General features: G+C 45.0%; 97 protein-coding genes, 6 tRNA genes, 1 rRNA gene and 1 riboswitch (1 of these 105 running past the window's edge). Of the genes, 41 read left to right on the top strand and 63 right to left on the bottom strand.

Annotated features, from left to right (window positions below; genetic code table 11):
* On the bottom strand, positions 1-309 hold the beginning of the coding sequence (pyrE, locus tag OW495_RS12160; RefSeq protein WP_004735727.1) for an orotate phosphoribosyltransferase. It extends 333 nt beyond the left edge of the window; only the first 309 of its 642 coding nucleotides appear in the window; it begins with the start codon at positions 307-309; the stop codon falls past the left edge of the window.
* Positions 310-416: 107 nt separating this feature from the next.
* Positions 417-1,133, bottom strand: coding sequence for a ribonuclease PH (gene rph, locus OW495_RS12155; RefSeq protein WP_004735726.1), 717 nt, complete (start codon positions 1,131-1,133; stop codon positions 417-419).
* Between the two features lie 248 nt (positions 1,134-1,381).
* Between rph and OW495_RS12150 the strand changes: the two genes are divergently transcribed.
* From OW495_RS12150 to OW495_RS12135, 4 genes are all read left to right on the top strand, one after another.
* Positions 1,382-2,248: a YicC/YloC family endoribonuclease gene (locus OW495_RS12150; RefSeq protein WP_004735725.1), complete on the top strand. Its 867-nt coding sequence runs from the start codon at positions 1,382-1,384 to the stop codon at positions 2,246-2,248.
* A 341-nt stretch (positions 2,249-2,589) separates the two neighbouring features.
* Entirely contained in the window at positions 2,590-4,020 is a 1,431-nt protein-coding gene (locus OW495_RS12145; protein WP_157939946.1) for a 3'-5' exonuclease, read from the top strand.
* Complete coding sequence (locus OW495_RS12140) at positions 4,017-4,658, top strand: DarT ssDNA thymidine ADP-ribosyltransferase family protein (RefSeq protein ID WP_102514274.1); 642 nt, start codon at positions 4,017-4,019, stop codon at positions 4,656-4,658. Before OW495_RS12145 ends, OW495_RS12140 begins: the two co-directional genes overlap by 4 nt.
* A gap of 13 nt (positions 4,659-4,671) precedes the next feature.
* The gene (locus OW495_RS12135) at positions 4,672-6,312 is read left to right on the top strand and encodes an ADP-ribosylglycohydrolase family protein (protein ID WP_102514289.1); all 1,641 of its coding nucleotides are present in this window, start codon (positions 4,672-4,674) and stop codon (positions 6,310-6,312) included.
* Positions 6,313-6,605: 293 nt separating this feature from the next.
* On the opposite strand, the gene OW495_RS12130 is transcribed toward OW495_RS12135, so the two are convergent.
* The 4 genes from OW495_RS12130 to OW495_RS12115 form a co-directional block, all read right to left on the bottom strand.
* A complete protein-coding gene (locus OW495_RS12130; protein ID WP_004735656.1) occupies positions 6,606-6,818 on the bottom strand; it encodes a cold-shock protein in 213 nt (70 codons plus the stop codon).
* Between the two features lie 468 nt (positions 6,819-7,286).
* Entirely contained in the window at positions 7,287-7,919 is a 633-nt protein-coding gene (locus tag OW495_RS12125; protein WP_102514273.1) for an alternative oxidase, read from the bottom strand.
* Positions 7,920-8,133: 214 nt separating this feature from the next.
* Positions 8,134-8,559 carry a phosphate-starvation-inducible PsiE family protein gene (locus OW495_RS12120; RefSeq protein WP_017109195.1) on the bottom strand — a complete coding sequence of 142 codons (426 nt, stop codon included), beginning with the start codon at positions 8,557-8,559 and terminating at the stop codon, positions 8,134-8,136.
* Positions 8,560-8,748: 189 nt separating this feature from the next.
* On the bottom strand, positions 8,749-10,119 hold the full coding sequence (locus tag OW495_RS12115) for an NCS2 family permease (protein ID WP_102514272.1): 1,371 nt from the start codon (positions 10,117-10,119) through the stop codon (positions 8,749-8,751).
* 58 nt (positions 10,120-10,177) lie between these two features.
* Positions 10,178-10,277, bottom strand: a riboswitch (purine riboswitch).
* Between the two features lie 325 nt (positions 10,278-10,602).
* Between OW495_RS12115 and gmk the strand changes: the two genes are divergently transcribed.
* From gmk to recG, 4 genes are all read left to right on the top strand, one after another.
* Positions 10,603-11,226: a guanylate kinase gene (gene gmk, locus OW495_RS12110; RefSeq protein WP_017109197.1), complete on the top strand. Its 624-nt coding sequence runs from the start codon at positions 10,603-10,605 to the stop codon at positions 11,224-11,226.
* Between the two features lie 116 nt (positions 11,227-11,342).
* The gene (gene rpoZ / locus OW495_RS12105) at positions 11,343-11,615 is read left to right on the top strand and encodes a DNA-directed RNA polymerase subunit omega (protein ID WP_009848003.1); all 273 of its coding nucleotides are present in this window, start codon (positions 11,343-11,345) and stop codon (positions 11,613-11,615) included.
* Between the two features lie 53 nt (positions 11,616-11,668).
* Positions 11,669-13,795 carry a bifunctional GTP diphosphokinase/guanosine-3',5'-bis pyrophosphate 3'-pyrophosphohydrolase gene (gene spoT, locus OW495_RS12100; protein WP_076667684.1) on the top strand — a complete coding sequence of 709 codons (2,127 nt, stop codon included), beginning with the start codon at positions 11,669-11,671 and terminating at the stop codon, positions 13,793-13,795.
* A 304-nt stretch (positions 13,796-14,099) separates the two neighbouring features.
* On the top strand, positions 14,100-16,178 hold the full coding sequence (recG, locus tag OW495_RS12095; protein ID WP_009848005.1) for an ATP-dependent DNA helicase RecG: 2,079 nt from the start codon (positions 14,100-14,102) through the stop codon (positions 16,176-16,178).
* Between the two features lie 240 nt (positions 16,179-16,418).
* On the opposite strand, the gene envZ is transcribed toward recG, so the two are convergent.
* The gene (gene envZ, locus OW495_RS12090) at positions 16,419-17,714 is read right to left on the bottom strand and encodes a two-component system sensor histidine kinase EnvZ (protein ID WP_017107875.1); all 1,296 of its coding nucleotides are present in this window, start codon (positions 17,712-17,714) and stop codon (positions 16,419-16,421) included.
* A gap of 165 nt (positions 17,715-17,879) precedes the next feature.
* A complete protein-coding gene (ompR, locus tag OW495_RS12085; RefSeq protein WP_009848007.1) occupies positions 17,880-18,599 on the bottom strand; it encodes a two-component system response regulator OmpR in 720 nt (239 codons plus the stop codon).
* Positions 18,600-18,777: 178 nt separating this feature from the next.
* Here ompR and greB point away from each other — a divergent pair, with 178 nt between their 5' ends.
* Together greB and OW495_RS12075 are read left to right on the top strand one after the other, a co-directional pair.
* Positions 18,778-19,257, top strand: coding sequence for a transcription elongation factor GreB (gene greB / locus OW495_RS12080; protein WP_065113304.1), 480 nt, complete (start codon positions 18,778-18,780; stop codon positions 19,255-19,257).
* Between the two features lie 680 nt (positions 19,258-19,937).
* Positions 19,938-22,268 (top strand): Tex family protein, encoded by a 2,331-nt coding sequence (locus OW495_RS12075; RefSeq protein ID WP_102291901.1) that lies wholly within the window; start codon positions 19,938-19,940, stop codon positions 22,266-22,268.
* A gap of 157 nt (positions 22,269-22,425) precedes the next feature.
* Here OW495_RS12075 and OW495_RS12070 read toward each other — a convergent pair whose 3' ends face one another.
* Both OW495_RS12070 and bioH read right to left on the bottom strand, forming a co-directional pair.
* Positions 22,426-22,899: a hypothetical protein gene (locus OW495_RS12070; RefSeq protein WP_017107878.1), complete on the bottom strand. Its 474-nt coding sequence runs from the start codon at positions 22,897-22,899 to the stop codon at positions 22,426-22,428.
* A 338-nt stretch (positions 22,900-23,237) separates the two neighbouring features.
* Complete coding sequence (gene bioH, locus OW495_RS12065) at positions 23,238-24,014, bottom strand: pimeloyl-ACP methyl ester esterase BioH (RefSeq protein WP_102514270.1); 777 nt, start codon at positions 24,012-24,014, stop codon at positions 23,238-23,240.
* Positions 24,015-24,107: 93 nt separating this feature from the next.
* On the opposite strand from bioH, the gene OW495_RS12060 reads away from it, so the two are divergent.
* The 4 genes from OW495_RS12060 (at position 24,108) to cysQ (ending at position 27,260) form a co-directional block, all read left to right on the top strand.
* Entirely contained in the window at positions 24,108-24,821 is a 714-nt protein-coding gene (locus OW495_RS12060; protein ID WP_170961294.1) for a ComF family protein, read from the top strand.
* Between the two features lie 109 nt (positions 24,822-24,930).
* Positions 24,931-25,515 (top strand): Fe-S biogenesis protein NfuA, encoded by a 585-nt coding sequence (gene nfuA / locus OW495_RS12055; protein WP_009848013.1) that lies wholly within the window; start codon positions 24,931-24,933, stop codon positions 25,513-25,515.
* 329 nt (positions 25,516-25,844) lie between these two features.
* A complete protein-coding gene (nudE, locus tag OW495_RS12050; protein ID WP_065106065.1) occupies positions 25,845-26,396 on the top strand; it encodes an ADP compounds hydrolase NudE in 552 nt (183 codons plus the stop codon).
* Positions 26,397-26,432: 36 nt separating this feature from the next.
* Complete coding sequence (gene cysQ, locus OW495_RS12045) at positions 26,433-27,260, top strand: 3'(2'),5'-bisphosphate nucleotidase CysQ (protein ID WP_102437898.1); 828 nt, start codon at positions 26,433-26,435, stop codon at positions 27,258-27,260.
* A gap of 144 nt (positions 27,261-27,404) precedes the next feature.
* On the opposite strand, the gene OW495_RS12040 is transcribed toward cysQ, so the two are convergent.
* The 12 genes from OW495_RS12040 to gspC all read right to left on the bottom strand — a co-directional run bounded on the left by OW495_RS12040 (position 27,405) and on the right by gspC (position 38,970).
* On the bottom strand, positions 27,405-28,184 hold the full coding sequence (locus tag OW495_RS12040) for a type II secretion system protein N (RefSeq protein WP_102514269.1): 780 nt from the start codon (positions 28,182-28,184) through the stop codon (positions 27,405-27,407).
* A gap of 1 nt (position 28,185) precedes the next feature.
* Positions 28,186-28,674, bottom strand: a complete 489-nt coding sequence (locus OW495_RS12035; protein WP_102514268.1) for a type II secretion system protein M — start codon at positions 28,672-28,674, stop codon at positions 28,186-28,188.
* Positions 28,675-28,694: 20 nt separating this feature from the next.
* Complete coding sequence (gspL, locus tag OW495_RS12030) at positions 28,695-29,942, bottom strand: type II secretion system protein GspL (protein WP_102514267.1); 1,248 nt, start codon at positions 29,940-29,942, stop codon at positions 28,695-28,697.
* Positions 29,911-30,960, bottom strand: a complete 1,050-nt coding sequence (gene gspK, locus OW495_RS12025; RefSeq protein ID WP_289886701.1) for a type II secretion system minor pseudopilin GspK — start codon at positions 30,958-30,960, stop codon at positions 29,911-29,913. The genes gspL and gspK overlap by 32 nt, the downstream gene beginning before the upstream one ends.
* Complete coding sequence (gene gspJ, locus OW495_RS12020; protein ID WP_102514266.1) at positions 30,944-31,711, bottom strand: type II secretion system minor pseudopilin GspJ; 768 nt, start codon at positions 31,709-31,711, stop codon at positions 30,944-30,946. The genes gspK and gspJ overlap by 17 nt, the downstream gene beginning before the upstream one ends.
* Positions 31,698-32,093 (bottom strand): type II secretion system minor pseudopilin GspI, encoded by a 396-nt coding sequence (gene gspI / locus OW495_RS12015; RefSeq protein WP_102514265.1) that lies wholly within the window; start codon positions 32,091-32,093, stop codon positions 31,698-31,700. Before gspI ends, gspJ begins: the two co-directional genes overlap by 14 nt.
* Positions 32,080-32,673: a type II secretion system minor pseudopilin GspH gene (gene gspH / locus OW495_RS12010; protein ID WP_102514264.1), complete on the bottom strand. Its 594-nt coding sequence runs from the start codon at positions 32,671-32,673 to the stop codon at positions 32,080-32,082. Before gspH ends, gspI begins: the two co-directional genes overlap by 14 nt.
* Before the next feature lie 78 nt (positions 32,674-32,751).
* Positions 32,752-33,195, bottom strand: coding sequence for a type II secretion system major pseudopilin GspG (gspG, locus tag OW495_RS12005; protein WP_004735601.1), 444 nt, complete (start codon positions 33,193-33,195; stop codon positions 32,752-32,754).
* A gap of 88 nt (positions 33,196-33,283) precedes the next feature.
* A complete protein-coding gene (gspF, locus tag OW495_RS12000) occupies positions 33,284-34,504 on the bottom strand; it encodes a type II secretion system inner membrane protein GspF (protein ID WP_065106059.1) in 1,221 nt (406 codons plus the stop codon).
* 1 nt (position 34,505) lies between these two features.
* A complete protein-coding gene (gene gspE, locus OW495_RS11995) occupies positions 34,506-36,008 on the bottom strand; it encodes a type II secretion system ATPase GspE (protein WP_102514263.1) in 1,503 nt (500 codons plus the stop codon).
* Positions 36,008-38,032: a type II secretion system secretin GspD gene (gspD, locus tag OW495_RS11990; RefSeq protein ID WP_102514262.1), complete on the bottom strand. Its 2,025-nt coding sequence runs from the start codon at positions 38,030-38,032 to the stop codon at positions 36,008-36,010. Before gspD ends, gspE begins: the two co-directional genes overlap by 1 nt.
* Before the next feature lie 41 nt (positions 38,033-38,073).
* Positions 38,074-38,970 carry a type II secretion system protein GspC gene (gene gspC / locus OW495_RS11985; RefSeq protein WP_102362645.1) on the bottom strand — a complete coding sequence of 299 codons (897 nt, stop codon included), beginning with the start codon at positions 38,968-38,970 and terminating at the stop codon, positions 38,074-38,076.
* A 317-nt stretch (positions 38,971-39,287) separates the two neighbouring features.
* Here gspC and hslR point away from each other — a divergent pair, with 317 nt between their 5' ends.
* The 4 genes from hslR to OW495_RS11965 all read left to right on the top strand — a co-directional run bounded on the left by hslR (position 39,288) and on the right by OW495_RS11965 (position 44,674).
* Positions 39,288-39,674: a ribosome-associated heat shock protein Hsp15 gene (gene hslR / locus OW495_RS11980; protein ID WP_004735595.1), complete on the top strand. Its 387-nt coding sequence runs from the start codon at positions 39,288-39,290 to the stop codon at positions 39,672-39,674.
* 18 nt (positions 39,675-39,692) lie between these two features.
* A complete protein-coding gene (gene hslO / locus OW495_RS11975) occupies positions 39,693-40,586 on the top strand; it encodes an Hsp33 family molecular chaperone HslO (RefSeq protein ID WP_017109213.1) in 894 nt (297 codons plus the stop codon).
* A gap of 337 nt (positions 40,587-40,923) precedes the next feature.
* Entirely contained in the window at positions 40,924-42,549 is a 1,626-nt protein-coding gene (pckA, locus tag OW495_RS11970) for a phosphoenolpyruvate carboxykinase (ATP) (RefSeq protein WP_009848030.1), read from the top strand.
* Between the two features lie 169 nt (positions 42,550-42,718).
* A complete protein-coding gene (locus OW495_RS11965; protein ID WP_198599809.1) occupies positions 42,719-44,674 on the top strand; it encodes an AsmA family protein in 1,956 nt (651 codons plus the stop codon).
* Between the two features lie 47 nt (positions 44,675-44,721).
* Here the strand turns inward: OW495_RS11965 and OW495_RS11960 are convergent, their stop codons facing one another.
* Genes OW495_RS11960 through OW495_RS11950 form a run of 3 tightly spaced genes read right to left on the bottom strand, consistent with a single transcriptional unit; the run spans position 44,722 to position 47,021 of the window.
* Positions 44,722-45,657 (bottom strand): bifunctional GNAT family N-acetyltransferase/hotdog fold thioesterase, encoded by a 936-nt coding sequence (locus tag OW495_RS11960; protein ID WP_017109216.1) that lies wholly within the window; start codon positions 45,655-45,657, stop codon positions 44,722-44,724.
* A 16-nt stretch (positions 45,658-45,673) separates the two neighbouring features.
* The gene (gene dtd / locus OW495_RS11955) at positions 45,674-46,108 is read right to left on the bottom strand and encodes a D-aminoacyl-tRNA deacylase (protein WP_004735590.1); all 435 of its coding nucleotides are present in this window, start codon (positions 46,106-46,108) and stop codon (positions 45,674-45,676) included.
* Entirely contained in the window at positions 46,080-47,021 is a 942-nt protein-coding gene (locus OW495_RS11950; RefSeq protein WP_017109217.1) for a virulence factor BrkB family protein, read from the bottom strand. The genes dtd and OW495_RS11950 overlap by 29 nt, the downstream gene beginning before the upstream one ends.
* 221 nt (positions 47,022-47,242) lie before the next feature.
* Here OW495_RS11950 and OW495_RS11945 point away from each other — a divergent pair, with 221 nt between their 5' ends.
* A complete protein-coding gene (locus OW495_RS11945) occupies positions 47,243-47,884 on the top strand; it encodes a DUF2959 domain-containing protein (protein WP_017107901.1) in 642 nt (213 codons plus the stop codon).
* Positions 47,885-47,904: 20 nt separating this feature from the next.
* A complete protein-coding gene (locus OW495_RS11940; RefSeq protein ID WP_289886700.1) occupies positions 47,905-48,435 on the top strand; it encodes an AAA family ATPase in 531 nt (176 codons plus the stop codon).
* Between the two features lie 361 nt (positions 48,436-48,796).
* On the opposite strand, the gene typA is transcribed toward OW495_RS11940, so the two are convergent.
* Positions 48,797-50,629, bottom strand: a complete 1,833-nt coding sequence (typA, locus tag OW495_RS11935) for a translational GTPase TypA (protein ID WP_017107903.1) — start codon at positions 50,627-50,629, stop codon at positions 48,797-48,799.
* A gap of 564 nt (positions 50,630-51,193) precedes the next feature.
* Here typA and glnA point away from each other — a divergent pair.
* The 5 genes from glnA (at position 51,194) to OW495_RS11910 (ending at position 59,038) form a co-directional block, all read left to right on the top strand.
* Positions 51,194-52,603 carry a glutamate--ammonia ligase gene (glnA, locus tag OW495_RS11930; protein ID WP_017107904.1) on the top strand — a complete coding sequence of 470 codons (1,410 nt, stop codon included), beginning with the start codon at positions 51,194-51,196 and terminating at the stop codon, positions 52,601-52,603.
* A 398-nt stretch (positions 52,604-53,001) separates the two neighbouring features.
* A complete protein-coding gene (locus tag OW495_RS11925; RefSeq protein ID WP_102514259.1) occupies positions 53,002-53,571 on the top strand; it encodes a DUF4124 domain-containing protein in 570 nt (189 codons plus the stop codon).
* Between the two features lie 168 nt (positions 53,572-53,739).
* Positions 53,740-54,816, top strand: a complete 1,077-nt coding sequence (glnL, locus tag OW495_RS11920; RefSeq protein ID WP_017109220.1) for a nitrogen regulation protein NR(II) — start codon at positions 53,740-53,742, stop codon at positions 54,814-54,816.
* A 110-nt stretch (positions 54,817-54,926) separates the two neighbouring features.
* A complete protein-coding gene (gene glnG / locus OW495_RS11915; RefSeq protein ID WP_017107907.1) occupies positions 54,927-56,330 on the top strand; it encodes a nitrogen regulation protein NR(I) in 1,404 nt (467 codons plus the stop codon).
* Positions 56,331-56,437: 107 nt separating this feature from the next.
* Complete coding sequence (locus OW495_RS11910) at positions 56,438-59,038, top strand: EAL domain-containing protein (protein WP_102514258.1); 2,601 nt, start codon at positions 56,438-56,440, stop codon at positions 59,036-59,038.
* 93 nt (positions 59,039-59,131) lie between these two features.
* Here OW495_RS11910 and hemN read toward each other — a convergent pair whose 3' ends face one another.
* The 5 genes from hemN to OW495_RS11885 form a co-directional block, all read right to left on the bottom strand.
* Positions 59,132-60,523 (bottom strand): oxygen-independent coproporphyrinogen III oxidase, encoded by a 1,392-nt coding sequence (gene hemN / locus OW495_RS11905; protein WP_017107908.1) that lies wholly within the window; start codon positions 60,521-60,523, stop codon positions 59,132-59,134.
* Between the two features lie 298 nt (positions 60,524-60,821).
* Entirely contained in the window at positions 60,822-61,310 is a 489-nt protein-coding gene (locus OW495_RS11900) for a DUF2489 domain-containing protein (protein WP_004735578.1), read from the bottom strand.
* 6 nt (positions 61,311-61,316) lie between these two features.
* Complete coding sequence (gene yihI / locus OW495_RS11895; protein WP_017109223.1) at positions 61,317-61,877, bottom strand: Der GTPase-activating protein YihI; 561 nt, start codon at positions 61,875-61,877, stop codon at positions 61,317-61,319.
* Positions 61,877-62,515: a class I SAM-dependent methyltransferase gene (locus OW495_RS11890; RefSeq protein WP_017107910.1), complete on the bottom strand. Its 639-nt coding sequence runs from the start codon at positions 62,513-62,515 to the stop codon at positions 61,877-61,879. Before OW495_RS11890 ends, yihI begins: the two co-directional genes overlap by 1 nt.
* 557 nt (positions 62,516-63,072) lie before the next feature.
* On the bottom strand, positions 63,073-63,690 hold the full coding sequence (locus tag OW495_RS11885; RefSeq protein ID WP_065113320.1) for a c-type cytochrome: 618 nt from the start codon (positions 63,688-63,690) through the stop codon (positions 63,073-63,075).
* Positions 63,691-63,838: 148 nt separating this feature from the next.
* On the opposite strand from OW495_RS11885, the gene yihA reads away from it, so the two are divergent.
* Positions 63,839-64,498 (top strand): ribosome biogenesis GTP-binding protein YihA/YsxC, encoded by a 660-nt coding sequence (gene yihA / locus OW495_RS11880; RefSeq protein ID WP_065113321.1) that lies wholly within the window; start codon positions 63,839-63,841, stop codon positions 64,496-64,498.
* 230 nt (positions 64,499-64,728) lie between these two features.
* Entirely contained in the window at positions 64,729-65,334 is a 606-nt protein-coding gene (locus tag OW495_RS11875) for a GTP-binding protein (RefSeq protein WP_099167178.1), read from the top strand.
* 506 nt (positions 65,335-65,840) lie between these two features.
* Here OW495_RS11875 and polA read toward each other — a convergent pair.
* From polA to hemB, 3 genes are all read right to left on the bottom strand, one after another.
* Positions 65,841-68,654, bottom strand: a complete 2,814-nt coding sequence (gene polA / locus OW495_RS11870) for a DNA polymerase I (RefSeq protein WP_102514257.1) — start codon at positions 68,652-68,654, stop codon at positions 65,841-65,843.
* 677 nt (positions 68,655-69,331) lie between these two features.
* Positions 69,332-69,766: a GNAT family N-acetyltransferase gene (locus tag OW495_RS11865; protein ID WP_076667644.1), complete on the bottom strand. Its 435-nt coding sequence runs from the start codon at positions 69,764-69,766 to the stop codon at positions 69,332-69,334.
* A gap of 78 nt (positions 69,767-69,844) precedes the next feature.
* Entirely contained in the window at positions 69,845-70,888 is a 1,044-nt protein-coding gene (gene hemB, locus OW495_RS11860; protein WP_017107915.1) for a porphobilinogen synthase, read from the bottom strand.
* Between the two features lie 208 nt (positions 70,889-71,096).
* Here hemB and OW495_RS11855 point away from each other — a divergent pair, with 208 nt between their 5' ends.
* Positions 71,097-71,858 carry a TatD family hydrolase gene (locus tag OW495_RS11855; protein ID WP_289886679.1) on the top strand — a complete coding sequence of 254 codons (762 nt, stop codon included), beginning with the start codon at positions 71,097-71,099 and terminating at the stop codon, positions 71,856-71,858.
* Between the two features lie 315 nt (positions 71,859-72,173).
* On the opposite strand, the gene tatC is transcribed toward OW495_RS11855, so the two are convergent.
* From tatC to rmuC, 7 genes are all read right to left on the bottom strand, one after another.
* Positions 72,174-72,929: a twin-arginine translocase subunit TatC gene (gene tatC / locus OW495_RS11850; RefSeq protein WP_017109229.1), complete on the bottom strand. Its 756-nt coding sequence runs from the start codon at positions 72,927-72,929 to the stop codon at positions 72,174-72,176.
* A 147-nt stretch (positions 72,930-73,076) separates the two neighbouring features.
* On the bottom strand, positions 73,077-73,484 hold the full coding sequence (gene tatB, locus OW495_RS11845) for a Sec-independent protein translocase protein TatB (protein WP_048612432.1): 408 nt from the start codon (positions 73,482-73,484) through the stop codon (positions 73,077-73,079).
* 3 nt (positions 73,485-73,487) lie between these two features.
* A complete protein-coding gene (gene tatA, locus OW495_RS11840) occupies positions 73,488-73,742 on the bottom strand; it encodes a Sec-independent protein translocase subunit TatA (protein ID WP_004735565.1) in 255 nt (84 codons plus the stop codon).
* A 54-nt stretch (positions 73,743-73,796) separates the two neighbouring features.
* Entirely contained in the window at positions 73,797-75,431 is a 1,635-nt protein-coding gene (gene ubiB / locus OW495_RS11835; protein WP_009848053.1) for a ubiquinone biosynthesis regulatory protein kinase UbiB, read from the bottom strand.
* The gene (locus OW495_RS11830) at positions 75,428-76,033 is read right to left on the bottom strand and encodes an SCP2 domain-containing protein (protein WP_102514256.1); all 606 of its coding nucleotides are present in this window, start codon (positions 76,031-76,033) and stop codon (positions 75,428-75,430) included. The genes ubiB and OW495_RS11830 overlap by 4 nt, the downstream gene beginning before the upstream one ends.
* A 97-nt stretch (positions 76,034-76,130) precedes the next feature.
* On the bottom strand, positions 76,131-76,910 hold the full coding sequence (gene ubiE, locus OW495_RS11825; protein WP_029222994.1) for a bifunctional demethylmenaquinone methyltransferase/2-methoxy-6-polyprenyl-1,4-benzoquinol methylase UbiE: 780 nt from the start codon (positions 76,908-76,910) through the stop codon (positions 76,131-76,133).
* Between the two features lie 65 nt (positions 76,911-76,975).
* On the bottom strand, positions 76,976-78,508 hold the full coding sequence (rmuC, locus tag OW495_RS11820) for a DNA recombination protein RmuC (protein ID WP_102514255.1): 1,533 nt from the start codon (positions 78,506-78,508) through the stop codon (positions 76,976-76,978).
* Positions 78,509-78,646: 138 nt separating this feature from the next.
* Here rmuC and OW495_RS11815 point away from each other — a divergent pair, with 138 nt between their 5' ends.
* Positions 78,647-79,555: a DMT family transporter gene (locus tag OW495_RS11815; protein ID WP_102340893.1), complete on the top strand. Its 909-nt coding sequence runs from the start codon at positions 78,647-78,649 to the stop codon at positions 79,553-79,555.
* A gap of 137 nt (positions 79,556-79,692) precedes the next feature.
* Here the strand turns inward: OW495_RS11815 and OW495_RS11810 are convergent, their stop codons facing one another.
* From OW495_RS11810 to ftnA, 3 genes are all read right to left on the bottom strand, one after another.
* Positions 79,693-80,886, bottom strand: coding sequence for an NAD(P)/FAD-dependent oxidoreductase (locus OW495_RS11810; protein WP_076667638.1), 1,194 nt, complete (start codon positions 80,884-80,886; stop codon positions 79,693-79,695).
* 236 nt (positions 80,887-81,122) lie between these two features.
* Positions 81,123-81,446 (bottom strand): universal stress protein UspB, encoded by a 324-nt coding sequence (uspB, locus tag OW495_RS11805; protein WP_009848060.1) that lies wholly within the window; start codon positions 81,444-81,446, stop codon positions 81,123-81,125.
* A 68-nt stretch (positions 81,447-81,514) separates the two neighbouring features.
* Entirely contained in the window at positions 81,515-82,042 is a 528-nt protein-coding gene (gene ftnA, locus OW495_RS11800) for a non-heme ferritin (protein ID WP_017109234.1), read from the bottom strand.
* 188 nt (positions 82,043-82,230) lie between these two features.
* Between ftnA and uspA the strand changes: the two genes are divergently transcribed.
* Together uspA and OW495_RS11790 are read left to right on the top strand one after the other, a co-directional pair.
* Positions 82,231-82,665, top strand: a complete 435-nt coding sequence (uspA, locus tag OW495_RS11795; RefSeq protein WP_004735555.1) for a universal stress protein UspA — start codon at positions 82,231-82,233, stop codon at positions 82,663-82,665.
* Positions 82,666-82,717: 52 nt separating this feature from the next.
* Positions 82,718-83,596 (top strand): carboxylate/amino acid/amine transporter, encoded by an 879-nt coding sequence (locus tag OW495_RS11790; protein WP_065106043.1) that lies wholly within the window; start codon positions 82,718-82,720, stop codon positions 83,594-83,596.
* Positions 83,597-83,725: 129 nt separating this feature from the next.
* Here OW495_RS11790 and OW495_RS11785 read toward each other — a convergent pair whose 3' ends face one another.
* The 3 genes from OW495_RS11785 to OW495_RS11775 form a co-directional block, all read right to left on the bottom strand.
* Positions 83,726-84,301: a hypothetical protein gene (locus tag OW495_RS11785; RefSeq protein WP_102513375.1), complete on the bottom strand. Its 576-nt coding sequence runs from the start codon at positions 84,299-84,301 to the stop codon at positions 83,726-83,728.
* Positions 84,302-84,422: 121 nt separating this feature from the next.
* Complete coding sequence (locus OW495_RS11780) at positions 84,423-85,202, bottom strand: class I SAM-dependent methyltransferase (protein WP_017109237.1); 780 nt, start codon at positions 85,200-85,202, stop codon at positions 84,423-84,425.
* Positions 85,203-85,357: 155 nt separating this feature from the next.
* Positions 85,358-88,507, bottom strand: a complete 3,150-nt coding sequence (locus OW495_RS11775; protein WP_338141693.1) for an EAL domain-containing protein — start codon at positions 88,505-88,507, stop codon at positions 85,358-85,360.
* A 99-nt stretch (positions 88,508-88,606) separates the two neighbouring features.
* On the opposite strand from OW495_RS11775, the gene asnC reads away from it, so the two are divergent.
* Positions 88,607-89,071, top strand: coding sequence for a transcriptional regulator AsnC (asnC, locus tag OW495_RS11770; RefSeq protein WP_009848066.1), 465 nt, complete (start codon positions 88,607-88,609; stop codon positions 89,069-89,071).
* Positions 89,072-89,139: 68 nt separating this feature from the next.
* Here asnC and prlC read toward each other — a convergent pair whose 3' ends face one another.
* Positions 89,140-91,182, bottom strand: a complete 2,043-nt coding sequence (gene prlC, locus OW495_RS11765; RefSeq protein ID WP_065106040.1) for an oligopeptidase A — start codon at positions 91,180-91,182, stop codon at positions 89,140-89,142.
* A 279-nt stretch (positions 91,183-91,461) separates the two neighbouring features.
* On the opposite strand from prlC, the gene OW495_RS11760 reads away from it, so the two are divergent.
* The 3 genes from OW495_RS11760 to OW495_RS11750 all read left to right on the top strand — a co-directional run bounded on the left by OW495_RS11760 (position 91,462) and on the right by OW495_RS11750 (position 94,228).
* Positions 91,462-92,301 (top strand): 23S rRNA (adenine(2030)-N(6))-methyltransferase RlmJ, encoded by an 840-nt coding sequence (locus OW495_RS11760; RefSeq protein ID WP_029224298.1) that lies wholly within the window; start codon positions 91,462-91,464, stop codon positions 92,299-92,301.
* Between the two features lie 188 nt (positions 92,302-92,489).
* Positions 92,490-93,845 carry a glutathione-disulfide reductase gene (gene gorA, locus OW495_RS11755; RefSeq protein WP_004735546.1) on the top strand — a complete coding sequence of 452 codons (1,356 nt, stop codon included), beginning with the start codon at positions 92,490-92,492 and terminating at the stop codon, positions 93,843-93,845.
* A 131-nt stretch (positions 93,846-93,976) separates the two neighbouring features.
* The gene (locus tag OW495_RS11750) at positions 93,977-94,228 is read left to right on the top strand and encodes a DUF6482 family protein (RefSeq protein WP_061019435.1); all 252 of its coding nucleotides are present in this window, start codon (positions 93,977-93,979) and stop codon (positions 94,226-94,228) included.
* A 76-nt stretch (positions 94,229-94,304) separates the two neighbouring features.
* On the opposite strand, the gene OW495_RS11745 is transcribed toward OW495_RS11750, so the two are convergent.
* The 11 genes from OW495_RS11745 to OW495_RS11695 form a co-directional block, all read right to left on the bottom strand.
* Positions 94,305-95,546 (bottom strand): NADH:ubiquinone reductase (Na(+)-transporting) subunit B, encoded by a 1,242-nt coding sequence (locus tag OW495_RS11745; protein ID WP_289886664.1) that lies wholly within the window; start codon positions 95,544-95,546, stop codon positions 94,305-94,307.
* A gap of 203 nt (positions 95,547-95,749) precedes the next feature.
* Positions 95,750-96,718 (bottom strand): SPOR domain-containing protein, encoded by a 969-nt coding sequence (locus OW495_RS11740; protein ID WP_102513373.1) that lies wholly within the window; start codon positions 96,716-96,718, stop codon positions 95,750-95,752.
* Positions 96,719-96,905: 187 nt separating this feature from the next.
* Positions 96,906-97,844 carry an ABC transporter permease gene (locus OW495_RS11735; RefSeq protein WP_017112126.1) on the bottom strand — a complete coding sequence of 313 codons (939 nt, stop codon included), beginning with the start codon at positions 97,842-97,844 and terminating at the stop codon, positions 96,906-96,908.
* 2 nt (positions 97,845-97,846) lie between these two features.
* On the bottom strand, positions 97,847-98,824 hold the full coding sequence (locus tag OW495_RS11730) for an ABC transporter permease (protein WP_017112127.1): 978 nt from the start codon (positions 98,822-98,824) through the stop codon (positions 97,847-97,849).
* Positions 98,825-99,002: 178 nt separating this feature from the next.
* Complete coding sequence (locus OW495_RS11725; protein WP_017112128.1) at positions 99,003-100,556, bottom strand: ABC transporter substrate-binding protein; 1,554 nt, start codon at positions 100,554-100,556, stop codon at positions 99,003-99,005.
* Between the two features lie 96 nt (positions 100,557-100,652).
* Positions 100,653-102,380 carry an ABC transporter ATP-binding protein gene (locus tag OW495_RS11720; protein WP_017112129.1) on the bottom strand — a complete coding sequence of 576 codons (1,728 nt, stop codon included), beginning with the start codon at positions 102,378-102,380 and terminating at the stop codon, positions 100,653-100,655.
* A 963-nt stretch (positions 102,381-103,343) separates the two neighbouring features.
* Positions 103,344-103,420, bottom strand: a tRNA-Pro gene (locus OW495_RS11715).
* Positions 103,421-103,475: 55 nt separating this feature from the next.
* Positions 103,476-103,551 (bottom strand) — tRNA-His (locus OW495_RS11710).
* 44 nt (positions 103,552-103,595) lie between these two features.
* Positions 103,596-103,672, bottom strand: a tRNA-Pro gene (locus OW495_RS11705).
* 77 nt (positions 103,673-103,749) lie between these two features.
* Positions 103,750-103,825: transfer RNA gene (locus OW495_RS11700), tRNA-His, on the bottom strand.
* A 48-nt stretch (positions 103,826-103,873) separates the two neighbouring features.
* Positions 103,874-103,950 (bottom strand) — tRNA-Arg (locus OW495_RS11695).
* 297 nt (positions 103,951-104,247) lie between these two features.
* On the opposite strand from OW495_RS11695, the gene OW495_RS11690 reads away from it, so the two are divergent.
* Positions 104,248-104,661: a cytochrome c5 family protein gene (locus tag OW495_RS11690; RefSeq protein WP_029223703.1), complete on the top strand. Its 414-nt coding sequence runs from the start codon at positions 104,248-104,250 to the stop codon at positions 104,659-104,661.
* Between the two features lie 68 nt (positions 104,662-104,729).
* On the opposite strand, the gene rep is transcribed toward OW495_RS11690, so the two are convergent.
* Entirely contained in the window at positions 104,730-106,748 is a 2,019-nt protein-coding gene (gene rep, locus OW495_RS11685) for a DNA helicase Rep (RefSeq protein WP_017112130.1), read from the bottom strand.
* A 180-nt stretch (positions 106,749-106,928) separates the two neighbouring features.
* Here rep and OW495_RS11680 point away from each other — a divergent pair, with 180 nt between their 5' ends.
* The 4 genes from OW495_RS11680 to OW495_RS11665 all read left to right on the top strand — a co-directional run bounded on the left by OW495_RS11680 (position 106,929) and on the right by OW495_RS11665 (position 112,141).
* Positions 106,929-107,510, top strand: a complete 582-nt coding sequence (locus tag OW495_RS11680; RefSeq protein WP_065106033.1) for a TetR/AcrR family transcriptional regulator — start codon at positions 106,929-106,931, stop codon at positions 107,508-107,510.
* Positions 107,511-107,528: 18 nt separating this feature from the next.
* A complete protein-coding gene (locus tag OW495_RS11675; RefSeq protein ID WP_065106032.1) occupies positions 107,529-108,635 on the top strand; it encodes an efflux RND transporter periplasmic adaptor subunit in 1,107 nt (368 codons plus the stop codon).
* 11 nt (positions 108,636-108,646) lie between these two features.
* Positions 108,647-111,769, top strand: a complete 3,123-nt coding sequence (locus OW495_RS11670; protein WP_102513372.1) for a multidrug efflux RND transporter permease subunit — start codon at positions 108,647-108,649, stop codon at positions 111,767-111,769.
* A 120-nt stretch (positions 111,770-111,889) separates the two neighbouring features.
* Complete coding sequence (locus OW495_RS11665; protein WP_009848085.1) at positions 111,890-112,141, top strand: accessory factor UbiK family protein; 252 nt, start codon at positions 111,890-111,892, stop codon at positions 112,139-112,141.
* Positions 112,142-112,419: 278 nt separating this feature from the next.
* Here the strand turns inward: OW495_RS11665 and ilvC are convergent, their stop codons facing one another.
* Complete coding sequence (gene ilvC / locus OW495_RS11660) at positions 112,420-113,904, bottom strand: ketol-acid reductoisomerase (RefSeq protein WP_017112134.1); 1,485 nt, start codon at positions 113,902-113,904, stop codon at positions 112,420-112,422.
* A gap of 146 nt (positions 113,905-114,050) precedes the next feature.
* Between ilvC and ilvY the strand changes: the two genes are divergently transcribed.
* Positions 114,051-114,941 carry an HTH-type transcriptional activator IlvY gene (gene ilvY, locus OW495_RS11655; protein WP_102513371.1) on the top strand — a complete coding sequence of 297 codons (891 nt, stop codon included), beginning with the start codon at positions 114,051-114,053 and terminating at the stop codon, positions 114,939-114,941.
* A gap of 118 nt (positions 114,942-115,059) precedes the next feature.
* On the opposite strand, the gene OW495_RS11650 is transcribed toward ilvY, so the two are convergent.
* Together OW495_RS11650 and rrf are read right to left on the bottom strand one after the other, a co-directional pair.
* Positions 115,060-115,150 (bottom strand) — tRNA-Ser (locus OW495_RS11650).
* 69 nt (positions 115,151-115,219) lie between these two features.
* Positions 115,220-115,335, bottom strand: a 5S ribosomal RNA gene (gene rrf / locus OW495_RS11645).
* Positions 115,336-115,343 lie beyond the last annotated feature (8 nt).

Raw genomic sequence — 115,343 nt, 5'->3', positions numbered from 1 at the left:
TTTCGCTTCTTTACGGTTGAAACAGTAAGGCGTGTCCACATCGTGGTGATCCGCTAGTGCAACCGCTGTTGTTGTTGCGATTGGGATACCTTTGTATGCAGGGCCAAATAGTACGTCGAACTCAATACCTGAATCTGCCAATGCTGCTGCGTAGAAGCGACCTAAACGCGCTAAGTCACGACCTGTATTAAACAATCCAGCATTGAAGAAGTAAGGGCTCTTACGGCCAGACTTTAAAGTAAACTCACCAAACTTAAGTACTTCTTTCTCTAGTGCAAATTCAATAAATTCACGTTGATATGCTTTCATGTTTTTCCTCTACGTTTATTCAATAAAACTTAACTTACGCTCTGCACTACCCTTTCGAGTTTTACAGACAAAAAAATAGCCCCTTTAAAAGGAGCTATTAAAAATGATTAGTCGGCCAACGCAGCTTTCTGCGCTTCGACGATATCGGTAATGCCCTTATTCGCTAGGGCTAAAAGTTGCATCAGCTCTTCGTGGCTGAACGGTTCGCCTTCTGCGGTGCCTTGAATCTCAATCATCTTACCGTCTTCCGTCATTACAACGTTCATATCGGTATCTGCTGCTGAGTCTTCAACGTACTCAAGGTCACACAGTGCTTGTGCACCAACGATACCCACTGAAACTGCCGCTACATGGCCTTTCATCGGGTTCTTTTTCAGTTTACCGCTTGCTAGTAGGCTGTTGATAGCATCCGCCATTGCAACGCTTGCACCTGAGATAGAAGCAGTACGAGTACCGCCGTCTGCTTGGATAACATCACAATCGACAGTGATCATGATTTCACCCATTACTTTCAGGTCAACAACAGCACGTAGGCTACGCGCGATCAGACGTTGGATTTCCATCGTACGACCACCTTGCTTACCGCTCGCCGCTTCACGACGGTTACGAGTGTGCGTTGCACGTGGAAGCATGCCGTATTCAGCCGTTACCCAACCCTTTCCTTGGCCTTTTAACCAACGCGGTACGTTTTCTTCTACCGTCGCATTACATAGAACTTTAGTGTTGCCGAACTCAACTAATACAGAACCTTCAGCATAAGCTGTGTAGTTACGAGTAATTTTAATTGGACGAATTTGATCTACAGCGCGGTCATTTGGACGCATTGGTATCTACCTTATTAACAGTCTGAAGTGATTTACTATCGAAAGAGTGCATCACCTAAGAAAGGGGTGAGACAGTTTTGATTGGGGCAAGATTATATAGCAGTTTATCTTTCAAATCTATTTACCGTTCAAAGCTATTTATCATGAAAGGCTATTTATAGTGAAAAGCGACAAGCTTCGGGAGCACACCATATCGTGATACTATGCGTGCGCGTTATTTTCAGAATGATAAAAGACAGGAAAATTCGATGATTTATAGTATGACCGCGTACGCACGCAAAGAAGTAAAAGGCGATTGGGGTACAGCAGTGTGGGAAATCCGTAGTGTAAACCAACGCTACCTAGAAACTTACTTTCGTATGCCTGAACAGTTCCGTGGTTTAGAGCCAATCCTACGTGAGCGTTTCCGTAAACGTCTAGCTCGCGGCAAAGTTGAATGTAACCTACGCTTCGAAGCAAACCCAGCAGCGAAAGGCGAGCTAAGCATTAACGAAGGTTTGGCTCAGCAAGTAATCAATGCTGCTAACCAAGTTATGACCATGACAGGAGAAGACAGCCGTCTGAACCCATTCCAAGTTATGAACTGGCCTGGCGTGATGGAAACGCCAGAGCAAGACATGGATGCCATCAACAAAGACTTACTAGAAGCATTCAACGATGCCATCGCAGAGTTCATTGACGCTCGTGCTCGTGAAGGCGAAAACATGAAAGCGCTAATCGTTCAGCGTTTAGATGCGATCACTGAAGAAGTAGTTAAAGTTCGTGCACGCATGCCTGAGATCCTAGAATGGCAACGTGAGCGTCTTCTTACCAAATTTGAAGATGCGAAGATTGAACTTGAAGGTTCTCGCGTTGAGCAAGAGCTTATCCTACTGGCTCAGAAGTCAGACGTAGCAGAAGAACTAGACCGCCTAGACTCTCACGTGAAAGAAGCGAATGTAGTATTGAAGAAAGGCGGTGCATGTGGCCGTAAACTGGACTTCATGATGCAAGAGTTCAACCGTGAATCAAACACGCTAGCATCTAAGTCGATCAGCACAGACATCACTGCATCAGGCGTAGAGCTTAAAGTTCTTATCGAACAGATGCGTGAGCAAATTCAAAACATTGAATAAGGTTCGCCATATTCTATATACAGATATGAAAATCAACTTAAGCCCCTATGATTAGGGGCTTTTTATTGATTCAGCCTCACTCGTTAAATCCCACCGATATAGCTAATTACTTCTTAAGAAATTAATTCCTTAATAGACGTCATGGTAATAACAAACGTTAATCCACAACACGTCAGATACAACTAAACAATATCAGTCAATTACAATGACCGAACAAACAATTGACACTATCAATGTGAACGCACATTTTATGGAACTAGTCACACATTCAATAACCATAAAAGATTAACGGGTAATTCTGAGATATAAACACTTTGTTTTATATGAATGAGTGGCTAGATATGAAAACTTTACAATCAGTTACACCAACACCTGAACAAATGAAATTAATGGTCCTACCAAGACCCGGAACAAAAATCGTCAGAGGCGCGGCTGGTAGTGGTAAAACTACGACCTCGATATTGATGATGAAATTATCAATAGGATGGCTTATTGACCATTTCGCTCAAAATAACAATGACGACCTCATTAATATCAGGGTATTTACTTTCAACAAAACCCTATCAGCCTACATTTCAGATCTAGTTGCAGAAGAGTCGCTTTTACCAGTAGCTATTAGAGATAAGCTGAACGTACAAGTAACAACTCTTTCGAAGTATATGTACCAAAGATTGGGACAAAGACCAACAATTTGGAGCGGTAATATTCAAGCGAGGAATATTCAACAGCTTGGTTTTGCTGCATCGATACCCCTCGAGTCACAGTTTTTAGCTGACGAAGTGGAATACCTTCTAGGCAGATTAAGTAAAGATGACCTAGAAAGTTATATCGATATGGAAAGGACTGGACGTGGCACTAAGCCCAGAGTCGATAAACAGCTACGCCGACAGATCCTTGACCAGGTTGTATATCCATATATACAGCGTAAAAACGACGCAAGCGCTCTAGATTGGAATGACTTATCTTTAACCTTTTCAAATGAAAAATTTGAAAATATTCACATTGCAATCGTCGACGAAGCTCAGGATTTTTCTGCCAACCAGCTGAAAGCTATTACAAATCAGCTTGCGGACATCAACTTTACAACCATTGTTTTGGATAGTAACCAGAGAATATATAAGAGGGGCTTTACATGGAAAGAAGCAGGGGTCGATACAAAAGAAACGACTTACGCTAGATTAGAGCTCAACTATCGGAATACTATAGAAATTGCCCAATTTGCAAGCCGATTGATTGAAAACTCTTCGATTGCGATTGATGATGACGGTACTCTACCTAAATTAGAAGCAATAACCAGAACTGGAGATAAACCTATCGTGGTTGAAGCTCGGTTCAGAGATCAAATGAACTATGTATTGGACTATTTACGAAATAATGTCGATCTAAATACTGAAAGTGTTGGCTTCTTACATGCCAAAGGAGGAGGTTGGTTTGATGAGATTAGAAGTCGCTTGCATCAAGCGAGCTTTGATTTTGTTGAAATAACAACAGAAAGTCATTGGCCGCCAGTTGATACTAACATCGCATTATCAACAATTCACTCAGCTAAAGGGCTTGAGTTCGATCATGTGTTTATAATCGGCTTAGAAGACAGGCATTTCTCTTTTGCCTCCCCAGACAATGAGGATGCTGACTACTCTACTGCTATCAAACTATTATCAATGGCCATCACACGAAGCAAGCAAAACGTAGTTATCGGCTATAACCCAAACAGTATGCCTTCTTTCCTAGAGCATTTAGATTCGGCCACCTACAAATTGGTGAAACTATGACCAATCCGTCCATTAGTAAACTAGTCGAGGCTAAAGAAATCACCGAGATCCTCCACTTCACAACAAATACTGGTTTTCTGGGTATGCTTTCTCAGAAGCAAGTTCTACCAAACTCCAAATTACATCAAGAAGATACTTTAGAGTTTATTTTTCAACAAAACTCTCAGTCTAGAAGAGAAAAAAACGCTAAGTGGTTAGATTACATTAATCTATCAATATCAAAGTTAAATCATGAGTTTTTTGGCTACTCACAGTACATTCACCGACACAAGGATATGTACTGGGTTGTGTTGTCATTTTCTCCTCAGATAATGTCACATCAAGGGGTATACTTTACGACAACAAATAACATCTATCCTTCGTGTATAAGAGAGCAAGGCGTAGAAGGATTTGAGAAAATGTTTAACGATCCTATAGAAGGCTTACGCCAACGCGACTTCTATCGAAACGGTTCGCATTTACCTTCGCATACAACGTGTGAACAAGCGGAAGTACTTTACCCTGCTGGACTTTCGCTAGAATACCTGAATCGGATTTATGTTTGTAATGAAGAAAGTAAGTCTTGTGTAAACGCTCAAATGATGTTGTATAACAACGCAATAGAGACAGTTGTTGCCCCAAGCGTATTCAATAGATAATGGGTTAAATTATATGACCACAGTGAAAGAAAAAGGAATAGTCCACTCCGCTCTTTGGGCAGCATACGGTGATGCTTTGGGCTTTATAACAGAACTAGCCGATAAGAAAATGGTAACCAAAAGAACTGGTTTAACTAAGATAGTAGAGTTAGTAGACTGGAAGCGTAAAGTCGGGGGTATGTACGGACCTCTGATTTCCTTACCTAAAGGAGCATATTCCGATGACACTCAGTTACGCCTGGCTACATCTCGCTCAATAAACTGCGATTATTATTTCAGTATCAATGCCTTTTCAAAAATAGAACTACCCGTTTGGTCAGTTTATGCCTTAGGCGCTGGTATTGGTTCTAAAATTGCGGCATCGGCTCTAGCTAAAAGAAATGTTGCCTGGTTCAGTAATTTTTATGACGGGAAATCTAAATATGTAAACTCAGGAGGTAATGGAGCTGTAATGAGGATTCAACCTCATGTTTGGGCATGCCGTTCTCCTGAGAACCCTGAGTTATTTATTAGTGACGTTATCAGAAATTCGCTTACAACTCATGGGCACCCAAGAGCAATCGCGGGCTCTGTATTTCATGCATTAACAATTGCATACGTATTAAGCAAGGAAAAGCTACCAGATATAGAATCTGCCAACGTATTCAACCAGTGGACGAAGGAAATACCAAGGATAATCAAGCAAGACATAAACTTAAGTACAGCATGGGTGCCTTTGTTTGAAAGCCAATTTGGTAAAACTTTAGATGAAGCATATGAGGAAGTGTATGTAGAAATTGCTGAACTTATACAGACTTTATCTAAATGGAAAGATAGCGACTCCCCTTCTTACGCGACATTAGTCGATGTTTTGGATCTCACAAATGTGAAGATTAGAGGTAGTGGTACGCTCACAGCTATAGCTGCTTTAGCTGCATCAACAATTAAAGAAGATCTAACAAGTCTCATGGTGACCATTGTAAACGCTTTAGGAACAGATACTGATTCGATAGCTACAATGGTTGGCGCGATCCGAGGAATCTTGGATGATTCTATGCCACCTCAAGATGTCCAAGACCAAGCTTACATTGTACAAGATGCTCAAAGGCTACATAGGATTGCCAATAACAATGAGGGAAATAACTACTTGTACCCTGACGCAATGTCTTGGAAAGTTCCAACGTCAACACTTGATTATGTAGCAAGCTACAAGGGCGAGTTAGTTTTTCCTCCTTTTGGGGTTGTCACTCCGCAGCAGGAGACATTCAGCAGTAACAACACTGAATCATATGATTACCACTACCAATGGGTATCTTCTAGTTTTGGGCAGTCATTCCTTGCAAAAATAAGAAGTTCTCAATCCATCCGAGAAATTGACAATCACCAAGCTTTAGATATTTTAGAGCCTAACAAAAAAATTGAGTCTATTAAGCCACAGTTGGAAATTGATTTGTCCTCAGCAGAGTCAACGAATACTCCTAGGGCGGCCTCTAATGGAAAAATAGACCTTGATGATCTAACATCCCTGGCTATCGCAAAGAACTTTGATCCAACGACTATAGGCAACCATCTAATCAGTGTGACCCACTCAGAGTTGGGCGTAAATGGTGCCATTGCTTATTCTGCTATTATTTCCAAAGCATTATCCGCAAGGAACAAGAGAAATAAATCTTAAGCAACACACTGTGAATAGCCATTAGCTGAATCAGTGTTGATTAACTTAAAGACAAGCTCCTAGTTTTAGGGGCTTTTTTTATGGATACAATAATGCCAATCAGGATGAGTAAGTTGTTACGCAAGAGGTTTGTTTGGAGCAAGAGATAGATACAGCTATAGATAAAACAGAGAAGCGGATGTAACAAAGGATTTTAGAATATTTTGAGGGGATATTACAGGTGGAACTGAGGGGAAAGATTTAAGGGAGAAAGTGACGCAAGTTGCTAATGCAACCTGCGTCGACTTAAAATCTTATAGAGCTACAACGTTTGCAGCTTGAAGACCTTTTTGGCCTTGCTCTACTTCGAAAGACACTTGTTGGCCTTCTTTAAGAGTCTTGAAACCTTCAGAAGCGATTGCACGGAAGTGTACGAATACGTCAGCGCCGCCGTTGTCTTGAGTTAGGAAACCGAAACCTTTCTCTTCGTTAAACCATTTTACTACGCCGTTTGTTTTGTTAGACATGATGTGTCCCTTATATAAAAATAAAAAATTAATCGCCAAAAGTGCGATGCGCTGAAAGCTTGAATTATTTAATGTATCTATGAAGCCAAGGGAAACACTGAGAATAACAATGAAGCAATACTAAGGGTTTTACTTTACAACTGATGTTTCATTTAATAACTCTGAAAACAGAGCGACGCCATTCTTGGTGATCTGGGCCGGGTTGTAAAGCTTTATTTGAAAAAATTGATGTTTTTTTGTTCGGTTAGCTTTTATTAAAGCCCTGCTCTGCCACAGAGCTTAATTTATAAGATTTTGATCTCAAAAAATTTACTCATCGTACGCACCCAAAAGTGCTCACCATCAGGTAAGACCGTATTTCTCGGGTCCATAGAAAAGCTCAACCACACCCCAGAGTTTGAAGGCAATGAAGACGACTTTATTTTCTGGTTGCTGAGCTTTATTTATCATAAAGCGGTCTTTTGATGATTAGCACTGGTGATCGGGTAAGTCCTGGGTTTTATAGAGATTGGCAATGTCGTGGTTCTTGTCTCTATGTTTAGCTTCATCTTCTCTTATGCAGAAGAGCACATCCAAAAACATGGCATTCTCGGGTAAACGATAATATTTAATCGCCATCTCAGGCGCGGGATGATTGGGCAACGTGCCATCTTGAATTTTCGAGATATATTCTGAGTAACTGTTGCAGGCTTCCTCTTCGAAATAGCCAACGATCCTATGTGCCGTTTTAGATGAGACTAAGTAAATCACGCCATAGATAAGTAGAAAGATGAACTGTAATAGCATCACTAAAATGCGTTCTATAATGGACGGCTTGGTAACGGTGAGGAAAATCATCAAATGCATCCGTTCATTATCCGCTTCGTCCAGTAGCTCTTTGATCCAACCACCGTCGTCTTTCATGCGGCGCAGAGCTTTGAGGTGATTGAACACTCCCGCCACCATGCCCGGCACAGCTGCTATGGTTTCCAACAACATCGCTCGTTTGGCTAAGTGTTTTCCATAAAACAAGTTAAGTGTCTTTTTGAGAAGTCGAGTAACAAGAAGTGCAACCTTTTCGGAGAAAATTTCAGGTTTATAATGAGTGCTTTCAAAATGCATAGCGTGTTCCTTATATGAGTCTAGTACTTACCAATCAACATTCATGCCAATACTCAAACCCTTATACAGCAAGGAGAAAACAACATTAAGAGTCATATTGACATCTAAATTTCAATACAACAAAAGACACATAGAAGTCTTATTGACTCATAAATTAAAGAATAAAAAACCCAGCAACATGGCCGGGCTCTTAATAGCTTATAACCTGATTGAGTTACTCATCCGGCTGCTTAGTTCGAAGATCGACATATGGCCAGTAATGATGCCCTACTCGAATTAACAGTGTGGCTGCAGCTAAGATAAAGGCAGCGACCGACAACCAAACGATAAGTACTGCATCTAACTCTTTCATACCTAAGGTGATGTAACGAGCAATCGCCATCATCGCAATGTAGATCGGGTATCGCACAGGGATCTTACCGTTCATCACAAATTGTTGAACCATCGCCAATACTTCCAAGTAAATGAACATCAGAAGAATGTCGGTCAGTTGCACTCGACGTTCCGCAAAGACGTGCATGAACTCTTCCATCATGGCAAACAGTGTCGCCAGTGTGATCGCCACCAATAGAACGGCTTCAAGAATGTGGAAAACCTTAAGGAAAGGCTTACTAAAAGACTTAGGTAAGTGAGAAGGCATAGTCACTCTTCAAAAATAATTAATCCAATCTCTACAATAGCATGCATCAATATAAGTCGCGCACTCTCAAGTTTAGGATAACGCCATCAATTAAACGTGAGCCAACCAAACAACAGAGACAAAAATGGCCCCACAGTCACTGCAGAGCCATCTGTCTTTTACTTACTGACTACTATTCACTAATCAAACTTATAGCAGAATCAAGTAAGTTAAGAACACCACACACAGGCCGTAGATAAGAGGGTGAACTTCTTTGCGCTTACCCGCGACAACCATCGTGAATGCGTAGCTGATGAAACCCATCGCCATACCGTTTGCTGGTGAGAAGCTTAAAACAGTGAACATGATGGTGAAGAAAGCTGCAATGCGTGACTCTTTCTTTTCCCAATTAATCTGACCAAGACGGCCAACCATGTAGATACCTACCACGACCATCGCAGGCGCGACCATTGCCGCTGAGAAGATAGAGAAGATTGGGTATAGGAATAGCGAAACAAGGAATAAGCCTGCCACCATCACCGCTGCTAAGCCAGTCTTCGCTCCTTGAGAAGAAGCAATACCCGATTCAGAGAAAGCGGTAATCGATGTAGTCCCTAAAATCGAACCAATCACCGTACCGCCCGCATCAGCAACCAAAGCTGATTTTGCGTTTGGTACCTTGCCATCTTTGTCGATGATACCCGCATCACGACCAACACCAACAATCGTGCTTAAGCCATCGAAGAAATCGACAATCAGGAAAATAAGGACGATGAACAATAGGTCGAACATTTTCTCAGGGGTGAAAGCTGAAAAATCAAAGATCGCACCGAAGCTTCCGGCCATGCTTGGTGGCATTGAAACGAATTGGTCTGGGATAGGAGCGTTTGATGTGCCTAAGAACACATCAGCCAGAATCGTCAATGCAATCGCTGAAACAAACGAGATAAACGTTGCCAGCTTAATGTCACGAACCATACAGCCCAGTGCGATGAAGATACTCACGTAAGCGATAACCACTTGTGGATCGGAGATGTCACCTAAGCCAACCAATACGAATGGGTTAGACACGATGATGCCTGCATTCTTAAGTCCTAAGAAAGCAATGAATAAGCCGAGAGACACGGTAATCGCCAGCTTCAAATCTTCAGGAATCGATTCAATCATCGACTTACGAATATTGGTCAATGAAAAAGCAAGATAAAGGATACCCGATAGGAAGATGCCGAATAACGCTTCATTCCAAAGTACCGCCACAGAACCACTTAACAGTAGGCCTTTGAAGAATCCGTTCATGCTCATCCCTGGAGCCAGCATCACTGGGTAGTTGCCCCAAATGCCCATGATAAGCGTTGCGATAGCCGCAGAAAGAGCGGTTGCCGTAAATACTGCCCCTTTGTCCATTCCCGGGATGCCACCCAAAATTGCTGGGTTAACCGCCAAGATATAACTCATCGCTAAGAAGGTGATAAAACCTGCGTATAGCTCAGTGCTGATCGTGGTCTTTCTCTCTGAGAGTTTGAACAGGGTGTCAAGCGAGCCAGACGTTTTCTGGGTTTTCAGGGTGGAGTCGGTATTCACAACAAAACCTATGTAATAAATTAAGAAATTTGAGATTCAAATGCTGTGAGAATAGAGGGGTCTCTACACTAAAAACTGTAGTCACCAAGGTAGGCTCGGTAGTAGAAACATCTAGTCCATATCACTAGATATATACAGCATTTAATCGTTTGCGCGGATTGTAAGGATTGAGATTAAAACTTCAACAAATTTTGTTCAGATCACATAAAAAACTGAACATGAATAGGTCATTACATTTATATGAAGATCAGACAAAGGATCATTTGAGAATAAATAACGATCAAGCCAGTTGTTCTCAATCATCTAAATATGCTACTCTTCGCCTCCATTTTTCTGACCTAATTTTCACCAGTTGTCTCTATTAGTTTTACTTGTTATCCCTTAATAGATGCAACCATCGGAACAAAAATTAGAGTCAGTGCTATCTTTTATAGTGTCGGTTTATCGCCCTCACTCAATCCAACCAACAGTGGAAATATACAGATGGGCATAGGTACTCTTTACATCGTATCTGCACCTAGTGGCGCAGGTAAATCGAGCTTGATCTCAGCAATGCTGGAAACCAATCCAACCTACGCAATGAAGGTATCTGTTTCACACACCACTCGCGGTATGCGCCCTGGTGAAGAAAATGGTGTTCACTACCACTTTGTAGAGAAACATCACTTTGAAGATCTCATCAAGAAGAGTGAGTTCCTAGAGTATGCTGAAGTGTTCGGCAACTACTACGGCACTTCACGTGTTTGGATTGAAGAAAACCTAAACCGCGGTATCGATGTATTCCTAGATATCGACTGGCAAGGTGCTCGTCAGATCCGTGAACAAATGCCTCAAGCGAAGAGTGTCTTCATTCTTCCACCATCAAATGGTGAGCTAGAGCGTCGTTTGAATGTTCGCGGCCAAGATAGCGACGAAGTTATTGCGAAACGCATGAGCGAAGCAAAATCAGAGATTTCTCACTATGCAGAATACGATTATGTGATCGTGAATGATGACTTTGATGCAGCCTTAATGGACTTCAGAGCAATCATTCGTGCGGAGCGCTTAAAAGAAGATAAGCAAGCAGCTAAATACAGCGGCATGCTTACAGCACTACTAGCGGAATAATCTAGAACTAGATTTTCCATTGAGATAAGTATACGGTGAGCTAGAAAGTCTCTAGTTAAACTTGTATACTTTCTCGTCATCTAAAATTTATTAGTTAATTACTATTTGGAGTCCTCATGGCACGCGTAACTGTTCAAGACGCTGTTGAAAAAGTTGGCAACCGTTTCGACCTAGTTCTTATTGCGGCTCGCCGCGCACGTCAAATGCAAACTGGCGGCAAAGATTCACTAGTGCCTGAAGAAAACGATAAGCCAACGGTTATCGCTCTTCGCGAAATCGAAGAAGGTCTTATCACTAAAGACGTACTAGATGCTCGTGAGCGTCAAGAGCAACAAGAGCAAGAAGCGGCTGAACTTGCAGCAGTAAGCAGCATCGCTCACACTCGTTAGCTCATATTCGCAAAAAGCGTCATTCGAACTAATTAACCTTCCGGGCCTTTAATTTGTATCTATTCGATAGCCTCAAAGACGTTGCCCAAGAATACCTAACAGAGCCTCAAATAGAGGCTCTGCGTCAATCTTATGTGGTAGCGAGAGACGCCCATGAAGGGCAAACCCGTTCAAGCGGTGAACCATACATTATCCACCCTGTAGCTGTTTCAAGAATCCTGGCAGAAATGCGTCTGGATATTGAAACCCTACAAGCAGCCTTGCTTCATGATGTCATCGAAGATTGTGATGTCACTAAAGAAGATCTCGAGGAAAAGTTCGGCAATACCGTTGCTGAATTGGTTGATGGTGTATCTAAGCTGGATAAGCTTAAATTTCGTGATCGCAAAGAAGCGCAAGCAGAGAACTTCCGTAAGATGGTTCTCGCCATGGTGCAAGACATCCGCGTTATCTTGATCAAATTAGCTGACCGTACTCACAACATGCGTACGCTTGGGGCACTTCGCCCTGACAAAAAGCGTCGTATCGCTCGTGAAACCCTAGAGATCTATTCTCCGCTCGCTCATCGCCTTGGTATTCATAACATCAAGACTGAGCTAGAAGAGTTGGGCTTTGAAGCCCTTTATCCTAACCGTTATCGCGTACTCAGAAATGTAGTGAAAGCTGCTCGTGGTAACCGTAAGGAAATGATCCAACGTATCCATAGCGAAATTGAAGGCCGTCTCGAAGAAGTCGGTTTGTCTGCTCGCGTCGTGGGTCGTGAAAAAAACTTGTTCTCAATCTATAACAAGATGAAAACCAAAGAACAGCGCTTTCACACCATTATGGACATCTACGCTTTCCGCGTAGTGGTTGATACCCCAGACACTTGTTATCGCGCACTTGGTCAGGCTCACAGCTTGTACAAGCCACGCCCGGGCCGCATGAAAGATTACATTGCGGTGCCAAAAGCCAACGGCTACCAATCTCTTCATACGTCAATGATCGGCCCTCACGGGGTACCTGTAGAGGTTCAGATCCGTACCGAAGATATGGAGCAAATGGCCGACAAAGGTGTCGCTGCACACTGGTCTTATAAGGGCAGTGGCTCACGCAGTAGCAATGGGACAACCGCACAAGTTAAAGCACAACGTTGGATGCAGAGCTTACTTGAGCTTCAACAAAGTGCAGGTAACTCATTCGAATTCATTGAAAACGTTAAATCTGATCTGTTCCCAGATGAGATCTTCGTGTTCACGCCGAAAGGTCGCATCGTCGAACTTCCTGCGGGTGCAACAGCGGTCGATTTTGCTTACGCGGTACACACCGATGTTGGCAACATGTGTGTAGGTGCTCGTGTCGACATGAACCCTTACCCACTCAGCAAGTCGCTTAAGAACGGTCAAACGATTGAGATCATCAGTGCTCCGGGCGCACGTCCAAATGCAGCATGGCTCAACTACGTAGTGACCTCACGTGCACGTACTAAGATCCGTCAGGTTCTGAAGACAATGCGCCGTGAAGAGTCGATTACGCTGGGTCGTCGTCTACTGAATCACGCACTTGGTGAACACTCTATTGCCGATATCGGTCAAGAGAATCTCGAGCATGTACTGTCAGACCTACGCTTAAGCAGCGTTGAAGACTTACTCGCATCGATTGGCCTTGGTGAATTGATGAGTATCGTGATTGCACGTCGCCTATTAGGTGATGCAGACGAACTGACGGAAGTCGAACACAACAGCGACACACCGAGGAAGAAATTGCCTATCCGTGGTGCTGAAGGTCTATTGCTGACATTCGCGAACTGTTGTCACCCGATCCCAGACGATCACATCATTGCCCATGTATCTCCAGGTCGTGGTCTTGTGGTTCACCGTGAAACGTGTCCAAACGTTCGTGGTTACCAGAAAGAACCAGACAAATACATGGCGGTTGAATGGTCTGACGATTACGACCAAGAGTTCACAGCTGAACTTCAGGTCGAGCTGCAGAACCATCAAGGTGCACTGGCTGAGTTAACGAACGTTATCTCAAAGACTGGCTCTAACATTCACGGTATTTCAACCGAAGAACGTGACGGACGCCTGTACACAGTGACTATCTTGCTGACCACTAAAGATCGTGTTCACCTTGCAAGTATTATGAAAAAGCTACGTGTGATGCCACACGCGCTGAAAGTAAGACGTCGCAAGAACTAGATCAAAGTAAAGATGAGGGATTCGAGATGGCGAGATGCGAAGAGCAAAAGACTTCGTGACTCACCATCTTGGCTCCACATCTTTTTTTTAAACTTTTCGTATCTCGATTACCCATATCCCGCATCCGCTCTTAATCTCTTCTCATCTCATTTACTCGCATCTGCTCTTCATCCCTTCGCATCTCGTTTACTCGCATCTGCTCTTCATCCCTTCGCATCCCGTATCTGCTTCTAAGCTTTACCCTGTACAAAAATCCAGTAAAATGCTTGAATAGATTATCTCTCTTACGTTTATGAGCCTTGTTATGTCACAGCTTTTATCTGCTATCCCTCTCAACTCTTTATCTGGAGTCGGCGCAAAAGTCGCAGAGAAACTGGAAAAGGTTGGGCTTAACAATGTACAAGACCTACTGTTTCACCTACCACTACGCTATGAAGATCGAACGCGTATCTATCCAATAGTAAAACTGCACGCTGGCCTTTGGGCTGCGGTGCAAGGCAAGGTAATGCACGTCGATACTATTTTTGGTAAACGTAAGATGTTGGCGGTAAAGATCAGTGATGGGAATGGCACCATTACCCTACGCTTTTTCAACTTCACCGCCGGTATGAAGAATAACTTTGCCGAAGGCAAACAAGTCCATGCCTATGGTGAGATCAAGCGCGGTAATATGGGGCTTGAGATCGTCCACCCTGACTACAAATTCTTTGCACCAAGGCAGCAACCAGATGTTGAAGCTAACCTCACTCCAGTGTATCCAACCACTGAAGGACTAAGACAAGTCACGCTGCGCAATCTTACCGATCAAGCTCTAGAGTTAATCGACAAGGCCGCAGTTAATGAGCTTTTACCATCGGGATTATACGACCACCAAATTACCCTCGCACAAGCACTGCACACCATTCACAGACCGCCTCCAGGAATCGACCTAGAGCTGTTTGATGAAGGAAAACACCCTGCGCAACTGCGCCTGATTATGGAAGAGTTACTGGCTCAAAACCTGTCGATGTTGTCTGTTCGTAGCAAAGGGCAGCAAGACAAGGCAATGCCTTTTCCTCCGGTGAACACCCTCAAAGATAAGCTGTTAGCTCAGCTGCCATTCTCGCCAACCAACGCACAAGCACGAGTAACCAAAGAGATCGAAGCTGACCTTGAAAAGCCGCACCCTATGATGCGTTTAGTGCAAGGTGATGTGGGTTCAGGTAAAACCTTAGTCGCTGCACTGGCTGCAGTTCGCGCACTGGAACACGGTCAGCAAGTGGCACTGATGGCACCAACCGAACTATTGGCCGAACAACACGCGATTAACTTTGCGAACTGGTTTGAGGCAATGGGTATTCAAGTTGGATGGCTAGCAGGTAAGCTCAAAGGTAAGGCTCGTGAAACTGAACTAACACGTATTGCCAGCGGCGAAGCGCAAATGGTGGTGGGAACTCATGCGCTATTTCAAGAGCATGTCGAGTTCAACAACCTTGGTTTAGTGATCATTGATGAGCAACACCGATTTGGTGTCCACCAGCGATTGGAGCTGCGTGAAAAAGGCGCGAAGCAGGGTTATTACCCTCATCAACTTGTAATGACGGCAACACCAATTCCACGAACGCTGGCGATGACGGCCTATGCCGACCTTGAAACTTCTATTATTGATGAACTGCCACCGGGGCGGACCCCGATTCAAACCGTGGCGATTCCTGATACCAAGCGCGATGACATTGTTGAGCGTGTGAAAAATGCGTGTCTCAATGAAGGCAAACAAGCCTACTGGGTGTGTACGCTAATTGATGAATCGGAAGTATTAGAAGCACAAGCCGCTGCCGACACTGCAGAAGAGCTGCAACGCAAACTGCCCGACGTAAAAATTGGTTTGGTTCATGGCCGAATGAAACCCGCTGAGAAACAAGCGGTGATGCAGGAATTCAAAGAGAACAAACTGCACCTGTTAGTTGCTACAACCGTGATTGAAGTAGGTGTGGACGTACCGAATTCGAGCTTAATGATCATTGAGAACCCAGAGCGTCTTGGTCTAGCGCAACTGCACCAACTGCGTGGCCGTGTTGGCCGTGGTTCGGTCGCGAGCCATTGTGTACTGCTGTATCACTCTCCGCTGTCTAAAACGGCTCAGAAGCGCTTAGGGGTGCTTCGTGAAAGTAACGATGGCTTTGTTATTGCTCAGCGTGATTTAGAGATTCGTGGCCCCGGTGAATTGCTTGGCACTAAACAAACAGGCTTGGCTGATTTCAAGATTGCCGACTTAGTTCGTGACCAACGTTTGATACCTGAAGTGCAGCGTATCGCGCGTCATATTCACGATAGCTACCCAGACAATGCCAAGGCGATCATCAACCGCTGGCTAGGCGAGCGCGATGTTTACTCTAAGGCTTAATGAGCAAAATTAACATAATCTAAAACGTAAAAAGGCTTCCCGCAAGGAAGCCTTTTTGACATCAATGGTAGCTCAATACTCGAAGGTCTTTACCTATAAGCCAAGAGCGAGATTCCCTATTCGTTCGTTCCTCACGATAGGGAATGACGGTATTTTTCGTCATCCTCGAGAGGGAAGAATGACCGAGTCGGGGATCTCTAAGCCAAAACTCAACCGACTCGCCAAACCATTAAACTGATTTTAAGGCTTCACAGGAAAACTGATCTGCGCTTTTAAGCCACCTTCACTGCGGTTATTGACCACAACAGCACCTTGATGCTGACTGACAATACGTTTGACGATCGCTAAACCTAAGCCAGTACCTTCACTGCCACGAGCGGTATCACCACGCGTAAACGGTTCAAACAATTTACCCACTTGGTCTTGAGGGATCCCTGGGCCGTTATCTTCAACAGTTACCCAAGCCAGTTTATTATCGGCCGTCATCCCCGTCGAAACCTTCACCCAACCATTGCCGTAACGCAGTGCATTCACCACCAAGTTACTCACAGCACGCTTCATCGCAATCGGGTTACCTAATGCGGGTTTCATTGCTTCCGGAATGTCGGTTTCAATCTGTATCTCGTAGCCACCTTCTGAACTGGACACTTCACGGGCAATATCATCGACAAATACCGCTTGGAATGACTCTCGATCAACGGGCTTTAGGTAGTCCATAAACTGACTGATGATCTCGTTACACTCTTCAGTATCACTGATGATCCCTTCCGCTAAGTAGCTGTCTTCGGGCGACATCATTTCAGTGGCCAAGCGAATGCGGGTGAGTGGCGTACGTAAGTCATGACTGATACCCGCCATCAGCAGGGCTCTATCTTCTTCCAGTTCTTGAATGCCTTTCGACATCTGATTAAAGGCTCGGGTTACCGAGCGAATTTCTTGCGCACCTTGTACTGGTAATGGCGGTGGAATGTCGCCACGCCCTACCCCTTGCGCTGCTGTCTCTAACGCTATCAACGGACGATTTTGCAATCGGATAAACAGCCAACCACCAGCAACAATCAACATCGCCATGATCAAGCTATTACGAAATAGAGGTGCGAAGTCTTCTTCTTGAAGCTCTGATAGAGGTATGCGAATCAATGAGTTAGGCAACTGAGCGATGTCCATCCACAGCACGTAACTCTCTTTACCTAGAATCAGCCGAACTTCCGTTTCAGAGCCTAGCTCTTTGGTCATTTCCTCACTCATTAGGTCAATCGCCATCGCATGGTAATACTCGCCCGATGCTTCACTGTCTTTGGCGTGAACGGTCACCCCAAGTTGCTCAAGCACACGTTGGCGCAGTGGCGCATCGATTTCGATATCACTGCCTTGATCCAATACGAGGTTTAGCTCGTGAGCCAGAATCTTATTGAACTGCTGCAAACTTGGCATCAAGGCATAGTTGAACACGGCGTAATAAGAGAAAACTTGGCTAGCAACCAACAAGGTTAAGAAGAGCACTATCGACTGAGTAAAGGAGCTACGTATGCGCATAGGAGACCTAAAGTGAGGGATGATAAAGGGATATAGTGGGAACTATAGCTGTAAACCATTGTGCTGAATACAAAACGGGCCATCGCATATTAATGAGATGACCCGTAAATAAAGAATTCTGATTCACAGAATCGATCAAGCTGCTTTTGAGCTTATAAAGCTAGATTACACAGCTTTGCCATCTGGAACGAATACATAACCTAAGCCCCACACCGTTTGGATATAACGAGGTTTGCTTGGATCTTCTTCAACAAGACGACGCAGACGTGAGATCTGAACATCGATAGAACGTTCCATTGCTGAATATTCACGACCACGCGCCATGTTCATCAGCTTATCGCGAGACATTGGCTCACGAGCGTTAGTGACCAGTGACTTCAGAACCGCAAATTCACCTGAGGTAAGAGGCATAGGCTCTTCACCGCGGAACATTTCACGTGTACCTAGGTTTAGGCGGAACTCACCAAACTCAACCACAGACTCTTCTGTGCTTGGCGCGCCCGGTGCTTCAATCACTTGGCGACGCATTACCGCTTTGATACGAGCAAGCAGTTCACGTGGGTTAAATGGTTTTGGCAGGTAATCATCAGCACCCACTTCCAAACCCACAATGCGATCCACTTCGTCACCCTTTGCCGTCAGCATCAGGATTGGTAGCGAGTTATTTGCGTTTCTTAGACGGCGACAGATCGACAGACCGTCTTCGCCCGGCAACATTAAATCCAATACCATCAAGTGAAAATTTTCACGGGTTAACAGGCGGTCCATCTGCTCACTGTTTGCCACGCTACGCACTTGAAAGCCTTGCTCTGACAGATAGCGTTCTAACAGTGCACGTAAACGAGCATCGTCATCGACCACTAAAATTTTGTAGTTTTCTTGCATGTAATGGTTCCACCTATTAAAGCTTAAACCTGAGGTTAAGCATTCTTAGTACATTGTATATTGGTATAAGACATTAAAAATGTAACATTATTGGAGAAAAAGTCGCCTAAATAATTGTTAACGTATGTTGCCTTTCTATATATTCTATCTTAGATCATCATTTCATTAAGTCAGATTTATGAAAACCAAACTTATCACCCGAGAAGGTTATAACAAGCTCAAAGCAGAGCATGACCACTTATGGCACGAGAAGCGTCCTGAAATTACAAAGATAGTCACTTGGGCTGCCAGCCTTGGAGATCGTTCAGAAAACGCAGATTACACGTTCAATAAGCGTTTGCTTCGTCAGATTGATCGCCGAGTGCGTTTCCTACGCAAATTCCTACCAGATGTCACTATCGTGGATTACTCGCCACAACAAGAAGGTAAGGTATTTTTCGGTGCTTGGGTCGAGATTGAGAATGATGATGGGGAAATTAAGAAGTTTCGCATTGTAGGACCTGAAGAGATCTACGGTGATGCTAAAGGCTATATCTCTATCGACTCACCAATGGCTAGAGCTCTGCTCAAGAAAGAAGTGGATGATGAGTTTACGGTAACCACACCAGAAGGCGACAAAGAGTGGTTCATTAACGCGATTCACTACGTAGAAAGTTAACCATCCCGTCCCCCTGCTTGCCAACAGCAGCCAACAGAAGCTAAAGCACACGCTCTAAAATCACAAACGCCAGATAAAAGAAAACCCCGCTAGGCTTTCGCCTGACGGGGTTAAGTCTCTATCGCAGCAATCCGGCTACTGTTTATCTCTTCGAGATAAGGTGCTCCCTGCATCTTTCCTTGATAGTGGCTAAATCCTTTAACCAATTTCCTTTTTGTTCATCGCCATCCTAGCGGTGTCCATTCTAGCCTGTCATCCTGACTGGCGAATCTCATCCAGAGATTATAACTTCCATGCTGACCACTCATCCTAAGTAATCAAATCTTCATCCTGAAGATACCTAGTCCGTTAGGCTTTTTCCTGTTCCTGCCAACTCCCTGTCGACAAGTTAAATATTACGGTATTTGGGCAAGTTTCCTAGACAGTCTCAAAAAACATTTCAGGTAAGAAATACGCCCAAAAACACACAACCAATTAAAATCAGTAACTTAGATTCGTTTTAAGACGATTTCATCGATTTGAAGTGACTTAGTCGCACACCACGTGTGAGAGATCTCGCACAAAGTAGGTATCACAAACGGAAATTAGACTTCTGACAGGATAATTACACAGCCAAAGCTAGAAAAAGCGTACGCTCACCCCCATGTATTTGTCATGATATTAAATAAGAGATTCATCGGATGAGCCAAGCTATCTGTCGACTGATTGCTGAAGAACTAAATGTTCGTTCAGAGCAAGTCACCGCCGCAGTAAACCTAATTGACGACGGTAACACCGTTCCCTTTATTGCCCGCTACCGTAAAGAAGTCACGGGTGGCTTAGACGATACCCAACTACGCAACCTTGATAGTCGCCTTTCATACCTTCGCGAGCTCGACGATCGTCGCCAAACGATTCTGAAGTCGATTCAAGACCAAGGCAAGCTCACGCCAGAACTGGAGCGTGATATCACTCAAGCCGACAGCAAGACTCGCCTTGAAGATTTATACCTGCCATACAAACCAAAGCGTCGTACCAAAGGCCAAATCGCAATCGAAGCAGGTTTAGAGCCACTTGCCGATACACTTTGGAATGAACCACAGCACGATCCTGAAACCGAAGCCGCTAACTTCATCAGCAGCGATAAAGGCATTGCTGATACTAAAGCCGCACTCGATGGGGCACGTGCAATCGTGATGGAGCGTATTGCAGAAGACGCAAACCTACTTGAAAAGATTCGCCAACATCTAACACGCAACTCTGAGCTCGTTTCACGTGTCGTGGCAGGTAAAGAGCAAGCTGGCGAAAAGTTCAAAGACTACTTCGAACATAACGAAACGCTAAACAAAGTCCCTTCTCATCGCGCACTTGCAATGCTACGAGGCCGTAATGAAGGCTTCCTAACGCTGGCAATGAATGCTGACCCAGAGCAAGAAGAAGGTGTACGTGGTTCTTACTGCGAAAACATCATCTCTGATCACTACGGTATAACCCTGAGCAGCGCACCTGCAGATGCATGGCGTAAGCAAGTGATTAGCTGGGCATGGCGCATCAAGGTTTCGATGCACATGGAAACTGAGCTTATGGGCGCGATGAAAGAACGCGGTGAAATCGAAGCGATTGAAGTATTCGCAACCAACCTTAAAGACTTGTTGATGGCGGCACCTGCTGGCCCTCGTGCAACCTTGGGCTTGGATCCGGGTTTACGTACCGGTTCGAAAATCGCTGTTGTGGACTCAACCGGTAAAGTTCTAGCGACAGAAACTATTTACCCTCACCCACCGCAAAAGCAATACGACAAGTCAGCTCATGTTGTTGAACAGATGGTTCGTCAGTTCAACGTTGACCTGATTGCGATTGGTAACGGCACAGCTTCACGCGAAACCGACAGCTTCGTGGCTGATGTGATTAAGCGTGGCAACCTAACAGCACAGAAAATCATTGTTAGCGAAGCCGGCGCATCGGTTTATTCTGCTTCTGAGCTAGCGGCAAAAGAATTCCCGAATATGGATGTCTCGATTCGTGGTGCGGTGTCTATTGCGCGTCGTCTACAAGATCCACTGGCAGAACTTGTGAAGATTGACCCTAAATCGATCGGTGTGGGCCAATACCAACACGACGTTAGCCAAACTATGCTCGCTAAGCGCCTAGATGCGATTGTCGAAGACTGTGTAAACGCCGTAGGTGTTGATGTGAACACCGCGTCTGCCGCGCTACTTACTCGCGTAGCAGGCCTTTCTAGCACCATCGCTCAGAACATCGTGGATTTCCGTGATGAAAACGGTCGCTTTGAAGCCCGTACTACCTTGAAGAAAGTCGCTCGTTTAGGGCCAAAAGCCTTTGAACAGTGTGCTGGCTTCCTGCGTATCATGGATGGTAAGAACCCGCTAGACGCATCATCGGTTCACCCAGAAGCTTACCCATTGGTAAAAACCATCGCCGAGAAAAACCACAAAGACATCAAATCTCTGGTAGGTAACACAGACTTCTTACGTGGCTTACATGCGGTTGATTACACTAATGAGAATTTTGGTGTACCTACAGTAACCGACATCATCAAAGAGCTGGATAAACCGGGTCGAGATCCTCGTCCTGAGTTCAAGACTGCGACGTTCGCCGATGGCGTAAATAGCATGTCTGACTTGGAACCTGGCATGATCTTAGAAGGTGTGGTTTCAAACGTGGCAAACTTTGGTGCGTTCGTAGATATTGGTGTTCACCAAGACGGCTTGGTACACATTTCAGCGCTGACCGATCGCTTTGTCGCTGACCCACGTGAAGTGGTGAAAGCCGGTGATATCGTGAAAGTGAAGGTGATGGAAGTGGATGTTCAGCGTAAACGTATTGCACTAAGCATGCGCATGAAAGATGAACCTGGACAAGATAATCGAGCGCAACGTTCAAGTGCACCTCGTACGCAAAACCGACCAAATCAAAACTCACAAGGTGGACAACGCCGTCGTGAGGAGCCGCAACAAAACGCTGCGATGGGCGGTGCTTTCGCAGCTGCCTTTGCTAAAGCGAAGAAATAACTTTTGTTTTAACGAAGCAGCGGTTGAAACGTCAGTTTAATCTTCACCAGAACTGACGCCCCTAAAACAGAAAACCTGCATCCCTTAGGGTATGCAGGTTTTTTTATTATGTGTTCAAAAAAGACATCGAAGTTTGGTTGAGTCATAAGTTTTCGATTTATAACACAATCAGCATTTCTGATGGAGCATGAGGCGCAACAGCATGACCATAATGGTATTTTATGACCTTACGTCGTTTCTCCATCTGTCCCTCCTGGATCGCCGCATCTAAAACATGCTTTGGCAGGCGAAAACGCATGGTATAGCCTTTTCCTTGGTCGGCACTGTATGTCTTCAGTGCCAACAAGCTGAATAGCCTATCAAAAGGATCTTGAGGCTCTTCATGGCTAATCGAATTGGCTTCTGACTCATTATCCATTTCATAACCAGGATGGTCTGAAGGATCCCAAGCCGACTGCTGCCTTCGTTTATCGTCCGGTTTTACCTTTCGTTCTGCATTGGTTTTTGCCAATGCTACTGCGGGAGCGACAGGCTCTCGAACTCTATTATCACGCGCAACTTGCTCTGTTTGCACATTAACGGATGGGGCGATCAGTGGCACACTTACTGCAGTTGCAGGTGACACAATCATCGCGAACTCTCCTCAAGAATCGCCCATCACTATTGCTATAACACTGCTGTGCTGAGTTACACAACAGGCATAGCCCAAAACTTACCGCAATCAGCTCAGGAGAGAGTGAGGTCTGAGTATCATGCAACGCTTTGGTTATACCAATCGTAGTAAATAACTGCTCATCCTAGCTTGTTAAAATGCTCGATAACGGCGTTAGTATTTTTGATTGTAGAATAACTACTTATCAAAAAGCTCTGCCTTGTTCTCAAACCTTTTTCCTACGCTATCTTTGAACACTTACTTACTGTGATTGGTATTAGGTTATATATCGACCAAGTCAGCGATAAATTTAGCGATTATTTTTGCGCGAAGCTGATCAGTTCACTGCAGAAGGCATTTGCTTCGGTCATAAATGGTGCATGCGAGGACTGAGTAAAGATGTATTGCTCGGTATGAGGCAGTGCGGCACCCAAATCTTTGGCGACTTTTATTGGCACTAAACCATCCAGTCGACCATACAAACGCAGCATCGGTACTGAAAGCTGAGGTAATTGTTCACGTAGGTCGACATCAGACAGCATCTTTAAGCCAGCCAATAAAGAATCAGGGGTCGGCAATGGGCGTGAAAGCACCGCTTGCTTGAGTTGTTTAACATCTTGCCTTGCAGAAGGACTGCCCATGGCTTGCAGCGCCATAAAGCGTTCGATGGTGGTCTGAAAATCTTCAACCAGTTGCTCGGTGAATGCGGTTAATACGTTTGGCTGAATGCCTCGCCATAATACGGGTTCTTTTGCGGCGGCGAATTTAGGGGAGCTGGCGACAGTCACCAGTTTGCTCACGTAGTCTGAGTGATGGAGAGCCATGTGTGTTGCGACCAACCCACCCAGCGACCAACCCACCCAAATCGCTTGCTTAGGAGCGTCGACAATCAGTTGTTGAGCAATCTCTTCAAGATCTTGAGCGTGGCAATGCGCGCTATGCCCATACCCCGGTAAATCCACCACATGTACTCGAAAATCAGCTTCTAGTGCATTCACGGTTTGTTGCCATACCGCACCGTTCATTCCCCAGCCGTGGACCAGTACCAAATCGGGTCCTTGCCCTGAAACATGCCAATATAACGCGTCACTCATTCTCAATATTCCCTACTTATCTCATCCACCATCAAGGGTACGTTTCAGTATGGTGAGTAAAAAGAACACCACAACCCAAAAGCACTGCGAGCTATGTTATCTGATTGGCTACAAAAACACACACCACGGCTGGTCACACCTCAATGTCACCTGTGTAAATTGGATAAATCCCCCAATGATGCTCATCCGCGATGGTGTAATGATTGTCTTAATCTCTTCGAGCCAATGCCGCGCTGCCAGCGGTGTGGCTTAAAAACTCTCACTACCGTCGAACAATGTGGTCAGTGTTTATCTAAACCTCCACCGTGGCATCGTCTTTATTGTGTGGGCGATTACACCTTCCCAACCGCGCACTATATTCAGCAGATGAAGTATTCCGATAAATTTTGGTTTGCTCGCGATCTGTCGAAGTTGTTAGCCTCACGCATTGACCATCCAGCCCCGCTGATTGCCAGTGTCCCTTTACATTGGACTCGATACATTCAACGCAGCTTTAACCAAAGCCAGTTATTGGCGAACTATACCGCTCAAGAATTAGGGGTGAAAAGTGATGTATTGTTTCGGCGAAATCGCGCCACGCTTTCTCAACAAGGGTTAACCAAGTCTATAAGGTTGCGTAACCTGAATGGTGCTTTCACGCTTCTTCATCGCGATTTTGAAGCGACTGATTATCCTCACATTGCGATAATTGATGATGTTGTAACCACAGGCAGTACAGTGTATCAATTATGCCAATTACTACTTGAAGTGGGCGTGAAAAGGATTGATATTTACTGTATATGCCGCACTCCTGAGCCCTCTGGATAAATAGTGTGAATCACTACTTGTACAGCAATCCAACAAAAAAGGGCTGAATTACAAATCTGACAGGAGTAGAATGGCGCTAATAACCTACAAATCTACTCAGGTATTCGTCGTGTCAAATATTACTATTACAGAAACCGCTCAAACTCATTTTGCCAATCTGCTGTCACAGCAGCCTGAAGGTACAAACATTCGTGTGTTCGTGGTAAACCCAGGTACGCAAAACGCTGAGTGTGGTGTTTCTTACTGCCCAACAGATGCTATCGAAGCGTCTGACACAAAGCTTTCTTTTGAAGCTTTCTCTGCGTACGTAGATGAGCTAAGCCTACCATTCCTAGATGAAGCTGAAATTGACTTCGTTACAGACAAAATGGGCTCTCAACTTACACTTAAAGCGCCAAACGCGAAGATGCGTAAAGTATCAGACGATGCAACGTTGATAGAACGTGTTGAGTATGCAATCCAAACACAAGTGAACCCACAACTTGCTGGCCACGGCGGTCACGTTAGCCTAGTAGAGATCACTGAAGAAGGTGCTGCTATCGTTGCATTTGGCGGCGGTTGTAACGGTTGTTCTATGGTTGATGTAACACTTAAAGAAGGTATCGAGAAAGAACTTCTTCAACAATTCGAAGGTGAATTGACTGCCGTTCGTGATGCAACTGAGCACGATCGCGGTGAGCACTCTTACTACTAAGCACTTTACAACGAAGTGCTCCTACGACTAAGCACTCATACAGTCTTAGCCAGTAGAAAGTTAAAGATTCAATAAAAAGGTTGATGTGCAAGCATCAACCTTTTTTTGTGTTTAAAACAGCAGAGTACTTCCGAACCGTCTATTTCTCGTTCAATGGCAATAATAACGGGCGCGTTACCATTTGCAGTAAGGTATTCAAGTGATCGCAATCGGTTCCTGATTCAATAATTTCAGGATATGAAAACTAGGATCTAGGAACTCAACTCTATTTCCCCTATATTAGAATGACTTTATAAGAAAGAATTCCAATGAGCTAAGGAGCGAGCGCAATGACAAAAAGGACCAAGCCAGAAATTTTGGCTCAACAAACTGTCGCTCAATCAAAATTATTCTCTATCGAGTCCCTCGATTTACGCTTTTCCAACGGTGTAGAGCGTACCTACGAACGCATGAAGCCCAGCGGTCGCAACGCAGTAATGATGGTTCCGATTACTGAGCAAGGCGATATTCTGTTGGTGCGTGAATACGCTGCGGGTACTGAACGCTATGAACTCGGCTTCCCAAAAGGACTAATTGATCCCGGCGAACAACCAAATGAAGCTGCGGTTCGTGAACTAAAAGAAGAGATTGGCTTTGGCGCTAATAAACTCACGCCTTTAAAAGAAGTGATTCTCGCCCCCTCTTATTTCTCTAGCAAAATGACGCTGTTTATCGCAGAAGAACTCTATCCAGAGAAGCTAGAAGGTGATGAGCCAGAGCCACTAGACATTGTCCGCTGGCCACTTGCTCAAGCCGAAGAACTGTTAACGCATCTCGACTTCTGTGAGGCTCGCAGTATTACAGCTCTACTATTAGCCCTTCGTGTATTAAACAATAATTAGAACATTCAGGCTCACTCGAAGAGTAAGAGAATATTTATGCCAATAACAAAAGATTTGTCTCACCTCCTCCCTCCAGTCATTGAGATCGCTCGATCGGCTGGACAGCTCATCTTAGAGATCTATGAGAAAAAGGATTACGAAGAGTTCACCAAGAGTGATGACACTCCGGTCACCAGTGCCGACCTTGCAGCACATAAGCTGATATTAAAAAAACTCAGTGAATTGACGCCTGATATTCCCGTACTATCCGAAGAAGACGCCGACATCAGCCTAGAACAACGCTCTCAATGGGATCGTTACTGGTTGGTTGATCCGCTGGATGGTACGCAGGAGTTCATTGCAAGAAGTGGTGATTTCGCGACAATTATTGCCTTAATTGAGCATAACAAGCCGGTAATGGGCGTCGTGTACGCACCCGTTTCAGGTGTGAGCTATTACGCTTACAGTGGCAAAGGCGCTTGGAAGATCCCAGACCTTAATGACAGTGTGAAGATTAAGACACACCGCCATGAACTGCCAAACCAATCCATCGCGATGGCGATCAGTCGTCGCCAAGATATCAACCGCATCACTAACCGCATGAGCTCTGCTTGGAATTACGACTTAGTTCCTCTAGGTTCAGCAGCACTTAAGGCATGTTTAGTCGCAGAAGGTGCTGTGGATTGTTATCTACGTATTGGACCAACCGGAGAGTGGGATACAGCCGCAACCCAGTGCATTGTTGAAGAAGCCGGCGGTCGAATCCTAAGCACTCAATTAGAGCCGCTCTCTTACAATGAAAGGGATACTCTAGAGAATCCAAACTTCATTGTTCTTGGCGATGCCGACTTACCTTGGGCAGAAATCTTACAAGGTAAAGACTAAACTCGACGGCTTTGATCGTGGTTAAGCAGTTAAGCAGTTAAGCAGTTAAGCATTCAAACAAAATGGGCACCTCATTGAGGTGCCCATTTTTAATATCTCGTTATTTGATAACCAGTGAATGCTAATTCAGAAGTCGATACCGGGTTAAAAACGACCTTGGTAAGTAAACTGATATTTACCCTGGCTGTCAGGGTTGCCCAGCCACTTAAGCTGGCTCTGCATCGCTGATGGAAATTCAGATCCTGGCTTAAACCATGCCGCCGAGGTGTAGCTTTGATTTGGCGTTACGCTCGCAGAGAACTCACTGTCCACTTGCTCACTCTTCTGGATGCCTTTAGCTGCAATGGTGTTGTCTTCACAGGTAATATCCGCAATCACAGGACCGAGGTCTAATGAACCCACTGGCGAGTCGACAGCTGCACCAGACCAAGCAAGCGTACCTTCACCCGATTGGCACCAAGGCTGCGCATGAACCGCATGTTTGATCGTCAGTTCAACTTGTCCTGCAATAGAAACAGGTACTGGGATAGCCGGCGCATATTTCATCACGTTACTAGCTGGCATGGATGCGACTAAATTTTCCGCGTAAGCACCGCTCATGCTATATCCAACACGACCTTTACCGGATAAGTTCATATCGCTGTTACGACCAAAGCGAACCGCAAGCTCGGCTTTGGCTTGGAATAGTTTAGAGAACTGGAAGTCCCACTGCACTGAGCCGTAATTGACACGCTGCCACGCAATATTGTTAGCGCGACCTTGCCAAACGGTGCCCTCAACGCCTTCGATGCTTAAACCACGCACAGCGGGCGCATGCTTGAGAGCAAAAGCGGCAGGCAAATGCAGCAACAAGCTTACAGAGAAAAAAACGATAAAAATGACGCTGAATAACAGGCCATATTTGAAAGATAAACCGCGTTTCACATTAACCTCGTTTAAACTGTAGTCGGTTGATCTCAATAACCCCAGGGCTATCAGAGCGATCAATATCCATAAACTCAACCTCAACACCCTGCTTTTCTTTCAGGTATGTCAGCCAGTCAACGAACTTATTAAATGGCACAGGCTTAATCCACACTTGCAGCATCTCACCACGTGGTTGTACGCGTATCAGCTCGATGTTAAAACGGCGCATAGAAGCAGGCACAGATTGGTTCAAAGGCTGACTGGCACTGATGCCACCGCTGCCTCGTAGTTCAACGACTTGATTCGCTTTGTCCTTTACCCAAGCAAGAAGCTGCTTCTCACTTTGAATACGACTTTGTGCAAGTTCAGCTCGCTGACTGAGTGGCTGTAACAACCCCCAATAAACGACACCCAACACCAATAAAACTGAGCAGCCAACAACTAATCGCTGCTCTCTTTGACTTATTGAAGTCCACCACGCTTGGAGTGGTTCAATCATATTTCTCATCACTGATCTCCTTACGCAGGTTATTGATGGGGTTTAAGAGTAAAGCTGCCAAATACGGCATCGCCATTGCGATTCAATGGCCCTTGCTCAACGACAAACTTCTCTTCGAGTTTCACCCTTGCGGTCTCAAAGTGTTGGAAGTCAGAGCTTTTCGCCTGAAGTCGAACCTCAGAACGGTTACCATCATAACGAATGCTTTCAACTTCGATCGACTTCACTTGCCCTAAGGTTTCAGGCAACAACGCTAGCCAACCGAGTAAGGAGTCACCCTCGCCTGAGCCACCGTATTTCTTAGCTTCATCATTCATCTGACGCTTAAGGTAGCTTATTGTCGGAATGCGTTGTTTACCTGGCAGCACAGCTCTAAAAATACGTTCACTCTCGGCTCTGTAAGCTTCGGCTTGCGCTTCATACTGCTGAACCTTCAACACTTGTTGAGTCACAATCACGGCCACCAGCAAACAAGCAGCAATCGCCACTTTCTGCCAAACACGCCAATATTTACTGAATGAAGATTTGGTTTTAAAGGCGCCAGTCAGTAAATTCACGCTGCTTGTGATCGCTTGCTGACTCAATAAAGACATCACCAATTCAGCAGGCTTAGCTTGCCACTCCACACCACTTTGCTGCTGAACGTCGTCGCTCGGCATCGCGGTGTAGCTGAAAATTGTTGTCGCTTGCTCTTCCTCACCAGCTACAACCCAGTCACTTTGCAGGAACATCGGTAACCATGCTTCGCTAATCGATACGGCTTGATAGTGACCTTGACGTTGAGAGTGACCTTGGCGCAATAACCAATGCTGATCTATCTGCAACGCACTGATGCCTTGTTCTTCAAAAGGCACGGCTAGTGTATCTGGCAGCACCTTACGGAAGATAATATTGGCTTCGCGAAACAGCTCTAAAGCGTGTTTTAGCCATTCACGATCCACACCACACACGGTAGCGTGACTCGCGTCTTTATCTAAAATAGTCAGATGTAAGTCTTCGATATCTTGTGCCACTTCGTCTTCTAACAAAAACGGCAACATAGAGTCGAACTGGCGAGCAGCACCTTTCGGGATCTCAACACGCTTAATTAAGCATTCATTTCCCGGCAATAAAGCGATACAGCTGCGCTTTTCAGCGTAAGGCGTTAACTCGTCAAGCTGTTCCCAGCTAGACAGTTCGCCACTTGCTATCACTTCTTGTTGGCTTGTCGACCAAACTAACCACTGCACAGGGCTTTGTGGTTCGCTACTCAGTCGAACGGTCAGAAACTCGCTCACTGATTCCTCCAAAACGACGGCGTACTACCGTCACTGTTTCTCGATTACTACTATAGAAAAGCGTCCGTATACGTACACGTGACTGCTCAACTAATACCTCTGCATCTAGCTCAAAATAGGCGCTATCTACAGTTAAATATGCTTTCGCTTTCTTGCTGACTTCGGCACTCACGCCAACAATGGCAGGTTCGGCCATAAATGTGTCGACCGTATCCCAACCATCAAACGGGCGTTTGTCTATCAGCTGTTTTGCATCCGACTCACTTAAACCTGGGGCAAACATCGCTTCCAATAAAGGCGCCTGCTTTTCCGTGAGAGTATTCACATTCAAACGGAAATCATCGGTGGGTAAAGCGCAAACAAATGGGCGAACCTTATTCATCACTTCACCAGTGACCTGATAAACCGCTCGTAGCTCGGATTCATCCGCCATTAGACCATTCGCCGCCAGATAAGATGGCTTCATTGCTTCATACGTACTGTCTTCTACGCCAGACGAAGAGGTGGTTCGGGTATCACCATCAACAAACTCCCAGCTAGAATTTGCGATAACCTCAGCCTGATAAGGCTCAACGTCTTGGTTTTCCAACAAGGTTTGCCAAACCGTGATTAAATAAGGTGTCTGGTTACTTGAAGTCGTCGTAACCCCAGCCAAGGCATTAAGATTAAAACACGCCTGAGCGTCTACGATTCGACCCTTAACTTGGCCATAATCGAGTGGGTACACTTGCTCTTCTAACGCCCACGGCTGGCTTAAGTTTACGGTATCACTGTCTTTGTAGCTTTGCCTAATACCATCTTGCACAAGCGCTTCTACGCCAATGCTGTACCAATAGGCCTGTTGGTAGTTCAGCTGGTTACCAACGCGCTTGAATTGAGTAAACAGACGTTCAGACATGCTGCCAGCAATGGTGGCCATGATCGCCAATAGCATCAAAATAATGATCAGCGCGACACCACGTTGTTTACGTCCCAAGGCTGACCTTGTCGCTATACGCTTATTAGTTCGATGAGTCATTATTCCCCTCACTACTGCCTGAAGAGTCATTACTTGAAGAATCATCGGCCTGATCTAGGGTGCCACCTGGAGTGAGATAAATACGCTCTATCTCACCATAGTCTTTCAGTGTCAGCTTGAGTCTCACCGCTTTCGGCAGAGACTTATCGGTTTGCCACTCTTTACCCCAGCGACTCCCGTCATAAAACTCGATTTCAAAGCTTTCGACATCATCAAGCAGAGGGGTAATCACACCTTCTTGGCCTGCAGGCGTATCTGGGTAACGCCACCATACACGCTCAAGTGTTTCTTCTTTAATGCGGTAGCCAACTTTCGTTACTTCTCCGCGAGGAAACTGCTGCTGCGGGTTGTGCCAACCTAGGCGAGTAAACATGATGCCAACACTGTCGGAGTCCAGTAAATACTCTTTCATTAAGATCAGCTTAGATGATGCTTCTTCACCATTGGTACGAAATTTTCGCACCGCCATCTGGCGAAAATCATTATCTAAAATGACTAAGCTACGTTGCAGTTGATTTAAACGAGCACTGCGCTCGATTGACAGTTCATTGCTGCGCTGAACCTGATTCACTACCTGATAAGCCGCCATACTTAGCGTGGCAAAGATAGCAATCGAGACCAAAACTTCAATTAAGGTAAAGCCTCTGCCTTTTGAAGAAAGGCCTTGTTTGCGTGGCGTACGCTTATTTGCCGACATGCTCTTACTTAGCGACACGCTCTTAGTTGACCACATGCTCTTAGTTAACCACATAACTTCGCACCATAACGACTGGAGACGCTTTCTTGCTGGTTGCCGCACTCACATCAAACGCCTTTAATAAATTATCGCTGGTATCGATGGGAGTCACCTTCCAGAACCACTCTCTTCCCGCTAACTCTTGCGTGCCCTGCGCTTTTTTAAGCTTCTCAGGATGCAGCATCACTAAGGCCATTTGATTATCAACGACCATCGCCGCGAAGGTTTTTTCTTCTAGATAGCTGAGTGTATTAATGTGCTGGGTGACGGCACGAATCACACTGATCGCCGCCGTAGCGAAAATAGCGAGCGCAACTAATACTTCAAGCAGAGTCATTCCTCGAGAACCAAGAGGCATACCACGAGAACGATAAGGGGAACGGTTATTCCTCTTCATCTTCTTCTCCAGGCTCTAGCAATCGAATCACACCATTATCTAACACTCGAATACGCCAGCCATCTTGCACGGTATCACCGGTGTTTGGGTAGAAAGAAAGCGTAAACGGTGTCGTTTCGGCACTCGACAAGATGTAGATCTGTGGTGGCTTTGGCTTCTTTTCCTCTTCCAGATCCGCAAACATATCTTCATCAAATAAGCTTCCCGGATTAAAAAGGCGATCGTCGTCTTCCCACGCGCCGCCACCGAGTGTCAGCGTCAGTGCGAGGTCTTCTGGCAATTCAGTTGAAGAGGGGATCTTTTCGAACTCAGTTTCTTGCCAACCATCAGACTTCAAAGTCATCAGAACGTAGGTCGATTTCTTTTCATCAACACGAATACCAAAATCTAAGCCACTCAAAATAGCCTCTTCATTGAGTAGCTGAATTCTCTGATAAAAGCTTTGAGCGTATTTTTTGGCAACATCTTTGCTATTGGTAGGGATGGTCGAGATCACCGCGACCGCCGTTACTGACAGTAGTACCAACACCAAGAGAATCTCAATCAAGGTGAAACCTGGCTGTGTTTGCTGAGTTTTCACCTTGTAGACTCCATCTGTTTACGTCCTACCATCAATAACGTATCAAGCTCAATAACTTATCAACCAACAAGCCGAAGCTTATTGGAAATCCTGCATGTTCCAGTTACCGATATCCGCAGCAATACCTTCACCGCCTTCTTGACCATCAGCGCCAAGAGTAAAGATATCAATCGTACCGTTGTCACCAGGGCTTAGGTATTGGTACTCATTGCCCCAAGGGTCGTTTGGTAGACGCTTGATGTAACCACCGTCACGGTAGTTACGAGGCTCTGGGCTGCTTGGCTTTGTCACCAATCCGTCAAGGCCTTGATCCGTTGTTGGGTAAACGCTGTTATCCAACTTATACATATCTAACGCGTTCTCTAGCGCCACAATATCAGTGATGGCTTTTTGTTGATCCGCTTTCTCTTTGTTGCCCAAAAGGTTAGGTACAACAAAGCTTGCTAAAACACCAAGGATAACGACAACAACCATGACTTCTAATAGGGTAAAGCCTGACTGTTTTTTCATTTTATTTTTCATTATTTTCTCCAAATTACAGATAGCGAGTTAAGGGGAATGGTGTCCTTCTTCTCGATAATCCAAAAACTAACGTCTGATGAGCAGTACGTTAACCACTCATTAAATTGTTCATTTCAAGCATTGGCATCAGTGTCGCCATCACGATAAACAGCACTAAGCCTGCCATCAACGCGATAAGGGCTGGGGTAAAGATACCTAGGGCGATATTAACCGTCGACTCAAAGCTTTGATCTTGGTTGTCTGCCGCTCTTGTCAGCATCTGTTCCAACTGACCACTCTGCTCACCACTGGCAATCATATGCAGCATCATCGGTGGGAAGAGCTTGGTTTGATCCAACGCTTTACGCAGGCTCGCACCTTCTCGAACGCTGTCTGATGCCTGTAATACTTGCTGTTTCACATGGTGATTCGACATAACATCAACCGCGACCTTCATCCCTTCAAGGATTGGAATCGCACTCGATGTACAGATAGAGAGTGTTCGTGCAAAACGAGAGGTATTGATCCCTTTCGCTATCTTGCCGATCAGCGGGATACTCAATAGATTGCGATCCCAACTCATACGAACGCCCGGCTTTTTCAGCGCGGTCTTCACAAGAACAATCACACCAAGGGTCAGCAACAGTAATTGGATACCCCAATTCTGAATAAATTCACTCGATGCTAATAAAAATTGTGTCGATTGAGGAAGTTCTTGGCCCATCTGAATAATCGGCTCAACGATCTTAGGCACTACGGTGGCCAGTAGGAACGAAACAATCGTCACCGCAAACACCACCAGCACGATTGGGTAGATCATCGCTTGCAGCAGCTTAGAGCGCATTTTCTGACGATTCTCAGCGTAGTCAGCCAATCGTTCCAATACCGCATCTAAGTGGCCAGATTTCTCACCAGCTGCAACCATGGCTCTGAATAGCTCATCGAAGATGTGAGGGAAATCAGACAGACTGTCCGCTAATGAATAACCTTCCGTCACCTTAGAGCGAACCGCCAACAACATCGTTCGAATACGTGGCTTTTCAGATTGCTCGGCTACAGCCTTCAAACACTCTTCCAACGGCATACCAGATTGAACGAGCGTGGATATCTGACGAGTAATTAAAGCTAAATCAGGTGTACTAATACCGCGCTTAAAGCTGGTCGATGGCTGAGCACCTTTCGCTGTTTTTGCTTTAGCTTCGGTCATCTCAACCGGCATCAAGCCAAGTTCTTTTATTCTTTGGCGAGCCTGACGAGCATTATCTGCTTCAATAGAGCCTTTTTTACTCTTACCTTTGGCATCTAATGCTTTGTATTCAAATGCCGCCATACTAGACTTCCTTGGTCACGCGCATCACTTCTTCTAGGGACGTTACCCCTTTCAGAACTTTGCTCAAGCCATCATCGCGAATACTTGGGGTTGTGCCACGAATTGCCTTCTCAATTGCCTGTTCTCCAGACTCACTGTGAATCAACTCTTGTACCGAATCATCAATCATCAATAGTTCATGAATACCGGTACGGCCTCGGTAACCTTTATGGCTACAGTGGTCACAGCCTTTGGCATGATAAAGCGTTAGGCTGTCTTTTTTCTTCAGGCCAAACAACTTTTTCTGTTCTTTATCGGCTTCGTACGGTTCTTTACACTCGCTACACAAGGTTCGAACCAAGCGCTGCGCCAGAACACCGAGCAGTGAAGAGGAGATCAAGAAAGGTTCAATACCCATATCACGTAGACGCGTAATCGCACCTATCGCGGTATTGGTATGGAGAGTCGACATAACCAAGTGACCCGTTAAAGAAGCTTGTACTGCAATCTCGGCGGTTTCCAAATCACGGATCTCACCAATCATAACCACATCGGGATCTTGACGAAGAATCGCACGTAAACCGCGCGCAAAGGTCATATCAACCTTAGGGTTCACTTGTGTTTGGCCAATACCATCAATATCAAATTCGATTGGATCTTCAACAGTTAGGATATTTCGCTCATTGCTGTTGAGCTCTTGTAGACCAGCATACAAGGTTGTTGATTTACCAGAACCCGTTGGGCCGGTCACCAAGATGATGCCGTGTGGGCGCTGAATCAGCTTACGGAAGTTTTCATGGTTCTCTGCCGTCATGCCTAAGCTGTGCAAGTCTAAGCGAGTGGCGTTTTTGTCCAACAGACGCATTACCACACGTTCACCGTGCGAAGACGGCATGGTTGAAACACGCACATCGACCGCTCGACCACCGATACGCAAAGAAATACGACCATCCTGTGGCACGCGTTTTTCCGCAATATCCAACTTAGCCATAACCTTGACACGTGAAACCAACAGCGGCGCCAGTTTACGGCTTGGCGCGAGAACATCACGTAATACACCATCAATACGGAAGCGGATAGACAGTGACTTCTCGAAGGTTTCGATATGAATATCCGAAGCACCCTCTTTGATCGCCTCACCCAGCATCGCATTGATTAACTTGATGATTGGCGCATCGTCTTCCGATTCGAGCAAGTCTTCGTCTTGAGGCAGTTCTTCTGCTAGCGAGAAAAAGTCGTCGTTATCGGCACCAATATCTTCCATTAACTGACGAGCTTCCGACGAGTCACGCTGATACGCGTCCGTCAGCTTTTTATCAAATTCGTCTGCGCCGATCGCTTGTGGCGTGAAACCATTTTTAACAACACGGCTTACTTCAATGATCGCCGCCGATTTCAGTGGCTCAACATAATAAAGTATCAGTGCGCGCTCTGGATGCTGATACTCCAACACCATCTTGTAGCGATTTGCAAAGCTAAACGGCAAGCGCTGATAAGTACTTGCCGCCCCTACCAATTCAGCCATTATTCTTGTTCCATTTGATCAATGAAGGCTTGGATCTCAGCCGGGTGATTCATCTCTGCACCAAATTTAGGCAATACCGGGATGTTATCGTCATCCATTAGTTTCAGACCCTGCTCTGACTTATACAGCTGCTCAGCACGGATGAAGTTATATTTACGCTGGGTGATACCATCAGCTGTCATGCCATCACGAATGATGGTTGGCTTGATGAAGACCATTAAGTTCTTTTTCTCAACCTGAGTACTGGTTGATTTGAACAGGTGCCCAAGTACTGGGATATCGCCTAGGAATGGGACCTTAGATTCACTTTCCAGTGCTCGCTCGTCAATCAAACCACCAAGTACCAGCATTTGACCATCTTGAACAATCACTGACGTATTCAGCTGACGCTTAGCAAAACGAACATCTACTGCCCCGTTTGCACCTAATACGTTCGATACTTCTTGTTCTATTTGTAGCTGAACCGAGTCGCCTTCATTGATTTGTGGCACGACTTTCAGCTTGATACCCACTTCTTTACGTTCAACCGTTTGGAATGGATTGTCGTTGCTTGAGCCTGCTGTAGAACCGGTTAGAACAGGCACCTCTTCACCCACAATGAATGAAGCCTCGCCGTTATCCATCACGGTAATACTCGGAGAAGATAGGATGTTAGAGTTTGAATCGGTTGCTACCGCACTGATCAACGCTGTCCAGTCGCCCATAACGACACTCATTGCTGCGCCGTTCACACCAGAAAGTGCAGAAGCTAACGTTGAATAATCACCTGATTCGGTTGTCGTTTCATTACGTACAAAGGCACCATTATCATCATATACTGCGGTAGTCGTTTCAGTGTCTTTGGCTTCTTCTAAACCAACCATCACACCACCAATCGATGCGCCTGTGTTGCCGTACTGAATCACAGCACCAGTATCAAGGTTACCCCATTGCACACCAAGGTTAATACCGTCACCTTCTGCCATTTCGACAATTAAAGCTTCAATCAATACTTGAGCACGACGAATATCCAGCTGTGCGATCACATCTTGTAGCGCGTTCATGATGTCTGGCTGAGCTGTAATCACTAAAGAGTTGGTATCACTATGAGCTGAGATCATCACTTGGTTACGTTGCGATGAACTGCCTTTGGTTGATGTCTGCTTTTCTGATTGCAGGTTGTCCGACACGCCTTTCAGCACATCGACTAAATCTTCGGCTTTTGCGTATTTAAGGTAAATGACTTGGTTGTTGCCCTTGGTTGCCATTTCAACATCAAGCTGTTCAATCAGCCTTCTTAAACGGCTACGTACCTTAGGGTCACCTGAGATAAGAATCGCATTGGTACGCTCATCGGCAACCAATTTAGGCTGTAGAAATGCAGGTGTGTTTTTCGCATCAGTGGTTTTGCTTAATGCATCGACAATACGCACCATTTCTGCCGCAGAAGCATTCTTTAGCTCAACGACTTCGATCTCTTTATCACCCGCTTGGTCAACACGCTTGATGATCTCTGCTAAACGATTAACAACAGCTGCACGGCCAGTAATTAGAATGATATTCGCAGGGTCATAATGCACAACGTTACCCGCACCTGCATTGTCATTCAGCTGGCGAAGCAAAGGAGAAAGTTCACGTACTGAAACATTACGAACGGTCACGACGCGTGTGACAACATTGTCGCCATTGATCGTGTCACCGTCTCCAACAACTGGAATTGCCGACGTTTTAGAATCTTTGGCTTTGATGATCTTAAGAACACCCGAGTCCATTTCGACCACCGCGTAGCCGTAAACCTCTAATACGTTTAAGAAGAAGCTGTAATATTGCTCTTCATTGAGCACATCGTAACTACGAACATCAATTTTCCCGCGCACCGAAGGGTCAACGATGATCGTCTTCTCTAAGTTGCGGCCAACAATATTAATAAACTCTTGAATGTCAGTGCCCTTAAAGCTGGCACTAAAATCACTCGCTATGGCTACGGGTGTGCAGATTAAGCTTCCTGCCAATAACCATGCACTTTTCTTAAACCAATGCTTCACGTACTTCTCCTACACTTTCGTCCTTCGTTAGACGCAAAGTTTTAAAATTCAATAAACACTTCATGTTGTTGACCATCTCTCTCTACCACCAGATTTAGCTCTGTCAGTTCTGAGATGGAACGGAATATGTTGCCCATAGCAGCAGGGTCTGTCAGGTCTTGTCCATTTAACTGAGTGGCAATATCTCCGTTTTGGAGCCCAACAGAGTTAAAAAGTTCTGAATCTTTGCCAGGGCTCACACGATAGCCGATCACTTTATCGTCACGTTTCACCTGAGACAGTCGAACATATTGGAAGATTTGTTGCGGATCTTTCATTATCTTCGCTTTAATTTCATCAAGCTTTTCTTCTGCAGACGCTGGGTTGTTACCACGGACAGAAGAAGAGGCACGAGGTGGTGCTGGTTCTGAAACGGCCAGACGCTTGTACTCAATGCCTTCAAGCATCAGCGTTTCGTCTCGACCTGAGTTATCAATAATCACGCGATCAACTAATACCGCTTTTAACTTCGCGCGAGTGCCTTCGATCTCTTCATTAATGCCATAGGTTGCTTGTGTGCCACGATTCGCAATCACAGCTAAGCTTAATTTGGGGTTAGAGCTGGCAACCGCACCCACCAAAACCAGATTCAGTCGCGTTTTTGGCGCATCTTGAATAACTTGCTGCTCAACCACAGGAGGCTTGGTTGGGTTATAGGCACCAAAAAAGTTGCTCTGCTGCAAAGAGGAGATATCAAGAGTCGATTGAGGAGCAGAAGACGATGAAGCCGTTGCTTTCCAAGGCACAACGGTTTGCTCGGCAGGTTCGATAAACCATGCAAGTTGTCCTAAAATCCATGCGGAAGCTGCGATTAACACACAACAAAGAACAAGGCTCAGTTTCTGCTGGAGTAAAAATCCATTCTCTAAAAATCGGCTCAGCACCGGAGAGTTATCCATGCGAAGTTTGAGCTCTAAAAAGTTCACGTTCCCTAACCCTTTCTATAACGAATAAAGCTGTAACCTACTAAACTATCAGCTTTTTTGTTCATAAATTCTGTTCCAGCTTATTAAAAGCATAAGATCCTGAACTATATCATAGCAAATCTATAAATCGGCATTACCTGAGCTATTTTGTAATCTTCCTTGAAAAAAAAGCCTGTCGCCTCCACATAAGCTTCTACTAAATGTGATAAGCGTCATTAAATAAAATAAGTTGCATACTGTGAATAACAGTTAAACCGCATTCATTTCTAACTGAAAAGGCACTGTCCTATATGAAAACGACTAATGAAGCTGTCAGACTCGATAAATGGTTGTGGGCAGCACGCTTTTATAAGACTCGTTCAATTGCTCGCAACATGGTCGATGGTGGCAAAGTCCACTATAATGGTCAGCGTAGCAAACCCAGCAAAATCGTAGAACTTGGTGCAGTGATTACTCTGCGCCAAGGTAATGAAGAAAAGACGGTCACCATAGAGAAAATATCCGCACACCGTGGCGGGGCACCAGTCGCTCAAACACTCTATGAAGAAACCACCGAAAGCTTGGCAAAAAGAGAAGAGTTTGCACAACAGCGCAAACTTAATGCTCATAGCCCAGCACCAGAACGTCGCCCAGACAAAAAGCAACGTCGTGACATCATCAAGTTCAAGACTCAATAAGCTAGAAGGAATAGCCAAATGGCAGACCCAATGTCTACAAGTAATGTTTTAAATCGCTACCTATTTGAAGACCTATCAGTACGTGGTGAATTGGTACAGATGGACGAAGCGTACCAACAGATTATTTCTAGCAAGGAATACCCAGCGCCAGTACAAAAGCTGTTGGGTGAGCTACTGGTTTCAACGACGCTACTAACGGCGACTCTAAAGTTTGAAGGCTCTATCACGATGCAACTGCAAGGTGATGGCCCAGTATCTCTCGCTGTTATTAATGGCGATAACGATCAGAAGATCCGTGGTGTTGCTCGCTTTGACGGTGACATTGCTGACGACGCAGGCCTGCACGACCTGATGGGTAAAGGCCACCTAGTGATCACTATCGATCCTAAAAAAGGTGAGCGTTACCAAGGCATCGTTGGTCTTGAAGGTGACACGCTTGCTGAAGTACTTGAAGGTTACTTCGCAAACTCTGAACAGCTAAAGACTCGTCTATGGCTGCGCACGGGTGAACATGAAGGCAAAGCACACGCTGCTGGTATGCTTCTGCAGGTTATGCCTGACGGTACTGGTACGCCAGATGACTTCGAACACCTAGAGCAGTTAACTGACACCGTAAAAAATGAAGAGTTGTTCTCTCTAGAAGCGAACGACCTGTTGTACCGTCTATACAACCAAGAGAAGGTTCAGGTATTTACCCCACAACCGGTTGAGTTCTTCTGTGGTTGTTCTCGTCAACGTAGTGGTGCGGCTATCATTACTGTTGCTCAAGAAGAGATCTACGACATCATCAGCACTGAAGGAAGTGTGGCTCTTCACTGCGATTACTGTGGCACAAACTACTCGTTTGACAAGAACGACGTTGACGCACTGTACGCAGAAGCAGCAGATAAAGGCGACAATACGGTTCATTAATTTACAGCGTACCAAAAACACGTAATTTACCCTACAAAGGTCAGCACTCAGCTGGCCTTTTTTGTGATCAAAATAGCGCAAAGCCCGTAACATCTCGTAATAAAATCACCGCTTAATTTTAATCAATTAATAATGTTCTCGCCCCTAGCGCAAAGGTTTGCGTACAGGATAGACTAGTTAGGCCAATATGTGACGAGACGCTTAAAACCCCAAGATTAATATGGATACTTTTTGAGCTGTATCCCTGTTTCCCCAGAGTCTCGTTGCTAGCATGGTGAGCAGATAACAATAAAAAATTAATACAAAATCCCTACAAAATATCCTACAAGGAGCACCTATGACCGTTATGGAACATACTAAGGCTGCACAAATTGATCTAACTAAGCACGGACTGACTGGCGTTACTGAAGTTCTTCGTAATCCTAGCTACGAGCAGTTATTCGTTGAAGAGACACTGCCAGGTTTGGAAGGCTACGAAAAAGGCGTAGTAACGGAACTAGGCTCTGTTGCGGTTGACACTGGTATCTTTACTGGCCGCTCACCAAAAGATAAGTACATTGTTAAAGATGACACCACGCGCGATACCATGTGGTGGTCAGATCAAGGCAAAAATGACAACAAACCGATTACAACTGAAGTATGGGATGAGCTTAAAGAGCTTGTGACAACTCAGCTATCTGGCAAGCGCCTGTTTGTCATTGACGGTTACTGTGGTGCTAACCCTGATACGCGCTTAAGTGTACGTATTATCACTGAAGTAGCGTGGCAAGCGCACTTCGTTAAGAACATGTTCATTCGTCCAACAGACGAAGAGCTAGCAACGTTCGAACCTGATTTCGTGGTAATGAACGGTGCTAAAACAACTAACCCTAACTGGGAAAAGCAGGGTCTAAACTCTGAAAACTTTGTTGCTTTCAACCTAACAGAACGCGTTCAAATCATCGGTGGTACTTGGTACGGCGGTGAGATGAAGAAAGGCATGTTCGCAATGATGAACTACCTACTTCCTCTGCAAGGCATTGCTTCAATGCACTGTAGTGCTAACGTCGGTGAAGAAGGCGATGTAGCGATATTCTTCGGTCTATCGGGCACAGGTAAAACAACCCTATCAACGGATCCTAAGCGTGAGCTAATCGGTGATGATGAGCACGGTTGGGATGACGATGGTATCTTCAACTTTGAAGGCGGTTGTTACGCGAAAACCATTCGTCTATCTAAAGAAGCAGAACCAGAAATCTACAATGCAATCCGTCGTGATGCACTGCTAGAAAACGTAACGGTTCGTGGTGATGGTTCTATCGATTTTGATGACGGTTCAAAAACAGAGAACACTCGTGTTTCTTACCCGATTCACCATATCGACAACATCGTTAAGCCAGTATCGAAAGCCGGTCACGCTCAAAAGGTTATCTTCCTAACTGCTGATGCATTCGGTGTACTACCACCCGTTTCTAAACTGACTCCAGAGCAAACGAAGTACCACTTCCTATCTGGCTTCACTGCGAAACTAGCGGGCACTGAGCGAGGTATTACTGAACCAACACCAACATTCTCTGCAGCATTTGGTGCGGCATTCCTAACTCTTCACCCAACTCAGTACGCTGAAGTACTTGTGAAGCGTATGGAAGCGGCTGGCGCTGAAGCTTACCTTGTGAACACAGGTTGGAATGGCACAGGCAAACGTATCTCAATCCAAGATACTCGTGGCATCATCGACGCTATCCTAGATGGCTCAATCGACCAAGCTGAGACTAAGGTTATCCCTATGTTTAACCTAGAAGTACCACTAGCGTTGCACGATGTTGACCCAGCGATTCTTGACCCACGTGATACTTACACTGACCCACTACAATGGGAAAGCAAAGCGAAAGATCTAGCAGAGCGCTTCATCAACAACTTTGATAAGTACACAGACAATGCTGAAGGTAAGTCACTGGTTGCCGCTGGTCCTCAACTGGACTAATCCAACCATCTGCTCGGGCTTAGCCAAAAGCGAACGCCCAATTTAAAATGATATTTTTGTAGCAAGCCCCTCTTTTGAGGGGCTTTTTTGTTGATGCTTGACCCTTTTTGTTCCACTCTGTTTTGAGACGATTGAAATTTAAGGCTTTCAGGGAATGAAAAAGGTATTCATGGTGTTCGGCATTGTGTTGGCTATCGCCGTTGCAACTATCGCAGCGTTGCTATTAAGCCTGCAGACCCAATACCGTGCGGATGTTGCTAACTTTTTTATCAAACATGCGATTGAACAACCTGTGCTCATTGAAGATGTTGAGTATCAGGCGCCTTATCACATCACCTTAATGGGCGTTACCCAAAGCCAACCCGAAAAGCAGGCACCTCTATATATCGACAAGATCGATCTTTGGTTCAGCCCAGACTCTGTTCTTGAAGCTAAGCTAGTGTTGGACTCTGTATTGATCAGTGGCCTACAGTTAGAAGCCGACGATCTGGGCACTCTCACATCAGTGCTTACCCAACCAAACCTCAAGCTACGTCAGCTGGCGATCAATAATCTAGATTTTTCGACCGCGGACTTTAATGCTCGAGGCATCGACCTCCAGATCTCAGATCCAACATGGGACGACAGCAACTCACTACTACCCTATGGCAAAACCCAACTCTCAGCCTCGCAGCTGTATTGGCAAGGCGAAGCGTTTGATAACCTGTTGATTGACCTAGACCTTAAACCGAGTGACAGCACCCTTTATGGCGCTTCATTTGATTGGCGTGGCGCCAAAATTTCCGGACAAGCAGAGCAATATAAACATGATTGGTCATTAGTGAATATCACCATCGACGGCCTGCGACTCAACGAGATACAGACCCAAAGCCTCTTGAGCAAAAAATGGGATGGAGCAGGTATTCAGATAAACCACATCAACAGTTTAGATATCTTGCGCAGCGATGTTGAATGGAAAAGTGGCCACTTAGCTGGCTTCGATGCTTCATTAGAAAATGTTCAGTTACCGTTTCAGCTGTGGCAGCAACAACAAGCCACCTTTTCCCTACAAGCAGAAGGCGTCACCATCGATGATGACTTGTTTGTCGACCCGAGTATTCAGTTAAACCTTCAACCGGAACAGATCCTGATTGAGGATTTCTATACGCAATGGCGACAAGGCAGTATCCAAATGAACGGGACGATAACACCAAGCTCAGTTGAACTCGCACAACTTGATGTTCAGGGCATAAAATGGATTACTGAAAGCCAAGATGAAAATCTACCGGCCACTCGTTTAATCCCTTGGCTTACACAGCTACAGCAAGCCTCTATTCATCGGCTAAACATAGAGCGTAGCCAACTCATCCAACTCGCAAAAAAACCTTACTGGCAGGTCTCAGGGCTTCATGTCGAGGGGCATCAGGTTCAACTGCTGCAAGATAGAAAGCTAGGCTTGTGGCAAGGCAAGTTAATGGCCAGCGCCAATGATGCCAGCTACCAAAATATTCTCAGCGCTCAGCCTGTAGTTGAAATGAATAGCGAGCAAGGAAAATGGACGCTGACACGCCTATTTGCACCATTAAAGAATGGCTATATTGAAGCGAATGCTACTCTCGACTTTAACCAAATCAGCAAGCCGTGGAGTATAGATATCTCTGCCGATGGCTTGCCTATCTCGCCAATATTGCAACAACTGGAATTACCGCTTGATGCAACCGGTTATGGTGAATTCGAACTTCAAGCCGCAGGTTTATACGGCGACTCGCTGATGCTCGGCTACTCAACGACTGGCCAACTCACAGGCAGCGTTCGCCAAGGCGTGATGACCTTCAACGACAAACTTTCTGAAACATCGACTGATAACGTGTTTGAAATCCCAGAGCTGAATGCCAGTTTTGACCGCGGACGTTTCACACTCGAACCAATGCACATTATTGGTGCATCGGCTACAGAAGAAGGCTCGCAAAGGGTTCAAACGTTAAATGGTGAAGTTTCTGGAGAACTCGACTTGCTCAAAACCGAGCAACACACTCTCTCTATTTCCCTTTCCGACCCATGCCACCAAATCTCAGGAAAGCTTGACCAAATTGAATATTCTGAGATTAATGACTGCCAACAAAAAAGCGCCACTCCACAGGAGTAGCGCTTTTAATCAATATCTTACCAAATCAACCGAGTGCTAGATGTGGGCTATTCGCTCACATTAGAATCTGTCGAGAGTATCTTTTTATAATCAGGGATCAGCATATAGGTTCCTGTAAACTCAACCGCTTCCACATCGCCACTGTTAATGGTCACATGAATGATGATACGAGCCTTTCTGCCAGACGCGAGGCGATCTAAATCTCCACTGATTCCATCCAATGACGTGGATGCGACTGGATTTTGCTCAACCGGATGACGGTAACGAATATTGCTGTCTGCCAACACGATATCACCCGTCAGGCCACGCTCTTTCATCAATAACCAAGTCATACCCCAGCCCGTTAAGGTCGCTAAAGTAAAGGCAGAGCCAGCAAACATGGTGTTGTGAGGGTTCAGGTTGGGATTCAGCTGAGCGCTACACTCAAATTGGTAACCTGTGTATTGGTTTATCTTGATGCCCATCTTGTCACTGATCGGGATCTGGTGCTCCCAGCGCTGTTGAAGTTCGTTACACCATTCAGGTTTACGCAATACATCAGCCATTGGGTCAAGTTGTTTAACCATCTGTTGGTGACGCACAGGGCCGCGTTGGTCGTTAATCTCACCACGACGCTCAAAGTCATTCTTCTCGTAGAATGAGATCGCATCTTCACGTGCATTACACACCAAGCGCTTTGCGCCTTCTTGGCGAGCCAATGACTCAAGCGCGACTAGAATCAATGAACCCATACCTTTACTACGGCGAGAGTTCTTAACCGCCATGTAACGGATCTGACCTTCTAGATCAGGAGTGATATACAGACGACCAATCGCCATCGGACGACCTCGACCATCAACAATCATGCGATGGTGACTCATTGGATCATATTCATCGCGCTCTGAACCTACCGGCATTCGCCAAGGTTCACGGAGCATCTGCCAACGAAAATGGTAATACTTATTTAACTGATTTTCGGTGGTTGGGGTTATGAGTTTAAACATGCTTATTCCTTTAAGCCTAAACCTGCAGCCAGAATGTCACTGGGCCATCATTAACCAAAGACACTTTCATGTCGGCTGCGAATCGACCACGTTCCGTTGGCAACACTGATTCACATTGGTCTGAGAAATAGTTGTAAAGACGCTCAGCATCTTCAGGGTGAGCACCACGAGAAAAGCCCGCTCGCGTGCCTTTCTTGGTATCGGCTGGCAGAGTGAATTGAGAAACCACTAATACCTTACCTTCGACCTGCTTCACATTGAGGTTCATTTTATCGTCCTCATCTCCAAAGACACGATAAGTGGTCACTCGTTCCATCAAGCGTTTGGCTTTGGCTTCGTCATCACCTTTTTCTACGCCTAACAGAACCAATAAGCCTTGCTCAATCTCACCCACTACTTCGCCATCAACACGGACGGCAGCTTCACTTACTCTCTGGATCAGTGCTATCACTGTTGTTTCCTTGCTCTGTAATTTTGTCGTTATCCGTTGAGTGTACCATTTCTTGCGGGTCACTCCACTGTTCGTGCTCACCAAGAGCAGCGGTCACCTCGGCACCCACCAGCACGATCAACCAACACAAATACACCCAGACAAAAAGAATCGGAATCGCTGCTAATGCGCCATAAATCAACTGGTAAGAAGGGAATTGCGTAATGTAGGCTGCAAAGCCTTTCTTACTGAGTTCGAACAGCAGAGCCGCAACCAGAGAGCCCGCAGCTGCATGAGAAAAGTGTATCTTTTTGTTGGGAACCAGCAGGTACAAACCGAAGAACGCAAAGAAAGAGAGAATCAAAGGAAGTTTACGAATCACCGTATTAAAGGCGCCAGAGACAACTTCGTTTTGTAGCAAGCTTAAGGATGTCACATAAGAGGTAGCAGCAATGCTCGCACCCACCAAAATAGGCCCAAGCGTTAACACCATCCAGTACATAGAGAAAGACAGCACCGCACGTCGCTTCTCATTAACACGCCAGATGTAGTTTAGGTTCTTATCGATATTGGAGATCAACATCAGCGCTGCAATGAATAAGAACACACTACCGACCGCCGTCATCTTACCGGTATTGGCAACGAACTCTAACAAAGCGCCGTGCACCGCATCCCCTGACGCTGGAACAAAGTTGGTAATGACGAAGTTTTGAATCACGATACCGACATCAGCAAAGATGGAAAATGACGACAAGATAGAGAGCAGAACCGTCAACATCGGTACGATCGAGAGCAAGGTAATGTACGCCAAATAGCCCGCATTCACGTTGACCCTATCATGCGTCATTCGCGCCAAAAGATAGCGAGAAAACTGAATGCTGAGTGTGGCGACCTTTTTTATCTTCAACTTGTAACTCCCTTGTAACTCGTTCATAGTCCTAATTAATATTCCGTTGTATTAATCACAGTAAGTAAATGTTCAAAAATAGCGTAGGAAAAAGGCTTGAGAACAAGGAAGCCCTTCTCGGCAAAGAATAGTTTCGATAAGTAGTCATTCTACAATCAAAAATTCTAACGCCGTTATCGAGCATTTTAACAAGCTAGGTTGAGCAGTTATTTACTACGATTGATATTATTTAACTATAGGAAACTAGGATGCCTTATTTAATAGTTATAGTCCTCTCTATTTTTACTCTTACTGGATGCCAGTCAGCTTATTACTCCGCTATGGAGCAAGTGGGCTACCACAAACGCGACATTATGGTCGACAGAGTGGAAGATGCAAAAGAGTCGCAGCAGGATGCTCAGGAAGAGTTTACCAGCGCACTTGAAGCCTTGAGTAGCCTGACTAACTTCAGTGGTGGCGACCTTGAAGACATGTACAACAAGATTAACGATAAATACCAAGACAGTGAGAAAGCCGCACAAAATGTCAGTGACCGCATTGCTGCGATTGAAGATGTGTCCGATGCGCTATTTGAAGAGTGGCAGGGTGAGTTAGATCTCTACACCAGTGATTCATTGCGTCGATCAAGTGAGAAAAAGCTGCGTGAAACCAAATCGTCTTACCAAACCATGCTATCAGCGATGAAAAGAGCTGAGAAGAAAATGGATCCGGTACTCAACACTCTTCGCGACAACACGCTTTATCTCAAGCACAACCTCAATGCGAGTGCCGTTGGTTCATTGCAGGGAGAGTTTATGAGCTTAGAAAAAGACATCGCCTACGCGATAGAACAGATGAATGCAGCGATAGCAGAATCGGATAAATTCTTAGCTCAACTGAACCAGAAGTAGCGCTACAGAGATACAACACCATGCAGCCTATCATTATTACTGGCGGTCCCGGAGCCGGAAAAACAACGCTGATTAACGCCTTGGGTGACATGGGTTACCCAACCTTCGCAGAGTCCTCTCGCCAGCTGATAGAAGAACAAAGTCAGATTGAAAATGGGGTCTTACCTTGGTTAGATCTTCCGGGGTTTGCTCACTTGTGCTTAACCGTGATGAGTGAGCAAAAAGAGCAAGCGAGGCAGCAACAGGTAGCGTTTCTTGACCGTGCGATTCCAGATATCTGTGGTTACTTAGCTCAGGCGAGCCTTGAGGTTGATGATAACTACCGAGAAGCGAGTAAAGGCTATCACTCCCAAGTCCTATTCTGCCGCCCTGAAGCTTCTATCTATGTTCAAGATGAAGTGCGCCCTTATCCGTTTGAAGAAGCACTAGAGATTCACTACGCGTTAGTCAGAGTCTACCAAGAGCTTGGCTATGAGGTGGTTGAAGTGCCGTTTATGCCAGTCGAAGAACGGGCTCTATTTGTTAAAAGCCACCTAGGTATCAAAAGCTAGATCCCCAACTCGGTCGTTCCTCCCTCTTGAGGATGACGACTATGATTCTTTGAGTCTCTGACTTCCAACTATCAAACGCGCTCTTGGAAATAGGCTCATCCATAAAGCAAACTTCCGTCATTCCCTACAGCGAGGAACGAGCGTGATAGGGAATCTCTTGGATGCCGTAAAAGAAAGATTCCAGATATCTCGTCCCTCGATTCTGGAATGACGATTCGATGCATAGATATGGAACATGCTCTTCGTATCTCGCATCTCGTTTACCCGTATCTACTCCAACACCACATAAAACAAAAGCCCCGAGCAGCTAGGCTACTCGGGGCTTTCTTATCTACTTAGCTAGAAGCTAGTCAGCTGGCAATTAAGCCTTAGCTGGACGTGCTGCACGCTTACGTTCGTTTTCAGTAAGAAGTTTCTTACGGATACGTACGTTAAGTGGCGTTACTTCTACTAGTTCATCTTCATCGATAAACTCAAGAGCTTGCTCTAGAGTGTGCTTGATCGGTGGAGAAAGAACTTGTGCTTCATCAGTACCAGATGCACGAACGTTCGTTAGTTGCTTACCTTTTAGACAGTTTACTGTCAGGTCGTTTGAACGGTTGTGAATACCGATTACTTGACCTTCATAAACTTCATCCGCGTGCTCTGTGAATAGACGACCACGAGCTTGAAGGAAGAATAGAGCGTAAGTAAGAGCTTTACCCGTTGCGTTCGAGATTAGAACACCGTTGTTACGCTGACCAATGATACCGCCTTTGTAAGGACCGTAATGATCGAACGAGTGGTAAATAAGACCAGAACCAGATGTCATTGTAAGGAATTCAGTTTGGAAACCGATAAGACCACGAGAAGGCATCATGAAGTCCATGCGAACACGGCCTTTACCATCTGGTGCCATATCTGTTAGCTCACCCTTACGTAGACCGATGCTTTCCATGATCGCACCTTGGTGCTCTTCAACTACATCGATAGTAACCGTTTCGAACGGTTCCATTTTCTGACCATCTTCTTCTTTGATGATTACTTCTGGACGAGATACTGCTAGCTCGAAACCTTCACGACGCATGTTTTCGATCAGGATAGAAAGGTGAAGCTCACCACGGCCTGATACGCGGAAACGGTCTGGACTTTCAGTTTCTTCAACACGTAGTGCAACGTTATGAACCAATTCTTTTTCAAGACGCTCAAGGATGTTACGTGAAGTTACAAACTTACCTTCTTTACCCGCGAACGGAGAAGTGTTTACTTGGAAAGTCATTGTTACTGTTGGTTCATCAACAGACAGTGGTTCCATTGCTTCAACATTGTTTACGTCACAGATAGTGTCTGAAATTTTCAGCTCACCAAGACCAGTGATTGCAATGATGTCGCCAGCGTTAGCTTGCTCTACTTCGTGACGCTCAAGACCTAGGTAACCAAGTACAGTACCTACTTTACCGTTACGTTTCTTGCCTTCAGCATTCACGATAGTTACTTGTTGGTTTGGCTTAACCGAACCACGAGTAACACGAGCAACACCGATAACACCTACGTAAGAGCTGTAATCAAGTTGCGAAATTTGCATTTGTAGTGGACCGTCAAGGTCAACTGCAGGCGCTTCTACTGTATCAACAACAGCTTGGAACAGTGGTTCCATGTCTGTGCCAACTGCGCCTTCTTCCATTGTTGCCCAACCGTTTAGAGCTGAAGCGTAAACAACAGTAAAGTCTAGTTGCTCATCAGTAGCACCTAGGTTGTCGAAAAGGTCGAATACTTGATCCATAACCCAATCAGGACGAGCACCAGGACGGTCAATCTTGTTGATAACAACGATTGGCTTAAGGCCGTGTGCGAATGCTTTTTGCGTTACGAAACGAGTTTGAGGCATCGGGCCGTCAACTGCATCTACGATCAGAAGAACTGAATCAACCATAGACATGATACGCTCAACTTCACCGCCGAAGTCCGCGTGTCCCGGAGTATCTACGATGTTGATGCGGTAATCATTCCAGTTGATTGCTGTGTTCTTAGCAAGGATTGTAATGCCACGCTCTTTTTCGATGTCATTCGAATCCATGACACGCTCTTCAGCTTCACCACGAGACTCAAGAGTGCCTGACTGTTGTAGCAGTTTATCAACCAAAGTCGTTTTACCGTGGTCAACGTGCGCGATGATCGCGATATTTCTTAACTTATCAATCTGTGGAGTAGACATGGATTCTCGATTCACTCATAAAAGGTAGCCGTCAATTATCTCAATTGTTTGGATAATAACCGCTAGCTTGATTTAAAAAACGGTCAATAATATACCAGATTTTAGAAAAAAACCCAGAAATATGTGATCTGAACCAAGGCTTTTTTCTCTATTAGCGATTCATATTCGCTTAACATCGATTCAATACAGTATAGAACAGCTGAATTCGTACGATTTTTAAAATCCTTGCGCGCTAACTTCGAGCCAAATCTACCCCGAAAAAGAAAAGTGGATTGACAACGTACTCAATTCGTTGCTGAATGGTATTCGTTTGTGATTCATCATATTGGTGCACATCAAGCACATTGCACCAACATAGTGCGCTCGGAGATCATTTTGGTGCAAAACTCGAATGCAAACGCAAACAAAAACAACTAAGCAATTGAAATTAATGGAATAATTTTTTTGGCACGCTTTTGGCAATAGACAAATCAGCATCGATTAATGCACATACAGACATTAATCAATGCTGGTTTCAACCGAATCGAGCTAATACCGAATTAATAACACTGGAGGTTATCCAAGATGTCAGTAGAAAATGTACTATCCCTGATCCAAGAGAACGAAGTTAAATTTATCGACTTACGTTTTACTGATACAAAAGGTAAAGAGCAGCATATCTCTATTCCTTCTCACCAAGTTGACGCTGACTTCTTTGAAGAAGGTAAAATGTTCGACGGCTCTTCAGTAGCAGGTTGGAAAGGCATTAACGAATCTGACATGGTAATGATGCCTGACGCATCATCTGCAGTTCTTGACCCATTCACAGAAGACGCAACGCTAAACATCCGTTGTGACATTCTTGAGCCTGCAACAATGCAAGGCTACGACCGTGACCCTCGCTCAATCGCTAAACGTTCTGAAGAATACCTACGCTCTACTGGTATCGCAGATACAGTTCTAGTCGGTCCTGAGCCAGAATTCTTCCTATTTGATGATGTTAAATTCTCAAATGACATGTCTGGTTCTTTCTTCAAGATTGATGACGTAGAAGCAGCTTGGAACACAGGTTCTGACATCGAAGGCGGTAACAAAGGTCACCGTCCTGGCGTTAAAGGCGGTTACTTCCCAGTAGCTCCTGTAGATTCTTCTCAAGACATCCGTTCTGCAATGTGTCTAGTTATGGAAGAGATGGGTCTAGTTGTTGAAGCTCATCACCACGAAGTAGCAACTGCGGGTCAAAACGAAATCGCAACTCGCTTCAACACGCTAACAACAAAAGCGGATGAGACTCAAATCTACAAGTACGTTGTACACAACGTTGCTCATGCATTTGGTAAAACAGCGACATTCATGCCTAAGCCATTAGTTGGTGATAACGGTTCTGGTATGCACGTTCACCAATCTCTAGCAAAAGACGGCGTTAACCTGTTTGCTGGTGATAAGTACGGCGGCCTATCTGAAATGGCGCTTTACTACATCGGTGGTGTAATCAAACACGCTCGTGCAATCAACGCATTTGCTAACCCATCAACAAACTCGTACAAGCGTCTTGTACCTGGTTTTGAAGCTCCAGTAATGCTTGCTTACTCAGCACGTAACCGTTCTGCTTCTATCCGTATCCCAGTAGTACCAAGCCCGAAAGCACGTCGTATCGAGCTACGTTTTGGTGACCCAGCAGCTAACCCATACCTATGCTACTCAGCAATGCTGATGGCTGGCCTTGACGGTATCAAGAACAAGATCCACCCAGGCGAAGCTATGGATAAAGATCTATACGACCTTCCTGCAGAAGAAGCGGCTGAAATCCCAACAGTTGCAGAATCTCTAGAAGTAGCGCTTAAAGCTCTAGACGCCGATCGTGAGTTCCTAACCGCTGGCGGCGTATTCTCTGACGACTTCATTGATTCTTACATCACACTGAAATCTGACGATGTACAACGCGTGAACATGGCGACACACCCACTTGAGTTTGAACTGTACTACTCAGTTTAATTTTTAGTCGGTCTTCTTACTGCAATAAGTAAGAAACTCTAGAAAAATATTAGGCTCGCCTCGCAGGTGGGCCTTTTTTCTATTCTCCCTACCTCTCCTTCCTCGTACCATATTCGATACCAATCGTAGTAAATAACTGCTCACCCTAGCTTGTTAAAACACTCGATAACGTCGTTAGAATTTTTGATTGTAGAATAACTACTTATCGAAACTATTTTTTTTGCCGAGCAGGGCTGTCTCGTTCTCAAGCCTTTTTCCTGCGCTATTTGTGAACACTAACTTACCGTGATTGGTATTAAATAAAAGCCCTTAGAGGCTGTTGCTATAAATACAATAAAATCAATAACAAAACTAACGTCAAACGTGAAAACACCTAACGGTGGAAAGAGGCTAACGATATGAAAAACATACTGTTCCTAATCGGATTAACAGTCGCATTCTCGTGCTCTGCTCAAACGGTGTACACCTGGGAAGATGAGGATGGTGTGCTTCACTTTAGTGATACCCCTACCGATCAAGGTGCGGAGGCTCTTCGCCTACCTGACGTACAAGCTTCCGCGCCAGCCCCTAAATTTGAGGCCTCAACGCCTGTTGACGCTGCAGATCCCTCTACAACTAAAACGGCAACACCAGCTCACGCTCAGGAAAAAACAGATAACACGAAACGAGAGGTACCCGCTCAGTTAGCCCTCAGCATGCTGACTCCAGTTCATGATCAAACCATCCGCAGCAACCGTGGCTTAATCCCAATAAAAATAGAACTCAACCGCAAGCTTGGTATTGGAGAGCAGTTGCAATTGATGCTCGATGGTCGTCGTTATGGCGCTCCACAAACCCAACCTAATTGGGAATTGAAAGGTATCGATCGAGGCACTCACACCATTGCAATTCAAGCACATAGAAGCGGCAAGCTTATTGCATCTACTAGTCCAGTCACCGTGTATTTACATCGAGCGACGCTCAAGTAAGCCAATGTGTTAAAAGAGGCCAAATTACCTCTACTTTTCACCTGATCGAAGCAGCTTTCAGCGACTCTAATGAATTATCTTTAGCTTCTGGTTGATATGCGCCATACTTGAACTTAGCTTCGCACCAATTTGGTGCAGTGAGAAAAACACCAGTTCAAGGACGAAATAGTGAATCGATCAGCCCAAAGCGACAGCATAGATACACATCATCTTTCCAACGCCATTCTCGACAATATGGTGACCGCGACCTTGATGCTCGATGAGCAATTGTTCGTTCGATACGCCAACCCTGCGGCTGAACAACTCTTCTCTCAAAGCGCGAGACGCATCGTCGATCACCCACTAAGCCAGTTAATTCAACATGCTTCCCTCGACTTAGCACTTCTAACTCAGCCTCTACAAAGTGGCCAAAGCATCACAGACAGCGACGTTACCTTTGTTGTCGACAACCGCCCACTGATGTTAGAAGTCACCGTAAGCCCTATCTCATGGCAGCGTGAAACCTTGTTACTAGTGGAGATGCGCAAGATAGACCAACAAAGACGCCTCAGCCAAGAGCTAAACCAACACGCACAGCAACAAGCGGCGAAGCTACTGGTACGCGGGTTGGCTCATGAAATCAAAAACCCATTGGGCGGTTTAAGAGGAGCGGCGCAACTGCTTGGAAAAATGTTGCCCGATCAGTCCCTCAATGAATACACACAGATCATTATTGAACAAGCCGATCGCTTGAGAGCCTTGGTCGACCGCCTTCTTGGTCCACAAAAACCAGGAAAAAAAACCGAAGAGAACCTTCATCAAATTTTAGAAAAAGTTCGACAGTTAGTAGAGCTTGAAGCGGGCTCAACACTCGCTATAGAAAGAGATTACGACCCTAGCCTGCCGGCGATAATGATGGATTCCGCTCAAGTTGAACAAGCCATGCTCAATATCGTGAGTAACGCTGCACAGATTTTGAAGGCGCAAGAGTCCGGTAAAATCACCATCCGCACCAGAACGGTGCATCAAGCCAATATTCATGGCAAGCGACACAAGCTCGCGGCTCGCATTGAGATCAGCGACAACGGTCCAGGCATCCCTGATGAGTTAAAAGACACCCTCTTTTACCCAATGGTGAGTGGGCGCGAGGGTGGCACTGGCTTAGGGCTATCGATATCTCAAAACCTGATCGATCAGCACAACGGAAAAATAGACGTTGAAAGCTGGCCAGGTAACACCACATTCACGATTTATTTGCCGATATAAGCGAAGCCTTGATTCCCACAGGAAACAACGTTTCATCGGCAACAACGAATACCGAACAATAAAAACAACAATGATTATCACAATAGATTTGGCTGCAAAGGAATTGAATTATGAGTAAGGGTTACGTTTGGGTCGTCGATGACGACAGTTCTATACGCTGGGTCGTAGAAAAGACGCTGTCATCTGCGGATATTAAGTGCGAAACATTTGCTGACGCTGAGAGCGTGCTGCTGGCGCTTGAACGCGAAACGCCAGACGTATTGGTGTCGGACATTCGCATGCCTGGCATTGACGGTATCGAGCTGTTGCATCAAGTTCATCAACGCTCTCCCGACCTACCCGTGATCATTATGACCGCGCACTCAGACCTTGATGCGGCGGTGAATGCTTATCAAAAAGGCGCTTTTGAGTATCTGCCTAAGCCGTTTGATATCGATGAGACGCTTACTTTAGTAGAGCGAGCCATCGCACACAGCCAAGAACAGAAGCGTGAACAAGCCAGCGAAGTTGCCGAAGAGACCAACGCACCCGAAATTATCGGTGAAGCACCCGCGATGCAGGAAGTTTTCCGCGCTATTGGTCGTTTATCTCGTTCGTCCATTTCTGTTCTGATTAATGGTGAGTCCGGTACGGGTAAAGAGTTAGTCGCGCACGCTTTGCACCGCCATAGCCCGAGAGCAAAGAAACCATTTATCGCTTTGAACATGGCTGCAATCCCTAAAGACTTGATCGAGTCAGAACTATTTGGCCACGAGAAAGGCGCCTTTACCGGAGCCAACAGTGTTCGCCAAGGGCGTTTTGAACAAGCCAACGGTGGCACCCTGTTTTTGGATGAGATCGGTGATATGCCACTCGATATTCAAACCCGTTTGCTACGTGTCTTGTCGGATGGCCAATTTTACCGAGTGGGCGGTCACTCTGCGGTGAAGGTTGATGTACGTATCGTTGCGGCAACCCACCAGGATTTAGAAAGACTGGTGCATGAAGGGGGTTTCCGTGAAGACCTTTTTCATCGACTGAATGTAATTCGAATCCATATTCCTGCGCTGCGTGAACGTAAGCAAGATATTGAGAAACTGACTCATCACTTCTTAGCCTCTGCCGCCGAAGAACTCGGTGTTGAAGTAAAAACACTCCACCCAGAGACGATCCTAAAGCTCAATCAACTGAATTGGCCAGGTAACGTACGTCAGCTGGAAAATATTTGTCGTTGGCTCACTGTAATGGCCAGCGGTAGTGAAATATTACCTTCGGATCTTCCTCCTGAATTATTGGAAGAGAAAGTGGTGACCACTTCAGGCACCGGAGATAACTGGCAGCAGCTGCTGGCTAATTGGGCAAAGTGTGCGCTTGATTCAGGAGAAAAGGAGCTGCTGACTTATGCTCTGCCAGAGTTTGAACGTATACTGCTAGAGGCTGCACTCAACCATACCAATGGTCATAAACAGGATGCAGCCAAGGTTTTAGGCTGGGGAAGAAACACCCTAACCCGTAAACTCAAAGAACTGTACTGACCTGATATGACTTTCGATGCAGCTACTTTTTAACCAAAAAAGGGTCGCTTGGTTTGAATAGTGTCGGTACAATTAAGGTATGCCATTCACTAAAGTTGTAGCTAGAGATGTCTTTGAAAGCACAAATTACATTAAGAACCGCAGTGGTTCTGCCATTCGTGATGATTTTTCTGTTCACTATGGGCGTAATGATTTTCACTCAAAAACAAAGCTACAAAGAGATGGTGAGTGATATTAGTGCACGTCAACTAGCATCACTCACTGACAATGTTCATAAAAGCCTGGCCGATTTTTTAGAAAAACCGTTTCACGCCAACCTCTCACTCAGCCATAACATTGGCTACCACCACCTCTACCAAGCTGGAAACCTCAGCAAAGTTCAAGATTACATTCTTTATAAGTTTTCCGATCACTTCACCGTAGTACCGCAACTTGATGTGATTGGTTTTGGTTCTGAAGACGGAAATTATGTGGGGTTTCGTAAAGAAGCAAACGATGGTTATACCTTGATGGTGCAGGATGACCGCACCCAAGATCAGCTGGTTATCTACCGTGGCAGCAAGATAAGTGAAGACATTCGTTCTGTCATCTCAGGGTACGACCCGCGAGTGCGCCCTTGGTATACGCCAGTTGTGAATCAGAAAAAAGCCGTGTGGTCGCCCATTTACGCCAATGCCGATGAACGCCAAGAGATCACCCTGTCAGCAATTGCGCCTATTTATGATAACGACGAATTTAAAGCGGTCATTGTCAGCGATATTAAGATCAATACCTTCAACGCATTCTTGAGAGATTTAAAAAATAATACCGATGCCTCTGTCTACATCATCGATCAGCAACAACGTTTAGTTGCTCACTCAGAAGGCGGCAGCGTCGTGTCTTGGGGAACAGGTAAAACCCACAAGGGCCAACGTCTCCTCGCAACAGAAAGTTCTAATCCAGTCATACAAAAGAGTGCCAGTTACGTTGACCAGTTTCACTTGGTTAAAAACATGGCCGTTCAACGTTTCAGTTTTAACCTCGATGACCAACGATACTTCAACCAGCTCACACCTTTTGAAGATGGGCATGGCATCACTTGGTTTATTGGCATGTCGATCCCTGAGTCTAACCTGCTCGGTGAACTACCAGAAAATCAAAGAAACAGTTGGCTACTTGGGCTCGCGCTCAGCTGTATTGGCATCATCGCTGGGCTGATTGCCTTTAATCGCGTAATTCGACCGATAACCTCAACCGCCGACGCTGCAAAACGCCTAGCCAATGGCGATTGGAATAATAGCATGCCGAAACCGGGTAATATCTACGAAACCAGCATGCTAGTAGCAGCCTTCAATGAGATGGCCAACAACTTAAAGGCCTCTTTCGAGCAATTACAATCTCAGCTTACCTATGACTCACTAACCAAATTGTATAGCCGAGAAGGCTTTATTGATGCTGCAAAGAAAAACACCGAAACAGTGGAAGGAACGCTTTACTTAGTTGGTATCGATCGCTTCCGCGATATCAATGACAGCCTTGGCCATTACAATGGCGACCAACTGCTGATCATCGCAGCCGCTCGACTGCGCGGCATTCTGCCAACGGAGTACTTGTTGGCTCGTACTGGTGGCGATGAGTTCGCGATCTACGCACCCAATGTAACTCAAGACGACGATGTTCAGCTGCTTGCTAACCGACTACTCCAAACCTTTGCTTCGCCATTTTCCATGGAATCAGAAAACGTGGTGATTAAGGTATCGATTGGTGTCGTTCACGTATCAAATGACCAAGACGTTACCTTATGGCTTCGCAACAGCAGTATTGCACTGAGCAATGCCAAGCAAGATAAAGCGCGTGTCAGCATCTACAGTCCAGAAATGGGCAAGGCCTCTAGACACCGAACCAAGATGCTAGCCCGCCTCAACAAAGCGATCGAACTGCAACAATTCGAACCCTTTTACCAACCTATTATCGACCTTGAATCAGGCTCAACAATCGGCGCTGAAGCCCTAGCCCGCTGGATCACTGATGAAGGCATTATCTCACCGTTGGAATTCATTCCACTCGCGGAAGAAACAGGGCTCATCTACGATATTGGTCAGCAAATTCTGCATAAGTCTTGTCGAGATACCGCCATCGCGATCGAATCAGGGAAATGGAGCGAAGACTTCTCTATTCACGTTAACTTGTCTGTCGACCAACTGAGTGAAAGCGGATTCATTGACTTGGTTAAAAACACGCTGCGTGATACCAAGTTACCCGCCAAAAACCTGACATTGGAGATCACAGAGTCACGCATCGTCGACAATGACCCAACCATCATCGATAACATGCTGACACTCAAAGCGCTGGGAATTTCGATTGCGATTGATGACTTTGGGACCGGTTATTCATCGCTTGCCTACCTGCAGAAGCTGCCATTTGATTGCCTTAAAATTGATCGAAGCTTCGTCTGTAAGCTCGAACAAGAAAGCTTAGACAGCTCAATCGTTGCGGCTATCGTCAACATAACCAAAGGCTTTAAGGTGAACTTGGTTGCGGAAGGCGTGGAAACTCAGCAGCAGGCTGATTTGCTCAAACAACTGCAATGCCCACTAGCACAAGGCTTCTTATACAGTCGTCCTGTTCCGTTTGACCAGTGGCCAACCGATCTCATCAATGTTCAAAAGAATGCCAACGCTCAACAAAATACCAAAAGTAAACAAAGCATCAAAGAGAGCGCTACCTAGCCAGGTTGTAGACAGTCTTGGGGCAGCAATACACAGATACAAAAATGCCAGCATGATGCTGGCATTTTTATGTTTCTATTCTCAATCGAGCGATTAGATCACGCGAGAGAACTGCTGTTGGCGAGCCTTGGCACGTAGGTATTTATCGAAACACATACAGATATTACGAATCAACAAACGACCACGTAGAGTCACACGAATTTCTTTGTCGTCGACTTCAACCAACTCATCGTTGATGAAGGTTTGCAGCAGCCCTAGGTCTTCTTTGAAGTAACGATTAAAGTTAACCGAGAACTCAGATTCAATCATCGTTTTATCAAGCTTAAAGTTACAGATAAGCTGCTTGATCACTTCACGACGTAGAAGGTCATCACTGTCTAGAGCAACGCCTTTCCAAAGTGCATGACGCAGGTCGTTAACTTGTGCGTAGTACTTCTTCAGCTCTTTCTGGTTTTGTGCATAAGCATCACCGACCATTGAGATAGCAGAAACACCGAAACCAATTAGGTCAGCTTCACCTTGGGTCGTGTAGCCTTGGAAGTTACGATGCAGAATACCTTCACGCTGTGCAACTGCTAGCTCGTCTTCTGGTAAAGCAAAGTGATCCATACCAATAAACTGGTAGCCCGCGCCCGTTAAAGTCTCAATGGTATCTTGTAGGATAGCCATCTTCTCTTTCGGCTCAGGTAGGTCTTCATCTTTAATCTTACGCTGCGCAGCAAACAGTTGCGGCATGTGTGCGTAGTTAAATACCGATAAACGACCCGGTTTCATCTCAAGTACTTGCTTCAATGTTTCCGCGAACAACGCTTGAGTCTGCTTTGGTAGGCCGTAGATCAAGTCTAGGTTGGTTGAACGGAAGCCTAGTTCTTTGGCACGCTGAACCATCGCGATGATGAACTCTTCATCTTGCTCACGGTTAACCAGCTTTTGTACTTCTTTGTTGAAGTCTTGAACACCAATGCTCAGGCGGTTAAAGCCTTCGCTACGCAGGTGATCAAGCACATCTAATTCGATTTCACGTGGGTCAACTTCGATACTGATTTCAGCATCAGCCGTAAAGTTAAACTCGTCACGTAGGATCAGCATCAAACGGGTAATTTGAGCTTTAGTTAAGAATGTTGGCGTACCACCACCGAAGTGAAGTTGAGTCACTTCGCGGCCATTCAGTAAAGAAGCACGCTGACGAATCTCATGTTCGATCACATCCAAGTACTCATCGGCTTTATGCGAGTGACGAGTAATGACCTTGTTACAACCACAGTAGTAACAAAGCTTGTGACAGAATGGGATATGTACGTAAAGAGAGAGAGGACGCTCTGGGTACTGAGTACACGCCATGTCGTAATCAGCGACGGTAAACGCTTCATGAAACTCCAACGCAGTTGGGTATGACGTGTAACGAGGTCCCGAATAGTTATACTTGTTTAAGATTTCTTGATCCCAAACGATTTGCTGATTCGTTGTTACTGGCTTGCTCGACATAGCGGTAATTCCAATTTAGATCCGCGAGAACCTAAGGTCTCTCAAATCATTTTACATACATTAAAATATAGACGGGTTATTTTGCCACACGACTTGTAAGGACGTTTCAAGACAAAATCTTTTTTTCAGATAAAAACTCAGAACTGCTAGCTTGATCACTAACAATGCACCGAAATAAAAAGGTGCAAAAGGTAAGAAGGCTCATTTAACACTATCTATAAAGATAAGGTGTATTAAGAACAGCGCGTCTTAAGAACACCATGTATTAAACAAGCCTCTATATTAAAAGTCTCAGTGACTAGATCATCTGAATATTGATTTGATTGTTGAGAGGCTTAACCTTCTCCTGCAACCTTTTCAAATCTTCGATAACCGCATCATTCAAGCGAGTCTCTGCCTTATGGCGTGTGAGATTCTGCTGCATACGTTCTTTCTTGGTCAGTTCCTGCCTGCCGTCTCCGCGCGCCATATCTTTAACGATATGGTACAGCTCAGAAAGAGCAGGATATTCAGAATCAAAATCGACACGCTCATCACCCTGAACATTATCCATAATGATACACACTCGGATACTGATCTCAGGCAAATCACACTGGCCTTGAATGCCCGCTAAACACAAGGTATTTACGTTGTCGTAAATCGTTGCGTTACGTTTTTCAATGGCAAGTGCTTGATGCTGCTTTTGCAACTCCGTCTGCTTCTTCACTTGAAGTAGAAGGTAACCTGCATAAGAGCCCAAGCCGAGAATGATAATTCCACCAGCAATTGCTAATAAGGTTACATTCATTTCGTCTTAACCTTTAAAGCTGTCTAAATCGATATCTTCGAATTGAGACAACAAGTCTTCGTCAGAGCTTGCTTTCTTCTTCTTAGCGACAACAGGCGCTTCTTCGAAGATCTCTTCTTCATCGTCTTCTGGCTCTAGAAGACCTAGACGGCCCATTAGGTGCTCAATACGATCAAGTTTTTCATCAACGAACTTCTGTAGACCAGCACCTAGGTTTTCACCATTTTCGATACGATCTAACAATGTGTTCAGTTGAGCATCATTCTCAAGCATCTCTAACTCTTGTTCGTTAGAGAGCTTACGCTCTTGTTTCGTCGGCTTCTTAGCAGGTTCAACAATCAGCGGAATTTTTTTCTTGCTGCCTAAACGAGGGTCACGATCTTGTGCAGCTTTACGCTGTCTCGCTTCGCTACCATCTGAGTGACGGCTGCCAGATTTAAGACCTTTGCGCTTTTTAACACGCTTGCGTTCACGACCTTCAACATCAGATTCACTACGGTTTCTTGTTACCATAGGTTCAGGAGCGCCAAGTGCTCCCGGCTTTCTTGATTTCTTACTACGACCCATTACTGCACTTTCCTCAGTAAAATTACATCACTTCCAAAAAATTCTAGTTCGAGCTTATCCCGCTCGGCCAAAAACTGGAATGTTTGACGACTAAAGAAGACGACATGTGTCGGGTCATTCTTATAGTGCCAACCAGCAAACGCATCTACGTCTATTACTAGCTTAGTCATGAGACCAATCCAGCCCTTGGGTTTAACTAAATTCAACCATTGCTGCCACACTTTGTCTGGGTGATAAAGGTGCTCTATCACTTCGGTAGCAGTCATAAAGTCATACGTTTTCTCCAACACAGAAGTCTCTGGATGGTAATAAATATCGTACAACTCCATGGTGTGTCCGGCTTCTTCTAACATAATAGATAGCGTAGGGCCTGGGCCACAACCAAAATCCAACCCTTGTGAGTTAGATGAAATTTTGTCTGTTAAGGGATCCGCGATGCGAGATAAAAAGCGGCGGTAGCCCGCATCACTAGGATCGTTCTCATGGAGATCATAGTGTGCTTTTTCTTCTTTTGCTTCTAACCTTTGTTCAGGTTTAACAAATACCAGTTCACATTGCTGACATTGTAGATACGCTCTACGTTTGTCTTCAAAATAGTGATTCACGCCTTGGTGATGGCATAAGGGACAAGTATACATAGCACATCCTTAAACAGGGATGCGAAACATACCAGAAACTGAGTTTATAGTGGAGGGGTATTGGGTGTTTTTTCATCAAATCAATAAAAAAAGCGATAGGAAAACCTATCGCTCTCTAAATCTGCCTATATCGGCCAAAATTTGCATACTCAACTTGGTACACAAATCTCCATTTGTTATTGGTGCTTTCCATGCCAAATTTATTTGTTGTTCATCGTCCTGATGAGTTTTGGCTATCCTTTTCTAACACCTTGTTGCTGGGCTGTCCTAGCCTGATCCGTTTCTGTCTATACCGTTAGACTAGATGACCATCCATATCTAAGTCAGCTCCTAGCTGATGGCGGTTACTTTACCGTGTTACAAAAAGACTACAAGAGTGCGACTTCACACTTTCGTACACAAATCGATCACACATTGATAAATTAGACATGAGATAAAAAAGCATAAATAAAATCAATACAAAAGAAAACGCCCCAACCATTGCTGATTGGGGCGTCTCTTCAATTTTGCTCGAACGTACATTTCTTTGTTCTGGCTAAGAACAAGAAACCGACATATTAGTGTAAACCACCAACGTACTTCGATAAGGTATCAATATCTGCGTCTGTTAACTTTTTAGCTACATCACGCATCATCGCATTCATGTCGTTATTACGGCTACCATCGCGGAATTTCTCAAGTTGAGCCTTGATGTAATCTGCGTGTTGACCTGAAATCTTAGGGAAACCAGAAAGCTCGGTACCGTTACCACGTGGACCGTGACAAGCAATACACGCCGTTACGCCACGTTCTGCGTTACCCGCGGTGTAAAGAACCTTACCTTCATCTACAACATTTTCAGGTGTAGAGTTGTTCGAGATAGGTAGAGATGCGTAGTATGCCGCTAGGTCAGCCATATCTTCTTCAGATAAAGACATCGCCATTGCACCCATTACAGGTTCATTACGACCTTGCTTACCACCACTCGTCATACCTAGCTTAAGCTCTTTTAACTGCTTCTCTAGATACTTCTCATGTTGACCAGCCAGTTTAGGGTACTGCGTGATCAGACTGTTGCCGTCAGCACCGTGGCAGGCAACACATGTTTGTGATTTGGCTTTACCAGCTTCAATACTACCTTGAGCCCATACTGAGCAGCTGGCTAAAAGACTCAAAATTAGCGCTAATTTCTTCATGACATTCCATTATAATTATCAAGCTTCCAGTACCACTCTATGTTGCCACTCATGGTACAATAGGCGACCTTATGCCGAGCACGGTTATTTTACACAAATTCACAAAAAAGTAATCAATCGACTACACAAAGTCGAGATGGAGTTAACAGTGAGCGTAAAAATTCATTATCAAAACACGCATTTCATTACCAGTGCACCTGATATTCGTCACTTACCAGAAGACGAAGGGATCGAAATTGCGTTTGCAGGACGCTCCAATGCTGGTAAATCTAGCGCACTAAACCGCGTTACAAACCAAAAAAGCTTGGCGAAAACCAGTAAAACCCCAGGTCGAACTCAGCTAATTAACCTATTTAAGGTTACCGACGGCTGTCATATTGTCGACTTGCCTGGATATGGCTTCGCTCAAGTACCGCTTGAGATGAAGAAAAAATGGCAGAAGTCGCTAGGTGAATACCTACAACGACGCGAAAGCCTAAAAGGTTTAGTGGTATTGATGGATATCCGTCACCCAATGAAGGACCTTGACCAACAAATGATCTACTGGGCTATCGATAGCCGCATCCCAGTACAGGTTTTATTAACAAAAGCAGACAAACTGAAAAGTGGCGCGCGTAAAGCACAACTACTGAAAATCCGTAACGATGCGAAATCTTTCGGTGGTGATGTTGCGGTTGATGTCTTCTCTTCAATGAAGGGCATCGGCGTTGACCAACTGCGTGCCAAGATGGATGAGTGGTTTGCTCCGGTATTTGCCGATCAAATCATTGATGAGTTAACTGACGAAGAGCAAAACGACTCAGAGTAGTTCCTCTATATAGATCTTTTTCTATAATTAGAGGCTAAAGCACTGACAACCAGTTATTTAGCCTTATTAATACCCTGCCTTTTATAGGTGGGGTATTTTTTTACCCACAAATGAGTGAGTTAAACCTAGATCTTGAGAGTTAAAGACAAGATTAATCCGTTAGAAGCGAGAGAAGTGAACCATACTAAAAGACAACCTTTGACAAACAGAACAGTGAGAAAGGAATACTCATGTGGAAAAAAACCTTGGCGACCATCGCACTTATATTGATCTCATTTTCCGGTGTAGCATCTGAAGCGGAAAAGCCCAAGACCGAGGCTGCTCTAGTCAATGTTGATATGACCTTAGATCTCGACGGCATGGAGAAGTATGCTCAGGAGGCAAGTGAATCTCTCGAGGTGATATCACAATCGTTGCAAGCCATCGTCAACAACCCCAACCTCAGCGATGACCAGCAGCAAGCATTGAATCAAACCGTTGAGAGCATTAATAAGCTCGCCAGTTCAACCAAAACATCCCTCAACCAACTGCCGCAAGCCTTAGACAATTCTCGACTCGCCTTTAAGAAAACCAGTCAACTACTGCTAGATGATATCCAAACTAAAATCATTATTGCGTTGGCGGCGGTGATCGCGGTCATTATTATCGCGTTAACGGCTATCTACCTACTTATCCTCAAACCCATGCAGCAAACCTTGGTGAAAGCGACCCATAACATCTCTTCCATGGCGCACTCAATACAGATCACAGCCGAAGCACTTAAATTCAGTACCGAAAAACAACAAGAAATCATGGATTACATTGAGCATTCACCCACTCAATACACTGATAAATAGGACGTAATTGATCAATGCATTATGAGTTACTTGTAAAATAAAAGTTATTTTCAAGAATAAAACAATCCACTTAGAGACGGATTTAAATTACCAATTGCTGATCAAATTCCAGATTGAAGACAAATAAAGTGATAGAGAGAAAGTTTCGAGAAGAATAAGAAAGATACTAAAAAGAAGCCGATTAACGCGGAAATTATAGGTTGGAAATATTTTTCTTTCGCACAAGAAAAAACGCCCCAGCCAAATGCTGGCTGGGGCGGCTGAATCAGCCTAATCCAATAACGTGAAACAAAAGGTCTGAAAGATAGAACATCTTACCTCTGTACCCTACGAGATTTAATGTACAACAATTGCTCAGAAATGAAAACAATTTTTGTAGTTTTTTTTCATGAATGTTTTATTAAAACACCCAACCTTTTTCTACGACTCGACTTTATTTGAGACAAAAAAAAGCCAGTGTTTGTGCACTGGCTCATACTAATTTACTCAATAAGGTCGAAAACTGATTAGTGGGCTTGATCCCAGTTGTCACCGTGGCCTGCTTCCGCGACTAACGGTACTTCGAGATCTGCTGCTGACTCCATCAATTCTTGTACTTTACTTTCAATTTCGGCTAAAGCTGACTCTTGAACTTCAAATACCAATTCATCGTGTACTTGCATCAATAGCTTCACACGACCATCGCCTTCGGCTTGAATCCACTCATCCACTAACAACATCGCTTTCTTGATGATGTCTGCCGCAGTACCTTGCATTGGCGCATTGATCGCCGCACGCTCAGCCGCTTTACGACGCATGCCATTACGAGATTGGATTTCAGGAAGATGCAAACGACGACCGTAAATGGTTTCAACGAAGCCTTGCTCTGAAGCAGCGCTGCGAGTGTCTTCCATGTATTGCATTACGCCTGGGTAGCGTTCGAAGTAAGTGTCCATGTAGTGCTGTGCTTCACCACGAGGAATACCCAGTTGCTTAGCCAAACCAAAGGCACTCATGCCGTAGATAAGACCAAAGTTAACAGCCTTAGCACGACGACGTTGTTCAGTGGTCACACTCTCAATATCAACGCCAATGATCTCAGCAGCAGTTGCTGCGTGGATATCTTTGCCTTGTTGGAATGCTTCCAGTAACGCTTTATCACCCGATAGGTGCGCCATGATACGCAATTCAATTTGAGAGTAATCGACCGCTAGGATCTTCCAACCATGTTGTGCAACGAATGCTTGGCGGATACGACGACCTTCTTCATTACGAATTGGGATGTTCTGTAGGTTTGGATCGGTCGAAGACAAACGGCCCGTTGCAGTCACTGCTTGATGATAAGACGTATGAACACGACCCGTTTCAGCGTTGATCATCTTCGGCAGCTTATCAGTGTAAGTCGACTTCAGTTTAGCCAGACCACGATACTCAATGATCAGTTTAGGCAATGGATAGTCCAACGCTAACTCTTGCAACACTTCTTCGTTAGTCGAAGCGGCACCAGAAGGCGTTTTCTTAATAACAGGCAGACCCATCTTTTCGAACAAGATCGCTTGCAGCTGTTTTGGCGAGTTCATGTTGAACTCTTGCTCTGCAATCTCGTAAGCTTTCTGTTCTAGCTCATCAAGACGAACCGCAATCTCTTGCGATTGAGCGCCCAACAACATGTCGTCGATGAATACACCGGTGCGCTCAATACGAGACATCACAGGAATTAGCGGAACTTCGATCTCTTCATAGATCGATTTTAACTTTTCATCTTTCTCGATGTTTTCCATCAGGCGGTTATGAAGACGTAAAGTCACGTCAGCATCTTCCGCAGCATATGGAGAAGCCTCACCCAGCTCAATCTGGTTGAAAGTCAGTTGCTTCTTACCTTTACCTGCAATTTGCTCAAATGAGATGCAGCTATGTTGTAGGAAACGCAGCGCTAGGCTGTCCATGTCATGCTTGCCACCTACGCTATTAAAAACGTATGACGCCAACATGGTATCGAACTTAATACCCTTAATCTCGATACCGTAGCGCGCTAGCACACTCATATCGTATTTTAGGTTTTGACCCACTTTCGCTTGTGCGTCATCTTCAAGAATCGGTTTCAGCTGTTCAAGCACCCAATCGCGATCCAGCTGTTGTGGTGCGTCTAGGTAGTCGTGAGCAACAGGTACGTAAGCGGCTACGCCTTCTTCGGTTGCGAATGATAGACCCACAAGATTCGCCACCATGTAATCTAGGCTGTCAGTCTCGGTATCAAAGGCAAACACGTCTGCGGCTTTGAGCTTCTCTAGCCATACATTGAATGACGCTTCATCTAGAATCGTTTCGTAGTTACTGCGATCAATCGTCACTGCAGAGGTATTCATCTCTACGGTAGAAGTGGTTGATGCTGTGCTGCTGCGTACCGAACCAGCTCCCGCTGCGGCAGATTTCTCATCCGCCTCAACCACACCGCTACCACCTTCAAGTAGCTCGTTTAGCCAAGATTTGAAGACCAATTGACCGTATAGCTTAATCAACTCATCAGTATTTGGTTGTGCTTTAACGAGAGACTCTGGCGTGTCTTCTAATTCAACATCGAGTTTAATCGTCGCAAGCTCATAAGACATGTCAGCATTGGCTTTATTATCAGCCAGCTTCTTAGCCATCGTCTTCGAGCCACGGAAACCAAGCGCCGCAATATCATCAAGGTTTTGATACAGCTTTTCGATGCTACCAATACCTTGCAGTAATGCCGTTGCTGTCTTATCACCCACACCCGGAACACCTGGGATGTTATCGACTTTATCGCCCATTAGAGCAAGGTAATCGATGATCAACTCAGGTGGGATACCAAACTTCTCGATAACGCCTTCACGATCCATCACGACATTAGTCATGGTATTGATCAAAGTAACGTTCTCATCAACCAGTTGGGCCATATCTTTATCGCCAGTACTGATAAGAACTGGCATACCCATCGCGGAAGCTTGAGAAGCCAGCGTACCAATCACGTCATCAGCTTCTACCCCAGGGATAGAGATAAGCGGTAGACCCATTGCACGAATTACGTTGTGCAGCGGCTCGATCTGACAACGAAGATCATCAGGCATCGGTGGACGGTTTGCTTTGTACTCTGGGTACATATCATCACGGAACGTTTTCCCTTTCGCATCAAAAATAACCGCAATACGATCAGAAGCAAATTGACGCATCATGCTGCGCAGCATGTTAACCACGCCATAAACAGCATTGGTTGGGATATCACCATTACTCATGGTGCCAGGGTAAGCATGGAACGCGCGATATAGGTAAGAAGAGCCATCGATCAAAATCAATGGATTATCAGGAATACGAGCCATAATGTTTGTGTATCCAGTAAGTACAGAAATAATCTGTTAAGGATGCCACGTCTGCTAATTGGATTCTACGTTGTCGATCCTTATCCGTTGACTCGATTGTGTTCGTTGTAATCAATTTATTGTTATTTTTTGTTCTGCGACAAGGCCCATCTGTGGATAACTCTGTTTATATTATTTACCCACCCTGTTGAGAACTCGACTAAGACAAGCAAAAAACAGATATAAACACATGAAAATAAAGAGTTATTTTACAGATCGAACATATGATCAACGATCTTTTTTAGATCTTGGATTGTGGAAAAGAATGCTGATGGCGTTTTATTCATAAAAATACGTGCCACTAAATATGCATCTTGTTGAAATTGAGATATAAAAAAAGCGACACCCGAAGATGTCGCCTAGCAAAACCGGTAAAGCTATTCAAATTGAATATCACAGCTTTACCTAAAAGCTATAAATTACACTGGAAGCAATGTGAGCAATGTCGTGTCAAAAAGAACTTAGTACAAGTTCGCGAGAATTCTGTTGGGTAACCAAGTAGATACTTGAGTACTTAACATCCTTGTGAACATTTCCTCATTCCCTAAGACGAAGTTAATAATAATGATTCTCATTTAATAGTCAACACTTAAATGATAATAAATCTCATTTAATTTCTAATCCTTTAATTACAGTGCTCAAATTTGCTTCAAAAAATGAATTCTATGGGTACTAATGTCTTCTTTTTCTTCTAATTTTTCGATTAGGTAACCGTTTCTCAATAACAAACGCAGCATGGCTGGAAACTGGTTACGAGATTTCACTTTCAGTTGTTGATAGCCCTGTTGCTTCACCCACTGTTCTTGAACATCAAGTTGCGCTTGCGCCACACCCTTGTTTCTCGCCAATGATGAAACACCACCAAACCAGCTATAAAATGTGTTTTCATCCAATTCATAACCGATCTTAAAGCCCAGTAACACACCCGCTTCTTCAGCAACGAGGATCAGACTTGTTTTACCCGCTAATCGCTCCGATAAAGACGCTACACTCTCTTTTTTGGCAAACTCGGTAATCTGTTCAACAACAGAAACCACCTCTTCTAATGAGCCTTCACGCACAATGACAGACATCTTGTTTCATCCTCATAAAACAAAAGGGCTGGCACAACGGCCAACCCTTTGGTGATCATATGATTTGCTTGACCGTACTTACTTGCCTTGCAAGTGCTCAGCAGCTTGTGCGTTATCTTCAGCAAGCCACTCTGCGACATCTTTAGCGAAGTACGTCAGGATGCCATCAGCACCAGCACGCTTAAAGCACAACAGTGATTCCATTACGGTTTCGCGCTCTTTCAGCCAGCCATTCTGGATCGCAGCTTTATGCATCGCATATTCGCCAGACACTTGGTAAGCAAAAGTCGGCGCTTGCAGCTCATGCTTAACACGGCGCACGATGTCTAGGTAAGGCATGCCTGGCTTAACCATCACCATATCCGCACCTTCATTAAGATCCATGGCCACTTCGTGAATTGCTTCATCGCTGTTCGCAGGATCCATCTGGTAGTTCTTCTTGTTACCACCTTTCAGGTTCGAAGCACTGCCGACCGCATCACGGAACGGACCGTAGTAGCACGATGCATATTTCGCAGAGTAAGCCATGATTTGGGTATGAATATGACCCGCTTCTTCTAGGGCTTCACGGATCTTACCAATACGACCGTCCATCATATCTGATGGTGCAACGACATCTGCGCCCGCTTCAGCATGAGACAGAGCCTGCTTGATCAAGACTTCAGTCGTCTCGTCATTCATCACATAGCCATCTTCATCGATGATGCCGTCTTGGCCATGAGTGGTGAACGGGTCGAGTGCTACATCAGTAATCACGCCCATATTTGGCACGTGTTCTTTGAGTAAGCGTACTGCACGCTGCACCAAACCTTCCGAGTTATGAGCTTCAGCGGCACATAAGCTTTTCGCATCTTGGTTCACTACCGGAAACAGAGCAATCGCAGGAACACCCAATTTTGACAGGTAATCCGCTTCCTCAAGCATAAGGTCGATAGACAGACGCTCAACACCTGGCATTGACTCTACAGGCTCACGGCGCTCTTTACCCATCAAGATAAACATTGGGTAGATTAGGTCATCTACAGACAACTGATTTTCTGCCATTAAGCGACGGCTAAAGTCATGTTTACGCATACGACGCATACGACGACCTGGGAATTGACCTTGAATTGAAACAGACACTAGATTCTCCTTGCCTAGTCTAAACACCAAAATGCTTAGATATGAAAAGTGCTAAATACTGGCAAAAGCATATCACTGATGGCTCAGGACGCTAGCAGTAAAGCGAAAAACCCATTCAAAAAAAGGGATAAATGGCAAAAAATGACCTTCTCCTCACACTGCCGTATACTCATGACAACTCAGTACAAACCGCTTTCAGGACAAAATAATGATCGACACCCATGCCCATATTTACGCGAGTGAATTCGACGAAGACCGTGAACAAGTGGTGCAGCGTGCACTGGCTCAAGGTATTGATACCATTCTATTGCCGAACATCGATTTAGAATCTATCGAACCCATGTTAGCGACGGAAGCACAATTCCCTGAGGTGTGTCGTTCAATGATGGGCTTACACCCTTGCTATGTGGATGCAAATATCGAGCAGACCCTCAAAACCATTCGAGCTTGGTTTGATAAGCATGATTTTATTGCCGTCGGTGAAATCGGTATCGACCTGTACTGGGACAAAACCTTTAAGGCCGAACAAGAGATGGCATTCGTGACTCAACTGCAGTGGGCAAAAGATCTAGACCTACCTGTCGTGATCCACACGCGTGATTCTATTGAAGAGACACTTGCCCTACTTCGCCAAGAACAAGATGGCAGCTTACGTGGTGTGTTCCATTGTTTTGGCAGCAGCTTAGAGGAAGCTCAAGCGATCAACGAGCTAGGCTTTCATTTAGGTTTAGGTGGCGTGTCGACCTTTAAGAACTCGGGGATGGATAAGGTGACCCCACATCTGGATATGAATTACGTCATCCTAGAAACAGACTGCCCTTATTTAGCGCCAGCGCCAAATCGCGGTAAACGCAATGAGCCCGCGTACACAGAATTGGTCGCAAAACGTATCGCAGAACTGCGCGGAATCACCCTTGAAGAAGTCGAAAATATAACCACCATCAATGCTAAGTCATTGTTTAATTTATGATAAAACTATTAATAACTTGATTTTATGAATTTATAGCCTATTTATTTGTTAAAACAAAGTGATGTGTATATTATCAACCACCTGCATATGGAGGTAGTTGATTATGTGTGACCATTCACAGCACTTACAGCGTCAACATCGAACTCTATGGCATAAAATATTAGGGATTAAAGAGCTCTATATATGTCAGAACTGTGGCTATCAGTTAAAGATTCGATAAACAGACATAATAAAAAAGCGGCCCAAGGCCGCTTTTTTATTATGTGATTTTTGCTGAAGGACTCTACTACTTATGCTCTTACAGCACTTTGCGAGTTAAGATTCAGTTTCTTCCTCTTCATCGGCATCTGGTTTACGCACATAGAAACGCGCGAAGAACAGGCCAATCTCAAACAGAATACACATCGGAATCGCCAACAGTGTCTGCGAGATCATATCTGGCGGCGTTAGCATCATGCCGACAATAAACGCACCGACAACAATGTAAGGACGCTTCTCTGCCAGTTCTTTTGGTGTCGTTGCACCCGTCCAACATAGCAAGATAATCGCGACTGGCACTTCAAAAGCAATACCAAAGGCAAAGAACAACGCGAGTACAAAATCAAGATAACTCGATATGTCGGTTGCGAACTCTACTCCCCCTAATGATATGGCGGTAAAAAATCCAAATACCAACGGGAATACAATGAAGTAAGCGAACGCCACACCACAGTAAAACAGCAATGAGCTTGAAGCCAATAACGGCATGATCAAGCGCTTCTCATGCTTGTATAAGCCCGGAGCGACAAAAGCCCACACCTGATACAAAATGAACGGAACCGCGAGGAATATAGACGCGATCAAGGTCAGTTTCAAAGGTGTGAAAAATGGCGAAGCAACATCGGTTGCAATCATCGTCGCGCCTTCAGGTAAACGATCTACCAAAGGTGCAGAGACGAACTCATAAATATCATTAGCGAAATAAATTAGCCCAACAAACACCACCAGAACCGCAACAATCGCACGTAGTAAGCGATTACGAAGTTCTAGAAGATGGCTAATTAAAGGCTGTGTCTGCTCAGTCGAAGACATGTCAAACCTCTTAAACAGGAAGATCGAAAAGGAGCCGCGCACCTATCTATCCAGTTGAATTGGTATCCACTTAATAGATATCTACTTGAATAACTATCGACTTAAACATCTAGCGACTCAAGTATCCGGCGACTCCTCCTTGCGAGACTATTCGGCTTTCTTATCTGACGGTGCTGAAGCTTCGCTGTTGACCTGAATGGTTTCAGATTCAACAGTTTCCGTGACACTAGGTTTAGTCTCACTTGGCTTATCAGACTCAGGCTTAGCATACGGACGTTGAACTTCAGCAGCGGCCTGCTTAAGTTCATCGACTGACGCTTTTAGGTCTGGAGATAAATCTTCCATACCCATTTTTTCCGCCTTGCGTAGGTTTTCTTGCAGTTCTTGAACCTTAAGCTCATGAGAAAGTTCATCTTTCACACTATTTGCCATGCTTTTCGCTTGCCCAACAAACTTGGAGATACTACGAATTGCAACGGGCAAACGCTCAGGCCCTAAAACCACTAACCCAACGACAGATATTAATACCAGTTCCCAAAAACCGATATCAAACACGATTTACGCCTGCTCTTTGTCTTTCTTTGTTTCAGCAGTTGTTTCAGCGCTAGCTTCTTTCTTCTGCTGTTCAATATTCTTTGGTTCAAAGTCTGCGTCTTTCTTATCTGCAGGCTTATCTTCATCGCTCATTGCTTTTTTGAAGCCTTTAACCGCCGAACCTAAGTCACCGCCCATGCCGCGCAGCTTCTTCGTTCCGAATAGCAAAATTACAATTACAGCAATGATTAGAAGTTGCCAAATACTGATACCACCCATTGTCATTGTCCTCGGGTCTGTCTACACATAAAAAATATTAAGGAAGTCTACTGTCTAACGACGGTAAGCTCGCCAACTTAGCAGCCAAAATGTGACACCTGCGATGCCACAGCCCATAGATAGCTGCTCATAAGGGCTTGAAACTAATATTGCGGAGCATACGACTAAAGTTGCTCCAACGCCAAACAAAAACTTTCCAGTTGCTTGCTGACGCTTACTATCTCTATAGCCTTGATAAAGCTGATCCATTCTGTGGTTCATGGCTTTACCTTGACGCAAGCTGTCATAAAGTAGCTCTGGCAGCTCTGGCAGTTTTTCTGCCCAGAATGGCGCACGCTCTTTTACTGCGTTGATCACAGCTTGCGGCCCCACCTGATTCATCATCCAGGTTTCAAGGAAAGGTTTAGCCGTTGCCCACAAATCAAGTTGCGGATACAACTGACGGCCTAGCCCTTCCACATACAACAAGGTCTTCTGCAGAAGCACCAACTGAGGTTGAACCTCCATGTTGAAACGTCTTGCTGTATTAAATAAGTTTAGCAACACATGGCCAAATGAGATCTCGCCAAGTGGTTTTGCAAAAATCGGCTCACACACCATACGAATCGCGAATTCGAAATCGTTGACGTTGGTGTCGTGTGGCACCCAACCCGAATCCACGTGAAGCTCGGCGACTTTACGGTAATCGCGATTGAAGAAAGCCAGCAGGTTCTCTGCTAAATAGCGCTTATCTTCACTGTTGAGCGTGCCGACAATGCCACAATCCAAACCAATCCACTGAGGGTTGTCTGGATTCTCTGGGTTAACGAATACGTTGCCCGGGTGCATGTCTGCATGGAAAAAGCTATCTCGGAATACTTGGGTGAAGAAGACCGTCACACCGCGTTCAGCCAGCAATTTCATGTTGGTGCCGTTGGCGTTTAGCGTTTCAATATCGGATACTTGAATACCGTAGATACGCTCTGACACCATCAAGGTTTCACTGCTTAAATCAGGGATAACCTCTGGAACATACAGCTCTTCACTGCCTTCAAAATTACGTCGTAGTTGAATGGCATTGGCCGCCTCGCGGCGCAGGTCTAGTTCATCAAGTAACGTTTTTTCGTACTCGTGAACGACTTCAACCGGTTTCAAACGACGTGCTTCAGGAAGCGACTTAGCGACTATACGCGCCATTCGGTGCATCAGTTTTAGATCTGCATCAATCACCGGGCGAATATCAGGGCGAATAACCTTCAGAACAATCTCGCGACCACTCTCTTTGAGCTTTGCGGTATGCACCTGAGCGATAGAAGCAGAAGCCAATGGCTCGATATCAAAGTCGGTAAACCAGTTATCTAGGCTACCACCGAGCGCTTTTTCCATGTCTCGCTTAGCCAATTGACCATCAAATGGCGCCACTTGGTCTTGCAATAGTGCTAGCTGATCAGCGATATGAGGAGGAAATAGGTCGCGACGCGTTGACATCATCTGACCAAACTTAATCCAAACAGGCCCTAACTCTTGCAACGCTAAACGCAAGCGGTGGCCTAATTCTTTATCTTGATGCTTATTCTTGAGCCAAAACAGTGACTTTCTCGCCAGTAAAGGGGCTTTAGTCAACTGGTGCTCAGGCATCAATTCATCAAGGCCGTATTCCAACTGTACCTTGATAATATGATAAAGACGTTTCAGTTCTGTTGGGGTCATGCTTTCTCCAACAGAGCGTTCAGTTTAGCTTCAAGACGTGCAGCTGAGCTTTTCACGTCGTCAACCTGATCGCAAAAATGTGCCACTTCTAATGGCGCTGGTGCCATCTTCCACTCTTCAGTTAATACCTGAGCGAGATGGTTTTGATGCTTAGTCGCTTGCTTAGCCACAAGGCCACCAACATTCTTAACGCCTTGTACCAAGGTATGAGCAACCACGTCGCCAGTCACGCGCGATAGCCACTCTTCCAAGTCTGGCTTGCAGTCTGTCATTAGCTGAGCAAATTTCTGAGCCAGTTGAATATCACCCTCTAAGATCAGCTTATCTTGCTTAATCAGTTTGGTGATGTTCGATTGCTCACGCAGTTCTGGCAGTACCGATAGGTTCAAAGATAGGTAGCAATCAGGTTGTCCTTCGTATTCAGACAACACATCGATTTGTTGGCTAAAAACGAAAGTGAGAGTTTTATTCAGCTCTTTCAAATTAACTTGAATGATCTGCCCCTTTAAACGAGACAAACGACGAACCAAAGCTGGATCATCGTTCACGAAAGTATTTAAAGAGGTTTCAATAACCGCGGTGACCAATGGATCAAATGGCATGACTGTCCTTACCTTTGAAAACGGATAAGCGTTAACCTATCCGTTCTATCTTTATTCTTATTTTTAGCACACTCAACGAGCCTGCTACCAAGTTCGACTAGAACTTGTAACCACGGTGCAGCGCAACAATGCCGCCCGTTAGGTTGAAGTATTTAGTATTTTCAAAACCCGCTTCTTGCATCATGCCTTCCAAGGTTTCTTGGTTAGGGTGCATACGGATTGATTCTGCAAGGTAACGATAGCTGTCTGCATCGTTAGCAATCAGCTCACCCATTTTTGGCAATAGGTGGAAAGAGTATGCATCGTAAACCTTTGATAGTGGCTCAAGCACTGGCTTAGAAAACTCAAGAACCAACAGACGACCGCCCGGCTTAAGTACGCGGTACATTGAACGCAGTGCTTGGTCTTTATCGGTTACGTTACGCAGACAGAAGCTGATGGTAATGCAATCGAAGTAGTTGTCTGGGAAAGGCAGCTCTTCAGCGTTTGCTTGAACATAATGTACATTGCCAACAATACCGCTATCACGCAGTTTATCGCGGCCAACATTCAGCATTGAGTTGTTGATATCAGCAAGAACCACGTGGCCTTTTTCACCAACGATGCGCGAGAATTTCGCAGTAAGGTCACCAGTACCACCACCAAGATCGAGGATACGTTGACCAGGGCGCACGCCACTGCAATCAATCGTGAATCGCTTCCACAAGCGGTGAACACCACCCGACATTAAGTCATTCATGATGTCGTATTTAGCGGCTACAGAGTGAAATACCTCTGCTACTTTCGCGACTTTTTGGTCTTTCGCGACTGTTTCGAAACCAAAGTGTGTGGTTTCTGACTCTACTGCTGAATTTGTCTGCACGCTTGTGTCCATAATGCTGTTATCTACCATGGTAAGTTCTCATCGACAGTGCACTCTCTATTTAGAGGCGCTGCGGCCGATTAGTTTACTTTATCCTCAGCGGGTTGTCTTTCTACTAAGGAGGCATTTTCTGAAAAAGCCTCATTTTGAGCGATTTCCGCCAAGCCAACTGAGATAGGTTTCTTCACCTCAACACCCAATTGCTTGAAGCTTTCGGCCTGACGAATCACGTTACCACGCCCAGTCACCAGCTTATTCATGGCACCTTGGTAGCTTTGGTTGGCTCTGTCTAATGAGCTACCCAGACCTTCCATATCATCAACAAACAAGCGCAGCTTGTCGTAAAGCTTGCTCGCACGCTCTGCAATGATTTGTGCATTCTGGTTCTGTCTTTCGTTACGCCACAGGTTATCAATGGTACGCAGTGCCACCAGCAAGGTCGTAGGGCTGACCAAGATTATGTTTTGTTCCATCGCGTCTTTGACCAAGCTTGGGTCAGCTTGAATCGCGACTTGAAACGCAGGTTCTACCGGAATAAACATCAATACATAATCTAAGCTCTGGATGCCTTTGAGTTGGTGATAATCCTTTTGGCTCAAGCCTTTAATATGCGCTCGCAGTGAAGCCAAATGATCACGCAGTGCTGCGTCGCGTTGTTGATCGGTCTCAGCGTTGAAGTAGCGCTCAAATGCCACCAAAGCCATTTTCGAATCGACCACCACCTGCTTATCTTGTGGCAAATGCACGATCACATCCGGTTGGTAACGCTTGCCAGCATCGTTTTGCAGGTTCACCTGAGTTTGATATTCATGGCCTTCACGCAGACCTGAATCCGCCAGTACACGAGCCAGCACCACTTCGCCCCAGTTACCTTGTTGTTTATTATCACCCTTTAACGCCTGAGTCAGGTTAACCGCTTCACGCGTCATGCTCTCATTGAGGCGTTGCAGGTTTTTAAGCTCATGAACTAAGGTGTGACGCTCTTTGGCTTCTTGACTGAAGCTATCATTAACCTGCTTCTTAAAGCCCTCTAACTGCTCTCTCAGCGGCGATAACAAACCTTCAAGACTCTGCTTATTCTGCTGATCGACCTTGGCAGTTTTGCTCTCAAACAGTTGATTCGCTAACAGTTCAAACTGCTGCTTAAGTCGAGATTCTGCTTGCTCTAACAATTGCAGTTTTTCACTGTTGGCGAGGTTTTCTTGGTCGTGCCTAGCTTCTTGCTCGCGAAGCTCAGCCTCCAACTCAGACTTATGCTCCTTAAGAACATTGATATCATCGGCATACTGCTGACGCTCTTGCTTCACGGCTTCAAAATAACGCAGCTTCTCCATCGCAGCCATCACCTTGCCATGTGCCTGCTTAAGTTCAAATGCCGCTTTGTCTCGGTCATCATCCAACTCATTGAGCTCTTGTTGCGCCTCTGCGAGTGAAGATTTGAGCTGAGATTGTTGTGACTCATGTAGCAAACGGTCGGACTCTAGTTGCTGTTCAAGAAGTCGCTGCTGAAAAGAGAACTTCTGTTTGATCCACCAGCCCACCACTCCGCTGCTGACGAGCGCGCCGGAAATAGCAGCAATAAGCGTTGCCTGATGTTCGATAATCCATTGCATGATAATGATTTAGCCTAATTGGAGATAACTCATTAAATGGTATTTTGATACTGGATAAATGTCCAGTTTGCCGTATTAAAATTCGACAGATAGACTAGGCGCTCCGTATTCTGTCCCATCAAATTAGAATGAGTTGCTATGAACGAACGTCGTGCCTTGGGCTTTGGCCTTGCTGCGGTATTACTGTGGTCAACAGTCGCTACTGCTTTTAAGCTGACCCTTGCTGAGTTTTCACCGATTCAAATGCTGACCATCGCCAGCATTGTGTCGTCGATTGCGCTGATCGCGGTTTGCGCGTTTCAAGGCAAACTCTCTCAACTGAGTACCACGTTTCTTTCAAACCCTTGGTATTACTTACTGCTCGGTTTGGTGAACCCTCTAGCCTACTATCTGATTCTATTCAAAGCCTACGACCTACTGCCCGCTTCTCAAGCACAAGCCATCAACTACAGTTGGGCGATCACGCTGACTTTAATGGCAGCGGTTTTTCTGGGACAAAAGATTCGTAAACAAGATTGGATTGCGTGTACCTTCAGCTACGCAGGTGTCGTGGTTATTGCGACCAAAGGCGATGTGCTAGGCATGCAGTTCGATAGCCCACTCGGTGTGGCACTTGCTCTTCTTTCAACATTGCTATGGGCAGGGTACTGGATTCTCAATACCAAAAATAAAGCTGACCCTGTGGTGGGTGTATTACTTGGTTTCTTAGTGGCACTGCCATTCGCGATTGGTTTAACCATTTATGAAGGCGAGAGCTTTAGTCAAATCACAGCGAAAGGTTGGATGGCCGTGACTTATGTTGGCCTGTTCGAGATGGGCATTACCTTTGTCTTGTGGTTATCAGCACTCAAGTTAACCAACAATACGGCACGTATCAGCAACCTAATTTTCGCCTCACCGTTTATCTCGCTAATGCTACTTTCGACCATTATTGGCGAAGAGATTCACCCGGCAACACTGTTTGGCTTGATGCTGATTATTGCTGGCCTTGTTATCCAGCAGATCAAATGGGGAAAGAAGAAAAACAACCACAGCTCTGAAAGTTGATGCCCGGATAGATTAGGATGATCGCAATACATCTCCTCCAGAGTGAGTAGCGATAGCAAGCTTTAAATACAAAAATGGCGAGTCATATGACTCGCCATTTTTTATGTAAATTGAAACCTAATCGGTAAGCAAAAACCCTAAACCCACTGGCCTGCTGCGAAGCCTGAGCTCCAACACCATTGGAAGTTATAGCCACCTAACCAACCTGTTACGTCCATTACTTCACCGATAAAATAAAGGCCAGAGACCGTCTTACATTCCATCGTTTTTGAAGATAGGTGGTTGGTGTCTACACCACCTAAAGTCACTTCAGCCGTTCGGTAGCCTTCGGTGCCGTTGGGTGCAATTTTCCAATTCTCTAGATGCTCTACAATTTCATTTAGCTGCTTTTCGTTGAACTGTTTGAGCGGCTTGTCTTCAAGCTCTTTACGGTCAATCAACACCTCAATGAAACGCTTTGGTAATGCTTTCGCTAAGGTATTTTTTAGGCTCTGATTTGGGTGCTTCTCGCGAGAGTTAGCCAGTAACTCCGCCACATCCACTTCTGGTACTAGATTAATCGAAACCGACTGACCTGCTTTCCAGAATGAAGAGATTTGCAGTACCGAAGGGCCAGATAGGCCGCGGTGAGTAAATAGCAGCGCTTCTTTGAATAGAGTGCCGTCTTGCGCGGTGATCTCGGCAGGAATCGCGATGCCAGAAAGCTCAGCAAAGGCTTCTTTGTCTTCTTTATGCAGAGTAAATGGCACCAAACCTGCGGTTGTTGGTACCACAGATAAACCAAACTGCTCTGCCACTTTATAACCAAATGGCGTCGCGCCTAGTTTTGGCATTGAAAGGCCACCGGTTGCAATAACCAATGAATCACACTCAACTTCATCGGTGTTGAGATGCATCTTGAAGCCAGCGTCTGTTTTCTCAATAGAATGAACATCACAACGGTAACGCTCTTCAACCTTTGCTTGCTTACACTCTGCTAGCAACATGGTGACGATATCTTTTGAGTTATGGTCATTCACACAGAACAATTGCCCGTGATCACGCTCTTCAAACTCAATACCATGCTTGTAGATCATCGAAATGAAATCCCAATTGGTATATTGAGCCAGTGCAGATTTAACAAAGTGGGGGTTTTGACTTAAAAAGTTTTTTGCTGTGACATCATAGTTAGTAAAGTTACAGCGGCCGCCACCAGCAATAAGGATTTTTCTTCCCGGTTTTTTGGCATGATCTACGACGAGCACTCGTCGGCCGCGCTTGCCTGCTTCTGCTGCACACATCAAGCCAGCTGCACCTGCGCCAATTACGATTACGTCAAATTTTTCACTCATTGCGGTTCTGCTTTCTTCACTTTTGCATCACGAAGCACGCCTTGTGCCCATAACGCCACCAATAAAAAAGGATGTGCATAACAGCACATCCTTACTAATTGCTCGCTATTCTAACGGCAATTTTCAACTTTGCAATTGATGTTCATTCGTGCAAATTCCAGTCAGTTCCCATAAGCCAATATGGATGACCGAATCAACGAACTGAGTTCTAGTTAATCACTCAACTCATCTGAAATTTAAACGATGAATGAAGACAGCAACGTTACACCCAACAGAGCAGAAGAGAGTATAAATAACTGTCTTACACGATCACACTTCGACGTAAAAACTTCGTCGTGATGATGGTGATACTCTTTGCTTTTGATGTAACTAAACAGGCGAACCTGCTTGGTCATATTGCCATGAGTTGTGAAGAAACCACCTCCGTCTACTTGTTGATAAAGTAGAGGATGTGCTTCTCGCATAATATAAATGAGTGTTCTTAGCGCAGTAAAATAACGCGCCCAGTTCACACATGTCACAACCATTAGTGCAAATAGAATAGTGTCGCCGCTGATCATCCTTTCCTCCCTACATCTTCAAGGGAAGACTCAAAAGAAAAAGATAATCAGTGTCTTTTTCTTACAGCCTAAACTGCAGGAGCTTCCATAATTGAAGATGAACCATCTTTTGCCAATTGCGCTAGGTCTTTATCAATAAAGAACAGTGCTTTACCGTCTTCACCAACGAGCTCTAGCTTATCCAATACACCTTTAAACAACTTCTCTTCTTCGTGTTGCTCCGCAACGTACCATTGCAGGAAGTTAAAGGTTGAGTAATCTTGTGATGTGAAAGCAACGTGAGCCAGTTTGTTGATTTTTTCAGTGATCATTTGCTCATGTTCGTATGTTTCACGGAACACGGCACCAAGGCTGTCGAATTCATGTTTTGGCGCTTCAATAGCACCTAGAATTGGCATTGCACCTGTTTCACTAACGTAAGTGAAAAGACGCTGCATGTGTTCCATTTCTTCTACTGCATGAACACGCAGAAACTCTGCTGCACCTTCAAATCCTTTGTCTTCACACCAAGCACTCATTTGTAAGTATAGGTTGGATGAGAAAAATTCTAGATTAATTTGATCGTTGAGTTGATCAACCATTGTTTTAGACAGCATTAAAGTCTCCTGATTACACCTTAGTTTTCTCTACTATATCACTATTTAATGAATATCTCGCTGACCATTACTTAACCAACAATTCGAAGAACCAGTACGCAAGACGATGGATATGAGATCACTTCAGCAAAAAAAGCCATCGCATAGTGCTAATCTTTAAACAGACAATGAATAAAGGAGGTAGCGATATGAGTTACAAACATATTTTGGTCGCGGTCGATTTATCAGAAGACAGCAAATTAATTGTGGATAAAGCGGTAGCATTGGCAAAGCCATTGGAAGCCAAAGTCTCTTTTATCCATATCGATATTAACTATGCCGAGCTGTATACCGGCCTAATCGATATCAACATGGCAGAAACTCAGCATAACGCGATGGAAGCGTCTCGAGTTCAGCTGCAAAACTTTGCTGAGCATGCTCAATACCCGATCACCCACACCTTAGTGGGCAGTGGCGACCTGAGTCATGAGCTGTGTGACACCATCAACGAGTTCAATGTTGATTTAGTGGTTTGTGGTCACCATCAAGACTTCTGGAGCAAACTGCTTTCTTCAACACGACAACTGATCAACGCCTCTCCAGTTGATATGCTGGTCGTGCCTCTAAGAGATTCAGAAGACTAATGATTTAAGGTTAGGTAACATACAGCTCATATCTTATTAACGAAGTTTTACTATGAGCTATTTAGCTGGTGTTACCCTCCTATGGGCCTTCTCCTTTAGCCTGATCGGCGTCTACCTTGCTGGTCAGGTTGATGCTTGGTTCTCTGTTTTGATGCGTGTTGCCCTTGCGGGTCTCGTATTTCTTCCCTTCCTTAAGTTTCGTGGCGTCTCACGTAAGCTGATCGCTAAATTGATGGCTATTGGTGGTATTCAGCTTGGGCTGATGTATTGCTTCTATTATCAGTCGTTCTTGCTGCTGTCGGTTCCTGAAGTCCTATTGTTTACCGTTTTTACCCCAATTTATGTCACGCTTATTTATGACTTTCTCAAAGGGCAATTCTCACCTTGGTACCTAGTGACTGCTGCTATTGCGGTATTAGGCGCGGTGTTTATTAAATTCGCGGGCATCAATGAAAACTTTTTAGTCGGCTTCCTTGTCGTGCAAGGCGCGAACCTGTGCTTTGCTATCGGTCAGGTCGGCTACAAGGTGGTAATGGAAAAAGAAGCGACTGAATTACCTCAACACACGGTATTTGGTTATTTCTATTTAGGCGCTCTGTGTGTGGCTTCAGTTGCTTTCATGTTGCTGGGCAACCCAGAGAAGCTGCCTACGACCACACTTCAATGGGGAATCCTGCTCTACCTCGGCTTAATTGCTTCAGGTCTGGGTTACTTTATGTGGAATAAAGGCGCGTGCATGGTCAATGCTGGCGCACTTGCCGTGATGAACAATGTGTTAGTCCCAGCGGGTCTTGTGGTGAATATCCTTATCTGGAATAGAGATGTCGACCTAGTACGACTTTCCATCGGTGGTGGGGTTATCTTGCTGTCTTTGTGGGTTAATGAGACTTGGGTTAAGAAGCGTGTTGCGAGAGATGCTAGCAATGCCTAGCGCGTTAAGCTAACAAGCTGTATTTAGCTAACAAGATTCGTATTTAAAAGAATACCCAGAAAGCAAAAGAGCGACCTACGGTCGCTCTTTTTAAATCATCTATGTAGCAATAAGCTCTTCGAATTAACTTCAGTGGATATGACTGTGGCTCACTACCTGAGTCTTGGTTTCAGTGAAGGCTACGTCATCAAGTTGTAGGTTGATGCGTTCAAGGTCACTTTCCAATTTTTGGCTTTTCTTAAACAGCTTTTGCTGCTTCTTAATCATCTTCGCGAGCTTTTTGTTGTACTTCTCTTGTTTCTTCGCCGCTTTCTTCGCTTGTTTAAGTTCAGCTTTCTCATCACCGCTCGCCTTCGCCATCAATTTTTTCAGCTTGGCTTTCTTCAACGCAACTTTATCAGCCGTTTCTACGATAGCAGGATCAAAGATTTGTACCGTTGACTCAGCGCTGTCCATGATCTCGATAAGAGAAACTTCTGGAGTTGGCAATGTTTCAGCAAGTAGGCCACACGCGACTTTTTCTTCAACGGGTTTATTCTGACAATCAATCGGTGGGATGGCTGTTGGTTTGCATAGGTTCGCTTGATCCGACGATGAACGCGCACAAGAACGACACACAAACTTAGGTTGGGTAACCAAGCTGTGGATCTCGCCTAGGTGTTCAGTGATATCTCGACGGTTTAACTTACAAAAGCGTTTAGCCATGCTACAACTCCAGCTAAGAATAATAATGATTCTTAGTTAGATATACATCCGTAACGCGACTATCGCAAGTGTTAAATGGCAATTTATCGTATTTATGACGGGAAACTTTCTTAGCGTGCTGCTAAGTCATTGATGCTTTCACATAGACATCAAAACGGTTCTTTTTAGTTTCGATTGCCATGCTCGGTTTTTGCTCGTCTAACCATGCTGCGTAATCCGGTCTTTTGACCACAACGCGCTTTGATGCCAGCTTCATCGCAGGCTCAAATAAGCCATCAGCATCCAGATCGGCACCAACCAAAGATTGGAATACACGCATCTCTTTCTTAACCAAAGCCGATTTCTTTTTATTCTCAGGATGCGGGTACATAGGGTCGAGATACACCACGTCTGGCTGTTCGAAGTCAGGATCGTTGCTGAGCTTGTCTAGGGCATCATGGCTAGAAGCATGAATCAACTTCATACGTTCGCTCACCCAACCGCCGATGTCTGGGTCTTTTTGTGCTCTCTGCAAGCCGTCATCCAATAATGCAGCCACAACTGGATGTCGCTCTACCATCTGTACTTTACAGCCCAACGAAGCCAGCACAAACGCATCACGTCCTAACCCAGCGGTGCCATCTAAGATAGTTGGTGTTGCGCCTTTGTTTAGACCTGCAGCCTTAGCAATTGCCTGACCTTTACCACCACCAAACTTACGTCTGTGACCGACTGCGCCTCCGACTAAATCAACAAAGATAGCGCCAAGCTTCGGTTCATCGACTTTACGTAACTCAAGTCGTTCGCTAGTCAGTACCAAAGCGAAATCGCTGTTTTCATCATGAGATAAATTCCAACGGGTCGCTAAGTCATTTAGATGATCGATTTGGGTGGCATCTTCGCAAATCAGTTGTAGTTGCAAGGTCGTCTCCAACAGACAGTAGTATTCAAAACAAAAGAGGCAACCAGTTTACCTGATTGCCTCAACAATACATATTAGCGGTGCAAACTATTCGCGCTGTAAGTGCTAATACTAAGGCTAGAGCTAAAGAATACTCATCCTGTCGCTTGGTTCGCTTAATCTAAATACTCTAACGTTCGCTCTTGTTGTAACTCTTCAATGAGCTCCGCCAGCGGCTTAGGTCGACCAATAATGTAACCTTGCGCGTAGTTAACACCAAGTTCGATCAGCTTGTCGATGATCTGCGTGTTTTCAACAAACTCTGCCACCGTGTGCTTACCCATCTGCTTGGCCAAGTCATTGATAGAACGAACCATCACATGATCCATTTCGTTGACATCAATATCACGTACAAACAGGCCATCAATCTTCACAATATCGACCGGCAATTTCTTCAGGTAGCCAAAGGACGATAAGCCTGAACCAAAGTCATCGAGTGCAATCATACAGCCAAGTTCTTTAATGCGAGTAAAGAACTTGATCGCTTGTTTCATGTTGCTCATCGCGGCCGTTTCAGTGATTTCTAGACAAATCTTATGGCAAGGCACTGACGAGTTCGCCAAGCTTTCAATCAAGAACTCAACAAACTCTCGGTTACCCATCGAGTGACCAGACAGGTTGATAGAGCACATTCCAAGTTCATCTATCACCTTTGGTCGATGTTCCAACCAAGCGAGCGTTTGGCTTACGACTCGGCGGTCAATCAAGTGCGCAATATTATAGCGCTCTGAAGCGGGCATGAAGATCCCCGGAGAAATGTACTCACCCTTGATGTTCTTGATTCTCACCAAGATCTCGAAGTGCATTTTCTCGCTATCTTTGTCTAAACCAAGAATACGCTGTGCAAACAACTCTAAACGATCATTCGCCAAGGCCTCATGGACGAGATTGACGCACTCCATTTCAAGATGACGACGACGGATATCTTCATCATCTTGATGGTAAAGATTATAGCGATTGCGCCCTTCTTCTTTCGCTGCATGACAAGCGGCATCGGCCTGAGCATGCACCATTTGTGGTGAAGCCGCAGTATGGTCAATCAATCGAATACCGATAGAGCTGGTCAGGTTGAGGCGAATATCACCCCACAAGAATGGATTCTCACTCATCATTGAGATGATACTGCGACACACATTAACCGCATCTCTCTCGGTGCAGTCTTTAATTAATACAGCAAACTCATCGCCGCCCATACGTGCTAACACAGCATTGTATGGCAGGACGTCTTCCAGCAGCTTAGCGCTAAACATGATTGCAGCATCACCCGCTTCATGGCCTGCAGTATCGTTTAAGACTTTAAGTTGGTCTAAATCCAAAAACAGCATGGCGTGAGTACGCATGTGGCTCTCGACTTCTTTTAATGCCTTTTGCAATTCTTGTGCAAAGTGATTGCGGTTAAACGTACCAGTGAGCAAGTCATAGCGAGCCTGATACTCTAACTTTTCAGAAAGCTCATGAGTCTCGGTGATGTCTTCGCCAACAATCAACAGCTGATCGGATTCAACCAATGGACGAATGTTTTCACGAATCCAGATTGTGCTGCCATCCGCATGACGATATTCGATATCACGGCGCCACACGCCGCGCACCTTATGTTGTGGTTGCAACAAGATATGACGCGGGATCATTGCATTTTCATCGACATAGAACTCTCTTGGACGATGACCTAGCAATTGCTCCAGAGGATAACCTAACACCTCTTCAGCAAACTGGTTCACTTGCTGAATACGGTTGTTGCCATCCAGCGTAATCATCATTACGGGTTGCTTGTCGTAATACAGTTTAAGGTTGGCTTCGCGTTGGAACAGTTTGTTTTCAGCAAGTTTACGGGAAGTCACATCACGCGCTTCAAATAAGAATTGGGTGTCATCCTCTTCATTGCCCGGCATCGACTTCAGAGAAATCTCTAATACCATCACACCACGGTCACGACACCACACTTCAGCTTCAAAGCGCAAAGCAGGCGGCGTTTCTTTGCTCGTAAAATACTCCTTCAGTATTTCACGTGCAGACTCTTCCCAATGTTGGTGATTTTGAAGCGGAGTACCAAGCTTGTAGCCTTGATTATAAAGAAGTTCATGCAGCTTGCTGTTACTCGACAACAGCACCCCATTTTTGTCGATAATGCCCATAAATTGCAGGCTTTGATCGAAGATCGACTCGAGCAACATTTGGCTTTTTCGGCTTGCCCGTTCGCTTTTTTTAAGTCGGTTCAGGTAATACACCAAGGTGGCAATCACGCACGCCATGGCTAAAAACAGCAAACCAATCGTACGAATCTCGTCGCGATAGCGCGCGAGAAATGGCTTAGGCTTATTTAGGAAAGTGACTGCCGCTTCATTCTCTGCGCCCAAATCCCAACGAGAAATTTGTTGGTAATCGAGTTTGATTTCTGGCGCGCCAGCAACCACTTGGGGCAGCGGTTTATCCGGATTAGCCAACACATTCAATAGAACACGCCCAGTATCTCGCCCCTGCGTCTCACCACTCTGAATCACGCCTCCGATAGCACCAAACCCAAGCCCCAAGTCATGCACCATATACAATGGCATTTGAGTCTGTGTATTGAGAACGCGCCAATCTTCATCGCTGCTGACTCGACCATTGGCATCGCGATAATACGCCCAAAACAGCAAGCTTTTTCCGAGATCGGCACGCTGAGAAAATGCCACGAGCTCTTGATAAGAATCAGGAACATAGTGTTCAACAAGATCGGAAAATTCTGGGTGTTTTCTAACAAACAGGTCGACTTGAGCACGAATGGCTTGGCCCGTCACTGAATGGTCGGTGACAATATAGATTTTTTTGACAGTCGATTGAAGACGCTTGATAAGTTCGATATTACCGACTAAATCAATATCCTCACTAATACCCGTCGCGTTCAAACCTTCAATCATTTCGGGAGAGAAGTTGTTAATACCGCCAAAGATAACAGGAGTATCTTTGAGATCGGGCGCAAGGCGCTTCATTAAGTTGAGCGCGTTATTGTCACTGACCACAACGGCAGCAAACTCTTCATGCAGCAGTTTGGTATGATAAAGCTGGTAAACACGCTCAAGATACTCAGGATTTTGAGAGCGCTTGCTATCAAGATAAACGACACGATAAGACAGGCCATCTCGGTCAAGCTCTGCCGCTAGCCCTTTGTGGAAATCATCTGTCCAGAAAAAACCTTGATGGTAAGAGTGAATCACCAACACATCTTTTGTCTGCGCTGAAGCAAACGTACTCCAACACACCACAAGAAATAACAACCAAAATCGCACTGAATTCACCTTAACATCATCGTTGCTGCTAATATTATCACCCTTGGCTATGATATGTACTCTAGCCGAACTATTTTCATTCGATATAAGGGTTTACGCATGTCCACAACTACTGCTCGTCTGGATGACCTAGACCGTGCCATTCTCAAAACTTTGATGGAAGATGCGCGTACACCTTATGCTGAAATGGCAAAGAAATTCGATGTCAGCCCCGCGACGATTCACGTTCGTATCGAAAAGATGAGATCGGCCGACATTATTGAGCGAACCGAGGTTGTGGTAAACACCAAGAAGCTTGGTTACGACGTGTGTTGTTTTATTGGTATCAACCTTAACGCAGCTCGCGACTACCACTCAGCCATTGCCAAACTTAATGCATTAGATGAAGTGGTTGAGGCTTACTACACCACTGGCGCCTACAACATTTTCGTTAAACTGATGTGTAAATCGATCGAAGAGTTGCAGTTCGTACTGATTGATAAATTGCAGGCGATTGACGAGGTTCAATCGACTGAGACATTAATTTCATTGCAGAACCCTATCAATCGCAATGTAAATCCATAATCGTTTGATAAATCGATACAAAAAGAGCCTCACAATGAGGCTCTTTTTACATTCTGACCAACACAATATTAAGCGCTGATACCCGCATGACGCAGCATCGCATCGATTTGAGGCTCACGACCGCGGAAGCGTTTGAACAGCTCCATCGGCTCTTCACTACCACCCATCTCAAGGATGTTGTTCAGGAAGCGATTGCCCGTTTCAGTGTTGAAGATACCCTCTTCTTCAAATGCAGAGAACGCATCTGCAGACAATACTTCTGCCCATAGGTAGCTGTAGTAACCCGCGCTATAGCCACCAGCAAAGATGTGACCAAAGCTGTGCGAGAAGCGGTTCCAATCAAGGCTTGGCAATACAGAAACCTTAGACTTCACGTCGGCTAACGTTTCAAGTACGCGAGCACCGACTTCTGGATCGTATTCTGTGTGCAGCGTGAAATCGAACAAACCAAGCTCTAGCTGACGCAGGATAAACATCGCAGATTGGAAGTTCTTCGCCGCTAGCATCTTCTCTAGCATCTCTTTTGGTAGCGCTTCACCCGTTTCGAAGTGACCAGAAATGAACGACAGCGCTTCCTCTTCCCAACACCAGTTTTCTAGGAACTGACTTGGTAGCTCAACGGCATCCCAAGGCACACCGTTGATACCCGCAACTGAGCCCGCTTCAACTTGCGTTAGCATGTGGTGGATACCGTGGCCGAATTCGTGGAATAACGTAACCACTTCATCGTGAGTAAACAGTGCTGGTTTGTCACCGACTGGCTTGTTGAAGTTACACGTTAGGTAAGCAACTGGCGTCTGTAGCTCACCAGATTGAGTAATGCGACGACCGCGACAGTCATCCATCCAAGCACCGCCACGTTTGTGTTCACGTGCGTATAGGTCTAGGTAGAAGCTACCGCGCAATGTACCTGTCGCATCAAAGATGTCAAAGAAGCGCACTGAGTCATGCCATGTATCCACACCTTCACGCTCAGTCACAGACATACCAAACACACGGTTTAGTACTTCGAACAAACCAGACACTGCGTTCGACTCAGGGAAGTATGGACGAAGCTCTTCATCAGAGATCTCGAACAAGTTCTGTTTTTGTTTCTCGCTGTAGTAAGCGATGTCCCACAGGTTTAGCTCAGAGACACCAAACTCTTTCTCAGCAAACTGACGTAGCTCTTCTACTTCGCGCTCACCTTGTGGTTTGGCTTTTACTGCTAGGTCGTTAAGGAAACCAAGTACTTGGTCTGGCGTTTCTGCCATCTTAGTCGACAGAGATTTTTCGCTGTAAGTGCTAAAGCCAAGCATGCGTGCGATCTCGTGACGCAGCTTAAGTTGTTCAGTAATGATCTCAGTGTTGTCCCACTTACCAGCATTTGGACCGCGATCTGAAGCGCGAGTTACGTAGGCTTCGTACAGCTCTTTACGTAGCGCTTGGTTATCACAGTACGTCATCACCGGCAGGTATGATGGGATATCTAGAGTCAGTAGGTAACCTTCCTGCTCTTTAGCTTCTGCCGCGGCTTGTGCTGCTGCCAATGCCGACTCAGGCATACCCGCCAGTTCAGCCACGTCTGTTACCTGCTTGCTCCAACCCATGGTTGCATCAAGCACATTGTTTGAGAATTGAGAACCCAGCTCAGACTGGCGTTTACTGATCTCGCCGTAGCGGTGCTGCTCGTCTGCGGGTAAGCCAATGCCTGACAATTCAAAGTCACGCAGTGCGTCGGTAATGGTTTTCTGTTGAGCTTGGTCTAATGCCGAGAATGCCTCACTCGCCTTGATCGCTTTATACGCTTCGAACAAACCTTTATGTTGACCAACCCACGTGCCGTACTCAGAAAGCACAGGCAGGCAGCTCTCATAAGCGTCACGCAGTTCGTCACTGTTCATAACAGAATTCATATGGCTCACAGGTGACCAAATGCGACCTAAACGATCATCCACTTCTTCAATCGGAGCAACGAGGTTGTCCCAGCTTGGTGAAGTATTACCTTCAAGTACTTGTTCTATCTTGTTGCGACACTCTTCAATCACTTGCTCAACCGCTGGCTTAACGTGCTCAGGTTTGATCTGTGAAAACGGAGGTAAGTCCGTGAAGGTTAATAGCGGATTAGACATATAAACATTCCTTTGGCTTTAGAGACTTTCGTCTTTTTTGTAATGAGGTCGTCTTACAGTCATCAGGCTAAGGATCGCCCTAAAAAATCACCTGCGAATAGTTATTAAATAGTGCCCATGAAGGCAAATTTCAATAGTAGAACCAATAACTAACTGCATATTGCGAACGACTGTTCCTGAATTGTTCGAGAATTTATGGTCCATTGGGGGTTATAATAGTCAAATTAACCCCACCTACACTAACCACACTCTAATTCGAGAGTGTTACGAGAGTTTAATTTGTTAAGTTATCGCCACAGCTTCCACGCGGGCAACCATGCCGACGTAGTAAAGCATATCGTACAGAGCCTTATTCTTAATTCTTTGAAACAAAAGGATAAGCCTTTTGTTTACCATGACACTCACTCTGGTGTAGGTCGTTACGACTTAACGCATGAATGGTCTGAAAAAACGGGCGAATACAAACAAGGTATTGCACGCGTCTGGGCACAAACAGAACTTCCTGAAGACATTCAAAGCTACCTTGAGTCTATCTCAGCACTCAACAATGGCGAAAAACTGCGTTTCTACCCAGGTTCACCACGTGTTGCACGTGCACACCTGCGTGATCAAGACCGCATGGTACTGACTGAGCTTCACCCAGCCGATCACCCTCTGCTTGAGCAAGAGTTCCACCGCGATCGTCAGGTGTCTATCTATAAAGAAGATGGCTTCCAACGCTTAAAAGGCAGCCTGCCACCAAAAGAGCGTCGTGGTTTGGTGCTGATCGACCCACCTTACGAGCTGGCAAAAGAGTATCGTGATGTTGTGACTGCGATTGCTCAAAGCCATAAGCGCTGGGCAACTGGTATCTACGCAATTTGGTACCCAGTGGTAAACCGCTGTGATATCGAAGACATGATCGAAGGACTTGAAGGCTTAGGCATCAACAAGATTCTACAAATCGAACTTGGCGTATCACCAGACACCAACGAGCGTGGCATGACAGCATCAGGCATGATTGTTATCAACCCGCCTTGGAAACTAGAAAGCCAAATGAACGAAATTCTTCCATTCTTGAAGGAAGCAATTGCGCCGGCAACCGGTCACTTCAAAGTAGAGTGGATCGTTCCCGAATAATCTCGAACTTAACGTCATAGTTTGTAGAACCTTCAACAGACTGTGACGTACACGAATAAATTTTAAACAGGGAGATTGAGTTCAACCGATCTGCCCTCAATATAATAATTAGACAATTTAAGAATCTATAGGACGTAGGTGTTCAGTGCACTCACTGTACCCACAGCCTTCAATAAATGGAGAAAGTAATGGCGACTCATTTTGATTACATCTGTATCGGCGGCGGTTCAGGCGGCATCGCATCAGCTAACCGCGCAGCAATGCACGGTGCAAAAGTTGCACTTATCGAAGCTCAAGACCTTGGTGGTACTTGTGTAAACGTTGGTTGTGTTCCTAAAAAGGTTATGTGGCACGGTGCTCAAGTCGCTGAAGCGATCAACCTATATTCAAAAGACTACGGCTTCGACGTTGACGTAAAAGGCTTCAACTGGGGCAAACTGGTTGAAAACCGCCAAGCGTACATTGGTCGTATCCACCAATCTTACGATCGCGTTCTTGGTAACAACAAAATAAACGTAATCAAAGGCTTTGCTAAGTTTGTTGACGAAAAGACCGTTGAAGTTAACGGTGAACACTACACAGCGGATCACATCCTGATCGCAGTAGGTGGTCGTCCAACCATTCCAAACATCCCTGGCGCAGAGCACGGTATCGACTCAAACGGTTTCTTCGACCTGATGGAGCAACCTAAACGTGTTGCTGTTATCGGCGCGGGCTACATCGCAGTTGAGATCGCAGGCGTACTAAGTGCACTTGGCACAGAAACACACCTGTTCTGTCGTAAAGAGTCGCCACTACGTAGCTTCGACCCAATGATTGTTGAGACACTGGTTGAAGTAATGGAAGCGGAAGGCCCAACACTGCATACACACTCTGTTCCAAAAGAAGTAGTGAAAGAAGCAGATGGCACACTGACTCTGCACCTTGAGAACGGCAACACTCAAAACGTTGATCACCTAATTTGGGCTATCGGCCGTCACCCAGCCACTGACGCTATCAACCTAGCATCAACTGGCGTTGCAACAAACGACCGTGGCTACATCAAAGTAGACGAATTCCAAGCAACCAACGTTCCTGGCATCTACTGTGTTGGCGACATCATGGAAGGCGGTATCGAGCTAACACCTGTTGCTGTTAAAGCAGGTCGTCAGCTTTCTGAGCGCCTATTCAACGGTCAAACCAACGCTAAGATGGACTACACGCTAGTTCCTACTGTTGTATTCAGCCACCCACCTATCGGCACTATTGGTCTAACGACTCAAGAAGCTGAAGAGCAATACGGCAAAGACAACATCAAGGTATACACGTCTGGTTTTACTGCAATGTACACTGCAGTCACTCAGCACCGTCAACCTTGTAAGATGAAGCTAGTATGTGCTGGTGAAGAAGAGACAGTAGTTGGCCTACACGGCATCGGTTTCACTGTTGATGAAATGATTCAAGGCTTCGGCGTTGCAATGAAAATGGGCGCAACCAAAGCAGATTTCGACTCTGTTGTGGCAATTCACCCAACGGGCAGCGAAGAGTTCGTAACGATGAGATAATCAACGCCTTTGTTGATATCTCTTAAAAAGCAGGCCTTGTGCCTGCTTTTTTTATGTCCACTCTTGAACCTTACCCCTCAACTCCACGTAACACAGATACTGACCTATCTAGAACAGCAATGGAGTTTGTTATGAATCTACTAATTGAATCATTTGAAGGCGGGATCTACTTAGCTTACCAAGTTATTGGCGAGCAAAAACAGTTAATCAAAGACGACCACCAGCACCCAATGAAGTTTTTGAGTGTAAACCAAGCGCGTGACCACTTTAGCGACCAAGGTGTGGCATCGGCAATGCTGGTTCATAACAGCGCCTACGACGAGATGTGTGGTGAGCATTGCGGTAACACCCAACCGTTCGAGATTGATTTGAAGTGGAGTTAAATCAACTTCAAATCAATCGTGATAAAAATGGAAAGGCTTGCACTAGTGCAAGCCTTTTTCTTTTGGGTCATATTTCTTATCGTGCTGTGCGTTTTTGTCTTCGCTTGATGTTTTGCTCTTTCACGACAAAGTCGAACAATGGAGCAAACAGGTTAGCGAACAGGATCGCCAACATGATGCCCTCTGGATAAGCAGGGTTGAGCACTCGAATACCAACCGTCATCACACCAATAAGAATCCCGTAAGCCCACTTACTCTGATTAGTAAACGCGGCAGAAACTGGGTCGGTTGCCATGAAGAAAGTACCAAAGGCGACGCCACCTAATACAAAGTGCCAGTAGAAAGGCATTGAGAACATCGAGTTGGTATCAGAGCCAATCCAGTTCATCAAACTCGAAGTCACGACGAGGCCGATAATCACACCGGCAACAATGCGCCAAGAGGCGATCTTCATGACAATCAGAATCAGACTCGTCAATATGATAAGCAATGAAGAAACCTCACCCATCGAACCCGGTATATTGCCGACAAACGCGTCCATCCACGTTATCGACTCACCCGTCATATTATTCATAAGCGAAGTGCTGCCACCTTCATACCATTGGCTTAAAGGTGTTGCACCAGAATAACCATCGGCTGCCACCCATACTAAACCTCCCGACATGTTGGCAGGATAGGCAAAGTAGAGAAAGGCTCGACCTGCAAGGGCTGGGTTAAGGAAGTTGCGCCCTGTACCACCAAACAGCTCTTTCGCGACAACGATACCAAAGGTGATACCTAGCGCTGCTTGCCATAACGGGATAGTCGGTGGAAGAATTAAGGCAAATAAAACCGAGCTAACAAAAAAGCCTTCGTTGACCTCATGTTTACGCACAACGGCAAACAGCACCTCCCAAAAACCACCGACAACGAAAACTGTCGCGTAAACGGGTAAAAAATAGAGAACGCCGAGCAACATCTGACTCCCCCAGCCACTTGCCATTAAGGACTGTGCATCACCAAATGCCCACGATAAGCGCCAACTACTCTCGATAACCGAGGTAAGCTCATTGAGTTGATAACTGGATGTTAGTGCCGAGACACTCTGATGTCCGACGTTATACATGCCCCAGAACATGGCAGGGAAAGTCGCCAGCCACACCAAAATCATAATACGCTTGAGATCGATACTATCTCGAACGTGGGTCAAGCCTTGGTTTACGTTGCCAGGCGTATAAAAGATGGTGGCAAACGCCTCATAGACTGGGTAAAGCTTTTCGTACTTACCCCCAGCTTCAAAACGCGGGGCTACGTCTTCTAATCGTTTCTTCAAACTCATAATCTCAATCACCTTATTGCTTGAGTTATGGTTTTCTACGCACCAACTGCTCTATTTGAACAATTTTTAGCGATTTTTAATCAAATTTGTATTGATGAAACGAGTCAGTATTCAACAGCAAAACCGACGTTGAGAAAGCTAGACGCATAAACAACAAAGCCCCAGCAATGGCTGAGGCTTGTTTAATCTTATAACGGTCGTTGTTACTTAACGCACATCACGTTGAGTAATGAAGAGCCTTTGAGCTGGTTTACGTTACCGTTAGTGAACAGGCCTTTTTTATCCGCTCCCCAATAAGGTAAGTGCATTGGCCAGTTCTGCTTTTCCATGACTTTTGAGCCAAGGATACTCTGCCATTGTTGTTCATTCATCAACTTCATGCCGATCTGATTACACACAAGTTCGGCGCTGCCAAAATCTAAACGACTCCAAGGCTTTCCCTGCTCCATATAAAACTGCTGTTTATGGTCCGACAAATAAGGCACTGCATATTTGTTGCCCGCAACATTAGCAGTTACACGAATTTCGAGATCGAGATCATTGCCCGAACTTGAATCATTACTAGGAATCGCTTGGATTGCGGCAGCACTCGTTGCGGCTACCGCTGAAGTCGCGACCGCGGGTTTCGGTGCAGGCTTCACTACTGGTTTTGATTTTACAGGCGCCTTAGTCTTAGCCATTTTTGGCTCTGCCGGTTTTGCAACGATAGGCTGTGACGAGGTCTGAGACTTATCCACCATACGAATGAAGGCTTCACTGTATCCAGACACTTTACGCACCTGAGCCAGATCTTTTCTCGCATCAGAGAATGTCGAATAAGGACCAATCAGACAACGATAATCGCCACCTTCAGGCTTCATCCATACATTGGTCGAGATCTTTTCATAAAGAGGCTTCGCTCGGCTCAATGACAAAGGCTTATTAAGCAGGCCACATTGAACCCAAAACAGTTCATTAGATGAATGACGTTTAGGCGCCTTGCTGCCCCAAACACCCTTACCGATCGGACATGATTGTTCTAGCTGTGGTAATTGATTAGTGCTTGCTTGAGTAGCATCACATAGAACCGATTCTGCATTAACCTGACTCGATGCCAAGAGGGATGCAGCAATAAGCCCCATACGATAATTTTTACTCACAGCACGACATACAGCATTCATTGTCAATTTCATAACCACCACTTAAACCCTCTCGGGCTAATTGTTACCGATTCTATGTCGATAAAACATGAATTCCATTTTAAGTATTATTGACCATGTCAATAATACTTAGTTCCAGATCCATTAAGCAAAAAAAGAGCCGTAATTGCTTACGGCTCTTAGTTTAGTGATTTTTTTTACTAAAAATCAATCCGCGTTATCACCCTTTATAAATTTTAGGGTTAAATACATCACGTAACCAGTCGCCTAATAGGTTGATCACTAGAACGAGTGTTACCAAAAGAACACCTGGGAATGCTGTGATCCACCATGCTCCAGAGAAAATGTAGTTAAAACCGGTACTGATCAGGGCACCCAGTGACGGTTGGTCGACTGGCAAACCTAAACCTAGGAAAGAAAGTGCCGCTTCCGACATGATGGCATTTGCCACCTGTACCGTAGAGATAACCAAAATTGGTGATAAGCAGTTAGGTAGAATATGGCGGAACATGATACGTGGCGCTTTAAAGCCCATCACGCGAGCTGCTTCTACATATTCTTTCTTCTTCTCTGCCAATACTGATGCACGAATGGTACGCGCATACTGAGGCCATTCGGCAATACCAATGATGACCACCAGCATTACAACGGCGTATTGCGCATAAAAGTCACTACCAAAGCTTGCCTTAAAGATGGCCGAGACAATGATCGCAACCATCATGGTCGAGAAAGAGAGCTGAACATCCGCAAAACGCATCAAGAAGCTATCAATACGGCCACCGAAGTAACCCGCAGACAAGCCAATGATGATACCAAGCGTCAGTTGTAGACCTACCGCTAAGAAACCAATGGTCAGTGATAAACGCGAACCGTAAAGCATGGTCGATAAAATATCACGGCCTTGCTCATCCGTTCCTAGCAAGAAACGATCTTCGCCGTCTTCCATCCATGATGGTGGAAGTTCTGAGTCCATGATATCAATCGATGTCACGTCGTACGGGTCTGTTGGCGCTAGAATAGGTGCTGCTAGTGCCATCACTAAGAAGATTGAGAAAATGGCGAAACTCACCATTGCCACTTTGTCGCGTAAGAAGTAATACACAATGTCAGATTGCTTAAAACGTTCCCAGCGAGACGGCACTGTCGATGTCTGTTCCATGATTATGCTCCTTTCCCTGTGATGTTAACGGTTGGGTTGATAACACCGTAAAGCAAATCAACAATCGTGTTAGTCACTACGAAAATAAGACCAACAAAAATAACGTATGCGGTAATCAATGGTGTATCTACACGGTTGATTGCTTCTAAGAATAAGAAGCCTGTACCTGGCCACTGGAAAACCGTTTCAGTAAGAATGGTGTAAGCCACCATAGTACCAATCTGAACACCACCCACGGTAAGTACCGGTAGCATGGTGTTTTTCAAAGCATGTTGGTAATAGATTTTGTTTAAAGCTAAGCCTTTCGCTTTGCCGAATTTGATGTATTCCGAGCTCAATACTTCCAGCATTTCAGAACGCACGAGACGAATGAACAGCGGTAGCATGATTGAAGCCAAAGCAATACTTGGAAGCACAAGGTGAGCCAAGCCATCAAGTGTTAGGAAACCAGATTCCCAACCAAACCAGTTTGCCGTATCACCACGACCAAAGGACGGTAGCCAGCCTAACTCGATAGAGAAGACATACATCAACATAATGGCCGTCAAAAACACAGGAACCGAGATACCAACGCTACTGCCCGCCATAATCAGCTTGGTAAAAAAGCTCTTAGGGTGAATAGCGGAGTAAACGCCTAGTGGAATCGACAGGCAAACAATAATAATAGAAGCGCCAAACACTAACTCTAGTGTGGCTACTAACTTATCGAGAATCACGTCCACAGCCGGACGCTTAAAGAAGTACGAAGTACCAAGATCACCCTGTAGAGCAGCGCCTACAAAGCGAGTGTATTTTGTAATGAAGGGATCATTTAAGCCGAGTTCATCACGCAGCGCTTGACGCTCCGATTCTGAAACAGATTGACCGACTAACTCACGCAACGGGTCGCCCAGGTTATCCTGTATGGCAAACGCCACCAAACTGATCACAAACATCACTATCAGTGCCTGAAACAGGCGCTTGACCAGAAACGTAACCATTCCTTGCCCCTTATCTATCCATGACTATCTAATCAAAATCCGCGACTAGATAAAAAATTTCAGTCTTAAAAAAGGTATTTAGCCAGACTGAAGGAAGACCAAATACCGAAACTTAAATCTATTTCTTAATAATTCGAGAGCCTGAAAAGCTTCAGGCTCTCGATTCTAGCAAGCTAGATTATTTTACAACTAGGTCGCCGAAGTAAGGCATAACCATTGGGTTTACTACGTCTGCTGCACCTACGTTAGACTTCGCGCCCCACGCTTCACTTTGCCAGTGAAGAGGAACAAACGCTGCGTCGTTGTAAAGTGTTGCTTCAACGCCTTTCAGCATTTCAGAACGCTTAACTGGGTCAGTTTCAGTGTTAGAAGCTTCTACAATTGCATCCATCTCTGGGTTTGAGTAACCAGAACAGTTGTATTGGCCACGACCCGTTTCTTCGTTACGAGTCATTGTTAGGAACTCACTGAAGTTAGCTGAATCTTCTGTATCTGAGTGCCAACCGATCATCATCATGTCTGCTGAACATAGGTCAAACTCAGGCCAGTATTGCGCTTTAGGCATCGTTTTAAGATCAACTTTGATACCAATCTTAGATAGCATTGCCGCAGACGCTTGAGCAACTTTTGCATCGTTCACGTAACGGTTGTTTGGTGCCATCATAGTTAGCGTAAAGCCATCTTCGTAGCCCGCTTCCTTCATTAGCTCTTTTGCTTTTTTCAGGTCGTAGCGAGGTACTAGTGCATCATCGTGACCCGCGTAGCCTGTTGGGCTTTGCTGACCAGCTGCAGTAGCGAAACCTTTCATGATTTTCTTAACAATACCTTCATTGTTAATCGCATGAACGATTGCTTGACGAACGCGAACATCTTTAAGCGCTTCGTTGCTGTTTTGGTTCATTTGGAACGTAATGATACGAGTACCAGGCAACGTCACTAGATCGATGTTTTTAGCGTTTTTAACACGCTTGTGATCGTTAGGTGCTACTGGGTGAATCATGTCTACATCGCCAGAAAGAAGGGCCGCAACACGTGTTGCATCTTCTTTGATTGGAACCAATGTTAGCTTGTCTACGTTACCTTTCGTTTCTGTATCCCAGTAATCGTTAAAACGCTCAAACGTTACTTTAACGCCTTGCTCACGTTGAGTAACGATGAATGGACCTGTACCTGAAACGTTTGTAGAAGCGAACGAGTTACCGTGCTTAACTAGCTCAGACTTGTCATTACCTTCGGCTGTTTGGCCTGAGTAAAACTTGCTGTCCATTGGGAAGATGTAAGTTGCTGTTTGTAGTACTAGTGGGTAAGCCGCTTTAGAGACTAGTTCAACTGTGTAGTCATCCACTTTTACCATCTTCTCGTAAGGCGTGAAGATAGACTTAAAGTCTGGAGATGCTTGTAGACGTTCAAAAGTCCACACAACATCGTCAGCTGTTAGTTCATTGCCTGAGTGGAATTTAACACCCTGACGTAGATTAAAGCGGAAAGTCGTTTCATTGACACGTTCCCAGCTTGTCGCTAGGCGGCCTTCAAAATCCATCTCTTGAGTGAAACGTACTAGAGGGTCAAACACCATGTGAGACATTTGCAGTGTGCCGCCAGATAGCTGCTCGTGCGGGTCAAGTGACACTGGGTCAGCTGCGTAGCCAACAGTAATATCTGCTGCTGCTGCACTAAAGCTTAGGCCAGCTGCCATCAAAGCTACTGCTAATTTGCTTTTCATGGTTTTCATTGCATAACTCCTTCATGCGGGAATCCAGATCCCTAGTTGTTGTATTTGCGTCTGTTATTGTATTTCAGGCAGGCTAAGCCTCTACCCTGCTGAAATTTATATTGCGGCTTGTGCCACTGCTTTTTCTTCTCGTAAGCCCGTAAATTCAGGCATTAAAGAAATCAGGTGTTGGCTATATTCATGCTGTGGAGAGTTAAATAACTGCTCAGTAGGTGCCACTTCCAGTAGCGTACCCATCTGCATCACACCAACACGATCACACATCTGACGAATAACCGGTAAATCATGACTGATGAACAGCATGGTTAGGTTTAGCTCATCTTGTAGATCTTTTAATAGGTTTAGGATCTGCGCCTGTACCGATACATCTAACGCCGATGTTGGTTCATCACAAATCAATAGGCGAGGTCGCGTTGCCAAAGCACGAGCGATAGAAATACGCTGACGCTGACCACCTGAGAATTCATGCGGGTATTTAACCCCTGCCATTTTTCCAAGACCAACATGATCCAACAAATCATGAACAATCTGACGAGTTTCATTCTCGTTGCGAGTCAGTTTATGGAAACGAATTGGCTCTGCGATGATGTCGAAAATCTTCATACGTGGGTTCATTGACGTATACGGGTTTTGGAAAACCATCTGCATTTGACGACGCATTGGGCGACGTTCTTTTTCAGATTTAAGCCCCGTAAGATCGACACCTTCAAAGGTTACTTTGCCTGAGTTAGGGGCGTATAGGCCTGCGATGACACGTGCAATGGTTGATTTACCAGAACCAGACTCACCCACTAGACCAAAGGTTTCACCTTCATGCACTTCAAAGCTTACGTTGTTTGAAGCTTGCACATACTCGCGACGGCTTTCGAAGAAAGAATCTTTTGTCGTGAATCGTAGGTTAACGTTTTCTACGTTCAGTAGCGGACCTGTGTATTCACGATGATCTTGGCTTTGACCTAACCAGTGATTTTTTACATCTAAGGCTTCCATCTCGTGTGCTTCTTCGATGTAGCTAACAAGAGGAAAACGGTCGAGTTTACGATCTGAACGAGGAACGGCTGAAATCAAGCTGTGCGTGTATGGGTGTTCAGGTGTACCCAGTACTTGTTTCGTTGGGCCGAATTCAACCAGATCACCACGGTACATAACCGCAACACGGTCAGTCACGTTAGATACAACACCCATATCGTGGGTTACCAACATACAACCTACGTTTTTCTTAATACATAGATCGCGAATCAGGCCTAAGATTTGGTCTTGGATAGATACGTCTAGAGCGGTTGTTGGTTCATCGGCGATGATCAGGTCAGGTTCGCCTGCCAATGCAATCGCGATAACCACACGCTGGCGCATACCACCAGAGAATTGGTGCGGATACTGTTTAAGGCGGTTTTCAGGTTGTGGGATACCCACTTGGTTCATTAAGTCTAATGAACGCTGATAAGCTTCTGCATCCGTTACCTTCATATTGGCATGGATGGTTTCTTTTAATTGCTGTTCTACGGTAAATAGAGGATTAAGAGAAGTCATTGGATCTTGAAAGATAAATCCAATCTTAGAGCCGCGAACTTTACGCATCTCTTCCGGAGATAAACCCGATACTTTTTCACCATCAAGGAACACTTCACCGCTCGCAATACGACCGGGAGGGCTTAGCAAATCGATCACAGCATTACCTACTGTTGATTTACCAGCGCCAGATTCACCAACAACACCGACAATCTCGCCGCGCTCAATGCTAAACGACAATGATTTTACTGCAGCGTGTACACCATGACGTGATGGGTATTCGATACGAAGATTTTTTACTTCTAAAAGTGACATTACCAGACCTCTACTGCTTTGGCAGCTCTCTGCCCTGTCTGCAAAATTGAATCCATTCTTACCAGAATATTGTTCTGATATTTTATACGGTTGACAATTTGGCAAATAATTCACAGAAAAGCAACAAAAATAGGATAAAAAGTCGACATTAAACGCTTAGCAAGCAAAAGTGCCACATAACTATTCACACAGAGAGCATGTAGTAAGAAAAAACAACATCATATTGTTGGTAATAAACACTCACAAATCCCTTACTACTACTTACTTGTAGAGTTAAACCTATGGTTCAAAGCAGATCTCACTACCAGTCACTAAAAACAAATAATTATTCCAAAAAACAATTAACACTATAGAAACAAATACTAATTTTATTAATTTAAGCAAATAAAACAACCAGATAGATCTAATTTAGCCATACATTCAACCTCTCCCATTATTTCAACGAATACAAACCAGAAAAACGAAAGGTTTAATAAATTAGAGAAGAATTTAAGCGACGGGGAGTAAAGAAAGCTGTCAATTACAGGCCTTAGTGAGCAAATTTAGGGGCAGATTTCACTTTTAATAAAAATCTTTAGACCAAACTCATTAATCTGTCGAATAATTGAGTGATTTATTTATATAAAATCAGATATAGATCAGCGCATTTCATAAAGCGCTCATCTCAATTAAGGCGTGAGAATCTAAAAAATCGATGGTGGGGTGTTTTATATAGAGGGCGATGACTGAAGTGATGCCACGCGAGCTATCGAAATGAGTCAGTTCCCTGCACTCAAAATCAAAATCAAAAGTTGAAGAATTTCCGATACGATAGATATAAAAAAGCCCCTTTTTTTAGCGTAGCTTCTTAAGCGATCGGTGAAGAGACATTCTTTGAACATCAGGCGAACCCGACTTGAGTTCCAATCTGGTGATCTACAGATGAAAAAAAACCTCATCATTTCTGATGAGGTTTTTTTAAGGTGGTCGGTGAAGAGGGATTCGAACCCCCGACCCTCTGGTCCCAAACCAGATGCGCTACCAAGCTGCGCTATTCACCGAGACGTTTCGTTTGATTTCTCAAACAGGGAACTTCAGAGAAGTTACCAAAATTAATGGGGTGGCTAACGAGATTCGAACTCGCGACCACCGGAATCACAATCCAGGGCTCTACCAACTGAGCTATAGCCACCACTAATTTTTTATATAACCGCTATCAAGCGATTATTGAAATAGTGGTCGGTGAAGAGGGATTCGAACCCCCGACCCTCTGGTCCCAAACCAGATGCGCTACCAAGCTGCGCTATTCACCGACTAATTTTGTCTCGACTCTTGGGAATAATGAGTCAACACTGGAAGCCGAAGCTACCGTTATTTTGTAAAGAAAGAATGGGGTGGCTAACGAGATTCGAACTCGCGACCACCGGAATCACAATCCAGGGCTCTACCAACTGAGCTATAGCCACCATTGTTTCTTTTTTGCCAATTCTCACTTACCGAAGTAAGAGACCGGATGGCGCGCCTGAAAGGATTCGAACCTTCGGCCTTTGGCTCCGGAGGCCAACGCTCTATCCAGCTGAGCTACAGGCGCATGCCCTGTCGGCGGAGTGGAATAATACGTATATCACCTAAGGTCGTCTAGTACTTTTTTAACTTTTTTTTCTGTTTGGTCTCTTTTTCGACAGTTAATATGTGATAAACCCCTTATTTGAGTACTACAACCCTCTGGAGCTTATAAGTTGTTGTTTATTGCAACAACTTATCAGGATATAATCACCCATTATTTACATTGATTTAACAGTCGCTTTTTGCAACTTAAATCAACACACCCCTCTAACACTATAAATTGGTAAGCATGTACTTACCTTGGGAATGTAAAGTGAGTTTAATGGATATGTCTCGTCGAATTTTAACTGTTGTTATCGCAGCTTTAACCTTTTCCACTGGCGTTATGGCTTCAGGCCTAAGTGAAGCGGAGCAAGATCTTATTGCTGAGCGCATCAAACCAGTTGGTCAAGTATACCTAGTCGGTAGTGAGCCAGTCGTTGCTGAACCAACAGGCCCTCGTGATGGCGCAGCAGTTTACGGAACCTTCTGTATTGCTTGTCACGCATCAGGTGTGAGCGGCGCTCCAAAAGCTGGCGATGCTGGTGATTGGGCTCCACGAATTGCACAAGGCCGAGACATCCTAGCAGATCACGCAATCAACGGTTTCAATGCAATGCCTGCTAAAGGTTCATGTATGGACTGTTCTGACGATGAAATCAAAGATGCTATCGAGCACATGATTGCTGGCCTGTAAGCTAAAATAGATTGATATAAAAAAGGTGACCATGAGGTCACCTTTTTTATTACCTGAAACTCTGTCTATTACTTCTTATTGAACATCGCACGAATATTCGCAATGTGTGCCTGCCCTTTTTCCATTCTCTCTTCAGCCGACTGCGGCTTTTTCACCGATTCCCACTCCACATCCTCATGAGGCAATTCATCTAAGAAGCGGCTTTGTGTTGGCTTGATCAACTCACCGTACTGTCTACGCTCACGACACTTAGTGAAAGTCAGCTCTTTTTGCGCTCGAGTAATGCCTACATACATAAGACGACGTTCTTCTTCTACATTACCTTCATCAACACTGGTTTGGTGCGGAAGAATACCCTCTTCTGCCCCCATCAAGAACACATAAGGAAACTCTAGGCCTTTCGAAGCATGCAGCGTCATCAATTGAACTTGGTCCGCATCGTCGTTATCTTCCCCACGCTCCATCATGTCACGCAGGGTTAAACGCTGAACCACTTCGCGAAGCGTCTTCTCTTCTTTATCGTAATTGTCACCTTCTAGATCGGCAACAATCCAACTATAGAGATCAGACACGTTCTTCATTCGCATCTCTGCCGCTTTCGGACTTGGAGAGGTTTCGTAGAGCCAATCTTCGTAATTAATGTCACGAACTAAGGATCGCACCGCTTCTACGGTGTTTCCACGTTCAGCATTATCCGAGATACGAACAATCCAATCAGAAAAACGACGCAGGTTTTCTAGACCACGGCCAGTCAATGTCTGTTCTAACCCCATTTCGAAGCTGGCTTCAAATAAGCTCTTGCCACGCATATTGGCGTAACTGCCCAACTTCTCTAACGTAACAGGACCAATCTCGCGACGCGGAGTATTCACAATACGTAGGAAGGCATTGTCATCATCCGGGTTCACCAATACTCGCAGGTACGCCATGATGTCTTTTATCTCAGCTCTGGCGAAAAACGAGGTTCCGCCAGAAATCTTATAAGGCACTCGGTTTTGCATCAGCGCTTTTTCAATCAATCGAGATTGGTGGTTACCTCGATAAAGTACCGCGTAGTCTTTGTACTCAGTACGATTCAAAAATTTATGCGCAATGATTTCACCAGTAATACGTTCGGCTTCGTGCTCTTCATTCTTGGCGTTAAGTACTTTGAGTTTTTCGCCATCCGGGATCTCAGAGAACAGTGACTTCTCGTACACGTGCGGGTTATTGGCGATCAAGATGTTCGCCGCACGCAAGATACGACTGGTTGAGCGATAGTTTTGCTCAAGCTTAATAAGGCGTAGGTTAGGGTAATCCTCACCAAGTAACACCAAGTTTTGTGGTTTCGCACCACGCCATGAATAGATCGACTGATCATCGTCGCCTACTACAGTTAAACGACCGCGTTCACCCACGAGTAAACGAACCAGCTCATATTGACTGGTGTTGGTATCTTGATACTCATCGACCAATAGGTAACGAATGCGAGATTGCCAACGTTCACGGACTTCTTGATTGGTTTTCAACAGTAAAACAGGCATTGCGATCAAATCATCAAAATCTAATGCGTTATAAGCCTTCATTTGTTTTTGATACATCTCAAAACAGAATGCAAATAACTGCTCTTGTTCACCTTGAGCACGTGCTTTCGCCTGATCTGGCGTTAACATGTCATTTTTCCAATTTGAAATTGTGCTCATCAATGCACGTAACAAATCCTTATCACCATCAATTTGCTTCTCCGTTAGCTCTTTTAATAAAGCTAACTGGTCTTGATCATCAAATAGAGAAAAACCCGCTTTTAAACCAAGCGCTTTGTACTCTCGACGGATGATCGTAAGGCCCATGGTATGGAACGTCGAAACAATGAGCCCTTTCGACTCGCCTTTTCCTAAGGTTTGTCCAACACGCTCTTTCATTTCACGTGCCGCTTTATTAGTAAAAGTTACCGCGGCAATGTTACGAGCTTTATAACCACATTCCTGAACCAAATAAGCGATTTTGTTGGTGATTACACGTGTCTTACCTGAGCCTGCGCCCGCTAAAACGAGGCAAGGACCAGAGACGTATTTCACAGCTTCATCTTGTCTTGGGTTCAGTTTCATTACTTTCTCAACATGGTTAAAAGGTCTATTTGTTCACGCGCGCCTATAATAATGGTGCAACGGTACGAATGCTATGCTCTCTTACACAAGAATTTTACTCTATTTATGCAAAACTCTGTTGCACAAATGTACGTAATTCAGGCTATAATGAATGAACGTTCATTCACTAGTGATTAGTCTATGACCAATAATACATCTCAAGATAAACGCTTACAGATACTCTCTGCTGCGGAAAAGTTAATTGCGGAGGTCGGCTTTCAAGGCTTATCAATGCAAAAACTGGCCAAAGAAGCAGGTGTGGCTGCCGGGACTATTTATCGATATTTCGATGATAAAGACCATTTAATTGAAGATGTTCGCATTCAGGTAACTCAAAGAGTCGCGGACGCTGTTCAAAATGGTGTTAATGATTCAGATTCAATAAAGCTACGTTATAGAACTATGTGGTTAAACATATGGAACTTAGCGGGTACAGACCCTGCAGCAATCAAAAATAGGGTTCAGTACGATTCTCTACCTGCAATAAATAGTATGGCATTTAGGGAACTTGAAAGAAAAATGTTTGCCCAAGTTGAGCTACTGTTTAACGAGGGTAAAGAGCAAGGAATTTTTAAACCACTCAATAATGAAATTTTAAGTGGTTTAAGTTTAGCCGCTAGCGTGTCACTTGCACGCAAGCACTCTTTAGGTTTTTACCAAATGGATGAGGCCGCATTAGAAGCAGCCATTGAAGCCAGTTGGGACGCAATAATTACACACTAGATCGGAGTTTTGACCATAATGAAAAAGTGGACTTTCTTCATGTTACTCATCGCTGTACTGCTTTTCGGCAGCGTTATCGGGTTCAACATGTTCAAACAACAAAAAATTGCTGAGTTTATGGCCAACCGCCCTGAGCCAGAATTTCCAGTAACAGTGACTGAAGTTCAGCCGATCGACTGGGTTCCAGTGATTGAAGCGATTGGTTTCATCGAACCAAACCAAGGTGTAACGCTAGCCAATGAAACCAGCGGTGTCATTGATCAAATCTCTTTCGAATCTGGTACTGATGTTAAGAATGGCCAGCAACTAGTACGTCTCGATTCTGACGTAGAAAAAGCAAACCTAAAGAGCTCTGAAGCTCGTTTGCCTGCTGCGAAAGCAAAATACAAACGTTACCAAGGTCTATATAAGAAAGGCTCGATCTCTAAAGAAGCATACGATGAAGCAGAAGCGAACTACTTCTCTCTATCTGCTGATATTGAAAGCCTGAAAGCATCGATTGAACGCCGTGAAATCCGTGCACCATTCGACGGAAAAGTCGGTATCCGTAATGTGTATCTAGGTCAATACCTACAGTCGGGTACTGATATCGTTCGTTTAGAAGACACCAGTGTAATGCGCCTGCGCTTCACCGTTTCTCAAACAGACATCTCACGCATCAATGTTGGTCAAGCTATCGATATCTTCGTGGACGCTTACCCTGAAAAACCTTTCGAAGGTTCTATTAGTGCAATCGAACCTGCAGTAAGCATCCAAAGTGGTTTGATTCAAGTTCAAGCAGACATTCCAAACAATGATGGCAAGCTTCGTAGCGGTATGTTCGCTCGTGCCAACATCATTCTGCCTAAGCTAGAGAACCAAGTAACACTACCTCAAACAGCAATCACCTTCACACTATACGGTGACAATGTTTACATCCTAACGGAAGAAGACGGTGTTCAACGTGTTGCTCAACATGTTGTAAAAGTAGGTGAACGTACCGCTGATATTGCTCACATCCTTGAGGGTGTTAAAGCTGGCGATACAGTTGTAACTTCTGGCCAAGTTCGTCTAAGTAACGGTGCCAAAGTTAAGGTTGTGGAAAGTGATGCGATCACGCCACCATCTGAAACACCTAAGCTGTAACTGGAGGCATAATGCGCTTTACTGATGTTTTTATTAAACGTCCAGTTCTAGCGGTATCCATCAGCTTTTTGATTGCGCTGCTTGGTCTACAAGCAATCTTCAAAATGCAGGTGCGTGAATACCCTGAAATGACGAATACTGTGGTAACCGTAACAACGAGTTACTACGGTGCAAGTGCCGATCTTATCCAAGGCTTTATAACCCAGCCCCTCGAACAGGCCGTGGCTCAAGCGGATAATATCGATTATATGACTTCATCTTCTGTACTGGGTAGTTCAACTATCACAGTTAACATGAAGTTGAACACCGACCCGAATGCGGCGCTGTCTGACATACTGGCCAAGACAAACTCGGTGCGTTCTCAGCTTCCAAAAGAAGCCGAAGACCCAACCGTAACCATGTCGACCGGTTCAACGACCGCGGTACTTTATATTGGCTTTACCAGTGATGAGCTCGTATCAAGCCAAATCACCGATTATCTAGAGCGTGTAATCAACCCGCAGCTATTTACGGTAAATGGTGTATCTAAAGTCGACCTTTATGGTGGTATGAAATACGCACTGCGCGTATGGCTAGATCCGTCAAAAATGGCAGCTGTTAACCTAACCGCTACTGATGTTATGTCGGTATTGAATGCCAACAACTACCAGTCAGCGACAGGTCAAGCTACTGGCGAATTCGTTCTTTATAACGGCAGTGCCGATACACAAGTATCAAACACTGAAGAGTTAGAGAACTTAGTCGTTAGAAGTGGTGAAGGTGAGATTATTCGTCTGTCTGACATCGCTAAGGTTTCTCTAGAGAAAAGCCACGACGTTTATCGTGCAAGTGCGAACGGTCAGGAGGCGGTTGTTGCAGCAATTAATGCGGCACCAAGTGCGAACCCAATCAACATCGCTGCAGATGTACTTGAGCTTCTTCCTCAGCTAGAGAAGAACCTTCCAAGCAACATCTCAATGAACGTAATGTACGACTCAACCATTGCGATTAACGAGTCAATTCAAGAAGTTATCAAGACAATTCTTGAAGCGGCATTAATCGTATTAATCGTAATCACATTGTTCTTAGGTTCATTCCGAGCGGTACTGATCCCTATCGTTACTATCCCACTATCTCTGATTGGTGTGGCAATGGTAATGCAGGCGATGGGCTTCTCTTGGAACCTGATGACACTACTGGCAATGGTACTCGCCATCGGTCTGGTGGTAGATGATGCGATCGTGGTACTTGAGAACGTCGACAGGCATATCAAGCTCGGAGAGTCCCCTTTCCGTGCTGCGATCATCGGTACTCGTGAAATTGCGGTGCCTGTTATCGCAATGACACTCACGCTAGGTGCGGTATACGCTCCAATCGCAATGATGGGCGGTATCACGGGCTCACTATTTAAAGAGTTCGCATTAACCCTAGCCGGTTCTGTATTTGTATCAGGTATCGTGGCACTAACGCTGTCGCCAATGATGTGTTCAAAAATGCTGAAAGCTCACGCTGAGCCGAGCAAGTTTGAGCAGAAGGTTCATAGCGTTTTGGATGGTATGACTAACCGTTACGAGCGTATGCTTGGCGCGGTAATGCAACATCGCCCGGTATTCATTGGCTTTGCTATCATCGTATTTGCAAGTTTGCCGATGTTGTTCAAGTTCATCCCTAGTGAATTAGCACCTTCAGAAGATAAAGGTGTAATCATGCTGATGGGTACTGCACCATCTAATGCGAACTTAGACTTCATGCAAAATACCATGAACGACGTAAACAAGATTCTGTCTGATCAGCCAGAAGTAGCTTACGCACAGGTGTTCACAGGTGTTCCTAATGCAAACCAAGCGTTTGGTATTGCATCTATGGTTCCTTGGAGTGAGCGTGAAGCAAGCCAATCTGAGGTAGCAAACCGCGTTGGTGGTTTGGTGAAAGATGTTCCAGGAATGGCAGTAACAGCCTTCCAAATGCCAGAACTACCAGGTGCCGGTTCAGGCCTTCCAATTCAGTTTGTTATTACAACGCCAAACAGTTTTGAAAGCTTGTTCCAAATCACCACTGACATTTTGACTGATGTAGCGACAAACCCACTATTCGTATACTCGGATCTCGATCTGAACTACGACTCAGCAACGATGAAAGTACACATCGACAAGGATAAAGCGGGCGCATACGGCGTAACCATGCAAGATATCGGTATCACGCTAGGTACCATGATGTCAGATGGCTACGTAAACCGTATCGACTTGAATGGTCGTTCTTACGAGGTTATCCCTCAGGTTGAACGTAAATTCCGTTTGAACCCAGAATCGATGAACAACTACTACGTACGTGCTGCGGACGGTAATGCTGTACCACTAGGCAGTTTGATTACGATTGATGTTGTGGCAGAGCCTCGCTCTCTTCCTCACTTCAACCAATTGAACTCAGCTACGATTGGTGCAGTACCTGCTCCAGGCGCTGCAATGGGTGATGCTATTGCATGGTTTGAAGACACGGCGGCAAATAAGCTTCCAAGTGGCTACAACCACGATTACATGGGAGAAGCACGTCAATACGTAACTGAAGGTAGCGCACTTTACGCGACCTTTGGTCTAGCACTGGCTATCATCTTCTTGGTACTGGCTATTCAATTCGAATCTCTGAAAGATCCATTGGTTATCATGGTATCTGTACCACTGGCGATCTGTGGTGCCCTAATAGCTCTGGCTTGGGGTGCGGCAACGATGAACATCTACTCGCAAGTAGGTTTGATCACCTTGGTTGGCCTGATTACCAAGCACGGTATCTTGATCTGTGAAGTTGCAAAAGAAGAACAGTTGCATCATCACAAGACTCGTATAGAAGCAGTAATGGAAGCTGCGAAGGTTCGTCTTCGTCCAATCCTGATGACAACAGCTGCGATGATCGCGGGTCTAGTCCCACTGATGTACGCAAGTGGTGCGGGTGCAGCTCAGCGCTTTAGTATTGGTATCGTAATCGTTGCTGGTCTAGCTATTGGTACTATCTTCACGCTATTTGTACTGCCAGTGATTTACAGCTACTTGGCTGAAAAACACAAACCTCTACCTGTATTTGTTGAAGACAAAGACCTAGAAAAGCTAGCTCGCGTCGATGAAGCAAAAGCGGCACACAGAGAATTAGCTGATAATAAGTAATCGCTAAGTCGTGTTAACAATTAAAAAGGCTACTTCGGTGGCCTTTTTTTATACGCCAGAGGCGACTTCTTCGGTGTGATTAAATAGAATGGTAGGAAATATTCAGGAGTTTTAATTGATATGTTTGATCCAAAAAAACTAGAACAGATTGCTAAGCAGATCCACGACTCTATGCCTCAACCAGTCAAAGAGCTTGGTTCAGATGTAGATCAAAAAGTTCGCCAAGTTATCCAAGGCCAACTAAACAAGCTAGACGTTGTGAGTCGTGAAGAGTTTGATGTTCAAACACAAGTACTGCTTCGCACTCGTCAAAAGCTGACAGAGATGGAACAGAAGCTAGCGGATTTAGAAGCAAAGATTGCTGACAAGTAAGCCGTAAAGCAAGAAAACTGAAAGGGTTGGTGTGAAAACACCAACCCTTTTGTATTTCTAAGACTCAACCAAGAACTGAAATTCGACGTCTAGCACCTATCAAGCACTGTCCATTCTACTGATCTGTATAACTTTTCGCCTAAAAGCAAAAAGGCTTGGTCAACGGCGACCAAGCCTTTTTATTAGATGTTGTGTTGCTTAATAATAACTCCAACCAGTAAGGAGCCAATGATACTGCTTTGCTTTTTCTACAAATTTATCAGTATCTAAGCGACTAATTAACCGCCTACAGCGATACGCTTCATGTCGCTCATGTAGCTACGTAGCTCTTCACCAATGTACTCTACAGGGTGGTTACGGATAGCTTCGTTTACTTCAATCAGCTTCGCGTTATCTACTTGGTTAGATGTTTCACCTAGACCGCGACCGATTACGTCAGTTGCAACTGAAGGCATGAACTGTTCGCGTAGTAGCGGTGTTGCCACGTTTGCGAATAGGTAGTTACCGTACTCAGCTGTATCAGAGATTACAACGTTCATTTCGTAAAGACGCTTACGAGCAACTGTGTTTGCGATTAGTGGAAGCTCATGTAGAGACTCGTAGTAAGCAGACTCATCGATTATGCCAGATGCTGTCATTGCTTCAAATGCTAGCTCAACACCCGCACGAACCATAGCAACCATAAGGATACCGTTATCGAAGTACTCTTGCTCTGAGATTTCTACGTCAGAAGCTGGGTAGTTTTCGAATGCTGTTTCGCCTGTCTCTTCACGCCAGCCCAGTAGATTCACGTCATCGTTCGCCCAGTCAGCCATCATAGTGCTAGAGAAGTGACCAGAAATGATGTCATCCATGTGTTTGTTGTAAAGCGGACGCATTAAGTCTTTTAGCTCTTCAGAAAGCTCAAACGCTTTAACTTTAGCTGGGTTAGATAGACGATCCATCATGTGAGTTACGCCACCGAACTTAAGTGCTTCAGTAATCGTTTCCCAACCGTATTGTAGAAGTTTACCTGCGTAGCCTGGTTCGATGCCATCAGCAATCATCTTCTCGTAAGATACGATAGAACCGGCTTGTAGCATGCCACATAGAATGGTTTGCTCACCCATAAGGTCAGATTTAACTTCAGCTACGAATGAAGACTCTAGGCAACCTGCACGGTGACCACCAGTACCTGCAGCCCAAGCTTTAGCGATATCCCAGCCTTCGCCTTTAGGGTCATTTTCTGGGTGAACAGCGATCAGTGTTGGAACACCGAAACCACGCTTGTACTCTTCACGTACTTCAGAACCTGGGCACTTAGGTGCAACCATTACAACGGTAAGGTCAGCACGTAATTGCATGCCTTCTTCAACAACGTTGAAACCATGAGAGTAACCAAGAGCAGCACCTTCTTTCATTAGAGGCATTACTGTCTCAACAACATTAGTGTGTTGCTTATCAGGAGTAAGGTTAATCACTAGGTCTGCTTGAGGGATTAGCGTTTCGTAGCTACCAACTACAAAGCCGTTTTCGTCAGCATTCTTGAATGATTGACGCTTCTCATCAATTGCAGCTTGGCGTAGAGCGTAAGATACGTCTAGACCAGAATCACGCATGTTTAGACCTTGGTTTAGGCCTTGAGCACCACAGCCAACAATGACGATCTTCTTACCTTCAAGGTATTCAGCTTCAGTCGTAAATTCTTCACGATCCATGAAACGGCAGCGACCTAATTGGTCTAGTTGCTCACGAAGGTTTAATGTATTGAAATAGTTAGCCATTGTAGGGCACTCCTTTAAAAATAAGTCCGTAAGGTCGATATCTCTCTATCGAATGACTTCATACTAAAACAGACACTCCGTTGCTGAAAGTGATATATTCACAATTAGTTATTGCAATAAATGCAACATGGAAACGATCACAGAACATGAACATAAAATCTCTACAATTATTTATACATTTATGTGATAGCAAGAGTTTCAGCAAAACAGCTGCTGCTATGCACGTCAGTCCTTCTGCCCTTAGTCGTCAAATACAAAAGCTTGAGGAAGAAACAGGGCAGGAACTGCTTATCAGGGATAATCGAAGTGTTGACCTCACACCAGCAGGGAAACATCTGCTGCCTGTGGCATTGAGCATCGTTGGCGAGTGGCAGCAATATAATCTTCACCTAAAAGGCGGAGAACAGGAGCTCAAGGGTGAGATCCGTATTTTCTGTTCCGTAACAGCAAGCTACAGTCACCTTCCTGAACTCATTACCGAATTCAGGGCTATTCACCCGTATATTGAGTTTAAGCTCTCTACCGGTGATCCAGCGCAGTCCATTGACAAGATACTGAATGATGAGGCTGATATTGCTATTTCAGCTAAACCAGACATTTTGCCTTCAAGATTAGAATTCGAAACCATTAGCGATATACCACTGTCAGTAATCATCCCATCCGGTGTCAGTAGCTTTAGTCAGCAACTTCAATCCGAAAAGCCAAATTGGAATGAGGTTCCTTTTATCATTCCCGAAGCAGGTACCGCCCGTGAACGTGCGAATGCATGGTTCAAAAAGATGAAGATTAAGCCCAGCATTTACGCACAAGTATCTGGGCATGAGGCGATTGTAAGCATGGTTGCGCTAGGTTGTGGAGTGGGTATTGCTCCTGATGTAGTAATTAACAACAGTCCTGTGAGAGATAAGGTCGATCGTTTAAAAATAGAACCAATCAAACCCTTTGAATTAGGCGTTTGCTGTAAACGATCTCAACTTGAGAACCCACTGATTAGAGCGTTTTGGCAAGTAGCCAAAGGAAAATATCTCCCTGACTAGTTAACTTTAGATATGCTGGTTAAGAGAATAATAGAGAGAGCACATTAGTGCTCTTTTTGGTTTTTCTAAATAGCAGATATGAAAAAGCCCGCTGATTTCTCAGCGGGCTTTCTAATGGTGGTGGAGGGATAGGGATTTGAACCCTAGAACCGCTATTAACGGTTGCCGGTTTTCAAGACCGGTGCTTTCGACCACTCAGCCATCCCTCCAACAAATTGTCATCAACAGATTAGCACACTGTTGAGGTTGCTACTTGTTATACAAGCAGCGAAATTAAAGCCTGGCGATGTCCTACTCTCACATGGGGAAACCCCACACTACCATCGGCGCTATTGTGTTTCACTTCTGAGTTCGGCATGGAATCAGGTGGGGCCACAATGCTATGGTCGCCAAGCAAATTTT

The organism is Vibrio sp. 14N.309.X.WAT.E.F5 (assembly GCF_030397615.1).
In the GTDB taxonomy this organism is placed as follows: domain Bacteria; phylum Pseudomonadota; class Gammaproteobacteria; order Enterobacterales; family Vibrionaceae; genus Vibrio; species Vibrio lentus.
The sequence above is the reverse complement of the archived record's forward strand: the minus strand, read 5'-3'. Positions and strand labels throughout refer to the sequence as shown.

Excerpts from the sequence above, each read along its gene's own strand:
- OW495_RS12140 (WP_102514274.1), top strand. The coding sequence starts at position 4,017 with ATGACCAATCCGTCCATTAGTAAACTAGTCGAGGCTAAAGAAATCACC.
- OW495_RS11865 (WP_076667644.1), bottom strand. The coding sequence starts at position 69,766 with ATGTCTGTCATTGTGCGTGAAGGCTCATTAGAAGAGGTGGTTTCTGTT.
- OW495_RS11785 (WP_102513375.1), bottom strand. The coding sequence starts at position 84,301 with ATGGCTAAACGCTTTTGTAAGTTAAACCGTCGAGATATCACTGAACAC.
- OW495_RS12075 (WP_102291901.1), top strand. The coding sequence starts at position 19,938 with ATGAGCCAAGCTATCTGTCGACTGATTGCTGAAGAACTAAATGTTCGT.
- cysQ (WP_102437898.1), top strand. The coding sequence starts at position 26,433 with ATGCCAATAACAAAAGATTTGTCTCACCTCCTCCCTCCAGTCATTGAG.
- OW495_RS11875 (WP_099167178.1), top strand. The coding sequence starts at position 64,729 with ATGTGGAAAAAAACCTTGGCGACCATCGCACTTATATTGATCTCATTT.
- gmk (WP_017109197.1), top strand. The coding sequence starts at position 10,603 with ATGGGCATAGGTACTCTTTACATCGTATCTGCACCTAGTGGCGCAGGT.
- gspG (WP_004735601.1), bottom strand. The coding sequence starts at position 33,195 with ATGAAAAATAAAATGAAAAAACAGTCAGGCTTTACCCTATTAGAAGTC.
- gspJ (WP_102514266.1), bottom strand. The coding sequence starts at position 31,711 with ATGTGGTTAACTAAGAGCATGTGGTCAACTAAGAGCGTGTCGCTAAGT.
- ilvC (WP_017112134.1), bottom strand. The coding sequence starts at position 113,904 with ATGGCTAACTATTTCAATACATTAAACCTTCGTGAGCAACTAGACCAA.
- OW495_RS12150 (WP_004735725.1), top strand. The coding sequence starts at position 1,382 with ATGATTTATAGTATGACCGCGTACGCACGCAAAGAAGTAAAAGGCGAT.
- OW495_RS12130 (WP_004735656.1), bottom strand. The coding sequence starts at position 6,818 with ATGTCTAACAAAACAAACGGCGTAGTAAAATGGTTTAACGAAGAGAAA.
- OW495_RS11885 (WP_065113320.1), bottom strand. The coding sequence starts at position 63,690 with ATGAAGAAATTAGCGCTAATTTTGAGTCTTTTAGCCAGCTGCTCAGTA.
- OW495_RS11745 (WP_289886664.1), bottom strand. The coding sequence starts at position 95,546 with ATGAGTTTGAAGAAACGATTAGAAGACGTAGCCCCGCGTTTTGAAGCT.
- OW495_RS12035 (WP_102514268.1), bottom strand. The coding sequence starts at position 28,674 with ATGAGAAATATGATTGAACCACTCCAAGCGTGGTGGACTTCAATAAGT.
- polA (WP_102514257.1), bottom strand. The coding sequence starts at position 68,654 with ATGGCTCGTATTCCTGATAATCCATTGATTTTGATCGATGGCTCTTCT.
- OW495_RS11675 (WP_065106032.1), top strand. The coding sequence starts at position 107,529 with ATGAAAAAGTGGACTTTCTTCATGTTACTCATCGCTGTACTGCTTTTC.
- tatA (WP_004735565.1), bottom strand. The coding sequence starts at position 73,742 with ATGGGTGGTATCAGTATTTGGCAACTTCTAATCATTGCTGTAATTGTA.
- rpoZ (WP_009848003.1), top strand. The coding sequence starts at position 11,343 with ATGGCACGCGTAACTGTTCAAGACGCTGTTGAAAAAGTTGGCAACCGT.
- OW495_RS11665 (WP_009848085.1), top strand. The coding sequence starts at position 111,890 with ATGTTTGATCCAAAAAAACTAGAACAGATTGCTAAGCAGATCCACGAC.
- OW495_RS11815 (WP_102340893.1), top strand. The coding sequence starts at position 78,647 with ATGAACGAACGTCGTGCCTTGGGCTTTGGCCTTGCTGCGGTATTACTG.
- ubiB (WP_009848053.1), bottom strand. The coding sequence starts at position 75,431 with ATGACCCCAACAGAACTGAAACGTCTTTATCATATTATCAAGGTACAG.
- typA (WP_017107903.1), bottom strand. The coding sequence starts at position 50,629 with ATGTCTACTCCACAGATTGATAAGTTAAGAAATATCGCGATCATCGCG.
- OW495_RS11750 (WP_061019435.1), top strand. The coding sequence starts at position 93,977 with ATGAATCTACTAATTGAATCATTTGAAGGCGGGATCTACTTAGCTTAC.
- bioH (WP_102514270.1), bottom strand. The coding sequence starts at position 24,014 with ATGAGTGACGCGTTATATTGGCATGTTTCAGGGCAAGGACCCGATTTG.
- gspF (WP_065106059.1), bottom strand. The coding sequence starts at position 34,504 with ATGGCGGCATTTGAATACAAAGCATTAGATGCCAAAGGTAAGAGTAAA.
- OW495_RS11690 (WP_029223703.1), top strand. The coding sequence starts at position 104,248 with ATGGATATGTCTCGTCGAATTTTAACTGTTGTTATCGCAGCTTTAACC.
- uspB (WP_009848060.1), bottom strand. The coding sequence starts at position 81,446 with ATGATCAGCGGCGACACTATTCTATTTGCACTAATGGTTGTGACATGT.
- OW495_RS11855 (WP_289886679.1), top strand. The coding sequence starts at position 71,097 with ATGATCGACACCCATGCCCATATTTACGCGAGTGAATTCGACGAAGAC.
- OW495_RS11735 (WP_017112126.1), bottom strand. The coding sequence starts at position 97,844 with ATGGAACAGACATCGACAGTGCCGTCTCGCTGGGAACGTTTTAAGCAA.
- hslO (WP_017109213.1), top strand. The coding sequence starts at position 39,693 with ATGGCAGACCCAATGTCTACAAGTAATGTTTTAAATCGCTACCTATTT.
- gspC (WP_102362645.1), bottom strand. The coding sequence starts at position 38,970 with ATGGATAACTCTCCGGTGCTGAGCCGATTTTTAGAGAATGGATTTTTA.
- OW495_RS11810 (WP_076667638.1), bottom strand. The coding sequence starts at position 80,886 with ATGAGTGAAAAATTTGACGTAATCGTAATTGGCGCAGGTGCAGCTGGC.
- pckA (WP_009848030.1), top strand. The coding sequence starts at position 40,924 with ATGACCGTTATGGAACATACTAAGGCTGCACAAATTGATCTAACTAAG.
- OW495_RS12070 (WP_017107878.1), bottom strand. The coding sequence starts at position 22,899 with ATGATTGTGTCACCTGCAACTGCAGTAAGTGTGCCACTGATCGCCCCA.
- OW495_RS11925 (WP_102514259.1), top strand. The coding sequence starts at position 53,002 with ATGAAAAACATACTGTTCCTAATCGGATTAACAGTCGCATTCTCGTGC.
- OW495_RS11910 (WP_102514258.1), top strand. The coding sequence starts at position 56,438 with ATGTCTTTGAAAGCACAAATTACATTAAGAACCGCAGTGGTTCTGCCA.
- OW495_RS11740 (WP_102513373.1), bottom strand. The coding sequence starts at position 96,718 with ATGAAATTGACAATGAATGCTGTATGTCGTGCTGTGAGTAAAAATTAT.
- asnC (WP_009848066.1), top strand. The coding sequence starts at position 88,607 with ATGTCCACAACTACTGCTCGTCTGGATGACCTAGACCGTGCCATTCTC.
- OW495_RS11680 (WP_065106033.1), top strand. The coding sequence starts at position 106,929 with ATGACCAATAATACATCTCAAGATAAACGCTTACAGATACTCTCTGCT.
- OW495_RS11720 (WP_017112129.1), bottom strand. The coding sequence starts at position 102,380 with ATGTCACTTTTAGAAGTAAAAAATCTTCGTATCGAATACCCATCACGT.
- rep (WP_017112130.1), bottom strand. The coding sequence starts at position 106,748 with ATGAAACTGAACCCAAGACAAGATGAAGCTGTGAAATACGTCTCTGGT.
- envZ (WP_017107875.1), bottom strand. The coding sequence starts at position 17,714 with ATGCGCATACGTAGCTCCTTTACTCAGTCGATAGTGCTCTTCTTAACC.
- OW495_RS11965 (WP_198599809.1), top strand. The coding sequence starts at position 42,719 with ATGGTGTTCGGCATTGTGTTGGCTATCGCCGTTGCAACTATCGCAGCG.
- OW495_RS12145 (WP_157939946.1), top strand. The coding sequence starts at position 2,590 with ATGAAAACTTTACAATCAGTTACACCAACACCTGAACAAATGAAATTA.
- uspA (WP_004735555.1), top strand. The coding sequence starts at position 82,231 with ATGAGTTACAAACATATTTTGGTCGCGGTCGATTTATCAGAAGACAGC.
- OW495_RS12120 (WP_017109195.1), bottom strand. The coding sequence starts at position 8,559 with ATGCCTTCTCACTTACCTAAGTCTTTTAGTAAGCCTTTCCTTAAGGTT.
- OW495_RS12060 (WP_170961294.1), top strand. The coding sequence starts at position 24,108 with ATGTTATCTGATTGGCTACAAAAACACACACCACGGCTGGTCACACCT.
- ftnA (WP_017109234.1), bottom strand. The coding sequence starts at position 82,042 with ATGCTGTCTAAAACAATGGTTGATCAACTCAACGATCAAATTAATCTA.
- prlC (WP_065106040.1), bottom strand. The coding sequence starts at position 91,182 with ATGTCTAATCCGCTATTAACCTTCACGGACTTACCTCCGTTTTCACAG.
- glnA (WP_017107904.1), top strand. The coding sequence starts at position 51,194 with ATGTCAGTAGAAAATGTACTATCCCTGATCCAAGAGAACGAAGTTAAA.
- OW495_RS12135 (WP_102514289.1), top strand. The coding sequence starts at position 4,672 with ATGACCACAGTGAAAGAAAAAGGAATAGTCCACTCCGCTCTTTGGGCA.
- gorA (WP_004735546.1), top strand. The coding sequence starts at position 92,490 with ATGGCGACTCATTTTGATTACATCTGTATCGGCGGCGGTTCAGGCGGC.
- gspI (WP_102514265.1), bottom strand. The coding sequence starts at position 32,093 with ATGAAGAGGAATAACCGTTCCCCTTATCGTTCTCGTGGTATGCCTCTT.
- OW495_RS11900 (WP_004735578.1), bottom strand. The coding sequence starts at position 61,310 with ATGAATGTAACCTTATTAGCAATTGCTGGTGGAATTATCATTCTCGGC.
- hemN (WP_017107908.1), bottom strand. The coding sequence starts at position 60,523 with ATGTCGAGCAAGCCAGTAACAACGAATCAGCAAATCGTTTGGGATCAA.
- OW495_RS11670 (WP_102513372.1), top strand. The coding sequence starts at position 108,647 with ATGCGCTTTACTGATGTTTTTATTAAACGTCCAGTTCTAGCGGTATCC.
- OW495_RS12125 (WP_102514273.1), bottom strand. The coding sequence starts at position 7,919 with ATGCATTTTGAAAGCACTCATTATAAACCTGAAATTTTCTCCGAAAAG.
- rmuC (WP_102514255.1), bottom strand. The coding sequence starts at position 78,508 with ATGCAATGGATTATCGAACATCAGGCAACGCTTATTGCTGCTATTTCC.
- OW495_RS11790 (WP_065106043.1), top strand. The coding sequence starts at position 82,718 with ATGAGCTATTTAGCTGGTGTTACCCTCCTATGGGCCTTCTCCTTTAGC.
- glnG (WP_017107907.1), top strand. The coding sequence starts at position 54,927 with ATGAGTAAGGGTTACGTTTGGGTCGTCGATGACGACAGTTCTATACGC.
- rph (WP_004735726.1), bottom strand. The coding sequence starts at position 1,133 with ATGCGTCCAAATGACCGCGCTGTAGATCAAATTCGTCCAATTAAAATT.
- greB (WP_065113304.1), top strand. The coding sequence starts at position 18,778 with ATGAAAACCAAACTTATCACCCGAGAAGGTTATAACAAGCTCAAAGCA.
- OW495_RS11830 (WP_102514256.1), bottom strand. The coding sequence starts at position 76,033 with ATGCCATTTGATCCATTGGTCACCGCGGTTATTGAAACCTCTTTAAAT.
- OW495_RS11730 (WP_017112127.1), bottom strand. The coding sequence starts at position 98,824 with ATGGTTACGTTTCTGGTCAAGCGCCTGTTTCAGGCACTGATAGTGATG.
- recG (WP_009848005.1), top strand. The coding sequence starts at position 14,100 with ATGTCACAGCTTTTATCTGCTATCCCTCTCAACTCTTTATCTGGAGTC.
- yihI (WP_017109223.1), bottom strand. The coding sequence starts at position 61,877 with ATGGGTCGTAGTAAGAAATCAAGAAAGCCGGGAGCACTTGGCGCTCCT.
- gspK (WP_289886701.1), bottom strand. The coding sequence starts at position 30,960 with ATGACTCATCGAACTAATAAGCGTATAGCGACAAGGTCAGCCTTGGGA.
- OW495_RS11945 (WP_017107901.1), top strand. The coding sequence starts at position 47,243 with ATGCCTTATTTAATAGTTATAGTCCTCTCTATTTTTACTCTTACTGGA.
- OW495_RS11940 (WP_289886700.1), top strand. The coding sequence starts at position 47,905 with ATGCAGCCTATCATTATTACTGGCGGTCCCGGAGCCGGAAAAACAACG.
- ilvY (WP_102513371.1), top strand. The coding sequence starts at position 114,051 with ATGAACATAAAATCTCTACAATTATTTATACATTTATGTGATAGCAAG.
- OW495_RS11950 (WP_017109217.1), bottom strand. The coding sequence starts at position 47,021 with ATGAACGAGTTACAAGGGAGTTACAAGTTGAAGATAAAAAAGGTCGCC.
- OW495_RS11960 (WP_017109216.1), bottom strand. The coding sequence starts at position 45,657 with ATGTTTAAACTCATAACCCCAACCACCGAAAATCAGTTAAATAAGTAT.
- ompR (WP_009848007.1), bottom strand. The coding sequence starts at position 18,599 with ATGCAAGAAAACTACAAAATTTTAGTGGTCGATGACGATGCTCGTTTA.
- OW495_RS11890 (WP_017107910.1), bottom strand. The coding sequence starts at position 62,515 with ATGTATACTTGTCCCTTATGCCATCACCAAGGCGTGAATCACTATTTT.
- hslR (WP_004735595.1), top strand. The coding sequence starts at position 39,288 with ATGAAAACGACTAATGAAGCTGTCAGACTCGATAAATGGTTGTGGGCA.
- gspE (WP_102514263.1), bottom strand. The coding sequence starts at position 36,008 with ATGGCTGAATTGGTAGGGGCGGCAAGTACTTATCAGCGCTTGCCGTTT.
- OW495_RS11725 (WP_017112128.1), bottom strand. The coding sequence starts at position 100,556 with ATGAAAACCATGAAAAGCAAATTAGCAGTAGCTTTGATGGCAGCTGGC.
- nudE (WP_065106065.1), top strand. The coding sequence starts at position 25,845 with ATGACAAAAAGGACCAAGCCAGAAATTTTGGCTCAACAAACTGTCGCT.
- tatC (WP_017109229.1), bottom strand. The coding sequence starts at position 72,929 with ATGTCTTCGACTGAGCAGACACAGCCTTTAATTAGCCATCTTCTAGAA.